Annotated in this window: 111 protein-coding genes, 6 pseudogenes, 2 riboswitches and 2 other annotated features (1 of these 121 running past the window's edge); of the genes and pseudogenes, 95 read left to right on the forward strand and 22 right to left on the reverse strand. The window is 31.8% G+C overall.

The genetic code is table 11. The features are described from left to right. The 11 genes from ACXY7N_RS22085 to ACXY7N_RS22135 all read left to right on the forward strand — a co-directional run. Window positions 1-484, forward strand: a 484-nt coding sequence (locus tag ACXY7N_RS22085; RefSeq protein ID WP_488592607.1) for a SpaA isopeptide-forming pilin-related protein, incomplete at its 5' end; no start/stop codon positions are given. A 187-nt stretch (window positions 485-671) separates the two neighbouring features. Then, window positions 672-1232, forward strand: coding sequence for a class I SAM-dependent methyltransferase (locus ACXY7N_RS22090; RefSeq protein WP_033659703.1), 561 nt, complete (start codon window positions 672-674; stop codon window positions 1230-1232). Between the two features lie 265 nt (window positions 1233-1497). Further along, the gene (locus tag ACXY7N_RS22095) at window positions 1498-1977 is read left to right on the forward strand and encodes an SRPBCC family protein (protein WP_016134546.1); all 480 of its coding nucleotides are present in this window, start codon (window positions 1498-1500) and stop codon (window positions 1975-1977) included. A 79-nt stretch (window positions 1978-2056) separates the two neighbouring features. Beyond that, window positions 2057-5227, forward strand: coding sequence for an ATP-binding cassette domain-containing protein (locus ACXY7N_RS22100; protein ID WP_016134547.1), 3171 nt, complete (start codon window positions 2057-2059; stop codon window positions 5225-5227). 338 nt (window positions 5228-5565) lie between these two features. Next, window positions 5566-7014, forward strand: a complete 1449-nt coding sequence (locus ACXY7N_RS22105) for a serine hydrolase domain-containing protein (protein ID WP_016093005.1) — start codon at window positions 5566-5568, stop codon at window positions 7012-7014. 570 nt (window positions 7015-7584) lie between these two features. Continuing rightward, window positions 7585-7926 carry a PadR family transcriptional regulator gene (locus ACXY7N_RS22110; RefSeq protein WP_016087774.1) on the forward strand — a complete coding sequence of 114 codons (342 nt, stop codon included), beginning with the start codon at window positions 7585-7587 and terminating at the stop codon, window positions 7924-7926. Next, a complete protein-coding gene (locus ACXY7N_RS22115; RefSeq protein WP_016087773.1) occupies window positions 7923-8453 on the forward strand; it encodes a DUF1129 domain-containing protein in 531 nt (176 codons plus the stop codon). Before ACXY7N_RS22110 ends, ACXY7N_RS22115 begins: the two co-directional genes overlap by 4 nt. Next, window positions 8434-9879 carry a serine hydrolase domain-containing protein gene (locus ACXY7N_RS22120; RefSeq protein ID WP_016134548.1) on the forward strand — a complete coding sequence of 482 codons (1446 nt, stop codon included), beginning with the start codon at window positions 8434-8436 and terminating at the stop codon, window positions 9877-9879. Before ACXY7N_RS22115 ends, ACXY7N_RS22120 begins: the two co-directional genes overlap by 20 nt. A gap of 121 nt (window positions 9880-10000) precedes the next feature. Continuing rightward, on the forward strand, window positions 10001-10810 hold the full coding sequence (locus tag ACXY7N_RS22125; RefSeq protein ID WP_016134549.1) for a MerR family transcriptional regulator: 810 nt from the start codon (window positions 10001-10003) through the stop codon (window positions 10808-10810). Continuing rightward, entirely contained in the window at window positions 10797-11288 is a 492-nt protein-coding gene (locus tag ACXY7N_RS22130) for an HAD-IIIA family hydrolase (RefSeq protein WP_082181402.1), read from the forward strand. Before ACXY7N_RS22125 ends, ACXY7N_RS22130 begins: the two co-directional genes overlap by 14 nt. Before the next feature lie 57 nt (window positions 11289-11345). After that, a complete protein-coding gene (locus ACXY7N_RS22135; protein ID WP_488592608.1) occupies window positions 11346-11882 on the forward strand; it encodes an NUDIX hydrolase in 537 nt (178 codons plus the stop codon). Window positions 11883-11963: 81 nt separating this feature from the next. On the opposite strand, the gene ACXY7N_RS22140 is transcribed toward ACXY7N_RS22135, so the two are convergent. Further along, window positions 11964-12680 (reverse strand): SDR family oxidoreductase, encoded by a 717-nt coding sequence (locus tag ACXY7N_RS22140; protein WP_016134552.1) that lies wholly within the window; start codon window positions 12678-12680, stop codon window positions 11964-11966. 195 nt (window positions 12681-12875) lie between these two features. Here ACXY7N_RS22140 and ACXY7N_RS22145 point away from each other — a divergent pair, with 195 nt between their 5' ends. From ACXY7N_RS22145 to ACXY7N_RS22160, 4 genes are all read left to right on the forward strand, one after another. After that, a complete protein-coding gene (locus ACXY7N_RS22145) occupies window positions 12876-13214 on the forward strand; it encodes a winged helix-turn-helix transcriptional regulator (protein WP_088083762.1) in 339 nt (112 codons plus the stop codon). Window positions 13215-13473: 259 nt separating this feature from the next. Beyond that, the gene (locus ACXY7N_RS22150; RefSeq protein WP_016134554.1) at window positions 13474-14226 is read left to right on the forward strand and encodes a class I SAM-dependent methyltransferase; all 753 of its coding nucleotides are present in this window, start codon (window positions 13474-13476) and stop codon (window positions 14224-14226) included. 247 nt (window positions 14227-14473) lie between these two features. After that, complete coding sequence (locus ACXY7N_RS22155) at window positions 14474-15268, forward strand: VOC family protein (RefSeq protein WP_016134555.1); 795 nt, start codon at window positions 14474-14476, stop codon at window positions 15266-15268. A 115-nt stretch (window positions 15269-15383) separates the two neighbouring features. Next, window positions 15384-16133: an aminoglycoside phosphotransferase family protein gene (locus ACXY7N_RS22160; RefSeq protein ID WP_016134556.1), complete on the forward strand. Its 750-nt coding sequence runs from the start codon at window positions 15384-15386 to the stop codon at window positions 16131-16133. A gap of 84 nt (window positions 16134-16217) precedes the next feature. On the opposite strand, the gene ACXY7N_RS22165 is transcribed toward ACXY7N_RS22160, so the two are convergent. After that, the gene (locus tag ACXY7N_RS22165) at window positions 16218-17165 is read right to left on the reverse strand and encodes a phosphotransferase enzyme family protein (protein ID WP_431153939.1); all 948 of its coding nucleotides are present in this window, start codon (window positions 17163-17165) and stop codon (window positions 16218-16220) included. Between the two features lie 192 nt (window positions 17166-17357). On the opposite strand from ACXY7N_RS22165, the gene ACXY7N_RS22170 reads away from it, so the two are divergent. After that, complete coding sequence (locus ACXY7N_RS22170) at window positions 17358-18446, forward strand: helix-turn-helix domain-containing protein (protein WP_488592609.1); 1089 nt, start codon at window positions 17358-17360, stop codon at window positions 18444-18446. Window positions 18447-18460: 14 nt separating this feature from the next. On the opposite strand, the gene ACXY7N_RS22175 is transcribed toward ACXY7N_RS22170, so the two are convergent. Both ACXY7N_RS22175 and ACXY7N_RS22180 read right to left on the reverse strand, forming a co-directional pair. After that, window positions 18461-20152, reverse strand: coding sequence for a M3 family oligoendopeptidase (locus tag ACXY7N_RS22175; protein ID WP_016134558.1), 1692 nt, complete (start codon window positions 20150-20152; stop codon window positions 18461-18463). Between the two features lie 17 nt (window positions 20153-20169). Continuing rightward, window positions 20170-21108, reverse strand: coding sequence for a DMT family transporter (locus tag ACXY7N_RS22180; RefSeq protein WP_016134559.1), 939 nt, complete (start codon window positions 21106-21108; stop codon window positions 20170-20172). 127 nt (window positions 21109-21235) lie between these two features. On the opposite strand from ACXY7N_RS22180, the gene ACXY7N_RS22185 reads away from it, so the two are divergent. The 3 genes from ACXY7N_RS22185 to ACXY7N_RS22195 all read left to right on the forward strand — a co-directional run bounded on the left by ACXY7N_RS22185 (window position 21236) and on the right by ACXY7N_RS22195 (window position 23346). Beyond that, the gene (locus ACXY7N_RS22185) at window positions 21236-22603 is read left to right on the forward strand and encodes an aminotransferase-like domain-containing protein (protein ID WP_488592610.1); all 1368 of its coding nucleotides are present in this window, start codon (window positions 21236-21238) and stop codon (window positions 22601-22603) included. Window positions 22604-22618: 15 nt separating this feature from the next. Continuing rightward, a complete protein-coding gene (locus ACXY7N_RS22190) occupies window positions 22619-22966 on the forward strand; it encodes a hypothetical protein (RefSeq protein WP_016087754.1) in 348 nt (115 codons plus the stop codon). A 176-nt stretch (window positions 22967-23142) separates the two neighbouring features. After that, complete coding sequence (locus tag ACXY7N_RS22195) at window positions 23143-23346, forward strand: hypothetical protein (RefSeq protein ID WP_016087753.1); 204 nt, start codon at window positions 23143-23145, stop codon at window positions 23344-23346. 27 nt (window positions 23347-23373) lie between these two features. Here ACXY7N_RS22195 and ACXY7N_RS22200 read toward each other — a convergent pair whose 3' ends face one another. Further along, window positions 23374-23616, reverse strand: a complete 243-nt coding sequence (locus tag ACXY7N_RS22200; protein ID WP_016087752.1) for a hypothetical protein — start codon at window positions 23614-23616, stop codon at window positions 23374-23376. 111 nt (window positions 23617-23727) lie between these two features. Between ACXY7N_RS22200 and ACXY7N_RS22205 the strand changes: the two genes are divergently transcribed. From ACXY7N_RS22205 to ACXY7N_RS22215, 3 genes are all read left to right on the forward strand, one after another. After that, entirely contained in the window at window positions 23728-24654 is a 927-nt protein-coding gene (locus ACXY7N_RS22205; protein WP_488592611.1) for a zinc-dependent alcohol dehydrogenase, read from the forward strand. Window positions 24655-24731: 77 nt separating this feature from the next. Next, window positions 24732-25229 (forward strand): DUF421 domain-containing protein, encoded by a 498-nt coding sequence (locus ACXY7N_RS22210; protein ID WP_088083767.1) that lies wholly within the window; start codon window positions 24732-24734, stop codon window positions 25227-25229. Between the two features lie 235 nt (window positions 25230-25464). Next, entirely contained in the window at window positions 25465-26094 is a 630-nt protein-coding gene (locus ACXY7N_RS22215) for a class I SAM-dependent methyltransferase (protein WP_454496995.1), read from the forward strand. A gap of 482 nt (window positions 26095-26576) precedes the next feature. Here the strand turns inward: ACXY7N_RS22215 and ACXY7N_RS22220 are convergent, their stop codons facing one another. Beyond that, a complete protein-coding gene (locus ACXY7N_RS22220; protein ID WP_001013789.1) occupies window positions 26577-26987 on the reverse strand; it encodes a hypothetical protein in 411 nt (136 codons plus the stop codon). A gap of 506 nt (window positions 26988-27493) precedes the next feature. Between ACXY7N_RS22220 and ACXY7N_RS22225 the strand changes: the two genes are divergently transcribed. From ACXY7N_RS22225 to ACXY7N_RS22235, 3 genes are all read left to right on the forward strand, one after another. Further along, window positions 27494-28006 (forward strand): hypothetical protein, encoded by a 513-nt coding sequence (locus ACXY7N_RS22225; protein WP_016134567.1) that lies wholly within the window; start codon window positions 27494-27496, stop codon window positions 28004-28006. Window positions 28007-28433: 427 nt separating this feature from the next. Further along, the gene (locus ACXY7N_RS22230) at window positions 28434-29915 is read left to right on the forward strand and encodes a UDP-N-acetylmuramoyl-L-alanyl-D-glutamate--2,6-diaminopimelate ligase (protein WP_016134568.1); all 1482 of its coding nucleotides are present in this window, start codon (window positions 28434-28436) and stop codon (window positions 29913-29915) included. Between the two features lie 49 nt (window positions 29916-29964). Next, entirely contained in the window at window positions 29965-30597 is a 633-nt protein-coding gene (locus ACXY7N_RS22235) for a type 1 glutamine amidotransferase family protein (protein ID WP_001194783.1), read from the forward strand. Between the two features lie 146 nt (window positions 30598-30743). Here ACXY7N_RS22235 and ACXY7N_RS22240 read toward each other — a convergent pair whose 3' ends face one another. Continuing rightward, window positions 30744-31445, reverse strand: coding sequence for a class I SAM-dependent methyltransferase (locus ACXY7N_RS22240; protein ID WP_098486525.1), 702 nt, complete (start codon window positions 31443-31445; stop codon window positions 30744-30746). After that, a complete protein-coding gene (locus ACXY7N_RS22245; protein ID WP_016087745.1) occupies window positions 31442-32344 on the reverse strand; it encodes an SMP-30/gluconolactonase/LRE family protein in 903 nt (300 codons plus the stop codon). The genes ACXY7N_RS22240 and ACXY7N_RS22245 overlap by 4 nt, the downstream gene beginning before the upstream one ends. Before the next feature lie 141 nt (window positions 32345-32485). Between ACXY7N_RS22245 and ACXY7N_RS22250 the strand changes: the two genes are divergently transcribed. Continuing rightward, entirely contained in the window at window positions 32486-32656 is a 171-nt protein-coding gene (locus ACXY7N_RS22250; protein WP_016134570.1) for a DUF2197 domain-containing protein, read from the forward strand. Window positions 32657-32722: 66 nt separating this feature from the next. Then, window positions 32723-32979 (forward strand) — a binding site (T-box leader). Between the two features lie 82 nt (window positions 32980-33061). Beyond that, window positions 33062-34615 carry a lysine--tRNA ligase gene (gene lysS, locus ACXY7N_RS22255; protein ID WP_098486524.1) on the forward strand — a complete coding sequence of 518 codons (1554 nt, stop codon included), beginning with the start codon at window positions 33062-33064 and terminating at the stop codon, window positions 34613-34615. Window positions 34616-34670: 55 nt separating this feature from the next. On the opposite strand, the gene ACXY7N_RS22260 is transcribed toward lysS, so the two are convergent. Next, window positions 34671-35099: a cell wall hydrolase gene (locus tag ACXY7N_RS22260; RefSeq protein WP_016134573.1), complete on the reverse strand. Its 429-nt coding sequence runs from the start codon at window positions 35097-35099 to the stop codon at window positions 34671-34673. Window positions 35100-35255: 156 nt separating this feature from the next. On the opposite strand from ACXY7N_RS22260, the gene ACXY7N_RS22265 reads away from it, so the two are divergent. From ACXY7N_RS22265 to ACXY7N_RS22275, 3 genes are all read left to right on the forward strand, one after another. Further along, a complete protein-coding gene (locus ACXY7N_RS22265) occupies window positions 35256-36170 on the forward strand; it encodes an acetamidase/formamidase family protein (RefSeq protein ID WP_488592612.1) in 915 nt (304 codons plus the stop codon). A gap of 126 nt (window positions 36171-36296) precedes the next feature. After that, the gene (locus ACXY7N_RS22270; protein ID WP_016087740.1) at window positions 36297-37004 is read left to right on the forward strand and encodes a response regulator transcription factor; all 708 of its coding nucleotides are present in this window, start codon (window positions 36297-36299) and stop codon (window positions 37002-37004) included. Next, window positions 37001-37984 (forward strand): sensor histidine kinase, encoded by a 984-nt coding sequence (locus tag ACXY7N_RS22275; protein ID WP_016087739.1) that lies wholly within the window; start codon window positions 37001-37003, stop codon window positions 37982-37984. Before ACXY7N_RS22270 ends, ACXY7N_RS22275 begins: the two co-directional genes overlap by 4 nt. A gap of 313 nt (window positions 37985-38297) precedes the next feature. Here ACXY7N_RS22275 and ACXY7N_RS22280 read toward each other — a convergent pair whose 3' ends face one another. After that, the gene (locus tag ACXY7N_RS22280) at window positions 38298-38924 is read right to left on the reverse strand and encodes a DUF6518 family protein (RefSeq protein ID WP_048566352.1); all 627 of its coding nucleotides are present in this window, start codon (window positions 38922-38924) and stop codon (window positions 38298-38300) included. A gap of 368 nt (window positions 38925-39292) precedes the next feature. Between ACXY7N_RS22280 and ACXY7N_RS22285 the strand changes: the two genes are divergently transcribed. Then, on the forward strand, window positions 39293-40192 hold the full coding sequence (locus ACXY7N_RS22285) for a LysR family transcriptional regulator (protein WP_098986440.1): 900 nt from the start codon (window positions 39293-39295) through the stop codon (window positions 40190-40192). Between the two features lie 72 nt (window positions 40193-40264). Here the strand turns inward: ACXY7N_RS22285 and ACXY7N_RS22290 are convergent, their stop codons facing one another. After that, window positions 40265-41254, reverse strand: coding sequence for an aldo/keto reductase family protein (locus ACXY7N_RS22290; RefSeq protein ID WP_016134576.1), 990 nt, complete (start codon window positions 41252-41254; stop codon window positions 40265-40267). Between the two features lie 517 nt (window positions 41255-41771). Between ACXY7N_RS22290 and abc-f the strand changes: the two genes are divergently transcribed. The 6 genes from abc-f to ACXY7N_RS22320 all read left to right on the forward strand — a co-directional run bounded on the left by abc-f (window position 41772) and on the right by ACXY7N_RS22320 (window position 48722). Continuing rightward, window positions 41772-43400: a ribosomal protection-like ABC-F family protein gene (gene abc-f, locus ACXY7N_RS22295; protein ID WP_016087736.1), complete on the forward strand. Its 1629-nt coding sequence runs from the start codon at window positions 41772-41774 to the stop codon at window positions 43398-43400. A gap of 20 nt (window positions 43401-43420) precedes the next feature. Beyond that, window positions 43421-44014 carry a GNAT family N-acetyltransferase gene (locus tag ACXY7N_RS22300; RefSeq protein ID WP_088083772.1) on the forward strand — a complete coding sequence of 198 codons (594 nt, stop codon included), beginning with the start codon at window positions 43421-43423 and terminating at the stop codon, window positions 44012-44014. A gap of 481 nt (window positions 44015-44495) precedes the next feature. Beyond that, window positions 44496-44990 carry a DUF3267 domain-containing protein gene (locus ACXY7N_RS22305; RefSeq protein ID WP_080117965.1) on the forward strand — a complete coding sequence of 165 codons (495 nt, stop codon included), beginning with the start codon at window positions 44496-44498 and terminating at the stop codon, window positions 44988-44990. A gap of 315 nt (window positions 44991-45305) precedes the next feature. Then, window positions 45306-46076: an ABC transporter ATP-binding protein gene (locus ACXY7N_RS22310; protein WP_016087733.1), complete on the forward strand. Its 771-nt coding sequence runs from the start codon at window positions 45306-45308 to the stop codon at window positions 46074-46076. After that, entirely contained in the window at window positions 46051-47982 is a 1932-nt protein-coding gene (locus ACXY7N_RS22315) for an FtsX-like permease family protein (RefSeq protein ID WP_016134579.1), read from the forward strand. Before ACXY7N_RS22310 ends, ACXY7N_RS22315 begins: the two co-directional genes overlap by 26 nt. A 53-nt stretch (window positions 47983-48035) precedes the next feature. Next, complete coding sequence (locus ACXY7N_RS22320) at window positions 48036-48722, forward strand: lipoprotein BA_5634 family protein (RefSeq protein ID WP_240523622.1); 687 nt, start codon at window positions 48036-48038, stop codon at window positions 48720-48722. Window positions 48723-48798: 76 nt separating this feature from the next. On the opposite strand, the gene ACXY7N_RS22325 is transcribed toward ACXY7N_RS22320, so the two are convergent. Continuing rightward, window positions 48799-49140, reverse strand: a complete 342-nt coding sequence (locus ACXY7N_RS22325) for a DUF3914 domain-containing protein (RefSeq protein ID WP_016134581.1) — start codon at window positions 49138-49140, stop codon at window positions 48799-48801. Between the two features lie 278 nt (window positions 49141-49418). Between ACXY7N_RS22325 and ACXY7N_RS22330 the strand changes: the two genes are divergently transcribed. The 18 genes and pseudogenes from ACXY7N_RS22330 to ACXY7N_RS22415 form a co-directional block, all read left to right on the forward strand. Continuing rightward, window positions 49419-50660 (forward strand): esterase/lipase family protein, encoded by a 1242-nt coding sequence (locus tag ACXY7N_RS22330; RefSeq protein ID WP_488592613.1) that lies wholly within the window; start codon window positions 49419-49421, stop codon window positions 50658-50660. Window positions 50661-50746: 86 nt separating this feature from the next. Next, window positions 50747-51787 (forward strand): homoserine dehydrogenase, encoded by a 1041-nt coding sequence (locus tag ACXY7N_RS22335; protein ID WP_488592614.1) that lies wholly within the window; start codon window positions 50747-50749, stop codon window positions 51785-51787. Between the two features lie 164 nt (window positions 51788-51951). Then, complete coding sequence (pdxR, locus tag ACXY7N_RS22340) at window positions 51952-53400, forward strand: MocR-like pyridoxine biosynthesis transcription factor PdxR (protein WP_016134584.1); 1449 nt, start codon at window positions 51952-51954, stop codon at window positions 53398-53400. 4 nt (window positions 53401-53404) lie between these two features. After that, window positions 53405-54319, forward strand: a complete 915-nt coding sequence (ddlB, locus tag ACXY7N_RS22345) for a D-alanine--D-alanine ligase (RefSeq protein WP_016087726.1) — start codon at window positions 53405-53407, stop codon at window positions 54317-54319. A gap of 72 nt (window positions 54320-54391) precedes the next feature. Beyond that, a riboswitch (TPP riboswitch) is annotated at window positions 54392-54497 on the forward strand. 123 nt (window positions 54498-54620) lie between these two features. Next, on the forward strand, window positions 54621-55310 hold the full coding sequence (gene tenA / locus ACXY7N_RS22350) for a thiaminase II (protein ID WP_016087725.1): 690 nt from the start codon (window positions 54621-54623) through the stop codon (window positions 55308-55310). A 155-nt stretch (window positions 55311-55465) separates the two neighbouring features. Next, window positions 55466-55600: pseudogene (locus tag ACXY7N_RS22355) on the forward strand (N-acetylmuramoyl-L-alanine amidase C-terminal domain-containing protein); the annotation flags it as partial. 161 nt (window positions 55601-55761) lie between these two features. Beyond that, the gene (locus tag ACXY7N_RS22360) at window positions 55762-56025 is read left to right on the forward strand and encodes a DUF3937 family protein (RefSeq protein WP_016087724.1); all 264 of its coding nucleotides are present in this window, start codon (window positions 55762-55764) and stop codon (window positions 56023-56025) included. Window positions 56026-56135: 110 nt separating this feature from the next. After that, window positions 56136-56341: pseudogene (locus tag ACXY7N_RS22365) on the forward strand (hypothetical protein); the annotation flags it as partial. A 242-nt stretch (window positions 56342-56583) separates the two neighbouring features. Continuing rightward, window positions 56584-56904, forward strand: coding sequence for a heterocycloanthracin/sonorensin family bacteriocin (locus ACXY7N_RS22370; RefSeq protein WP_016134586.1), 321 nt, complete (start codon window positions 56584-56586; stop codon window positions 56902-56904). Between the two features lie 17 nt (window positions 56905-56921). After that, window positions 56922-57072, forward strand: a pseudogene (locus ACXY7N_RS22375) (site-specific integrase); the annotation flags it as partial. A 225-nt stretch (window positions 57073-57297) separates the two neighbouring features. After that, a complete protein-coding gene (locus ACXY7N_RS22380) occupies window positions 57298-57777 on the forward strand; it encodes a homoserine dehydrogenase (RefSeq protein WP_179197196.1) in 480 nt (159 codons plus the stop codon). A 308-nt stretch (window positions 57778-58085) separates the two neighbouring features. Further along, a complete protein-coding gene (locus ACXY7N_RS22385) occupies window positions 58086-60473 on the forward strand; it encodes an RNaseH domain-containing protein (RefSeq protein ID WP_142291984.1) in 2388 nt (795 codons plus the stop codon). A 209-nt stretch (window positions 60474-60682) separates the two neighbouring features. After that, window positions 60683-61456, forward strand: coding sequence for a DUF3959 family protein (locus ACXY7N_RS22390; RefSeq protein ID WP_116363431.1), 774 nt, complete (start codon window positions 60683-60685; stop codon window positions 61454-61456). A gap of 141 nt (window positions 61457-61597) precedes the next feature. Continuing rightward, window positions 61598-62014, forward strand: a complete 417-nt coding sequence (locus ACXY7N_RS22395; RefSeq protein ID WP_016134587.1) for a DUF3995 domain-containing protein — start codon at window positions 61598-61600, stop codon at window positions 62012-62014. A 288-nt stretch (window positions 62015-62302) separates the two neighbouring features. After that, on the forward strand, window positions 62303-62647 hold the full coding sequence (locus tag ACXY7N_RS22400) for a hypothetical protein (RefSeq protein WP_033659706.1): 345 nt from the start codon (window positions 62303-62305) through the stop codon (window positions 62645-62647). 357 nt (window positions 62648-63004) lie between these two features. Further along, the gene (locus ACXY7N_RS22405; RefSeq protein ID WP_016134589.1) at window positions 63005-63208 is read left to right on the forward strand and encodes an EndoU domain-containing protein; all 204 of its coding nucleotides are present in this window, start codon (window positions 63005-63007) and stop codon (window positions 63206-63208) included. Window positions 63209-63367: 159 nt separating this feature from the next. Continuing rightward, complete coding sequence (locus tag ACXY7N_RS22410) at window positions 63368-63835, forward strand: hypothetical protein (protein WP_016134590.1); 468 nt, start codon at window positions 63368-63370, stop codon at window positions 63833-63835. A 171-nt stretch (window positions 63836-64006) separates the two neighbouring features. Next, window positions 64007-64160 (forward strand): annotated as a pseudogene (locus ACXY7N_RS22415) (IS6 family transposase); the annotation flags it as partial. A gap of 24 nt (window positions 64161-64184) precedes the next feature. On the opposite strand, the pseudogene ACXY7N_RS22420 reads toward ACXY7N_RS22415, so the two are convergent. Continuing rightward, window positions 64185-64718 (reverse strand): annotated as a pseudogene (locus ACXY7N_RS22420) (IS3 family transposase); the annotation flags it as partial. Between the two features lie 626 nt (window positions 64719-65344). On the opposite strand from ACXY7N_RS22420, the gene ACXY7N_RS22425 reads away from it, so the two are divergent. After that, window positions 65345-65548, forward strand: coding sequence for a hypothetical protein (locus ACXY7N_RS22425; protein ID WP_016087715.1), 204 nt, complete (start codon window positions 65345-65347; stop codon window positions 65546-65548). Between the two features lie 265 nt (window positions 65549-65813). On the opposite strand, the gene ACXY7N_RS22430 is transcribed toward ACXY7N_RS22425, so the two are convergent. Continuing rightward, window positions 65814-66026 (reverse strand): hypothetical protein, encoded by a 213-nt coding sequence (locus ACXY7N_RS22430; protein WP_016087714.1) that lies wholly within the window; start codon window positions 66024-66026, stop codon window positions 65814-65816. A 296-nt stretch (window positions 66027-66322) separates the two neighbouring features. Between ACXY7N_RS22430 and ACXY7N_RS22435 the strand changes: the two genes are divergently transcribed. From ACXY7N_RS22435 to ACXY7N_RS22465, 7 genes and pseudogenes are all read left to right on the forward strand, one after another. Continuing rightward, the gene (locus tag ACXY7N_RS22435; RefSeq protein ID WP_016134592.1) at window positions 66323-67324 is read left to right on the forward strand and encodes a DUF1835 domain-containing protein; all 1002 of its coding nucleotides are present in this window, start codon (window positions 66323-66325) and stop codon (window positions 67322-67324) included. A gap of 163 nt (window positions 67325-67487) precedes the next feature. Continuing rightward, a pseudogene (locus tag ACXY7N_RS22440) lies at window positions 67488-67772 on the forward strand (hypothetical protein); the annotation flags it as partial. Between the two features lie 147 nt (window positions 67773-67919). Then, the gene (locus ACXY7N_RS22445) at window positions 67920-68324 is read left to right on the forward strand and encodes a hypothetical protein (RefSeq protein ID WP_016087711.1); all 405 of its coding nucleotides are present in this window, start codon (window positions 67920-67922) and stop codon (window positions 68322-68324) included. Window positions 68325-68483: 159 nt separating this feature from the next. After that, window positions 68484-69719, forward strand: a complete 1236-nt coding sequence (locus tag ACXY7N_RS22450; RefSeq protein ID WP_016087710.1) for a cytochrome P450 family protein — start codon at window positions 68484-68486, stop codon at window positions 69717-69719. 267 nt (window positions 69720-69986) lie between these two features. Further along, window positions 69987-71270 (forward strand): MFS transporter, encoded by a 1284-nt coding sequence (locus tag ACXY7N_RS22455; RefSeq protein WP_016134594.1) that lies wholly within the window; start codon window positions 69987-69989, stop codon window positions 71268-71270. Next, entirely contained in the window at window positions 71260-71892 is a 633-nt protein-coding gene (locus ACXY7N_RS22460; protein WP_033659707.1) for a Vat family streptogramin A O-acetyltransferase, read from the forward strand. The genes ACXY7N_RS22455 and ACXY7N_RS22460 overlap by 11 nt, the downstream gene beginning before the upstream one ends. 70 nt (window positions 71893-71962) lie before the next feature. Beyond that, window positions 71963-72118, forward strand: coding sequence for a DUF1540 domain-containing protein (locus ACXY7N_RS22465; RefSeq protein WP_000046094.1), 156 nt, complete (start codon window positions 71963-71965; stop codon window positions 72116-72118). 102 nt (window positions 72119-72220) lie between these two features. On the opposite strand, the gene ACXY7N_RS22470 is transcribed toward ACXY7N_RS22465, so the two are convergent. Further along, a complete protein-coding gene (locus ACXY7N_RS22470; RefSeq protein ID WP_016087707.1) occupies window positions 72221-72718 on the reverse strand; it encodes a helix-turn-helix transcriptional regulator in 498 nt (165 codons plus the stop codon). Window positions 72719-72858: 140 nt separating this feature from the next. On the opposite strand from ACXY7N_RS22470, the gene ACXY7N_RS22475 reads away from it, so the two are divergent. The 6 genes from ACXY7N_RS22475 to ACXY7N_RS22500 all read left to right on the forward strand — a co-directional run bounded on the left by ACXY7N_RS22475 (window position 72859) and on the right by ACXY7N_RS22500 (window position 81904). Next, window positions 72859-74073, forward strand: a complete 1215-nt coding sequence (locus ACXY7N_RS22475; RefSeq protein ID WP_016134596.1) for a cytochrome P450 — start codon at window positions 72859-72861, stop codon at window positions 74071-74073. 112 nt (window positions 74074-74185) lie between these two features. Then, window positions 74186-74764 (forward strand): cysteine dioxygenase family protein, encoded by a 579-nt coding sequence (locus tag ACXY7N_RS22480; protein ID WP_016087705.1) that lies wholly within the window; start codon window positions 74186-74188, stop codon window positions 74762-74764. Between the two features lie 177 nt (window positions 74765-74941). Next, window positions 74942-75793 carry a Cof-type HAD-IIB family hydrolase gene (locus ACXY7N_RS22485; protein ID WP_488592615.1) on the forward strand — a complete coding sequence of 284 codons (852 nt, stop codon included), beginning with the start codon at window positions 74942-74944 and terminating at the stop codon, window positions 75791-75793. 458 nt (window positions 75794-76251) lie between these two features. Beyond that, window positions 76252-78039: an ATP-binding protein gene (locus ACXY7N_RS22490; protein ID WP_016134597.1), complete on the forward strand. Its 1788-nt coding sequence runs from the start codon at window positions 76252-76254 to the stop codon at window positions 78037-78039. A gap of 221 nt (window positions 78040-78260) precedes the next feature. After that, entirely contained in the window at window positions 78261-80387 is a 2127-nt protein-coding gene (locus ACXY7N_RS22495; protein ID WP_016134598.1) for a peptidoglycan D,D-transpeptidase FtsI family protein, read from the forward strand. 338 nt (window positions 80388-80725) lie between these two features. Further along, on the forward strand, window positions 80726-81904 hold the full coding sequence (locus ACXY7N_RS22500) for a macrolide family glycosyltransferase (RefSeq protein ID WP_016087701.1): 1179 nt from the start codon (window positions 80726-80728) through the stop codon (window positions 81902-81904). Between the two features lie 49 nt (window positions 81905-81953). On the opposite strand, the gene ACXY7N_RS22505 is transcribed toward ACXY7N_RS22500, so the two are convergent. Further along, window positions 81954-82637 (reverse strand): aspartate/glutamate racemase family protein, encoded by a 684-nt coding sequence (locus tag ACXY7N_RS22505; RefSeq protein ID WP_488592616.1) that lies wholly within the window; start codon window positions 82635-82637, stop codon window positions 81954-81956. A 150-nt stretch (window positions 82638-82787) separates the two neighbouring features. After that, a riboswitch (SAM riboswitch) is annotated at window positions 82788-82902 on the forward strand. A 139-nt stretch (window positions 82903-83041) separates the two neighbouring features. Between ACXY7N_RS22505 and ACXY7N_RS22510 the strand changes: the two genes are divergently transcribed. The 4 genes from ACXY7N_RS22510 (at window position 83042) to ACXY7N_RS22525 (ending at window position 86337) form a co-directional block, all read left to right on the forward strand. After that, window positions 83042-83590, forward strand: coding sequence for an ECF-type riboflavin transporter substrate-binding protein (locus tag ACXY7N_RS22510; protein ID WP_016134599.1), 549 nt, complete (start codon window positions 83042-83044; stop codon window positions 83588-83590). A 10-nt stretch (window positions 83591-83600) separates the two neighbouring features. Further along, a complete protein-coding gene (locus ACXY7N_RS22515; protein ID WP_016134600.1) occupies window positions 83601-85301 on the forward strand; it encodes an ABC transporter ATP-binding protein in 1701 nt (566 codons plus the stop codon). Then, complete coding sequence (locus tag ACXY7N_RS22520) at window positions 85294-86094, forward strand: energy-coupling factor transporter transmembrane component T family protein (RefSeq protein WP_016134601.1); 801 nt, start codon at window positions 85294-85296, stop codon at window positions 86092-86094. The genes ACXY7N_RS22515 and ACXY7N_RS22520 overlap by 8 nt, the downstream gene beginning before the upstream one ends. Before the next feature lie 135 nt (window positions 86095-86229). Further along, window positions 86230-86337 (forward strand): YjcZ family sporulation protein, encoded by a 108-nt coding sequence (locus tag ACXY7N_RS22525; protein WP_000120182.1) that lies wholly within the window; start codon window positions 86230-86232, stop codon window positions 86335-86337. Between the two features lie 92 nt (window positions 86338-86429). On the opposite strand, the gene ACXY7N_RS22530 is transcribed toward ACXY7N_RS22525, so the two are convergent. Continuing rightward, entirely contained in the window at window positions 86430-87698 is a 1269-nt protein-coding gene (locus ACXY7N_RS22530; protein WP_016087696.1) for a sensor histidine kinase, read from the reverse strand. A gap of 89 nt (window positions 87699-87787) precedes the next feature. Beyond that, window positions 87788-88669, reverse strand: coding sequence for a protein kinase (locus ACXY7N_RS22535; RefSeq protein WP_016087695.1), 882 nt, complete (start codon window positions 88667-88669; stop codon window positions 87788-87790). Window positions 88670-88796: 127 nt separating this feature from the next. On the opposite strand from ACXY7N_RS22535, the gene ACXY7N_RS22540 reads away from it, so the two are divergent. The 13 genes from ACXY7N_RS22540 to ACXY7N_RS22600 all read left to right on the forward strand — a co-directional run bounded on the left by ACXY7N_RS22540 (window position 88797) and on the right by ACXY7N_RS22600 (window position 102227). Further along, window positions 88797-89303: a GrpB family protein gene (locus tag ACXY7N_RS22540; protein WP_488592617.1), complete on the forward strand. Its 507-nt coding sequence runs from the start codon at window positions 88797-88799 to the stop codon at window positions 89301-89303. 107 nt (window positions 89304-89410) lie between these two features. Then, entirely contained in the window at window positions 89411-89941 is a 531-nt protein-coding gene (locus ACXY7N_RS22545) for a hypothetical protein (RefSeq protein ID WP_016134603.1), read from the forward strand. A gap of 12 nt (window positions 89942-89953) precedes the next feature. Next, complete coding sequence (locus tag ACXY7N_RS22550) at window positions 89954-90628, forward strand: response regulator transcription factor (protein ID WP_016087692.1); 675 nt, start codon at window positions 89954-89956, stop codon at window positions 90626-90628. Further along, window positions 90625-92040, forward strand: a complete 1416-nt coding sequence (locus ACXY7N_RS22555) for a HAMP domain-containing sensor histidine kinase (RefSeq protein WP_088083779.1) — start codon at window positions 90625-90627, stop codon at window positions 92038-92040. The genes ACXY7N_RS22550 and ACXY7N_RS22555 overlap by 4 nt, the downstream gene beginning before the upstream one ends. Before the next feature lie 107 nt (window positions 92041-92147). Further along, window positions 92148-93134 carry a zinc-binding dehydrogenase gene (locus tag ACXY7N_RS22560; RefSeq protein ID WP_016087690.1) on the forward strand — a complete coding sequence of 329 codons (987 nt, stop codon included), beginning with the start codon at window positions 92148-92150 and terminating at the stop codon, window positions 93132-93134. A gap of 249 nt (window positions 93135-93383) precedes the next feature. Then, entirely contained in the window at window positions 93384-93983 is a 600-nt protein-coding gene (locus ACXY7N_RS22565) for an undecaprenyl-diphosphatase (RefSeq protein WP_016134605.1), read from the forward strand. A gap of 364 nt (window positions 93984-94347) precedes the next feature. Then, entirely contained in the window at window positions 94348-96486 is a 2139-nt protein-coding gene (locus ACXY7N_RS22570) for a penicillin-binding protein (protein WP_016134606.1), read from the forward strand. A 176-nt stretch (window positions 96487-96662) separates the two neighbouring features. Continuing rightward, window positions 96663-96921 (forward strand) — a binding site (T-box leader). A 65-nt stretch (window positions 96922-96986) separates the two neighbouring features. After that, window positions 96987-98225, forward strand: a complete 1239-nt coding sequence (locus ACXY7N_RS22575; protein ID WP_016134607.1) for an MFS transporter — start codon at window positions 96987-96989, stop codon at window positions 98223-98225. Between the two features lie 111 nt (window positions 98226-98336). Next, window positions 98337-99362 (forward strand): serine hydrolase domain-containing protein, encoded by a 1026-nt coding sequence (locus tag ACXY7N_RS22580; protein WP_016134608.1) that lies wholly within the window; start codon window positions 98337-98339, stop codon window positions 99360-99362. A gap of 4 nt (window positions 99363-99366) precedes the next feature. Beyond that, window positions 99367-99960: a GNAT family N-acetyltransferase gene (locus tag ACXY7N_RS22585; protein WP_016087685.1), complete on the forward strand. Its 594-nt coding sequence runs from the start codon at window positions 99367-99369 to the stop codon at window positions 99958-99960. A gap of 219 nt (window positions 99961-100179) precedes the next feature. Next, window positions 100180-100635 (forward strand): CcdC protein domain-containing protein, encoded by a 456-nt coding sequence (locus tag ACXY7N_RS22590; RefSeq protein ID WP_016134609.1) that lies wholly within the window; start codon window positions 100180-100182, stop codon window positions 100633-100635. Between the two features lie 79 nt (window positions 100636-100714). Further along, window positions 100715-101221 carry a DUF3189 family protein gene (locus ACXY7N_RS22595; RefSeq protein WP_016087683.1) on the forward strand — a complete coding sequence of 169 codons (507 nt, stop codon included), beginning with the start codon at window positions 100715-100717 and terminating at the stop codon, window positions 101219-101221. Window positions 101222-101420: 199 nt separating this feature from the next. Continuing rightward, entirely contained in the window at window positions 101421-102227 is an 807-nt protein-coding gene (locus ACXY7N_RS22600; protein WP_016087682.1) for a DegV family protein, read from the forward strand. A 172-nt stretch (window positions 102228-102399) separates the two neighbouring features. On the opposite strand, the gene ACXY7N_RS22605 is transcribed toward ACXY7N_RS22600, so the two are convergent. Beyond that, window positions 102400-102972, reverse strand: coding sequence for a DJ-1/PfpI family protein (locus ACXY7N_RS22605; RefSeq protein WP_016087681.1), 573 nt, complete (start codon window positions 102970-102972; stop codon window positions 102400-102402). Between the two features lie 214 nt (window positions 102973-103186). Between ACXY7N_RS22605 and ACXY7N_RS22610 the strand changes: the two genes are divergently transcribed. Further along, window positions 103187-103672, forward strand: coding sequence for a DJ-1/PfpI family protein (locus tag ACXY7N_RS22610; protein WP_082181406.1), 486 nt, complete (start codon window positions 103187-103189; stop codon window positions 103670-103672). Between the two features lie 225 nt (window positions 103673-103897). Here the strand turns inward: ACXY7N_RS22610 and ACXY7N_RS22615 are convergent, their stop codons facing one another. Continuing rightward, window positions 103898-105328 (reverse strand): IS4 family transposase, encoded by a 1431-nt coding sequence (locus tag ACXY7N_RS22615; protein ID WP_016134611.1) that lies wholly within the window; start codon window positions 105326-105328, stop codon window positions 103898-103900. Window positions 105329-105563: 235 nt separating this feature from the next. Between ACXY7N_RS22615 and ACXY7N_RS22620 the strand changes: the two genes are divergently transcribed. From ACXY7N_RS22620 to ACXY7N_RS22640, 5 genes are all read left to right on the forward strand, one after another. After that, window positions 105564-106484, forward strand: coding sequence for a Nif3-like dinuclear metal center hexameric protein (locus tag ACXY7N_RS22620; protein WP_488592618.1), 921 nt, complete (start codon window positions 105564-105566; stop codon window positions 106482-106484). Between the two features lie 532 nt (window positions 106485-107016). Then, window positions 107017-108240, forward strand: coding sequence for a methyltransferase domain-containing protein (locus ACXY7N_RS22625; protein WP_016134613.1), 1224 nt, complete (start codon window positions 107017-107019; stop codon window positions 108238-108240). A 111-nt stretch (window positions 108241-108351) separates the two neighbouring features. Further along, on the forward strand, window positions 108352-109650 hold the full coding sequence (locus ACXY7N_RS22630; protein WP_016134615.1) for an MFS transporter: 1299 nt from the start codon (window positions 108352-108354) through the stop codon (window positions 109648-109650). A gap of 223 nt (window positions 109651-109873) precedes the next feature. Beyond that, window positions 109874-110671, forward strand: coding sequence for a MerR family transcriptional regulator (locus ACXY7N_RS22635; protein WP_016134616.1), 798 nt, complete (start codon window positions 109874-109876; stop codon window positions 110669-110671). A 22-nt stretch (window positions 110672-110693) separates the two neighbouring features. After that, window positions 110694-111338 carry a methyltransferase family protein gene (locus ACXY7N_RS22640; RefSeq protein WP_016134617.1) on the forward strand — a complete coding sequence of 215 codons (645 nt, stop codon included), beginning with the start codon at window positions 110694-110696 and terminating at the stop codon, window positions 111336-111338. A gap of 50 nt (window positions 111339-111388) precedes the next feature. Here ACXY7N_RS22640 and ACXY7N_RS22645 read toward each other — a convergent pair whose 3' ends face one another. Continuing rightward, window positions 111389-112087, reverse strand: a complete 699-nt coding sequence (locus ACXY7N_RS22645) for a hypothetical protein (RefSeq protein ID WP_016087672.1) — start codon at window positions 112085-112087, stop codon at window positions 111389-111391. A gap of 508 nt (window positions 112088-112595) precedes the next feature. Here ACXY7N_RS22645 and ACXY7N_RS22650 point away from each other — a divergent pair. Together ACXY7N_RS22650 and ACXY7N_RS22655 are read left to right on the forward strand one after the other, a co-directional pair. After that, window positions 112596-113396, forward strand: a complete 801-nt coding sequence (locus tag ACXY7N_RS22650; protein WP_016134618.1) for a GNAT family N-acetyltransferase — start codon at window positions 112596-112598, stop codon at window positions 113394-113396. Between the two features lie 45 nt (window positions 113397-113441). Further along, window positions 113442-114305, forward strand: a complete 864-nt coding sequence (locus ACXY7N_RS22655) for a glycerophosphodiester phosphodiesterase (RefSeq protein WP_098486500.1) — start codon at window positions 113442-113444, stop codon at window positions 114303-114305. Window positions 114306-114577: 272 nt separating this feature from the next. On the opposite strand, the gene ACXY7N_RS22660 is transcribed toward ACXY7N_RS22655, so the two are convergent. After that, window positions 114578-115039, reverse strand: coding sequence for a DUF2306 domain-containing protein (locus ACXY7N_RS22660; protein ID WP_016087669.1), 462 nt, complete (start codon window positions 115037-115039; stop codon window positions 114578-114580). 174 nt (window positions 115040-115213) lie between these two features. Here ACXY7N_RS22660 and ACXY7N_RS22665 point away from each other — a divergent pair, with 174 nt between their 5' ends. Continuing rightward, window positions 115214-115343, forward strand: the start of a protein-coding gene (locus tag ACXY7N_RS22665; RefSeq protein WP_016087668.1) for a DUF4269 domain-containing protein. Its footprint extends 401 nt past the window's final position; only the first 130 of its 531 coding nucleotides appear in the window; its start codon is at window positions 115214-115216; its stop codon lies beyond the right edge, outside the window.

The following is a 115343-nucleotide window of genomic DNA, read 5'->3' on the forward strand; positions in this document are numbered from 1 at the left end:
ACCTAAAGGCTACAAATTATTAAAAGATAAAATAGCTGTAAAAATAGAAAAAGATGTAATAGTAGAAATTAAAATAGGAAATAAGAAATTGCCAGATCCGACTGGCCAATTTGAAATTGAGAAAGTTGATGATAAGGATAGTAATTTAAAACTAAAAAGTGCTGTATTTCAAGTCTTAGATAAAGAAGGTAAAGAAGTTACTAGATTAACAACGGATGAAAAAGGAAAGGTGATTTCCAATCAGTTAGTATTTGGAAAGTATACGATTAAAGAAATAAAAGCGCCAAATGGATATATGTTACTTAGAGATCCAATAGAAATAGAAATTACAGAAGCAGTAAAGACACAACAACTAATAGTGAAAAATGCGAAAAATAATTGGGTAATCCCTAATACTGGTGGCAGCGGAACAACAAGTTTTTACGTGATTGGTTTTATGCTAATGTTTGGCGTACTATATTTCCGTAAGAAAAATCGTATATAAATCGTATAAAAACAGCTGTATATTATGAACTAATTTTTTAAAGTTAGACAGATCGTTGTATTAGATAGTTTTTAGGGCATGAGTTCGGTATTGTACTGGATTCATGCTATTAAATTTGTTGAAGAAGGAAGTGGAATAGTAAACACAGAATATATTAATAAATCAAAATATTCATGAGGTGAAAATGATGGCAATAAAACAAGAAGAAATTAAAGTAGTAGTCGGAGCTGGAGCGTTTAATAATAATCCCGGTTGGATTCAAACGCAAGAAAATGAACTTAACTTACTAGATAAAGCTATGTGGGAAGAAAGATTTGAATATAATTCCATTTCAGCTATTTTAGCTGAACATGTATGGGAACATCTTACGTTTGAAGAAGGTGTAAGAGCAGCTGAAATTTGTTATGAATTTTTAAAGCCAACAGGGCATATTCGGTGTGGTGTTCCTGATGCATTTTTCCGAGATGAAGCATATCAAAATATAGTTCAAATAGGCGGACCTGGCCCGAAAGATCATCCAGCAGCAAGTCATAAAATTGTTCATAATTATAAAACATTAACGAAAATGTTTGAAACTGCTGGATTTGAGGTAGTTTTACTTGAATATTGTGATGAAAATGGTCAGTTTTATTACAAGGAATGGGATGCAAACGACGGTGTTATTTTCCGTTCGAAAAGGTATGATTCTAGAAACAAAGGTGATAAACTTGGTTTTCCATCGCTAATTGTCGATGCGATTAAACGGTAAATCATTCAACAAAAACAGGAGTAATTCTATAAGTTCAAGAGTCGCAAATGCGGCTCTTTTTATTTGTGCGTAAATCTATAGTTAATGAGGAAACATACATGATACTAAATTCTCAACATGCTATAACTCGATTTGAAAATTTTTCAAATCTTTCTTATAACCATTAACTTTAAATTAATACTTCGTTGACATAAAGATTTATTTTATATATATATTCGTGTAAAATAGAGTGAGAACATACATTCTATATAAGGGGGCAATCAAGATGATAGCTGAAATTGGGCAACTAACTGATGGATATATTGTAAAATTTGAACGACAATTTCCATATACAATAGAGGAAGTTTGGTCTGTTTTAACAGAAAACAGTAAGCTAAAAAAATGGATGTCTAATTTACAGATTGAAAGCCTTAAAACAGGTGGAATTATAAAGTTCGACATGATGGACGGTTCATTCATAAACATTGATATTTTAGAGTATCAAGTAAACTCAGTACTTGAATTTACTTGGGATAAAGATCGAGTTCGATTTGAAATACATAAAGAGGAAAATGGTTCCCTTTTACTCCTTAAAGAATACATTCATGAATTAACTGATCATACACCGAAAGATATAGCAGGTTGGCATATTTGTTTAAATCTTTTTTCTTCCGTTCTAGAAGGAGAAGAAAAAGAGTTTTCTAAAGATGAATGGCAACAATGGTTTGAAATATATAAAGATAAGGTTCTTGAAGTAAGAAGATAATCACGTTAAAGGTTATATTCATTATGTAATTATTACATTGTAAAAATGGCTTTTATGAAAAATAAGAATAGAGGTTAATATGAAAGTAAATCAATTAATTGCTAATAACATAAACAAATTAGATACAGTCATTCCATTTAATAAATCGTTTGGAATCGCTGGTTTATCAGGATCAGGTAAAACAACTTTTTGTCAAACGATTGGTGAAGAATCAAAAAAACGATTAGTTTCTTTATTGCCAAAGGCTGAATATCAATATTTATTTCCTAACATTATGGAAACGAATTTTAGTGCTATTAAGATGAAAGATATGCCTTTAGTTCTTTTTCTAGGAAAATCATCGATTTCTTCCAACCCACGTTCAACGATAGGTACTCATACTGGTGTTTTCACAGAAGTACGTGAAAAACTTGCTGAAGTATTTCATCTTTCCCCTGAGGTTTTTTCATTTAATAATCAGTTAGGTTGGTGTACTGGTTGTAAAGGCAGAGGTACTACTAAAAATATTGAGTGTAAAAAATGTAAGGGAAAACGTTATAGCGAAGAAATCGAACAACATACTATAGATTTATTTGCTAAACCACATACAATTTCAAATATTAATGATTTAAGTGTTGAGTCTATTCTTTCGTTAGCGGAAGAGCTAAATATTAGTGAAGCAAAGCAACATATACTGCAAAATATAATTAATATGAACATTGGTTATTTAACATTAAATCGCATTATGGGTACGTTGTCAGGTGGAGAGTTAACACGACTTTATTTGGCTGAATTTATGGCAGTAAGTGAAAATGCTATAATTATTATTGATGAGATTTCAGTTGGACTTGATCATGAAACATTATTACAAATATTAGAAGAGATCAAGCAATTAGGTTGTAAAAATCAAATTTGGCTTATAGATCATTCAGATACAGTACTGGATACAACAGATGAGCAATTGTTCTTTGGACCTGGTAGCGGAAAATATGGTGGACAAATTGTGAAAGAATCACCAAGACCAAAACCAATACTGTGGGATCTAAATAAAGAAATACCAACAGAATATTATACATTCCAAGAATTATATTGCCGTAATATCCAAATGGCGGAGTTTCAGATTCCAAAAAATAGGCTTGTAACAGTTACAGGAGAATCTGGATGCGGGAAATCTACACTTGTCAATGAATGTTTAGCTACAGATTTCATGAAACGATATCCAAAAGATAAATTAGTTATGGTAGGACAAGATCGAAATCAATCCATTACAAGTCGATCAACTGTAGCCACTTTCCTAGATATTAAAAAGAAGTTAACAAAATATAGCGAAGATATTGATGATATTTTTGAGCGTTCGATTGAGGATATTATTGATGAACTTCCAAATGAAGATATTGCGTATAAACGCTTGAGTCTACTAATTAAATTAGGACTTGGTTATTTAACGTTAGAACGAAAAACACAAACATTATCAACAGGTGAGTTTCAATGTGTTCATTTAGTTTCGGAGTTATTTGCAAATACTAGAAATCCACATACATTATTTATATTTGATGAGCCTTCAAAAGGTTTATCACAAAATATTTTAAATCAATTTATAGATAGTGTTAGAGGGATATTGCAAGATGAATCCGTCTCTATCATCATGATTGAACATAATAGGTACATGTTAGAAAGCTCTGATTATATTGTAGATTTCGGGAAAAGACAGCTTGAATCTATAAAGCATCTTGATGTACTAAGTCATGAAGATTATTATCGTCAAAAAAGCAGTGTAAATCATGCTGAGCGAATACATATTTCTTCAGCACTTAAGCATAAAGAAGGCGTTCACTATTTAGAAGAAAATCATATTAACTATTTTAAAAATGCCGAAAACGTTTATAAGGGTGGTATTTTAAAAAGTTTATCATCAATGGCTCGTTTAATTTATGGTGAATATGAATCTGATACAATTGCACCTGTTGTTGCTATTGATCTTGAAAGACATTTATATAGTCAATATAGTTTCTTATATGAAATTGGTGGATTAATTAATCATATTGTAGCTGCTCATCCAACTAATAAAGATACGAGAAGTTTTGATTTCTATTCACAGGAAAATCATTGTCCATCTTGTTCCGGACGTCTTCAAATTGAAGTTTTTGATAAAGAAATTACAATTCAAAATAAAAATGTTCCATTTTGGGACGGTTTATTCGATCCAGAAATCATGAAAGTATTAAAATTTTATCAATATGAAAAAATAGAATTTCTATTCGAAGAAATTAAAAATGAGCTTGGTCACGATTTGTCAAAGAGCTACAATAATATGTCAGCAGAAGAAAAGCATACGTTTTGGTACGGATATTTTGAAAAATCATTTTATGATAAAAAAGGAAAGACACGTAGAACATGGGTAGGATTTAATACGATTATTGGTGGATATATTGTTATTTCAAAAGCAGATATTAAAGAAGAAATTAAGACTTCTAAAGAAATGATGACATGCCCAATTTGTGAAGGGACGGCTTTAAATCATCATAAACCACTTAAATTTGGTAACTCAGATATTCGTGAAATTATCAATCAGCCAGTTGATGAAGTGTTGAAAATAGTCGGTGATTTACCTGCACTTCATAAATTGAAGTCTATAGTTGGTGGCGATATGAGATTGACAGAAGATGTTTCTTTATTGCCAAGAAAAGCACAAGTTGCACTAAAAATGTTTGAATTAGATCAGGCAAGCTTTTCAAACTATGAAATGGTGTTACAAAATGTCTTACCATTTTGGGATGAAATAAAAGGAAATATCGAATCTATTAGTGTTAATAATCAAGTAACTGTTTGTGATTTCCCTAATGTTTATGAAACGAGAGAAAATATTATAGATCAGTATTTCACAAATGGTAAATATAAAAAACTTACGTATGTATACGAAGCATTTGGATATAAAAAGTTAGTTACCCAAATTAATAAAATTAAAAAAAGTAATCCATGTCCATTCTGTAAAGGAAAGAAAGTTATTACTGAAGATAATTTACATGATGGCGTCTATAAACTAACAATTCCATGTGTAACTTGTAATGCAAGTGGTATCAATGATGAAGGGCTTAAAGAAATTGTTGAAGGTGTAGATGTGCAAACATGGTTAACTGGGAAAGTTATTGATATTGTGGATGAGAGCTTATTAACAGAAGCTGTTGCGCAAATACCGATTTTTAATCGCGTTCGCGAATTGGATAAACGAGATATGATGGCGGTTTATGAGTGTCTTGAACGTAATCAGTAAAGTTTTACTAGATTTTGTGTTATTAACATAATTTATATTGTATAGTGATAATAAAGTTATTGAATTTTGATTAAAAAAGATAAGAGCCTTACTACATTCTATATGCAGCAAGGCTCTTTAAAGTTGTTTCAAATTATATCCATCTGCTTATGTAATGCTTAAAAAATGAATAATAAAGTTGTTTACTTCTTATTGAACTAACGCCACCGTTAGTTTAAGTGTAAATCTTCACAATTATTTCATATTATATAGGTGAATAGAAAGATAAATTAGAATTTAGTTTATAATTATAAAAATAAGCTATTTATACCCTAATAATTCTTCAAAAAGGAGAGTGTATGAAAAAGACTATTGTTTTTGTATTAACGATATTTATATTATTCTCAGGATTCGCAACACAAAGTTATGCGTTGTCAGATTCGAAATCTGTGGCAATACAAGCATTGCTAGATGATGCCTGTCGTACATCAGGTGTGCCTGGAATGTCAATCTCAATACTTGCTGATGGTGAAGTGTTCTACTTTTCTTCTGGGTATGCAGATCGTGAAAAGGGATTGTCTGCAAGTGAAAATACACTCTATGAGTTGGCCTCGGTGAGTAAAGCTTTTACTGGTATGGGAATTTTGCTATTGGAAGAGCAAGGGCTACTATCAATGACTGACCCTATCCAAAAATATTTACCTTGGTTTACGTTAAAGTATCAAGGTAAACCTGTTGATATGCAAAAGCTTACACTAAATAACTTTCTTTACCATACCAGCGGCCTAACAAATATTAGACATATTCAAAATATTCCCCAAGGTAATACACCTGATATGTTGCAAAAGACTGTGGAAACGCTGGTAGATGCAGAATTGGCGTTCTCTCCCGGTGAACAATATAACTATGGAACCGTTAATTATGACGTATTGGGTTTGGTTATTGAGATTGTATCACGACAAAGCTATGAAGACTTTATGAAGGAACAGGTATTTCTACCCTTAGGTCTTCACCAGACGTATGTTTATAAAGAAGATGCTCAAGCCACTGGACAGTTAGCACAGGGCTACCGTTCTTCCTTTTTTATAACAACTCCATTTAACGCTCCAGATTATGCTGGGAATAAACCTGCCGGCTATATCATTTCTAATACAAAAGATATGGCGCGTTGGATGGGCATACAGATGGGTATCGTGCAGGACATACCCGAAATATTTCACAGGGCTATCGAAAAATCACATAGGGGTGATATGTCTGTTTCGGCTGTCAATGATATGTATTATGCGGCAGGTTGGTCGGTAAACGCCGAACAAACGTTTATAGAACACACTGGGGGTAATCCAAATTTTAGTACCGAAGTAGCCATACTGCCAAATGAAAGAACAGCCATCTGCTTACTGAGCAACGGCGCAAATACCAATATAAACCTGGTACTAAAAGTTAAAAATATATTAAACGGCAATCTAACTCAGTCATATGAGATAAGCAGCACACAGCTTTTGGACATCATTTTGTCGTCTACCACAATTATTCTTTGCCTATTAGCCGTTCTGTTATTTTTCTCAGGATTAAGAAAAAGGAAAACAAATGAGCAGCAGCCAATGACAAAAAAGAGAACAATCGTAACAATTATTTTCCTAATCGCTACGATTGCCCAGTGTATAATGGTTTTTGCCTTCGATTGGTCAACGATACTTATTTGGCAAACATATAGTGTTCTTACAGCTTTAATTTCGTCAACATTATTAACAGCAAGCATTACTTGGTTTGTATATACTCACCGATTAGATGCCTCGGTCCGAAAATAAGTATAATGTTAAGTAAATAAATCCTGATTTATCGATATTCTTAATTTAAAAAACAGAAGACACCTCGGTGTCTTCTTTAATGTCATCGACACTTCTCCTAGTTAAACGCACTTGCTATTTCTTCCACTAACCTGCCTTGTTAGTAGAAGAAGGATTTTTAAACAACTATATTATTTTTTAAATGACTTTATTGTAAATTAAACAACTTTATTATCTCTGTACATATATTCTTTATAATGTATATATTAACGCAGTATGATTAATACAAGGTAATGAAAAAAGATCCAATTTCTTAATTTCAAAATTAAGAAATTGGATCTTTTAGTATTTTTATGTCCCACATACGGAATTTTTTGTTAAGGAAAATAAGGGAGGAGAGGTGAGAAATTAAAAGGGATAAACGTTTGATATATTATGTAGTTATTATATTATAAAAGTAATAATTAAGGGTGAAAACAGTTCATAAGTGAGATTGTTTGTTTATTAATCATTTCTTTTTATTGTCTGATTTTTTAAATTTAACAGAAATATATACTTGAATGAAGTATATATTTCTGTTAAATTTATCCTATGGATAGAACGAGTTTAATTAAAGGTCATTTAGAAATGTGTGTATTATCTATTTTGTCGAAAAAGAAAAGTTATGGTTATGAGATTATGAAAGAGCTAGAAGTACACAATTTAAAGTTGAAAGGAGTAGGAAGTATTTATCCAATTCTAACTAAGTTGAAAAATCAAGAGTGGGTTAATACTTATCAAGAAGTAACAGACAGTGGTAAAGTTAGGATTTATTATGAAATTAATGAAAATGGGAAAATACGTCTTGAGAAGAAAATTAATGAGTGGTTAGAATTGCAATCAGATATTCAAACATTATTAAAAAGCGGTTTGAAAGGAGACCTTCTGAAATGAGGAATAAATTGATAGGTAAAGAAAAGCAATTTTTAACAGACGTACTTAAGGAATTAAAGCAATACGATATTAGTTTAGAAGAGAGGGAAAATATTAAGCGACAAATAGTAGAACATATTCAAGAATGTCGTGAACATGGTGAAGATAGTATAGATGATTTAGGTACACCTCAATTATTTGTTCAAGATTTTTTAGAAATAAATGAAATTGATTTGCAAGTTAAAATGAAACAACTTCAAAATGAAAAAGGAAAATCTAACACACTTATCTTACGTGGCATATTCATCGCAATTATTACTTACCTCGTCTCGCAAACTATATTTACAATATTTTTAACTGAATCATTTAATCCAACTAATAGTAAAAATACATTTAATTATAATATTTTATATCGTATATCAGAGAATCAATGGTGGAACGTATTATTAATAATGATTAGTTTGACGCTCTCTGTAGTGGTATTTATTAGCTTAGTAAGTTATAAAAAAAGAAAGTATCTAAAGTATAATGAAGAATACGATCTATAAACTGTCTCTAATTTGTATTCTTTGTAATGTATTGATAGTATGTATCACACTTCCCAAAGTTTACGCTCAGCAAAATATTAAAGTTACATTAGATAAGTATATTGAAAAGTTTATAAAGGAGCAGAATATTCCGGGAGCTTCAGTTGCAATTGTACATAATAAAGATGTATTCTTCACAAAAACGATGGGGATTACTGGAGAATCTGAAAAAAAGGTAACTAGTAAAACGCCATTTGCAATCGGCTCAATAAGTAAATCTTTAACAGCTTTAGCTATAGTGAAATTAATAGAAGATAAAAAAATAAAATTAGAGGATCCAGTTCAACGATATCTCCCCTGGTTTAAACTAAAAGATTCTCAAATATCCTCAACTATAACAATCCAACATCTACTAACTCATACAAGCGGAATAAGTACATATGAGGGCTTAGCATTATCAGATAAGCAATCCAAAAGTTCTAGAGCATTAAAAGAAAATGTAATGAAGCTTTCAAATGTAAAAGTAACTGCTCCACCAGGTGAAAAATATCAATATAGTAATACGAATTATATTGTGTTAGGTACACTTATTGAGGAAGTCACAAATGAAACATATTCATCATATATGGAAAAGTATATTTTTCAGCCATTAAATATGAATGGCGCGGCAGCAAGTAAAGAAACTGCATATGAAAAAGGTTATTTAACAGGTTATCAGTCTTGGTTTGGTTTTCCAAGAAAAAGTGTAGTCTCCTATGATAATGCCGGAGCACCGTATGGCTATATTACTGCAAATTTAGAAGATATGATTCAATATATTATGTTTTTGAATCATCCAGGGGATGCACAATTATTAAGGAAAGAAAACATGGATCTTTATCTATCACCACTTTATAAGATAAATCCAGAAAAAAGTTATGGTTTTGGATTAAGGACAACAAATATAAATGAAAGTGAAAAGATGATTTGGCATTCAGGATCAACGCCCGATGCTCGTGCAGAAATATTTACTTTAAATAAAAGTGGCTGGGGTGGTGTAATTCTAACGAATAAAAATCATGTATTAGAAGAAACCGCACTATCAGTATTGAAAAAGGGGATTATTAGTATTTTGAATGGAGAAGAACCGGTTGATATTCCTCAAAACATACCATTAACACAAATTGTTTTGTTGATAGTTACACTGATACTTTTCATAATATCACTTATGTTAATTAAAAAGTATAAACATATGAAAACTGTAAAAAAGCTAATTTGGTTATTTACAGGGAGTCTATCCCTACTATTATCTATTATGTTCATCCCACTACTTACTTATAGTACAAGTTCACCTTGGCGTACGATTAAAATATTTGCGCCAGACGTAGCTTTATTTACAAGTATTATTGTAACTTTATTTGCTGTGAACGGACTAACTTCAATTTTTATAGCCTTAAGAAGGAAGTAAGTATAAGGGGAAAGAATTAAAGAAATATAATTTAAGTGTTATAAACAGTTGACTCTCACACAATGTCATTGTTTAAGATGAAGTTGAGCTTCGAAGTGGATGTAATTTTTAGGAGGAAAACATGTTTAAAATAGGGGATTTTTCAAAACTATCGTCCATTAGTATACGTATGTTGAGACACTACGATAAAGTAGAATTATTGCAGCCAGTAAAAGTTGATGAGCAGAGTGGGTACAGATACTATTCAGCAGCCCAATTAAAGAAAATAAATCAAATTCAAACGTTAAAAGCTATGGGATTTAATATCGCTACCATTAAAGAAATAATAGAATGCGATAATATAGATGGTATTAAGGAACAATTTTTATATCGTAGTGCTCAAATTAAAGAAGACATGGATAACCTACAAAAACAATTACGTCTCCTCGAAAACTCAATGAAAACGATGAGAGAGGATGTTGTTGAGATGAACTATCATGTTTCAATAAAGGAAATTCCAGAAAGAAATGTAGCTAGTGTTAGAAAGGTAATTCCATCTTATAATGCTGAAGGGGACTTATGGGGTATGTTAATGCAAGAAATACAAATGAAAAGTATTAGTATTGCCCATCCGAGTTATAGTATTGCGGTTTTCCATGATCGTGAATACAAAGAAAATGATGTAGATGTAGAAATACAGCTAAGTATTCTAGGTAAGTATAAAAATACAAAAGACGTTACATTTAAAAATGTTGAATCAACTAATGTAGCTTCTATAACGGTTAATGGAAGTTATGAACAGATGACAGCTGTAAATGGGGCTGCAGCAAAATGGATTGAAACGGAAGGTTACGAATTAGCAGGCCCGATGTTTAATATTTATCATGTGAGCCCAGCGATGGAAGCGGATCCTAGTAAGTGGGTTACAGAAGTTTGTTATCCAATTAAATAAGGATAAAGAAAAAAGGCATTATGTATATGCCTTTTTTCTTTGGTTAAATAAATTAGGATTAAAGGTGTTTTTATATACAAATCAAACTAAAATTGGACGGGGATATTTTACTGAAAAAGAACTGCTTAAAGGATTTCAAAAGATGCAACAGATATTAAAAGATGAGGATGTATATATAGACGGGATGTACTATTGTCCACATAATAGTAGTTGCGACTGCCAAAAACCGAATATAGGTTTACTTTTAAAAGCAACGGAAGAACATGATTTGTGCTTAAAAGATTGTTTTCTTATTGGAGATACTGGGAGTACAGATATGATTGCGGCTGAAAGGGCGAATATGAAAAAGATTTTAGTACGAACAGGATGGGGTGAAAGTTCATTAACAAAGTATAGAAATTTGTGGATAGAAACGGCGCCTGATTATATAGCGGAAAATTTACTTGATGCTGTGTGTTGGATTGAAGAGAATTTTTAAACATAATAAAATTATAGTAAACTAGTTTGTAAGATGGTTAATTTAGGAGGGGAAATATTGATACATATAGATAAGAATGTACGAACATCTGGTGCATATGTAGTGTATAAGAATTTATTTGTTTTTCAAGTTGGACCAACGAGTAAAGGAGATACATTAGGTGTAGTAAGGCTCGGCGGACATAAAGAATCCGATGAAACAGCAGTAGAAACTGCTAAAAGAGAAGTGAAAGAAGAAGCTACTATCGATATTACTATTTTGAGTTCACCAAGTACATATTATAAAGAGAACTGGAATGCGCAATCAAAGAAAATAAAGGTAGCAAATGAAATCAATCCAATATTAATTATTGATAGTCCAGATGAAACTTTATCTATTATGTATATAGCGCATTCAGAAAATAAGCCAAATCCATCTTCTGAAACGAATGGACTTCTATTACTTTCTTTAAGTGATATTAGGCTAATTTGTAGTAATGAAATAACACTAAAAGATTATATTAAGCAAGGTGGAATAGCTATATTGAAAGAAAAAATGGATATAGACTTAATCTTACAACCTTATCCGCAACTTATGTTTTTAGCAGGACTTTAAAAAAAGGATCCTGTATTACTTCAACAGTTTCTAAATTAGCAACAAAAGCCACCTTAATAAGGGGCTTTTGTTTTAAATAATTTAATGGTAGGTGTATCCTCCATCAGGAAACAATACATTGCCTGTAGTAAAACTATTTTGCATTAAATATAGAACAGTATGTGCAATTTCATCAATATGACCAGGTCTCTTTACAAGAGAAAGAGATTTATAAGCTTCATAAGCAGCTAGTCTATTTTCGTTTTGTTCATTTTCCCTCCGTATCGTTCCAGGGGAAACAACATTAACTCTTATAGGAGCTATTTCAACAGCTAAAGCTTTCCCTAAACTTTCAATAGCCCCATTACAAGCTCCATAAGCAGGTGCCCCTTTAAGCGGTCTTTGACTAAATGCACCGGACATTAATACGATAGATCCGGAGTCTGAAAGAAAAGGAATTGCATATTTTACGGCATAATATTGTGGCCAAAACTTGCCGATAAAGCTGCTTTCAGCAATATCATCCGTAGCAGTAATTGGTCCAAGGGTATAAGAGGCTCCTGGGGTGAACAAATGATCAAAATTTCCAACCTTTTTGAAAAAATCTTCTAATTGGTTTTTATCCTGATTATCCAATACATAAGTTTGAAGATGGTTGTTACTTATTATTTCTTGAGCAATCCTTAGTTTTTCTTTCGAACGGCCTGCAATAATAACATGTGCTCCTTGTTCGATTGCTTGTTTTGCTGTTGCAAATCCAATACCAGAACTCCCACCAATGATAACGATACGGCTACCTTTTAATGTAGTTATAGACATATTTAAGCCACTCCCTTAATAAAAACTTTAAAATAAAACTGTTATGCTTTTATTATTCGCTAAAAGATAGCAAGTGAAAAGTACGCACTTTATATGTACATAGTCACAAATTTCGTACTAATCGCTATTTATGCGGATAAGTAATATGAAAAATTGCAAAATATGGTTTATGATATCTGAGGAGAGGTGAAAAAAATGGATTTACAAGAACCGAAGTTAAAAGGGGTAATAGCAACATTACAAATAATCGGTGGAAAATGGAAGCCACTCATTTTATTTATTTTGCTAACAGATGGAACAAAACGATTTGGTGAATTAAAGCGATTAATACCAGACATATCTCAAGGAACATTAGCGAAGCAACTTAGGGAATTAGAGCAAGATCAACTAATAGAACGAGAAATTTATCAAGAAATACCACCTAAAGTGGAGTATAGCTTAACTGAGCATGGAAAAACGGTAAGTTTTGTTTTGGATAGTATGTGTGGTTGGGGAAGGAAACATTTAGAATATATAAATAGAGATAAACTATAAATTTATTATGTAAACAAAAGTGTGGAAAGCTACTATTTTGATAATCTATATTTTATAATAAAATGATGTTATCGTACATAAAGTATTAATTGCAGCGGGATAGATGAAAACGTGTATTGCTCGAGGTAAGTACTTGTTCGGGACTGAAAAATGTGTACCAGATATAAAAAGGGATTTACAAAAATATAAATTATGAGTCTATTTCGGGGATCATCATGATTAAACATTTCATGTATAGTAACAAGGGGGAAATAATAAGATGAACGAATTAGAGTACAAAAACTTTTATGATAAAGTAGGAAGATTAAATGGATGGGATTTTAGTAAGGTAAAATGTGAAACTGTAGGAGATACATGGGACTTTTATGGAGAAGTGAAAAAAAGATGTAAACCATCAGACACTCTACTTGATGTTGGTACAGGTGGAGGAGAGAATGTGCTTAACATAGCACCTTCAGCTAAATTTTTAATTGGAATTGATAATTCTAATGGGATGATTGAAACGGCACATTCTAACTTGAAAAAATCAGGTATACAAAATGTCGAGTTTCTTCAAATGGATTCTGAAGCGTTAACGTTTCAGAATGCCTATTTTGATATTGCTTCTAATTGTCACGCACCGTTTATAGCATCTGAGTTAGCAAAAGTAATGAAACAAGGTGCTTTTTTCTTAACGCAACAAGTTTGCGAACATGATAAATTGAATCTTAAAGAAGCATTTGGAAGAGGACAATGCTTAGGTGAAAGAGATGGCACATTAAAAGAAAAGTATATGAATGAACTTATTAGTGTAGGATTTGAACTCGTGCAAGTACGTGAATATGATGTTATTGATTATTACAGTACGCCTGAAGATCTTATTTTCTTATTAAAACATACGCCTATTATTCCTAATTTTGGAGAAGAGGAAGAGGATTTTATTATTTTGCAAAAGTTCATTAAAGCTAATAGTTCTGAAAAAGGTATTCGTACGAATTCAAAACGGTTTATGATAATTGCTGTTAAATTATAACGTATTATAGCGTAAAAACTGCTTTTCTTGTATAGAAAGGCAGTTTTTTGTGTAAAAAAGAATGCAAGGAAAACATAAAAATGTACCCTTATTGATGGTAGATATCAAACAAAAAGACTTTTGGGGCTAGCATATTCATACTAAAGTTGTAGTTTTTATATAAAAAATCAATCCTTCCGTTTGATTTTATTTATTTATAAATGTAATACAATACGAATAGATAATAAGAAATGAGGGGGAATGTAACGTGATTACACATATTTCAGATATAAAACTACAAACGGTTTCTATAGAAGGGGTAAAACAAGTTTATAGGGACATATTATCTTTTCCAATAAAAAAAGAAACAGCATCGTTTATTCAATTTGAAGTAACACCTTATACAACAATTAGTTTCCAAGAAGTGTATGAACCAATTGCACCTGCGCACTTTGCTTTTGAAATTCCATATTCAAAATTTCATGAAACAGCAAGATGGCTTGAAAAGTCTGGATTACTTATTGTGAAATGGAAAGATGGAAATACAATTGGTGAGGAGAACGGTTTATTTAATTTATATTTCAAAGACGGTGATGGAAATCTTCTTGAAATTATCACACATAGTTATGTTAAAGAAGATGTATTAGTACCGCAGTCACCTTTAAACATTTTATATGTAAGGGAAATCGGTCTTCCCGTTAAAAGTGTACCTGTTTTTACGGAATGGTTAAAATCAAATCTAGATATGAGAACGATGGAGGATGGGGATATTTTCAACTTTGTAGTTGGCGGCACTGCATATATCGTCGCGACATGGTGGCAGCGACCTTGGATTCCAATTGCGATGAAAGCTTTACAACCGAAAGTACATGTTTCTTTCGGAACACCGGATCAAGATTTTTTATACCGAATCCAAAATAACTTTAAGGAAAATAGTGTTCCATTTGAATGTAAAGGTAATGAAGTATCATTTATTCAACAGGGATATGCATTTACTGTCTCGCATACACCAGAGTTGCATTCAAATATTCCTAAAGAACTAAACTTACCACTTTCTATTTAAGGATAGAAAGCGGTAAGTTTTTGTATCTTCGAGAAGAAGGTTTTTGTTATGTTTACAGTGAATGTAAAGAAAGGGAAAAGGCGCTATTCAAATTTATTTTATGGAGGTAAACAAAATGAATCTAGGTAATCCGATTGCAAAAGGGAATACAGCAGACATTTATCTATATGATAATAAGATTGTGAAATTATTTAAAGATTACCTCCCAGATACAGAGTCTATGAATGAAGCAAAAAAACAAAAATATGCTTATTCATGCGGATTATCAGTTCCAAACGTATTTGCAGTGACAAAGATAAAAAATAGACAGGCAATTATTATGGAATACGCAAAAGGTGACAGTATAGGTGATCTCCTGCTTAATAATCTAAATGAGGCAGAACATTACATAAATATTTGTGTTAATCAACAAAAAAAGATTCATGCTATACGTGTGAATACGGATGAAACGGAAGCAATGGGGGAAAGGTTAGAGCGTCAAATTAAATCTGTACATAAATTGGATGAAAACCAAAAGGAAAGTATATTGAATAAGTTACATTCAATCAAATTTGAACCTAGATTATGTCATGGCGATTTCCATCCATTTAATCTAATTTTGAGTGAAAAGAATGTAAATATTATAGACTGGGTAGATGCTTGTTCAGGTGATATTCGTGCAGATGTGTTTCGTACATATTTATTGTATGCGCAGTCTTATATAGAATTAGCAGAAATGTATTTGCAAATATATTGCAGTAATACCAATCTAACAAGAGATGAGATCTTTCAATGGGCTCCTGTTATGATTGCAGCTAGATTGTCTGAGAAATTATCTCCGCAAAATGAAGTATATTTAAACAGATTATTGACTCAGTATTTATAAGTAATAAAACAAAGTTTGTCTAGTAGCTAATTAATAAATATAGTTGTTTAACTAAAGTTGCCTTGTGGTTAAACAACTGTATTTTTAAATATTGATATAGGTATATTTAGTTTCAATCTTCATCCTATAAAGGTTCATAATCCGTACTTGTTCCTCAGTTAATTCTTCTTTATCCCAATACATATGCATTAAACTATATTCAAAAAGCTCCTTTAATTTTATAAACAATGGAAACTTGTCTATTATCTCTTTAGGTAGTTCATTTTCCTCTTGATACCCTTCAAATAGTGCTTTTGTAATAGAATACTCATAGTCAACAATATTCCCATCTCCAGCAAATGAATATTCTATCGCACTATAAATAGGAACGGCTAAATCGAATATATAAAAATGTTTTTCGCAGTCTTGAAAATCTATCATTGTTAAGTTTGAATTATTTTCAACTAAAATGTTTTCTAACCATAAATCTCCGTGTATTAAGCCGTAATTTGAAGGGGATTTTTGTAGTTCCTTTATGGAAGTTAAAACGTCAGATGCCATCTCTCTTATAGTCGTCTCTTCTTTAGGGATATATTTAAGAAAATTATATTCTTCATTTTCATACCAATCGTTTATATGTTTTACTGGTTTAATCTTTTCAAAGCTTTTAGAAATACGATGTAGTTTTCCAATTTGTTTACCAAGCTTTCTAAATATATTAGAATTCCATTCGCACCTTGGTAAATGTATTCCTGGAGCAGCTTTATATAATACGGCAAGAATTTCCTTGTCTAATGTTAACCTTTCTACTAAATTCCCATTAAGAGAAGGTATGATTGGAGGAACCGCTAAACCATTTTCATATAAAAAGTTCGTATATGTAACTTCTTCTAACTGTTCTTCATATGTTTTGTAGTTTGTAATTCTAATGAAGTATGTATCTAGTTCTGTAAGACATTGATACATTTCATTCGTTATTGGTTTAATGTTAATAAAATTTAATGGATATCGTTCATTTAGTAATCTAAGTATTCCTTTTTCTAACTCGTTCATTGTAACGCCCTTTCCAAACTTTAATTTTTTACTAGAGAATTAAAAGAATCTTAATTTACAACATTCGTGTTTTATTTTTGATATCCTTTAAAATGAAGCATTTTGTAATGAATGGCCCATGTTATAAAACACAAGAAATATCAAAAGAAAGAAACGAATCTCTTTTATACTTTTATATAAGGAGTGAAGGAAATGAATGAACATATACAGCAGATGATTGATTGGATTGAGAGCAGTTTAAAAGAAGAATTTTCATTAAATGAATTATCTCGTTATATGGGTTATTCTCCGTATTACTGTTCTTTTAGATTTCACCAAGTAACAGGCATTAGTATTAGACGCTATATTCTTTTGAGAAGATTGTATTTATCTACGGGGGATTTGACGAATGATAGAAAGATAATAGATATTGCATTGGATTACGATTATTCTTCTCAAGAGGCTTATAGTAGAGCTTTTAAGAATGTTTTTGGAATGAATCCAAGAGAATTCCAGCTTAACAAAATGCCTATTCAGTCATTTATTAAACTAAAAATAGAAGAGGAGTTAAAAATGAATATTTCTAGAAAATTAGAGGTTGAGCAGTTACGTAGCAATAATAATGAGTTGTTTGATAAAGATGTACTTAACATATTGAATGGTCAAATGATGTATGAAGAATTTAAAACGGAGAAACTAATGGGTGAGTCTGATTATGTCCCATTTAACGAGGCCATGTGTGTAAATAGGGCTACTGCACAAGTTTTTGATGAAGAGTTTATTAAAAAAAGAGCAGAAGGTCATAACAGTTCAGTAGAAAGTTATACAAAAAAGGTCATAGATCCGTTAAAAAATCTTTTTACAAAAAAGTATAAATGCATTGTTTTATGGTTTGGTGAAGATATGTTCTGTCAAATGAACCTACTTACCATACTTTCTTACCTTGAACAGTCCTCTTATGAAGGGAAGGTATACTTAAATAGCTTTAGAGAAGATGAATTTAAAGTAAATCAAATTGAACTTGGATTGGGAAATTATTCTTCGGTATACAATGAAGTATTAGTAAACCATAAAAAGGCTTCCCATAAGGTACCACCAGTAATGTATCAGTCTATAGACTTATATTTAGAAATGCTAAAACAAGATAATACTGTAATGAAATTTATCTCTAAAAATAAAGATTTATCAACTCAAGAATTATTAACAAAGTTGTTTCAGCTATTTCCAATAATCGGATATGGGGATTCTCAGTACATAGAACTGATAAATAAAATAAAGAAGAAAGCTGCACCTAAAATATAGGAACAGCTTTCTTTTTACAATTGTTCAAGTAACTCTAATTCACTCTCTACAAATAACATTAGTTCTTTAATCGTTTCTCCTGTAAAATCAAAACGAATTCCAGCAGCTTCATATACTTCAGTTAAAGGTTTAGAGCTACCTAACGATAATGCTTTTTTATAATTTTCTATTGCTTGTTTAGGGTTTTCTTTATATTGTTTATACATTTGCAGCGCACCAAGTTGTGCGATTGCATATTCGATGTAATAGAACGGTATTTCGAATATGTGTAATACAGGTAACCAGCCAGTTGCGATCCAATTTTCATACCCTTCAATATTTACGACGCTCGATTGGTAAGTGTTATGTAATTCTAAATACTTTTCGTTTCTTTCCTTAGCAGTATGATTAGGATTTTCATACATCCAATGCTGGAATTGATCAACGATAAGCATCGGTGGTAAATACTTAACAATATCTTTAAAGAAATCTAATTTTGCTTTTATAAATTCTTCTCTATTCTCATAAAATGTATCCCAATATTCCATCGAAAATAATTCCATTGTCATGCTAGCGAGTTCTGCTGATTCAGAAGGGATTTCCAAATATTTTTGAAGTTCTAACTGCTTCATACATTCATTATGAATACTATGGCCCATTTCATGGAGGAAAGTAGTAACATCATAATGTGTATGATTGAGATTCATGAAAATGAAAGATAATTGAGAAGCAGGTAAATATTCGCAAAATCCTCCTGGTCCTTTTCCTTTACGACTTTCTAAATCCAAGCAATTATTTTTATGCATACGGTCCAGTAATGTTGAAAATTCAGGGTCTAGTTTGTGTAAAACGTGAGAACTTTTTTCGATTAAATCGCTCGCGTCTTCGATAGGTTTTAATGCTTTTTGATTTGGTGCGGTTGCTTTTACATCCCACAGACGAAGGAAATCTACTTGAAGTTCAGATTTTTTCTCATTCAATATTTTATCGATAAGTGGTACAACGTATTTACGAATAGATTCAGCCAGCTCATAGCAATCATCAGGTGTATAATCAAAACGTTCATGTTTTTTAAACATATAATCACGATAATTATCTAATTGAATGTTTTTTGCTTTTTGGTGACGGATTGCGATTAATTCATTTAATATATTTTGTAATGTATCTTCAACAGATAAGAATGTCTCAGAAATGAGTGTTTTTGCTTTTTTTCGAATATCACGATTCGGATCTTGTAAGTAAGACTGTAGTTCGGTAATTGTCTTTTCTTCACCGTCCCATTGTGCAGTTAAACCACCTGTAATTTCGAAGTACTCTGTTACTAGTTTGTCTTCAGTTATCTCTAAATCAATGTTCTTTTCACAAAATAATGTTTGCGCATTCTTAATTTTTTTATCTAGTAAGCTATACGTTTTTGGATCAAGTTCCATTCGAAAAGGAGATTCTAAATATTTATTATCAAATGAATTTTGATAACGTTTCAAAAGAGGCCTTACAAATTGTTGATCATATTCAAAAGTATCTTTTATTTCTTTATTATCCGTATTACATTGAAAGGCGATGTAGTGTAATCTTAATTGTTCTTCAATTGCCAAAATGAATGTAGATTGTTTTTTTAACCAGTTTTCAAGTTCTAGTTTTGAAGAAATCACTTCATTTAATAAAGTAGAAAGAGCTTTTTCTACTTCTAATACATTATTAATATCAATCGTATTTACACGTTGCAATATTTATCCCTCACTTTTTATTTACTTAAGGAAGTATTCTTCTTCTTTACTACAATCCCTTTTTTTCCTAGGAAGTTTGTGCCCACAACTCCAAGAACAATCAAAATTGTTCCGATGATGTGATAGTATGCGATTTGTTCATGTAAGAATACAACACCCGCGATAATTGTAATAAGTGTAGATAAGTTGCTGAAAACACTTATTTTAGCTGCTTCAATATAAGATAACGAATAGTTTAATAACAATGCGGTTAGTAAAGAAGATAGCAAACCTAAATATAAAATGGAAATAAGAAATGTTCCGTTCATAAATGGTTTAAAGTATATAGTTAATGTCCCTTTGTTTATATGGCTGACGATAGCAATTAAATTAAAACTAATAAAACCAATCGCTGTCATTGTATAAGTTAAATCCATCAGCTTGAAATTATTTGCCATTTTCCGTGCTAATACATTATAGAAAGCAGATGATAATGCCGATAACAAAATAAGAATAACGCCGATGATACTAGTTTCATAAGCCCCTAGACCATTCATTATAAATATATAAATGACACCGATGACGGAGATGAGTACAGAGATTTTTTGTGATGTATTCGTATACTCTTTTAAAAAATAGGAAGCTAAGATCATCGTAAATATTGGGATCACCGCTTGTATAATTCCTGCTTCAGATGAACTTGTATACACTAATCCAAAAGCTTGAAAAGCAAAAAAAAGTGCTGGATAAAAAATCGCAATTGGTAAAAGAGAAAGTATATTTTTAAATGATATATTTAACTTTATGAATCCAAAAATCACCGGAATATTTGCTGCTATGAAAGCAACTGTAAAACGATGAGCCAGAGTATCAAGAGGGCTTGTAATGGTTAGTGTTAGTTTCACGAATAAAAAAGAAAACCCAATAATAAATGAATAGAGTAATGCTGATATATATGCTTTTGTTGTATTTTTCATAATTTCACCTCATAGTAGTTGATTTCTTACTGGCCAGTATACGTACATAGTAAACTTTCTGATCTAGTGCTACAATGTGAACAAATACAAACTGTACCGGTACAAATTAAATGATGAGGTGGTAATGATGTATAAGTATTTACATGTTTTCAACGACTTAGAAAGTATGATTCAAAATGGGGAGATAAAAGAAGGTAAGAAACTACCGTCTATTCGGACACTAGTTACGCAATATGAGTGTAATAAGGCAACGGTTATACGGGCGCTACATGAATTAGAAAAGCGTCATATTATTTATTCTGTGCCTCAAAGTGGGTACTACGTTGTTAAAAAATCTGGGAATACCATAGAAAATAACGAGATAATTGATTTTGCTTCCTCAGCACCAGATCCAGATGTTTTCCCATATTTAGATTTTCAGCATTGTATTAATAAGGCCATTGATACGTATAAAAATGACTTGTTCGTATACGGAACGCCGAAAGGTTTACCGTCTTTAATTCCGGTCATTCAAAAACAATTAGCAAATTATCAAGTCTTCACGAAAGAAGAAAATATTTTTATAACGTCAGGTGTACAACAAGCGCTAGCGATACTAACTTCTATACCATTTCCAAATGAGAATGAAACGATATTAATTGAACAGCCAACATATCATTTATATATTGAGTATCTAGAAATAAATAAAATTCCTGTAATCGGTATTAAACGTACGAATGAAGGTATTGACTTGCATGAATTGGAGCGTATATTTCGAACAGGTAAAATAAAATTCTTTTATACGATACCGAGATATCATCATCCGCTTGGAACTTCTTATTCTAAAGATGAGAAAGAAAAAATCGTGTTATTGGCTAAGAAATATAATGTATTTATAGTGGAAGATGATTATTTAGCAGATTTAGAAACAGATTCAAAAGCAGATCCGTTATATAGCTTGGATAATTGTAATCACGTAATATATTTAAAAAGTTACTCTAAGATTATTTTTCCAGGTTTACGGGTTGGAGTTGCGGTCATTCCACCATCCATCGCAAATGATTTCCATACATATAAAAAGATATTAGATATTGATAGTCCGATGATTTCTCAAGCGGCTTTAGAAATTTATATAAAGAGCGGTATGTTTGAACGTCATAAAAACAAAATTAAATCTTCCTACTACAATAGATCAATAAAATTAGCGGAAACATTAAAAAAAGTGCAAAATGAAAATCCATCATTATTTGCATATAATAGAAAAAACACATTGGGAATACACACTTGTTTAGAAATAGAAAAAAACATAGCTATAGAATCAATCATAAAAAATTTAAGAGAAAATCAAATTAGTATCGATTCAGTTGATAGAAATTATTTAAATGATTTTCATAAAGAAAAGTTGCTAAAGTTAAACGTATCGAATGTAAAAGAAGATAAAATTGAAGAAGGTATTCGTAAATTGATTGAGGAAATCAAACAAGTGGGACGGATAACCTTTCAATTTAAAAAATAAATAAGGAGGTTTGTTGTGAGACGCAAAATAATTCTCTTGTTTGTGTGTATCGTTATAATAATTGGAGCTATCATTGTGACTAAATATTATAAAGAAGATGATCAATGTATTGCAGTTGGTAAGTATTCAAGAGGTATTATCGTAGATCAAAATAACGAACCTATATCTAATGTGAAAATTTATGAAGATTCAATTGAAAGTAAGGAACGTAGTATTTCAAATACACAAGGCGAATTTGAAATACTAAATGGAGTTTGTGGTGAGATTGTATTACAATTAGTTACTCCAGATGGAGAAATCTATACGAGAAAATATGATAGTAAGCATATACCGGAAGTGATAGAACTGAGTTATAAAAAGTAAGGGGAATTACATGCAACCAGTACAAGGAAAATGTGTTAAATTGATATTTTTTAGAGCACTCAATAGCTGCGTGCTCTTTTTATTTTGGACATAAGCAATTTAAATGGAAATAAACTACCAATATATGGCGCTCTTTATGTATAGCATTTATTATGAATAGGAGGGTGATGGAATCTATGGGGGTACGTATAGTCGATGATTTACAGCAATTATCGCTATTACTAATGTTTTTAAGTACATTAATATTTTACAGATACTTAAAGAAAGTGAAACGAGAGAGAAAATTGACTGGTTTTGAATGGACCATGTATTTTGTCACTCAATTCGCGACATTAATTTGGGCATTTACTTATTTCATTAAACACTTAGCTGAATCGTAATTCCTATTCTTTTAATCTAATGTATTGTTATCTATTAGGGATATAAATATAGTCCGTATCTAAATCAATGACAACATCGCTCGTGACGTCTTCTCGTAGTAATTTTGGGATTTTTTTATAATGGTAATGTACACAAAATAAGCTTAGAAGATCTTCGTTAGATATCTCTTCATTTTTCACATTTAAATACATTGTTCTTAATTCGTTTAGAGAACGGTTAAGGCCAATAACATACTCATTAATTCCATATCCATCAAATTCAATTATCATATTATCACTTTTGGTTGCTAGCCAACTTTATAGCTTAAATTTTAGATGAATCTATTATACATTTTTTTAAATTTAGTGAGAATATATTTTTATAAAATGTGAGGGTCATAGATGGAACAAAATAAATTAGTTTTAGAAGGACCAAAACGTCTTAAGTGGGAAACTTGTAAAATTAAGTCTATACAGGATGAGGAAATTATCATTAAAACAATTGCAGGTGCAATAAGTATTGGAGCAGAGTTACCACAGTATAAAGAATCGGATGTTTCAGATACAAATCCTATGTATCCTAGAAAAACTGGATATGAAAGTTATGGTGAAGTTATTCAAGTTGGTAATAAAGTAACAAATTTAAACGTAGGTGATAAAGTTGTCTCTTTTTATGGGCATAATACGATAGGAATAGTTAAGGGAGATAAAGTAATCCGAGTGCCTAGTTATATAAAATCTAAAGTTGCTTTATTATCTATTCTTTCGTGTGATGCTGCTAAAGGAGTATTAAAACTAAATCTGCGACAGGATGAAAAAGTACTTATAACTGGAATGGGAGTTATTGGTTTACTCGCTTGTTATTTTTTAAAATACTATGTAGGTGTTAAGCAGGTAGATGTTGTTGAACCTAATAAAAATAGAAGAGATTTTGCAAAGAAATTTGGTGCGAAAAACATATATGAATCAGAAGAACAAATAATAGAAACATATAATTACGGTTTCGAATGTTCTGCTACAAATAGTGGGTTTCACACATTACAAAAGGCTATTAATAGTAATGGAGAAATATGTATTCTTTCTGATGGTAATATAGAAGACCTAACATTAACCGCTGACTTTTATCGAAAAGAATTGCAAATCATTGGTTCAAGTGACGGATATGATTATCAAAAACATGCAGATTGGTTTTTTAATCAAATAGAACAGACGCCATGGATAGAAGAGATTTTTCAACATGAAATTCATTATTCTACACTCGAGCAATGTTTTGCAGAATTGAGTAAAGGGACAATAAATCCATTGAAAGTATTCGTTTCATATGAATAATAGGTCAACTTATAGCTTATAATTCATCCTTTAATGGAGAATGCTAGTAACATTCACCATTAAAGGATTGGGCTATTATGAATATGATTTTGGAAAGCATAATTTTAATTCTTACTGGAATGATTGCATTAAAAATGACAGGTAGTAAATCTGTTAGTCAAATGACGAGAGCGGAAATAATTATAGTAGTATCAATCGGCCGTATTATTGTAGAACCAGTATTAAGTAGGAAAGTAGTCCCATCTATATTTGCAGCTGTAATATTTGCAAGCGTACTTCTTATCATTCATTTCTTTGAATTGAAATCAAGGAAGGTGGAACAATTCCTAAATGGCAGTAGTGTTGTTATTGTTGAAAACGGAGAAATTGTAAAAGAGAATTTGATGAAAGCAAAAATGTCGGAACAACAACTATATATGCAATTAAGAGAAAAAGGAATTCATGATTTAAAGAGTTTACAACAAGTTACAGCTGAACCGAATGGGCGTATTGGTTATCAATTAATAGAGAAAGCTCAACCAATAACTTTAGAAGTGTTAGAAAAAGTAATAGATCAGTACAATATAAAAAGATAATTTCTTATGTAAAAATGCCAATATACAATAGAAGTATTGGTATTTTTTATTTTGTCTAAATGTAAAAATTAATATTTAGAATACATATTCAACCAATCTTTAAAATAGATATAGGCTTATTAATATGCTATATTCAATGGACCTATAGTGACTGTGGTGAAAAAAGCAGCGTTAAAATGAATAGGTCTTTCAGGTGATGCTATACAAGAGATAAGAATAAGGAGATAAAAATAAAATGGAATTTTGGGAATCAAGTTTTATTGAGAAACAAACAATGTGGGGATTTGAACCTACAGAATCTGCAATTTTGACAAAAGATGTTTTTCTGGAAAAGAACGTTAAAGACATACTAGTTCCGGGTATTGGATATGGTAGAAACGCAAAGGTATTTATCGAAAATGGTATAAATGTAACTGGTATTGAAATTTCAAAAACTGCAATTGATTTAGCAAGAGAAAACGGACTAGAAGATGTTAGTATGTATCACGGTTCGGTAAACGAAATGCCTTTTGATAACAAACTGTATGATGGGATATTTAGTCATGCACTTCTTCATTTGTTGAATGAGCAGGAAAGAGAGAATTTTATTAAAGATTGTTATAATCAGTTAAAACCAGGTGGATATATGGTTTTCACAACAGTTTCTCAAAAAGCTCCTATGTATGGAAAAGGAAACCAGTTGGATAAAGACTATTATGAGATAATGGAAGGCGTAAAAATGTTCTTCTATGATTCTGAATCTATAAAACAAGATTTTAATAAGTATGGATTAGTACAAGTTTCGGAAATTGACGAACCAAATAAGAATGTAGAAAATAAACCTTCAATTAATTTCTTAATGATAAAATGTAGAAAAGACCTGTGAAAAATTAGTATATATTGATTGTATATTCTGCATAAATAATAAAGGCAAACATACTAGGAATTATAAATGAACTAGAAGTCTTAATAGAGATAAATCTAGAGAAACAAGACTAGATAGCGCTTAAAATATGGGGAAATACAGTGATAAAATTAGAAATAAAATGCGTTTGATATTTTTTGTGGAGTTTTAATGTCAGAAAAAGAAGAAAAGGAGAAAAAATGGTTTCCTAGAAGGTGGGGGAAAAGAAAAGTTTCAGAGCATTTATCTCAACTAAACAAAAAAAAGGATTTGGGTTACAATCTATGTTATAGATTTGTATATCGTAACTATTCCTTGTACAGTAAAAAAATATAAATCTTAATACATATATGTTTATAGAAGCGACTGTTTCTTATAAAAGATACGATCGCTTCTATAAAATTGTCAATTTTATGCAATTAAGTGATGCCTAAGAAGTCGTATCGTTATCTCAAAGTATCGCCTTAAATACTTTTAATGAGTTTTATCCCCTCAACAAAGAAAAGTATTAAGTGTATAGTGTTCATTACAAACCATAACATGAGCTTTGAGTTCTTCACAGTTTTCAACTGACTTGATTTTGTATTAGACAATTCTATCTTTAAAGACATTAATATAATAGTATTAGACATAAAGCCTAACAATATAAATCCGAATAAAGGTAAGTTTGTAATAGCGCCTATTACCATAATTGCTATGTATACTATAGTTAGCTTTTTAATATACTGTTTATCTTCTTTTAATTTATCTATATTTTTGGTTTTGAACCAGTTTCTTACTATTCTTACAAAAATAATAGTTTGAAATACTAGTACAATTATACTTACAAAGAGAAGGAACAAAGTTCTTAAATTATTTTCCATTAAACCGTTCATTTCGTATGTACCCCTTTTATTTATGTTTATAGTATGAAAATGTAATTTTCAAAGAACCTGCATGTGATTAGTAACGGTACTCGTTCTCTATTTTCATGTTACTCTATCCTTGTTAATTATGGCAAAGGACAAATCTAAGCATTTAACTGTTAGTATGGTATACCCTTTATATATTTTAGGTTAATTTTGATTGTTTGCATATAATTTTATATTGGAATAAGTAATACGTCAAAATGTTTTGTGAAAATTACGGCTATTAATTGCTTGTACAAAAGAAAAAGATTAGTAGGTAGTCATATCGTAACGGGCGAGGTATACCTTATCTGTTGTCTGTTTAAAATGAAGTTTAACCATGTTGAAAATATGATTTTCATTTAGTATTTCTAGAAACAATAATGTGGTTAATTTTGGTGAAATTTAAAATGGAGGAAAAACGTTAGACCACTAGAGTGAATATATTCAAAGCCATATCATGTGTAGTGTTTAATATAATTAGGGGGAACTACATGACAAGAAAACAGATAATCATTACCTTATTTTCAATTACAGCGTTCATACTAATTTTAGTATCACTTGGTGTTTTTGAGGAAGAACTAAAAGAAACAGATTATAGTGAAGTTGTACAATTCATGGAAGATATGAAAAACAAAGAAGAAGTTGAGATTGATGTAGTTACTTACTATTCAGATAAGGCCTCTTTAGAGAATAGTGTACTCAAACAACCAAATGGTTGGATTATTTATCGTTTAAAAGCTCGTTATGATAAAGTAACAAATCAAAGTTGGATAGATGTGACGCCTGATCTTAGCCGTTTTAAGAATGTGGAGAAAATTTCTGAGGATATCATTACCTCGCACCAACAATGCGGCTATATTAATCATAATACAGACGAGAATAAAGGAAAAGTAGGATACATGTTAACAGAATGCTTCCATAAGTGGGAATACGATGTGAAGCCATCAGGGTTTGAAGGATATAGGATTAATTACACAATCTTACCGATTTTAGGTTTAAAATAAATTTAGTATTTGTTAATCAATTAGCTGATAATGTAGCTGAACAAGTAATGTATGATATTAAACTTATATTTTAATAATAGTTTTGGCTTATCTTTTTTAGGCTATTTGCAATGAGTTGAATAACCTTTATTCTAAAACAGTAATTAATAAAATTATTTAGTGTTAATATAAATTCTTATATATGGATTATGCACAAATAAAAAGGACAAGCATATAATAGAAATACCTATTAACTTTAAGTAACCTTAACTTTCTTTAATAGGATATCTCAAAATCCCCAAAAAGAGCACTTGCGGAAACAAGTGCTCTTTTATTTTTTTGTTTATTGAAGATGATTAAATTTCGTCCGACTAATATGGAATTTTAAACCACTATTTTATATAAAGTGGTAAAATAAGTAAGGGGAATTTGTAAGGGGGCGAGGGATTTGAAACTAAAAGAGCTGGCGGATTTGTTATTGATTAAAGATACCAATGGAGATATGAATGTAGAAATTACGGGATTAGAAATGGATTCTAGAAAAATAACTAGTGGGAATTTATTTATATGTGTATCAGGTATCGATGGTTTTCTTGAAGATCGACATCAATTTGTTGAAGATGCAGTGGAAAATGGTGCTGTGGCGTTAATTGTAGAAAGAGATATAAATATTGAAATACCTAAAATAATTGTTAAAGATGCTAGGTATGCTATGGCAGTTATTGCATCACATTTCTATGGTTACCCATCTAATAAAATGAAGCTAATTGGAATTACAGGAACAAATGGTAAAACAACTACTTCCTATTTACTTGAAAAGATTTTGACTGATTATGGATTTCAAACAGGGCTTATGGGGAATAACGGAGTGAAAGTTGGTTCGAAATGGTATCCTACTGATATTAATACGCAAGAACCACCGATACTTCAGCGGAATTTGCAAACGATGAAAAATCATAATACAGATTATTGTGTTATGGAAGTTACCTCACAAGGTTTACACATGGAAAGAGTTAAAGGGTGTAACTTTAAAACCGCTATTTTTACAAATTTAACGCAAGATCATTTGGATTACCATGGAACATTTGAGGAATATAAGCATGTAAAAGGCCTTCTATTTTCAAGATTAGGAAATGATTTTTCTATTACAGATAAAAATTTTGCTATATTGAATGCAGACGATCCATCGGTAGAATACTTTAAAAAAATTACTTCAGCTGAGGTTATTACATATGGGATACATAAAGGAGCAGATGTTCAAGCGAAGAACATAACTTTAAGCCCAAAAGGTATTCGTTTTTTAGTTTCGTCCTTTAATGGAGAAATAGAAATCAATCTAAATCTAGTAGGCCACTTTAATGTATATAATGCATTAGCAGCAATAACAGCTGCATTGGTTGAAGGTATTCCGCTTACAAATATTAGTGACAGCTTATCTGATTTAAAGAGCATTGAAGGTAGAATGGAAATCATAGACGAAAATCAAGATTTCCTTGTAATCGTGGACTATGCTCATACGCCTGATGCGTTAGAAAATGTCCTTACTACAATTAGCGAGTTTTCAAAAGGTAAAATCATTACTGTTTTCGGCTGCGGTGGGGATAGAGATGCAAAAAAACGACCTATAATGGGTGAAATTGCTGGAAGTTATAGCGATTTTGTTTATATTACTTCTGATAATCCACGTTCGGAAGACCCGCAGGCAATAATGAAAGATATTGAAAAAGGATTTTCACAGAATAATAATTTGAATTATAAAGTTGAAGTAGATCGTGAACTTGCTATAAAACATGCAATAAACATGGCATCTTCTAATGATATTGTTTTGATTGCAGGGAAAGGGCATGAAACGTATCAAATTTTAAAGGATTTGACTATTCATTTTGATGATAAAGAAAAAGCTCGACAAGCAATTATAAATAATAAATAGATTATCTTTTAGAAAAGATTAGATTAAGTTGTGAATGGAGTGTTATTGAATGCAAACTAGAAAAGCTTATTTATATGTATTTCATACGATGTCCGATTGGGAATACGGACATTTAATTGCTGAACTTAATACAGGTAGATATTTTAAAAAGGGTTTAGCACCTTTTAAAGTAGTTACAGTTGGAATAAATAAAGAAAGGGTTATTTCAATGGGAGGCTTGAACGTAAAGCCAGATATTTCCCTAGATGAATGTGTACTTGAGAGTAATGATTTATTGATTTTACCTGGAGGAAATACTTGGACTGAAAACATACATAAACCCATATTGCAAAAAGTTGAAGAAGCTTTAAAGATTGGTACTATTGTGGCTGCAATTTGTGGTGCAACAATAGGCCTTGCAAATTACGGATACTTAAATTCTAGAAAGCATACAAGTAATAGTTTAGATTATATGAAAATGGTTTGTCCTACATATAAAGGGGAAAATTTATATGAAATGGGATCTGTAGCGTCTGGTGAAAATCTTATTACTGCATCTGGAGTAGCTCCTTTGGAATTTGCAGTGGAGGTACTGAAAAAATTAGATGTATTTGCGCCAGATACACTCCATTCATGGTATGAATTAAATAAGACACATGAACCTGAACATTTCTTCCAGTTAATGAATTCATTAAATAGCTAAGCAATTTAGTATGATCAATAATAAAAACCATGTTTCTAATGATACTGAAGCATGGTTTTTGTGTTTTGATTAATAAATATATAAAGTAACAAATTTTGTACAATAAAAATGAATTTGAGAGAAAGAGTCACATCTTAATTATACGATTATTTCTGAACGACAAACGTAATAGCATTTGTTTTTAATTGAATGTGTCTTTCGTTTCGGACTATATTATAAGCTATTTCTTTTATTTCAACTTTTATTTCTTGCCATTCCTTATAAATGCTTTTTAATAGATATATCATATGTTCAGTTGGAAGGTTAATTTCAATTAAAGCATCTAATTCTTCTTTCGTATGTAAGTCAATTTCTTGTATGTTCGAGTTAATAATTAAACAATTGATACCACCAGTCTTTGTACCTTTTTTCATAGAATGGAGCACGTTTTTTAAATCTTCTTCTGATTGAACATGCTCTAAACTTGATATTGCAACGATATAATCAAAAATATCAGGTTGGATGTAGTAGTTTTCAATTGCTGCTTGTTCTGTTTTTATAACTTCAAAAACATCATGTTCTTTACTATAAATTTGTAATTTTGTTAAAGCAGAATCAAGTAAGTCTACACATGTAACAGTGCCGCTAGCATTTTGTATCTTTTGTGCAATTGGAATACTATTTCTTCCAACGCCAGAGCCGAGATCTAGTACTTGTAAGAAATTTTGTCCTTCAAAGTAATCCATCAAGTCCATAACTGTGTTAACTGGTTTGTATAGCCAAGAGCCAGTTTCAAATAGTTTGTATTGTTCATAGCAAAGGTCATGATATTTCTTTTCTTCGTGTCTTATGTGATCGATACGGTTCATATAGTTTCAGTTCCAATATTATTATTGCGAAATGAATGGGTAGGACAACCTTTTACATTTGTTTGAAACCGAAAAATACCACCAGCATTTGGATACTCTTTTAATTCGTTATCTGTCATTCTTGTTCTGGCTGTTGTAACATATAAATCTGTTAAGTTAGGCCCCCCAAATGTACATGACGTTACATATAACGCTGGAATTGGGATACTTAATATTTGTTCTCCAGTTAAAGGATTCCACCTAGTAATCTTTGAACCTCCCCAATGTGCAATCCATAAACAACCTTCTTCGTCAATTGTCATACCATCAGGTAGACCGTCATTTTCGGAAAAAATGATTACATCACTTGGATTACGAATTTCTCCAGTACAAATATCATAATGAAAACGAACTACTTTTTTAGTAGGTGTATCAATAAAGTAAAGGTATGTATGGTCAGGTGACCAAGCCATGCCGTTTGATGTATTTACATGTGAAACTTTTTTCTCTACTTTTAAGTTACTATTTAAACAATACAAGGAACCTGCAGCATTAATACCATATGTATCTGTAGAACCTGCCCAAAAACGTCCTGCTGGATCGCATTTTCCATCATTAAAACGATTTTCAAATAAATGTGGTTCAGGGTCAAAAATATGTGTCAGTTTTTCTGTTTTTACATTAATAGAATAAAAGCCGTTTTCCATAGCTAGGAGTAGTACGTCTTCTAAATATGGAACAACACAGCCAATTTGTTGATTGAGAGCAATTACTCGGTTTGTATTAGCGGTAGGACTAAATATGCATAATTGCTTCTCAACAATATCAACCCAGTATAAAAGTTGCTTTTTTTCATTCCAACATGGTCCTTCAGCCAAACTTGCTTTAGCATCTAAAACTAATTCTATATTACTAATCAAGATTTTCACCTCGCTTTATAAGATATTTATATAATTCGATAAGAATATAGGTAAACCTTTTAGCCAGAGATATTAAGATTTTTACTGTGGAAAACTGATTTTCTTAAGTGATTAAAAAAATGTATAAACATGGAGAGGAAAATGCATATGATGTTTTATGAAATTGTTTGCTTTTCTTGTAAAAATATATTTCGTGTTTACGAAGGTAGTGAAAAATATAAACGATTTAAAGAGAAAACGAAGGGAACATATTGTTGTGATGAATGTAGCCATAAAATTCAATTAGAAGCGATAAAGCATTTATTTAGATAGCTTTTATTTCCGGAAAAGTTTGACAATAAAAGCGTTGTAAATTATCATATAAAAAAACTAATATATAAAATGGCATGGAAGAGAAGAGTAGTTAAAAAAGGATACGTACAGAGAGCTCTGGTAGCTGAGAAAGAGCGGTATACATTTTAACGAAAAAAGACTTGGAGCTGCGCAAGGAACTAATTTGTTTAGGGATGGTGCGACGGATTCTCCCGTTATAGAGATAGGGTATAAGCATATTTTGCCGTACCTGAAGAGGTTAATATGGCGACGTATTAACAAACTGAGGTGGTACCGCGAAGCTAACAACTCTCGTCCTCAAGATGAATAATCTTGGGGGGGGGAGTTTTTTTATTGCATAAATTTGAAAATATGAAAACAAATAATAATTGAGGTGAATAACATATGCATTGGGCGTATGAAGTAGCACATGAATTAATTAGAAAACATCCAAATAAAGAAACTTTTGTTTGTGCATCTGGAATCAGTCCATCTGGTTCTGTTCATATCGGGAACTTTCGCGAAATAATAACGACTTATTTTGTTGTAAGAGCACTTCAAGATTTAGGGAAAAGGACTCGTTTTATATTCTCATGGGATGATTATGACAGGTTTAGAAAAGTTCCTAAAAATATTGATCCATCTTTTGCAAAATATATTGGTATGCCATACTGTGATATTCCAGATCCGTATGGATGTCATAATTCGTATGCAGAGCATTTTGAAAAAGAGTTTGAGAAATCGCTTCAAGTATTTGGGGTTGATGTTGAATTCATATATCAACATGCTGAATATAGAAGCGGAAGGTATAACAAAAACATATTAGAGGCTTTATATAAAAGAAAAGAAATATATGATATATTAATAAGATTTAAAACTGGAGAGTGTAGTGAAGAAGAGCGAGAGAGCTTTTATCCGGTTACGTTATATTGTGAGAAATGCGGGAAAGATGCAACAACGATTACACATTTTGATAAAGTATTAAAAACAGTTCAGTATGAATGTGTATGTGGAAATCAAAATGAATTATCAGTATTAAATACAAATAAAATGAAACTGAATTGGAAAATCGATTGGCCGATGAGGTGGATGATAGAGGATGTTATTTTTGAGCCGGGCGGAAGAGATCATTCATCGGAATCGGGTAGTTATAATGTATCGAAGGAAATTGCAAGGGAAATATTTAATCGTGAAGCTCCTCATTACGTTGCTTATGATTTCATTGGAATTAAAGGGAATCATGAAAAAATGTCTAGTTCTTCAGGGAATAGTATTACACCTAGTGAGTTGTTGAAAGTGTATTTACCAGAAGTGATTCTATTTATGTTCGCTAAATATAGACCGAACGCAGCTTTTCATATCGGTCTTGATGAAGATGTGATTCGCAATTATACAGAATATGAACGATTGAAAGATAGTTATGAGAATAAAACGCTCAAAAACGAAGATTTATTTGATGCAATTAAACTCTCTAAAGTTGATAGTGGGTTTAAAGAGTATCCAAAGTTTAATCAGGTTGCTGGAACGTTACCGCTATTAAATTTTGATTCATCTATTTTACAAGGTATATTAGAAAAAACAGATAGGAGTTATGCAATAGATGCTATGATAGCGATATGTAACCGTGCAGAGTATTGGATAAGAAACTTTCAATCTGAAAAATTAATTGCGGTAAATCAAGAGAGAAATACAGAGTTTTACAACACATTAGATGAGAGGCAGAAAGAATGGCTAGTAGAAGTTTGTAAAATACTTCGTTCTAATAAAGATTACTCTAACTTAATGGAACAATTGTATTCGATTTGCCATCATGAAAATAAAAAAATAATGAAAGAAAATCAAAAACAATTATTTATTATAATTTATAGGCTCATTACGAATCAGACTAGCGGCCCACGTATACCGTTATTAATACATGTAGTAGGCATTGAAAAATTCATCACATTATTAGATTTCTAAAAAATAAAGGAAACGCAAGTACTCAGTGGTCTAAGTACTTGCGTTGCAAACTTTACTATCGTGAATACATTTTCGGACATTCATCACCACGTGGTTCATAAAAGCAATGGCTTTTAAATTGCCCTGCAAATGGCTGGTTATACCATTCAGGCGGACAAGCTCCAGTTGGACGGAAATACCAAAGAGCCCATCGTGCAGGCCATCTCCACTCACCTTGTAAAACTTTTCTTGCGATTTCTTTTTCTGAATCACGAGCTCGCTGATAAAAATATCCGTATTGCACGGCTTCGAATCCGCCGGGGCTTTGATAAACTGCATCACGTACAGACCGAAGTTGTTTAAAATCTAAGCAATCACAAAATACACGATTTACTACTACGCAACCGACAAGTTGTTCACCTTGTCGACCTTCTCCTTCAGCTTCAGCGCGAATTAAACGAGCTAGTAAATCAACATCACTTTCGTTATACGGAATAAGGGGCATAGTGATACCACCTTTCTTTACCTGTTATAGTAAAGAGTGTATGTATGAAAATAAGCTAAGTGCTTTTCTATATGTAAATTCAATAATTATTAAAAGGAGCTTTTATGAAAAAAGCTAATTAGTAATTGTAGACCAATATAAAAGGAGAGAGATACTATGTATCGAATTCATAAAGAACATAGCATTTACGCAATGTCACCAGAAAATAAACCATGTATGGAAGTGGAAATTGGGAGTCGCCTTGTATTTGAAACATACGATTGCTTTGAAAATCAAATTGATTCTGAAGATGTTGTGTTTCAAGAATTAGATTGGAACCGGATTAATCCAGCGACTGGCCCAGTATATATTAATGGTGCAGAACCTGGTGATATATTAGCTGTAACAATTGAAAAGATAAAAATTGCAGAGCAAGGTGTTTTAACTACAGGGGCAAATCTAGGCGTAATGGGTGAAGAGCTACATGAAAATACAGTGAAGATCGTCCCAATACATAATGAACATGTTTTGTTTTCAAATGAACTACAAATCCCGATTAATCCAATGATCGGTGTAATTGGTACTGCGCCGAAAGAAGAGAGCATTTCATGTGGCACACCTCATGATCACGGCGGGAATATGGATTGTAAAGAAATAAGAGAAGGGACAACATTATTATTACCTGTAAATGTTCCTGGTGCTTTATTAGCATTAGGTGATTTACACGCAGCGATGGGTGATGGTGAAATTGGTGTTAGTGGAGTAGAGGTTGCTGGTGAGGTGACAGTAACAGTTCAGATTATAAAAGGAAAGAAATGGCCATTACCAATGGCTATCCAAAAAGAAAAAGTAATGACGATTGCTTCAGAGAAATTATTAGATGATGCAGCGAATCGTGCTGTACGTAATATGGTGACATTTTTACATGAAGAATTAGAAATGTCTAAGGCTGAAGCAACTCTTTTATTGTCAGCTGCAGGCAATTTAAAAGTATGCCAAGTTGTGGATCCACTGAAGACTGCTCGGGTGGAACTAGGTATGAATTATGTGGAGAAACTGGGATTTACTTTGAGTGAATTTCATTTTAAATAAGAATAATGGAAGAAGGGTGCTGTTGTATAAAAGTATCCTTTTTTAATTTACGAATTAAATAAAAAAAGGTAGTATTTAATTTATATAATTGTATATAAGATTGTGGAGTGAAAAAGGAGTTAACAAATGGTTAAAATTATGATTGTAGAAGACGATATGAAAATTGCAGAACTATTATCAACACATGTTGCGAAATACGGGTATGAAGGGATTATCGTATCGGATTTTCAAAATGTATTAAACATTTTTTTAGAAGAACAACCAGAGTTAGTTTTATTAGATATTAATTTACCGAGTTTTGATGGGTACTATTGGTGCCGTCAAATTCGCGGAGTTTCTACATGTCCGATATTATTTATCTCGGCCCGTGAAGGTACGATGGATCAAGTTATGGCGCTAGAAAACGGTGGCGATGATTTTATTTCAAAGCCCTTCCATTACGAAGTTGTAATGGCTAAAATTCGTAGTTATTTAAGACGTGCTTACGGGGATTATGCACCGAAAGTAGAAGAACGGATGGTTGAGCAACAAGGACTTTGTTTATATCCCGAAAGGCTTGTATTAAAGCTTAAGAATCAAGAGATTGATATAACGAGAAACGAAGCCATTTTATTAGAAATGTTAATGAAAAATTATCCGCGTGTTGTGAGTAGAGAAGTGTTATTAAATAAATTATGGGATAGCGAATCTTATGTTGATGATAATACATTAAGTGTAAATACAACACGTGTGCGAAAAAAGTTAAAAACGATGCAGATTGAGGATGCGATTGAAACGATTCGTAGTGTTGGATATAGATTGCATATTACTTGGGATACTGGTATGGAAAAATGATAAGGCTGTTTATACGTGATCATATACCACTTATTTGTTTTACAGCGATCCAACTACTAGCCATATTCCTCGTATATTGGTTTGATGGACATAATCACATTTCAACTGCATTATATGCAATGTTTTTAGGTGTTTTCTTTATGGGAAGTTATTTAGTATTTCGTTATTTTACACATCGTTCTTTTTATGAGCGCTTAGCAAACCCAATGCAATCTTTAGATGAATCTGTTCAAAAATCTGATTTTGCAGCTGTATCGATTGCTCTTCAAGAACTACTTGAGGTGCAATATAGACATTATCAAAATCAGCTGCAAATACAAGAGAGAAAAAATAATGACCATTTAACCTTTATGAATCAGTGGATCCATCAAATGAAAACACCTTTATCTGTAATAGAATTAATTACACAGGATGAAGTAGATTCGCGTTTTGAAAGTATAAATGAGGAAACAGATCGATTAAAAAAGGGATTAGAAATGGCTCTGTATGTCGCACGTTTAGAAGCATTTACACAAGATTTTTATGTAGAAAGAGTACAACTACATAAAATAGTGAATGATTCCGTACATGAACATAAACGCCTCTTTATCCGGAACTTTGTATATCCAGAGCTTAAAATTGAGAAGGATATTACTGTAGAGAGTGATGCGAAATGGTTACAATTTTTAATTGGACAAATACTATCGAATGCAATTAAATATTCATCAGGTAATAGAGAGAAGATTAAAGTGAAAGCTTGTAAGGAAGATAATACAGTTATACTTGAAATTGCCGATAATGGTGTAGGGATACCGAAGCAAGATTTACCAAGAGTGTTTAAACCTTTCTTTACAGGAGAAAACGGTAGAGCTTTTAAAGAATCAACTGGTATGGGGCTCTATCTTGTATATGAAATTACGAAACAATTAGGACATAATGTAGAAATTCATTCAGAAGTTGGTAAAGGTACCGTTGTACGAATTAAATTTTGTAATGTGTAACAAGTGAACAAGGCTAAAGAACTTTGGAGATAAGTTTTTTAGCCTTGTTTTATCCCGCTTTAATGGGCAGTAAGACCCCCACCTCAAAATTCGGCGAAAGCAAAGAAGTTAGGGATCAACTGCCCATAAAAGTCCGATTGGTGAGGGCTAATAATCAGTGTGGGATGGAGCCCCCCCTTTGAAAGAGATAGCTTCATGAATTCATCCTATGAATAAGTGTATCAACATTAATAAGTATAATGTTCGATTCGTGATATGTTTTGTGGATTATAATAGAATTAGTCTTTTGTTTTTTCATGATACAGTATTGTAATTAAGTAAACAAACTTAATAATGTATATCCAATTAATCCTAAAATAATGATAGGAACCATCATTAAGAAAGAAGAAATTCGATTAGCATTAGAGCGTTCTAATACAAGAATCAAGATAATTCCGACTATCACTTCGGTATATCCAACAGGTAACATGTGACTATAGTCTTCAAAATTTAAAAGAATGTGAAGTCCATCCGTTACAAAAACTCCACTAATAAGCGCACTTCCGAATTTATGAAGTGGATTTGTAGTATCTTTCCATAGAAAACCTGCAATTCCAAAGATAGTTCCTCCTATAAATGCACATACAATCCATACAGATATAAAATAAATAGAGTGAGCTACATTTTTAATAACAATTGCATAACCATAGTAGCCTAATACCATACCGAGTAGTGCAAGGATACCAGAAAGTATAGCTGTACGCTTAGAATAACTAAAGCTAGCCACAAAAAAGGATGGAACTAACCAAACACTTCCTAGATTAGCTAATGAATTCCAATGTCCTGGAAGTATACCTTGCCCTAATTTAGTTAGTATACCAACAATTATCCCTACTATAATCGGGATGAGAAAAATCCTTAAAAACATATTTAACTTTGTGATTTTTAATGTCCTGTCCATAAAATCAATCCTTAGATTAATATTTTCTACAAACATATAATAGCTTATTGTAGGGGAGTAATCAATAAAGATTTATTGAAAAACAATAAGTTATTGTTGGGTAACGAATAACATTTTATTTTTATAATTGGGTGAATAAAATATCAAGTACTCGTTACTCAACCAAATAGTAAATCAAATAATATATGCAAGTAATGAAATTGCCCAAAACATGTAATTCAACTTAGTATAAATCTCTCGTATTTTCATGAAATGATTTATGATAAATAAGAAACGAAAAGGGATTGATATAGTTTCCTCCTGTTTTTATTAATAATTTATTAGAAGGAGGGATTTTTTTGCTAGTTGTGAATGTTAGGGGGATTGTAATGGATATTCGTAAAATGAAATATTTCATAGCAGTGGCGGAAGAATTAAACTTTAGTCGTGCGGCAGAACGTCTTATGATGGCACAACCGCCTTTAAGTCAAGAAATTCGAAAGTTGGAAGAAGAATTAGGTGTTCAACTTCTTCACAGGACAAAAAGGATGGTTGAACTTACCGATGCGGGGAAAATCTTTTTAGAAGGTGCGCGACAAACGTTACTTCAAGTAGATAGAACCATTAAAGAAACACAGCTCGCGGATGAAGGGAAGATCGGGCGTTTAATCATCGGTTTTGTCGATTCTACAGAAACAGTTATAGACATATTAAAAACATTTCGAGAACGGTTTCCTAAAATTCAGCTTATATTACGCGAGATGACAACAGACCAGCAAATAAAAGCACTCTATGAAAAACAAATTCATATTGGATTTATTCGTTCTAAGCAGAATAATGAAATATTGTCTTCCGAAGTTTGTTCTAAGGAACGTTTAAAATTAGTGTTACATCAAGATCACACTTTCGTTTCGTTACCTAATATTTCTATTAAAGAACTAGTGGATGAACCATTTATTTTATTTCCTCGTCATTTCGGTACTAACTTTTATGATTTAATTATTAGTTACTTTTGGGAACATGGAGTAAGTTTAAATATTGTTCAAGAAGCGATTCAAATGCAAACGATTGTGAATTTAGTTGCTGCAGGAATGGGGATTTCTGTCGTTCCATCATCGGTAGAAAGTTATAAAAAATCGGGAGTCATTTATAAAGAGATTAAAGAAAAAACACCAATAATAAATTTATATGCCGGATGGAGACAAGATGAAAAGTCTGTCGTGTTAGAGAACTTCTTAGCAGTTGTTAGAGAGGTTTATATGACTTCACAATTTGAATTTGAAAAGTAAAGGCCCATCTTGATGGGATGGGCAGTAGGTAATTTGGAAAGGTATTATTTTTATTGTAAAGTCACTGACGATTTAACCTGTTTTACTTGGATCGTACTCAATGAAACTTTTTAGCACGTTATCAATTTGATCCATACTTTCTGGTGATAATTTTACACTAGAAGCAATTACATTTTCTCTTATTTGCTCCGGATTGGAAGCGCCAATAATAGCAGAGGAAACAGCTGGATTTTGTAGTACCCATGCAACTGCGAGTTGAGGTAGGGTGAGATTATTTTCTTGTGCAATAGGATTAAGTTTCTGGATACCAGTAAGTACATCATCATTCATCCAGCGTTGTACAAGTTTATTGAAAAATGGTTTTCCAGCATCTGAATTAGCACGGGATTGAGTTGGGATTGGTTTACCAGGTTGATATTTTCCAGTTAGAATACCTTGTGCGAGGGGAGACCAAACAATTTGACCAAGTCCTTCACGTTGACATGTTGGTATTACATCAGTTTCGATTACTCGCCACAACATCGAATATTGAGGTTGGCTAGCAATAAGAGGGATGTTCAATTCTCGTGCAAGTGCTGCACCGCGGGTGATTTGTTCCGATGTCCATTCACTTACACCTAAATAAAGGACTTTCCCTTGTCTTACAAGATCTGAGAAAGCTAACATCGTTTCCTCAAGGGGAGTTGTTGTATCGAATCTATGTGCATAATAGACATCAATATAGTCTGTATGTAGCCGTTGTAACGATGCATTACAATTTTCTATAATATGTTTTCGTGATAAACCTCGATCATTTTTTCCTGGTCCGGTCGGATGGCATACTTTTGTACAAAGTTCTATACTTTCTCGGCGAACACCTTTCAAAGAGCGGCCAAGTACTTCCTCGGCTATCGTGTCAGAATAAACATCAGCAGTATCGAACGTTGTAATTCCGACATCTAGTGCGGCTTTTACACAATCATTTGCAGTATCTTCATTTACTTTTCCGCCATGGTTTATCCAGTTTCCGTATGCAATCTTACTTACTGTTAATCCACTGTTTCCTAGTTTGCTAAATTCCATTGTAGAATCCCTCCTAAAAAATGATAACTTTATTATAAGAACTGAAATGTAGTATGTATAATATATAATTAATCATAAATTTATATAAAAATTATATAAGAGAGGGTGCTTAGAATTTTTTCTGCTAGGGAAATCTAAAAGAAGTAGTACAACAAATGTAGTTTATGCTTGTTCAATATGAAGTTAAGAAATGATAAATAGACCTAAAAGAAAGCGATCTTTTTAGCAGCACAAATAATTGCATTTACTCATACAGTACTATCATGGTACAATATGGTTACTAATGACGGAAAGGAATGATGGGTGGACGATGATTAACTAATCTTATTTTTAAATGTTGAAATGAAATAAATTTCAATTTCTAAAAAATAGGATTAGTCTGCCCAATTTCCAAACAACGGTATCGCTATTTATGTTGCGCAATAGCTTATTTGGGTATAAATATTTTAACGACTAATCCTGCCAAATTTATTTGGGAGGATTTTTTTATTCTCCCTTAAGGAAAGGGATCGGTATTATGAAAGAACTATTAAAATTAAATGATGTTTATGTTGAAATAAAGGAAAATATGTTGTTAGAGAAAATGAATGTGACAGTAAAACAAGGGGATGTTATCGGATTAATTGGTAAAAACGGTGCTGGTAAATCAACGTTACTTCAATTAATAAATGGAAAGATTGAACCGACAAAAGGTACTGTTGAATGGATGCAAATGAATATGACAACAGCATATGTTGAACAAGAAAAAGAGTCTTTTGTTAGTAAGGATATGATTGCAAAAGAAGCAGAACTTCTTGCGAAATGGGGCGTGCCAACGAACGACTTTCATACTTTAAGTGGTGGCGAAAAGCTAAAAGTACGATTAGCAAAAGGATTTGCTGAAAATCCTAATGTCTTAATATTAGACGAACCGACAAATCATTTAGATGAGATGAGTACGGAATTTCTCATTAAGCAAATTAAAAATATGAAAGGTACAGTTATCGTCGTATCGCATGATCGATATTTTTTAGATGTTGTCGCGACTAGAATATGGTCAATTGAGGATAAGAAATTAATTGACCATAGCGGTAATTATACAAGTTATATGAAAGCACGTGAGCATAAAAGAATGACGCAGCAGCGTGAATATGAAAAACAACAAAAAAAGATAGAACAAGTAGAAACTCATATAAAAGAATTAAGTTCATGGTCACAAAAAGCACATGCGCAGTCTACAAAACAAGAAGGAGTGAAAGAATTTTATCGTGTAAAGGCGAAGCGAATGGATGCACAAGTTAAATCGAAACGAAAACGCCTCGAAAAAGAGCTGGAGAAAACGAAAGTAGAACGTGTGAAAGAGGAGTATTCAGTTGAATTTTCTATACAAGCGAGTAAAAAAGTAGGAAAACGTTTCTTAGAAGTGAAACAATTGCGGAAAGAATTTAATAGACGAATATTATTTGAAAACGTTAATTTTACAATTCAGCATGGTGAGAAGGTCGCGATTATTGGACCAAATGGTAGCGGGAAAACAACTTTACTGAAGATGATTATGGGAACAGAAACTGTTGAAGGAGAAGTATGGATTTCACCTTCAGCAAACATCGGTTATTTAACACAAGAAGTATTTGATTTACCACTTGATAAAACACCAGAAGATTTATTTTATAAAGAGACATTTGAAGAAAGAGGAAAAGTCCAAAATTTAATGAAACATTTAGGATTTGAATCTTCCCAATGGACAGAGCCGGTTCGACATATGAGTATGGGGGAACGAGTAAAATGTAAGCTCATGGCTTATATTTTAGATGAAAAAGATGTACTTATTTTAGATGAACCGACGAATCACCTTGATCTACCTTCGCGTGAACAACTTGAAAATACATTAGCTGAGTATAACGGAACACTCGTTATCGTTTCTCACGATCGATATTTTCTGGAGAAAACAACTAACACAAAACTCGTATTTTTAAACAATACGGTACAAAAGCAGCTCGAAGAATCTACGAAAACAAGAGATGAAATTGAAGAGATACGTTTAACGTTAGAAACAGAAAGACAAGAAGTATTAGGGAAATTAAGCTTTTTAACTTCTAAAGACAAAGAATATAAAGAACTAGATGAACGGTTTATGGAACTTACGAAGCAGATCAAGGCGCTTTAACGTAAATAAGGGGGATTAAAATGGGAGAAGAGAGTTTGACTAAGTTATTTAGAATAGATTATGGAGACATATACTTGCAAGAGTTTACGGTCAAAGATGCAGAGAGTATTTATAAAATAGCAAATCAACCAGAAATAGAAAAATTTTTACCCGACTGGAAATCAACGAAAGAACAAAGGGTTAATTGGGTTACAAATGATGAAATACCAGCAAACAAAGCATTTCTTGACGCAGTGACAACTACGACTAACATAGATGATCATATATTAAAACTAGGAATATTTAAGAAATCGACTAATGAATTTGTTGGATGGTGCTGCACAGGTATGAAAGATGAGCTTCCTGCACCGAACAGAGAAATCATGTATGCTATCTCAAATGAACATCAAAATCATGGCTATGCTACAAAAGCGACTAAAGGCTTAATTGACTATTTGTTTAAAGAAACAAATTTAAATGTCCTCAACGCAATCGCTTTAATTAACAATGTACCATCAAATAAAGTCATTAAAAAATGCGGGTTTACTTATTTGAGTGAACAGAAGATAGAAAATCAACTATATAATCATTATTTATTGAGTAAATCTGAATGGAAAGAAAATATTTCTCTGTAAAAGGAATTAAAACGAAATCATTAAAAAGCTTAGAGCTAAAACTCTAAGCTTTTTTACATTCATTTTATACCTGTTAACATATGAAGGGTACAATTGTAAGGAATTCTTGATAGAATTGCTTTTCAACAAAATAGGGAGATCAAGCTGTACATGTGATAACCAGTTTAAAAAATCATTTATGAAAAGGGAATTGGAATATTTTGTCGAATTCGTGTATCAATGATAATACAAATTTCTTACTCAAATCATCCTACAAACGCATTACTTTAAGCTCAATTAGAAGAATGGAAGGGGAAAAATGGGGTGATATAAAGAAGAATTTGGTCTTAGTCAACAAAAAATGCAGCTAAGTCTATTAAAGAGCTGCATATAAAACTTACGGTTGATTGCTATTAAATTAAATCTTTAAGCCAGGAATTAGTTTAAATGAGGGAGGGGAGCACATATTATTATTTGGTTTCGTCACTTACCACAAATAGGTATGGATTATTCAGAATGGACGCCGTTTATACAGAATAATTGGTACCAAAAACATTATATGAAGTTTGTATATTTATTTCAGATTATCATTTTTATGATACCTTATTTTTTTGAAACAAGTTTCACTCATATTAATATATTCTATCTTATCATAATAGGTATCCTAGTCTTCATCATTCACGAATGTCTACACATTTTAGTAATAAGTAAAAAAGGAGATATTAGCTTAACATTTAGTGGGATATTCTTTTGGCTAAATACAAATGCAACCTTATCCAAAATTAGATTTTGGGTCTTTATGAGCTTTCCTGTTATTGCATTATCGGTAGTTCCTGCCATGATGTCTTTCTTTGTATCAGGAAATATTAAATCAATTTTATTATTTATATGTTGGATAAACACATTCATTTCCGCCTCAGATATTTACAATTCATTTTTGATTGCAATGAAACCGAAGAACTCATTTTTTTGCAGAGGGTATTATCAAGTGAAATAGTATTTAATGGGTAACTCAAATATGCTTCAAATAATGCAATAGTTAAAAATATAATATTTGAAAATAAAAAGACCGATAAAAAATCGGTCTTTTGTTATTAATAAAATAAATATTAGAAAATAGAATTGTAATTTAAACCAATATGCAAATATTATAAGATAGATATGCTTTGTTTATAGATTGAGAATAGGTTTATTATCAGTTTTTTTAGAAATCTTACAAACGTGTAAGATAAATGAAAGATGAATCAATATGAGCTATAAGACAATTCATTTACACTTTATTGTGAGCAGTGGAAATGAAGGGAGAATATACATGGAAATTTTACATGCAAAAAGTATTAGTAAAGTATATAAAGGGAAAGTACCTTATAAAGCATTAGTAGATATTGATTTATCAATTCAAGAAGGTGAATTCGTAGGAATTATGGGTCCATCAGGTAGCGGGAAAACAACGTTATTAAATATGGTATCTACTATTGATTCTCCATCATCGGGAGAAATTTTAATTAATGGCACAAATCCTTTTCAATTATCATCAGAAGAATTAGCGTTATTCCGCAGAAAACAATTAGGATTTGTTTTTCAATCATTTAATCTTCTTAGCACACTTACTGTAAAAGAAAACATTTTATTACCGATGACTTTAGATGGTGTTTCTGTGCAAGAAATGAACAAACGAGTGGAAGAGATTGCTGAGAAATTAAATATTACAGATATATTAAGTAAAAGGACGTTTGAAATATCTGGAGGGCAAGCTCAGCGAACAGCAATCGCTCGTGCGATTGTTCATAAGCCGCAATTATTACTTGCGGATGAGCCAACAGGGAACTTGGATTCTAAATCTTCAAATGATGTAATGGAGATGCTCGATACGCTTAATAAAGAAGAAAAAGCAACGATGATGTTAGTGACACATGATCCGTATGCAGCGAGCTTTTGCAGCAGAGTAATTTTTATTAAAGATGGTCAACTATATAATGAAATTTATTGTGGCGAAAGCAGGCAAGCGTTTTATCAAAAAATTATGGATGTCCTTTCTTTGTTAGGAGGGAAAAGGCATGACTTTTCGTCAGTTCGCATTTAATAATATTTTTCGTAATAAGCGTACATATGCAGCTCATTTTTTGAGTAGTGCATTTTCTATTATGATTTTCTTCACGTATGCTCTTTTATTATTCCATCCTGATTTACAAGGTGAGCTAAAATCGACAAGTGCAACAATAAGTGCATTTGGTACAATGGGATTTACAATTTCGCAAGGTTTGATTTTTATATTTTCATTTTTCTTCATTCTATATTCAGTTAGTTCATTTTTAAAAACGCGTAAGAAAGAATTTGGCATATTAATGATGCAAGGTATGTCAATGAGACAACTTAAGAAGTTATTGTTAATTGAAAATATGTTAATTGGACTTGGTTCAATTTGTATAGGGATTTTCATTGGACTCATATTTTCTAAACTAGTCTTATTGATAAGCGCAAGTGTATTAATGATTAATAATGGTTTACCTTTTTATATACCAGTGCAGGCTGTATTTTTAACAGTTATCACATTCCTTTTCTTGTTTTTAATCGTTTCACTTTTTACATTTAAAATGGTAAAAGTAACAGAACTTGTGGAACTTATTCAAGCGGAGGAAAAGCCAAAACCTGAACCGAAATCTTCAATTTTATTATCACTATTTTCTTTAATTAGTATAGGATATGGATATTTTTCAGTATTTCGTTTCGTCCCAAGTTCCAATTTTATTACACTTGGAATAGGTGTGATCCTAGTAATTATAGGAACGTACTTTTTATATACACAGTGTAGCGTTTATATATTGCATCTTGCGAAAAAGAGTGAATCTTTCTTTTTAAAGAGAACAAATATATTAACATTTTCTGAATTAATTTACCGTATGAAAGATAATGCAACGATGTTTTTTATAGTATCTATTGTTTCAGCAGTTGCATTTACAGCGATTGGTACAACAGCTGCAATTGGAAATAGGGATTTGGTAAGGATGACAAATCCGTATACCTTTTTGTATGGAAGTTTTGAAAACGACAAAGTATTAAATAAAAATCTTTCTATTATAAAAAAACACCTTTCTGATGCTAATATTCCGTATCGAATGGCTTCATCTTCATATATATACACAGAAAGTAACGTGAATATAATGAAATTAAGTGAATATAACGATCTTGCAAAAGCACTTGGGTATCAACAAGAAACGATTGAAAAAGAAGATGAAATTATATTAATTCCTGGAGTTGTATCACAAAAACAAGAATTTAAAAATGGCGAGTATAAAAAGAATATAGAAGTCATTCAAGGTGACTGGACAAAGACATTTCATGTGAAAAAAGCTGTAGAAAATTTAGTTTTACCACATGATTCTAGAACTATTTATATCGCTGTTCAAGATCAGGTATATGATGGAATACCTCTTATTAGTGACCCAGTTAATCAAGACAGTCCATTTCGTACTTACGGATTTGTTGTAGACGATTGGATGAAAACGAAAGAGATTTCAAACCAATTAAATAATATATTCGATAAAGATCCAAGAGACACACATTTCGAATTTAGAGCTTTAACAATCGAGTTGCTAAGTGCAAAACAAACGAATGGGTTATTACTTATGGCAAGTGTTTTAGTCGGAATCGTCTTCTTTACATTTGCCGCTAGTTTTATATATTTCAGATTATATACAGATTTGGATCGTGATCAACAGCAATATAAAATGATTTCGAAAATGGGATTAAGTAAACGGGAATTAAAAAAGGTTGTAACGAGACAGTTAGTATTAATGTTCTTCTTACCAATTATTGTTGCAGTAATTCATACTATAGTCGCTTATATGGCATTACAACAATTAGTAGACTTTTCTATTTTAAATAGTTCTATCGTTATTTTAATTTCATTTATATGTATACAGGTATTATATTTCTTTATAACCCGTTGGCGTTACCTGCAAAAGCTGTATAAGGTTATGGAGCAATAGAGTATATTAGCTTGTAAGATTACACAAAAATATGTGAAAAAATGAACTGTATGATGAAAGGAAACGCGATGAAAAGAACTTTAACTATTTTTATGTTAACGATACTATTTTTAATAAGTTTTAGTGCATGTTCTAAAAAGGAGAATTCATTTCCTGCAAACGGTTTAATAATCATTGGGGATGAAAATAAAGCTTCACCAATTATTAGTCGTTATCAAGAAATTACCAAAGAAAATGAAGTGTTTTCTGTGAAAAAAAGTAAATATGGGAATGGACAGGTATTAATTTTAAATGAATCCACAGCACAAGCGATGATTAAAGCAAATGTTTTTCGTAAACGAGATAATGGATCCAATTTAAAACTAATAGATAAGTTACCGAAATTCCCGAAAGAGGGCTCGCTGTTGTTTACACATGAAGATGAAAAGAGTATGAAAAGTATTGAATTAGAAGGAAAAGAGATTCCTGTTTCATACGATAGTGACGCTTGGATAGGTAACACTCGTAAATATCCAACGCAATGGTATGTAATGGTATCAAAAAATAGTGTGTATAAAGAAATAAAGGCAAATGAAACGAAAATGCACCTTCTTCATTTGAAACAATCACTAGGTGACGAAAAGCCTAAAATGTCGACAGATAATACCTTGGTTAATGAAAATGTCAAAGTAAAAAAGCTAATTAAAGGTTTGGAAGAAGAACTATCTTTTCAGTTTGTAACGATTGAAGAAAAACCTTAAAAAAGAGTTCGAGGCTGATAGAAACTTTATCAACCTCGAACTCTTTTTAGTGTATAGGCCATTCATATAACATATATTACATTACTTCATTTAATCGAGTCTCATGCGTTTCTTCAATCGCATTTGAATGTTGAACTGAATTATTTTGAGCTTCTTTTTCTTTACGGACTTTTTGTAGCATTTCAAGGATGATCCATAAAGGAACACCTTTATCCTTTAACGTCTTCCATAAATCTAATTCGTTAAATTTATGCTCAGGTTGTTTCATTTCTTTTTCAGATGAACGAATATCAAATTTGATAGGATCATTTAATTTTTTAACTTCAAGTTTAGTAGAAGGGATAGTATTACGCTCAAGATTAGATGGAGTTATTTTAGTAGGTTGAGATAATGTATGAATATTTAATTCGATTTGCATGACTTTTCCTCCTTCTTAAGTAATGAAATTAGTTTTCTTATGATTTTTAAATCCATTTAACATGAAGAAACTAAATCTAATTATAAATTCAAATAATCGGATTTACAAGTTATATTGTAAAAAGTAAATGTTTACTTGAATTAATATTTATCAACATTTGTGTATGCTTTCTATATATACAATGTATATAAAATACTTTACATTATGTTTAAGTTATAAACTAAATATGTATATCTTTTTTACAGAAAAATGTAAACGTTTTATTAGGGGGAGGAAGCATGGGGAAATTATTTTTAAAAATATGTTTATTCGCAATAGGGACTGTGCTTTTATTCGCAGCAAAAACAACTCACGCTGAAAAGAGACAACAAAATAATTATCCTATCATATTAGTGAATGGATTTGCTGGGTGGGGTAGAGAGGAAATGTTAGGGGTTAAATATTGGGGTGGTGTTCATGATATACAAGAAGATTTAAAAAGAAATGGTTATACAGTACATACTGCTGCAGTTGGACCTGTTTCTAGTAACTGGGATCGTGCATGTGAATTATATGCGCAAATAAACGGTGGTACAGTAGACTATGGTGTCGCACATGCTGAGAAACATGGACATAATCGTTTTGGCAGAACTTATAGTGGTTTTGCACCAAATTGGAGTGAAACAAATAAAGTTCATTTAGTTGGGCATAGCATGGGTGGACAAACGATTAGAACATTAGTACAGCTATTAAAAGAAGGCAGTTTTGAAGAAAAAAATTATGTAAACAATCATCCGAACACGAATATATCACCACTATTTGAAGGCGAGAAATCATATGTTCATAGTGTTACAACATTAGCAACTCCTCACAATGGGACAACACTTGCGGATGGTAGTCTTCTACTGCCGTTCGTCAAAGATTTACTCATTACAGCTGCAAGTTTTGGAGGAAACAATAATTTATCGTTATATGATTTTAAATTGGATCAATGGGGTATAAAGAAGAATACTGGAGAGTCTTTTTTCCAATATACTGATCGCATCCTAAATAGTTCACTTTGGAAAAATACAAAGGATATAAGTCAATGGGATTTAAGTACAGATGGTGCAAAGGAGCTCAATAATTGGGTAAAGACGCAATCAGATGTGTACTACTTATCTTATAGTGGACATGCATCACAAGCGGCGCCTATAACAGGTTTACATTTGCCTCATATAACAATGAATAAAGTGTTAATGGGGAATGCATTTTTCTTAGGGTCCTATGCAAGATATGAAGAAAATCGTCCATTAATTGATACTTCTTGGTGGCAAAATGATGGTGTAGTAAATACAAATTCTATGATTGCACCATCATCTAATGCTACTGTAAATAGTAATGAGCCTTTACAGATTGGAAAATGGAATCATATCGAAACGAAAACAAATTGGGATCATCTCGATATGGTAGGACTTAGTGTTTCAGACACGTTAGGTTTTTCTAGTATTCAAGAGTTTTATAGAACAATTGCAGAAAAGCTATCACGTTTACCAAAATAGGTAATAATAAAGCGCTCTCGATGGAATTCGAGGGCGCTTTATATTATATTGAAAGAGGGATATGGTAGAAAAAATGGGGGGATATTATGAAAATTAAAGTTGTATTATCAGGATATGGAACAGTAGGAAGAGAGTTTATAAAATTATTAAATGAAAAATATTCATATATATATGAAGCATATGGAATAGAGTTAGTTGTAAGCGGCGTATTAGGTAGAAATATTGCAATACATAATGAGGAAGGTTTGTCTATTCATCATTTATTAAAGTATGGTGGCGGTAGCGCTGCAATTGAAGAATATATTGAACATTATCCGGAGGAACGAGCGACAGATAACATAAGTGGTACTGTACTAGTAGAATCAACCATTACAAATCTTAAAGATGGAAATCCAGGGAAACAATATATAAAACAAGCGATTGAGAAACAAATGGATATAGTAGCAATTTCAAAAGGCGCACTCGTTACAAACTGGAGAGAAATAAATGAAGCGGCAAAAATCGCAAATGTACGAATTCGATATAGTGGTGCAACTGCGGCCGCATTACCGACGCTTGATATTGGTCAATTTAGTTTAGCTGGTTGCCATATTGAAAAAATAGAAGGAATATTAAACGGGACTACAAATTATATTCTTTGGAAAATGAATGAGGAGGATATTACGTTTGAAGAAGCACTGAAAGAAGCACAAAGTAAAGGAATTGCTGAAACGAACGCAATATTAGATGTAAGTGGTTCTGATAGTGCGTGTAAATTGATACTTTTGACAAACAGTTTAATGGGAACAGAGAATACACTTGCCGATATACATATAAAAGGAATCGAACAGGTTACAAAACAACAAATTCGAAAAGCTAAAGAACATAATAAATATATTAAATTAATAGCTTCAGCATATAAGGATAAGGATGGTAAAGTGGCTCTTCATGTGGAACCACACGAAATAGATAAAGATCATCCGCTAGCAAATGTAAATGGGACAGAAAAAGGGATTACGTTCTTTACAGATACGATGGGACAAGTTACTACAATTGGTGGTGCTTCTAATCCACGCGGAGCCGCAGCAGCAGCTTTAAAAGATATAATTAACTTATATCGTAAAGATTTGTCACGTATTAACGGGTAGTAAAATTATCAATTGGTGAAGGGTAATAATCAATGGTCGGGACGAATCACCATTGATTAAAGTTTCACTTTATAAAACCGTACCGCCCTTAATAAAAAATACATATGTAGTGGACCTTTTGAGAATGAAATTAATATGCAAAAATAATTGCAGGGGGTAAGGATTTGTTTAAAGATTTTAAAGTTGTCAAAGATCGTCCCGTTTATATTCAATTGAAAGATTATTTAAAAAAGATGATTATGAAAGGGCACTTGCTCGGGGAACAAAAAATACCTTCAACGAGGGAACTAAGTGAATTATTAAGTGTGAGCAGAAATACTGTACTCGCTGCCTATGCAGATTTAGAGCAAGAAGGACTCATTTATGCAGTTAAAGGAAAAGGGAATTTTGTTGCGAAGGTTGATATTTCAAACACTTCGTCTGTTGAAATAGATTGGAAAAATAAACTTAATACAGTTACCTTATTAGCGGATGAATTAGATTTAATGAAACATGGTGTTCGCTGGGAAAAAGGAATGATTGTTTTTAACAGCATCGCTCCAGATGAAAAGCTATTTGATGTGGAAAATTTCAAAAGAGCTTTTCTTACTCGTATGTCCATTGAAGGTGATGTCGTATTAAACTACGGTTACGCAAAAGGGTATAGACCGCTAATGAATTATCTACTTCATTATATGGAAATGAAAGGTGTAGATATTTCAAATAAAGATATTTTAATTACAAATGGATTTACAGAAGGATTAGACATTGTACTATCCTCGTTATCGAAGAAGTCAGGGCGGGTTATTTGTGAGAATCCGACTCATCATGCTGCACTAAAGCTTTTCCGTTTACATGGACTTGAAGTGCATGGAATTAATATGAATGAAGATGGCATTGATACGAACGAAGTTGAAAAAAGCTTGCGTGAAAAAGAGTTTGATTTTGCGTATTTAATTCCTTCCTATCATAATCCAACCGGCATTGTTACGAGTTCGGAGAAAAGAACGGAACTGATGAGATTATTTTCAAAATATAAGATTCCTATTATAGAAGATGGATTTAATGAAGAGCTACGTTATTCAGGATCACATTTAGCACCATTATTAACTTTTGCTGGCGCTGGTAATAATGTGATTTATATTAGTAGCTTTTCAAAGGTACTTTTCCCTGGTTTACGTGTAGGCTGGATCATTGCAGATAAAGAACTGATTCATTATTTAGAGAGTGTAAAAAGAGCAAGAACAATTCACACATCTACTTTAGATCAAGCTGTTCTGTTTCAATATTTACATGAAGGATATTTTGAAAAATATTTAAAAAAGGCAAGATCTGTTTATAAGAAAAAATATGAGTTAGCTGTTAGGGCGTGTAACGAGTACATTCCGTTTCAAAGAATGACCGGTGATGGTGGACTTCATTTATTTATAGAGTTAGAAGAAAAAATTCATGCCCGTACTCTTTTGCAAAAGTGTTATGAGCAGGGGGTTACATTTTCTCCTGGAGATGTTTTTTATTCTAATGGAGAAGGAACGAACACTTTTCGATTAGGATTTTCACGTTTGAAAGAAGAAGAAATTGTTCGGGGAATCAAAATAATCGGTGATACAATAAAAAATGAAATTTGGAGTTGAGGAAATGAGAATTGGCGTTATTATGGGAGGAGTATCCTCTGAAAAACAAGTATCAATTATGACTGGAAATGAAATGATTGCACATTTAGATAAAAGTAAGTATGACATTGTTCCAATTACGTTAAACGAAAAAATGGATTTAATCGAAAAAGCGAAAGACATTGATTTTGCGCTGCTTGCATTACACGGAAAATACGGAGAAGATGGGACTGTTCAAGGAACGCTTGAAAGTTTAGGTATTCCTTATAGCGGGAGCAATATGTTATCTAGCGGTATATGTATGGACAAAAACATTTCGAAAAAGATTTTACGTTATGAAGGAATAGAAACACCAGATTGGATTGAACTTACAAAAATGGAGGATCTAAATCTTGATGAATTAGATAAGTTAGGATTTCCGTTAGTGGTAAAACCAAACTCTGGTGGCTCGAGTGTCGGGGTAAAGATTGTATATGATAAAGACGAATTAATTTCAATGCTGGAAACTGTGTTCGAATGGGATTCTGAAGTAGTAATAGAGAAGTATATAAAAGGTGACGAGATTACATGTTCCATTTTTGATGGAAAACAGTTACCCATCATTTCAATTCGACATGCGGCGGAGTTCTTTGATTACAATGCGAAATATGATGATGCTGGTACTATTGAAGAAGTTATTGAACTTCCAGCTGAATTGAAAGAACGTGTAAACGAAGCGTCACTGGCTTGCTATAAAGCATTAAAATGTAGTGTTTATGCAAGGGTTGATATGATGGTGAAAGACGGTATTCCATATGTAATGGAGGTTAATACATTACCAGGGATGACACAAGCAAGTCTATTACCAAAAAGTGCAGATGCAGCGGGAATTAATTATAGCAAACTATTAGATATGATTATTGAAACTTCATTAAGAGTAAGGGAAGAAGAAGGGTTTTAAGTAGCAGTATCATGAATACTTTTGACAGTAACATGAAGTATGTTATGATGAATACAATACGAAAATTAAATATTTATCCACTAGGGGGGCCTATTATAGGCTGAGATCAAATGGGAATTTGAGACTCTTAGTACCTGATCTGGTTAATGCCAGCGTAGGGAAGTGGGAAAGACATTGCTATTTCATGAATAAATACTGTCAATTTCACTTTCTTTACGCCTGTAAAGAAAGTTTTTTTATTTTACAGATTTAATAATTGTGGGTAAATACTTAAATTTTATACATTATGGGAGGGATTTAAATGAAATTTTCACAATCATTACGTCAAGAAGTAGATTCAATTTGGGAAGCTAGTTTTCATCACCCTTTTGTAAAACAACTTGGTGAAGGAACGTTAGATTTAGCTAGTTTTCGCTATTATGTGCTGCAAGATTCATATTATTTGAGTCATTTTGCTAGAGTACAAACTTTAGGAGCTGCAAAAGCACTGGAATTAGAAACGACAGCTCGTATGGCACATCATGCTCAAAATACATACGAGGCGGAATTATCTTTACATGAGAATTTTGCGAAGAAACTAGGGATAACTCAAGAAGAAAAAGATAGTTTTATCCCTGCTCCAACTGCATACGCTTATACTTCACATATGTATCGTGCTGCGTATGAAGGACATTTAGGCGATATCATTGCAGCAATTTTACCTTGCTATTGGTTGTATTATGAAATTGGTGAGCGTTTAAAAGAGTGTCAGCCAGAAGAACCAATTTATAACGAATGGATTTCTGCTTATGGATCTGATTGGTTCCGTACGCTAGTTGAAGAGCAAATTACAAGATTAGATACTATCGCTGAAAACGTAACAGAGTCTGACCGTAAGCGAATGAAACAGCATTTCATTATTAGCAGTCAATATGAATATTCATTTTGGGAAATGGCTTATACTTTAGAAAAGTGGCCAGTGAATACAGAAGTAAAAGATGTAATCGGATAAAGAATGGAAGTAATGTTATAGATAGGTATGGATAATACCTATCTATATATTTTTTCTTGTCAGATTTGCGTAAAGTCGATAGTGCTGCGGATATAGCAAAATGGCATATCGATAAGTTAGTTAATTTAATTTTCTACGCATTAACTGGATAAACTTCTGCGACTTTTATTTTACAATCAAACTTCGTTACTGCTCCAACTTCAGATGCACAACGTAATGGAATGAAATTCTACCTTGAACGTAAAGATTGGTGGTTTGAAGTTAAACAAGAAAGAAATCGGCTCTGTTAACTGTAACGGAGTTGTTTTTTCTTGCAGGAATTTCTAAATCATTATGGAATGCTGTTAATACAATATGTAAATATGCATATTGTATCTTTTGGAGTTCTTGATGTGTTAAAATTAAATATATAGATGCATAAATGAAAAAGAAGCAAAAGTAGGAATATCCAATGAATTTTGAGAGGTGTTACATGTTTACAAATAAGAAATTAATTCGATTTGGTCTATCGTTGTTTGTATTTTTAGGGATAATTAATTTTACGATTAGTTATTTTCAAACATATCTTGAAACAGCAGCAAATATTAAATGGGTAGTTCCAGAAATTTGGAAAACTATTTTGATAGATGTTCCTCAAGGTATACTTGTTCTTTTAGGCGCAATTGCTTTATATGATTTCACAAAAGAGGTATCACAAAAAGACGCATCAATCTAAGTGCGTCTTTTTTCAATTTTTTTAATTAGCAATTTCATGGAGAGCTTGCTGGAAAAGTAGAATGAAAAGCCCTAATCAGGGCTTTTTTTGTAGGAATTTCTTCACCGTCATTGAATTCCGTAACTAGTAGTTTTTTTGATGATACGACGGACGAGATTTTTTATTCTGCTAGTGTGAAGTATATAAAAGGTTAGGAATATCAGATGGTACGCTCAGTAAGTATATGGGAGTGTTATAACGAGAGGTATTTACAGTACAGAAAAATCTAAGCGGCAGACGGGAATACATAGGATACGGCATCATGGTTATTGAGAAATGAATTGAAATTAGTAAGCATGAAGATATGATGCTAGAATTCACATTTTATAATTTCTATTTATAAAAATGAGCCCATAGTAAAAATAGGTATATGAACAAGGTGCATCATCTAGTGATAAGTCATACTTTGTTGGTGTATGTATTGAACTTAGTTTATAGCGCTATTTTTACTTAGATTTAACGATCAGAAATATAGGACAGCATTGATAGGGTTGTATTTTATAAACGGAGGTCATGAAAATGAATAAGTTTCAACAAGAATTACAAGCGTTAAGCCTTAATGATTACCGGTCTGGAAATATTGTGTATTGGGACCAGCAAAACCAATATCCATATTACTATTTTGAAGATGCTGCTCGTCGCTGTGGTGGTTGTGGCGGTCGTTGCGGTGGTTGTGGCGGTCGTTGTGGTGGATTCCGTTGTGGTGGATTCCGTTGTATTGGTTGCTTCGGTTGTTTTGGTTGTGGCGGTTGTGGTGGCTGTGGCGGTTGTGGTGGTTGCTCTAATTGTTTTAATGGTACTTCTGATACTACTGGTACTATTGTAACATATGAATATTGACTACATTTATTAATTAAAAAACATTAGCTTTATATATGTACATGCCGACAAAGAATATAGACATCGTTAATGGAAATATTCAGTCATTCAAACGAAAGGGGAACAATAAGATATATAGGTGTAAATCAAGATGAGATAGATAAAGCAATGACTAGATTTAAAATCTAATCGTTGCTTTTTTCTTATAGTTTTACCATCAAATGTATGTCTAATTTAAGGATTGATTTCTTTTAGTTAGTGTGTAGCTCATGAAATTATTACAACTTTGTAAGTTTAATGTAATGTTAATCGATAGTAAATTAAGATGTTTGAGTGTATTTTAAATAGGATTAAAAAGTACTGTTTATCTATAGAATAATGGGTAAATAATATTTAATTAGGACGTGTATTAAAATGATTGAATTTAAATCTATTATCCATTCGTACAAAATAAAGAGAAAAATAGCTAAGGATTTATACGGAAAAAGAGATGAATTGACAATGTTATTAAATGAACTTAATAACATGAAATGTACAGTAACATCTGAAAAAAAGAAAAATAATCTATTATCTCGTTTAGAATTAATTTATCAAAATATGAAATTAGATAAGCTGTATCCTCTTCCAGTTGCTTTTAATAGTAAATTATTGGAGCGATTAGAAAAAGAATCTCTACATACTATTGAGGATGGTGTAACATGTCTACATTTCATGTTAGATATGAATTATGAAAAAATAAAACAATATGGATCGAGTACAAGTAGGTCATTTGTTCCATTATCGCAGTCTTCCATTTGTCTAGCTGATTGTATTTGTTTAACAGGATTTGTAATAGGTTTAATAGGAGCAATTTCATTTGCAGGATTAATGTTATCTATATGTTCAATTACATAATGGTTGATATTTGAAAGGAGAGCATCGACTTAAGGTGTTCTTTTTTAGTTTTATTGTAAAGTTATTGTAAATGATAAATACAATACATTATATATATTGTATAATTCATATGTATAAAAATAATGATTTAGGAGGTGCTGTATATGATAACTACTTTTAATTTTTAAAAGAGTCGTTTTGGTAATGTTTTATTAGGATAAATAGTTTTTACTTTTCTTTTAAATACTTGGTTTAAATTGATTAGATTAAGTAACAGTTTTTCTAGTTTTTGATGATCAAGATAAATGAAGAAAGGAAGTAATCATTTTATGGAAAAATTAAAGTTGTTAACATTTGATAATATAGTAGAACCTCTATTAAACGAAAGCGTATCATTTATATATTTCCCTATTGAATGGCTCGATATTGTAGAGATACATTATAAAACATTTTTATTAACGAGTAAGCTAAAACGATTGAATGGAAGATTATATGATATGTTTTCTGATATATTATTTATTCAGCATAATCCATATGTATTAAATGAAAATACACCATGGATTGTATCGAAAGAACCTATTAGAAAAGAACAACTCGATTATATTTTTCAAAGTTGGTATGAGATTATTCATGATTGGAAACCTAATAAATTAATAGAATCACCAAAATATGAATGGCATTACGATTTAATTTCTAATTTAACAGTACTACATGATAATGAAATATATTCTAAGTGGGTGCCCGCTTTAATTTCGCATATTTTTTGTGAGAGTCCCGTACAATTAGAAAACATAAACGAAGAAGATATATACTTTTCTCCACTTAGATCACAAAATATTTGTGAGGCTATGTCAGAGCCTATTAAAGATGAAAAAACACAAGATTATTTCGCCTACGTATATCGGTTCGAATGTATAACGCGCGGAGGCGAGAATATTCCATTATTAAATGTTTCAATAGGCATTCGGAGGTTTTATCAAGAATATAACCATCCAGACATTCCTTTGCTGTTAAGACGAAAACGGGGCATGGTATTAATTTCTACTCCAGAATTTGCCTCGAATAATAAAAAATCACGGTTTGTAAAACTAAAAGTACAACAAGCTACAAACGGCATAAAATGGATTAAGATTTTTAGAAATTTAAAAGATGATTTTCATATAGGTGGAGAAGTTGAATTAGAGCACATTCTTCAATATCCGAAAGATTATATGTTAGGAGCAAGTCTTAGGGTGTTGCTTCCATACAATGAGAGAATATATAAAGTTCAAGGTACTAAAATAAAACCTGGTATAAAAGTAAAGGAAAGAGAGTATTTATTTAAAGGGTTTCAGCAAAAATTCTCTTATTTCACATTACTACCAGAATGTAAAAAGCTAGCAACAAATAATGAAAATGAATTATTCCCTTTAATTGCTCCAAAAGGATTAGAGACTATAACGTTAGAAATATGGTCTGAAAAAATTTCAATGGAAGTAGAACAAGCGTTATTTGAAAGTGAAATTGTGTTAGCTCAAATTGGTGAGTCTTCATATGTATTAAATGCAGATTCTCCAGTATTATTAAAAATAGTAAGATATAATATTGAAAAAGTTTTGCAAAACCCATATAAAATGCAATATTGCCAGAAATATAAAACAAATTTAGTAGAGGATGTTATGAAAGCGGTCTATGCTACTGCAGGTGAGCGTAATGATGCGACATTGGCGTTAATCGCAATGAAAAATTGTGATGGGCGCGAAAAAATTGATCCAAAGCAAATCGTTAGAGAAGGGTTCGCACGAACAAACCGTATTTCGGCATTTATTAATTTATTTATAGGCCAAAGTGTATCTCGTAAAACAATTATAAATTGTGTTCTTAGTTTATTAGAACAAAAAGGATTTTTAAAACGTAGTTGGAATAAGATAAATTTACCTTGTACATATGTTAATTTATCAATTGAACGAATCTCAAAATTTGATTTCTTACCTATTATTTCACAAATAAAAGGTAAAGAAATTTCATATAAATTATATGGGAATACAGAATGGCAAACGATTGATCGTTTATTATTAAATATAAATAAACATAATAGTTTTTTACCACAGCCTTCAAAAAGAAATGATATGGGGGTTCAATTTAAACAATTTGTCTCTGAAACACTAACGGGAATTTTACAACACGCAAAAGAGCAAAATGAGCAAGTATATTTCATTATAGATGCGAATGTAAGAAAATATTGGATAAAAGAGTTGCAAAATAAAAAAATTGATATAGATATTTTACCAGAGATTGTCCCTGATGTGCTAAAGGTACCAAATTTAAACATTATAAGAATAAATACATCTTTTGATGTACCAAAATACGGTGCGATAGAATGTGATGATGTACTGGATGGCACAAGTTTATACACAGATCAAAAAGGAATGTATTATAGCACTGGTGAATATTTATTTAATGGTAATCAAACATTGCAGCGATACATACTTGAAATTTTACCGCTAGGTGTAAAAGCGGTTGAAAGGAACTATATTGCCAAAATGGTACATTATATGTGCTGTAATTCAAGTATGCTTTTGGAAAAGAATATACACATGCCATATTCTATGCATATGGCGAAAATAATAAAGAGCTATATGACGGATATAGATGCAAGAGAGTTTAAAGAGTTTGATGATGAATTGGATGTAGATATAATAAAAATAGAAAAGAAAGATTCAATCGCACTGCTTTAAATAATAGTAGACAAATCCTGTTCATTATATCGATCAGGATTTGTCATTTTTTCATGTAAATAAGGATATCTTTTGTCATGTATCTTCTCTTTTACGTATTTACTTTATTTACATACAGGATTAAGATGTTTTTTAGAAATATAAAATCTACATCATATGGAAAAGCAATATGAATTGATTCAAAAGAAATTTGAAAGGAATGAGGAATTGTGAAGAAATTAGATGTGTTATTGATGCTATTGAGCGGCCTCTTTCCAGTTGCAGGAATAATAAAGCAAATCCCACTAGAACAATCTTTATATATTGGAGGCCTTTTATTTTTTACTAGTTTCGGTAGTTATTTTGCGAAAAAAATATATTCACGTATATGTAGCTGGATAGCATACGCGCCATTCATAACACTACTGTTAGTCATTTGGCATCAGGATATTTCAACAAGCTCCATAATAGCGAATGCGAAAATTGCCGCTTGTATCGCTTTAATTCCATGTTTATTCCGTTTTCGTACATATGGACTGACTTTAGGTTTATTCTCATTATGGGCCGCTTTACTTTGGGATATTAAAGAAGTACAGTCGTTAGTTATACTTGAACGTATGTCGAGTTTAATGACAAGCAATTTCAAATATCTCATGCTTTTAGTTGGTGGACTTATATTAGGTGGATTACTTGCGATGTTATTACACCGTAAAGAAAAGGATGTTAATAAAGAAAATATAAATCTATTTCAACAAAAAAAGAAGCGTAAAAAATTATCATTTAAGATTCCACTTCCAAGTTTACCGAAATTTAAGATGAAATTATTTAAGTTTGGTGGAAAAGTATCAAAACGAAAAACACCAGAAAAAATACGTGAGCATAATTACGAGGAACCAGCTTCAGCTGCAACTTATGAAATGACAGAACAAATACATCAATTTAAAGAAGGTACTGCTCAAGGACAAACGAGGATGGAACGTCGTAGAAATAGGTATAATGCATAATAAATTTCAGTAAACCCTTTAATGATTTATCATTGAATTGATAAATTATTAAAGGGTTTTTTATGTAATTACATATTGCTAATGAGGAATTCATAGCATACTCTAAAGTTGAGGACTTAAATAAAATAATGGGAGGACAAAATGCTGATCATTACATATATTTCTGCTTGTATATTATTCTTAGTTAGCTTTTTACATGTTTACTGGGCTTTCGGAGGTAAGTGGGCGACAAATAGTGTCATTCCAACAAAATCAGGAGAAAAGGCGTTTACACCAGGTGTAGGAATGACATTGTTCATTGCGTTGTTATTAAGTATGGCAGCAATGATTTTATTACAACAAGCAGATGTTGTTTATTTTGCAGTTCCAAATATTATTATTCAAATAGAATCCTGGGTTTGTATGGTTGTTTTTTTCATAAGAGTAATTGGTGAGTTTCGTTATTTTGGTATTTTTAAACGCGAAAAAGATACGCATTTTGCTAGAATGGACACTGTTTTATATATACCGCTTTGTGCATTTCTATCTTTATCATTCTTATTGGCAATTATAATGTAAGTATATAAAGAAATGGATATCAAATAAAAGGTTTCTGTGCAATCAAAAACCGTTTGTTTTGTGTGATTACATTTTATTACAAAAATATAACCAACAATATTTTAATACTTAATTACGAAGTAAAGAGAACGGTTAATAAAATAAATTGAAGTTATTTTTATTAATAATTGCGCTTTCTATAGAGATGTATATCAGTCGATGGGAAGATGTGATATATGGCAGTTTAAAAACAAATTTAGCAATAGATGTCTTGACAGGATTATATCATAGTATGTGAGGGAAATAATGATGAAAGAAGAAAAAATACAAGGTAATATAAAGTGGATTGCGTACAATAATTTAAGATTTAGAATAGAGAAGGTTAATGATGAATCATCCGTAATTTGGATTTCTGATAATTTTGTGAATTTATATTTTACCTTAGTAATGAATGACTTTTTAAGTAAATGTGAGGATGAGTTGAATATAAATATCGAAATTGATTTTACTTGGAATAATCATAGAGGTTTGATTATAAAGAATCATGATATAAATCTAATTTTAGGAGAAATAATTAATTTTATTAGCGAATGGGAGTTAGAAGGAGATCCAAATGCTGATAATTTTTCTACGGAAGAGTGGTATTTAGCATAAGCTTACAGGGTATGCTAGCTTTCCATCATTCTTAGGGATTTAAAAAATATGGAGGGTAATTTAAATTTAATGTATGTTTAGGGTATATTGAATGCGAATTGAACCTAAAGAGTTAGACAAATATTTTAAGCAACTAGTGAGGAATGAATTCTGTATTGTAAAGAATTCATTCCTTTTAAGTCTATTTTAATTTATTTGTAATTATAGTTGTTAATATTTGAAGAGGCAATCACCTTAAGTCATAAAGAGACGAAAGCCTATACTCAAAGTAAGATTTCAAAGCTTGAGGAAGAAATTGGTTGAGTTAAAGGGGCTAAGGATGGTACTCAGGGTACGGAAAAATATAAAACTGATACAATGAAACACATTTATCATGAGGAAATTAATAAACGTGGGAATGCAGTTGGGTATCATCATGAGAATGTGATGGGTGGAAAGATTATTCCAGGGACTGAGAGTGTACCTGATAAAAATGGGTTTTATAGGGCCAAAATTGAAATTGATGGGGTATTAAAAGGTCCAAAATCCACATTCTTTCCAAGGGAGTGGACACCTCAATAAGTAATAGATGAAGTGAATGAGGCTTTTCATAACAAAGTAAATAAAAAAACAATAGATATCTTGGAAAAACAAGTGATGGAATGACAATAGAGATGATTTTGAGGAATAATAAGGTAATCTCAGCTTATCCAGTATATTGAGTTGGAGGAAGTGTTCTTAATGATTAAATACAATTATGAATTTAAATATATAGAAGAATTCAATGTGGTTGTTATGGATTTTGATGAAGAAAAATCGTTGAAATTTGCCAATATGATAAATGATCCTTTAGGCTCTGATATACCTTGGAGGTTAAGAGATTTAAAAAATGATATTAACAATTTTATTGATTTGTTGAGGGGAAACATATCCGAATATAGACATGGAGGAAACGCTTCTAGCATAATATCCTTTAGAGATTTTACCATAATTGAGGATCCATTTTATGATGAAGAAGATGAATTTGAGCCGATATGTAAATTAGAAACAGTTGAATTTGTTAAAATCATATTAGTGTGGGCTTATGAAACACATAAGTATAAGAGCGAAAGAGGAGAAATTGCTCAAGAAGATGCAAAAATGGCTATGGATTGGATTGAACAAAAGGTGGAAGAAATTAATAGTATAGAGGATAGTAATCAAATATAAGAAACACAGATTAGTAATAAGTGAAGAATTTAAAATTAATTATAAAAGTGAAAATTATGGGTAGATAAAAGAAGCATCTGTGACTTATGGAATGAAATAGAGGGTTCTGGTGTGAAAATCTATAAAATTTGGACATACTGATACTATTACTCTAAAAAGGATGGAATTGGTATGGAAAAGCAATGTTTATTCAAGTGGAAACAATATCAACCAGATATTATTCTATTAACCGTGAGATGGTAACTACGGTATAACCCTCATTTCCATGGTTGGTGGGAATGAGGGGGGACGAGGCTTATCCATTTCGTATACAACGATTACGTGTTGAGTTCATCAATATGGTCCTTCATCATATTAAAAAAGAGCCACATATGAAGTGACCCTGGTATTGCACCGGGCTCATTTTTAATTTTGCCTTTATCCGTTTCTTATTATAATAATCTATATATTTTTCTAATTCTATTTTAAAATGCTTTACACTTTCAAACTCTTTTAAGTAGAGGAATTCTGACTTCATGATCCCGAAGAAATTCTCCATGACTGCGTTGTCATAACAGTTTCCTTTTCGGGACATACTTTGCACAATACCTCTTGATTCAAGTGTCCGGACATATTGTTTCATTTAATAATGCCACCCTTGATCGGAATGCATCAATAGTTGGTGGTTTTCAGGTAATCGTTCTAATGCTGTCTCTAACATTTCTGAAACAAGTAAATACGTCGGTCTAGAGCCAATTCTATAGGTAATAATCTCACCATTATACAAGTCTAATACAGGTGATAAATAAAGTTTCTCTCCAAATAATTTAAACTCTGTGATGTCTGTTATCCATTTTTGATTTGGTGTATCTGCATGAAAACTGCGCGCTAAAATATTCGGTGCAGTTTAACTTTATGTGTTCTTTTTTAGTTACTTAGGAGACCTTTTGAGATAAGAAGAACGATACGTTGGTCATGACTATTGTGTTGTGTAACCCAAAAAGGAAAGTACCAAAAAATGCTTATTTTGTATGAGTATAAATATCGGCTATTTAGGAGTCCTAATAGAATGTTTAGAATTAGACGGAAATGACGTGTGAAATGTAAATAAAAAAGGACAAGTAGTCGAATTTACTGTCCTTTAAAGGAGAAAAGTCTTTTGATTAAGAACTACGAATAAACAGAAAAACTGCTTGTACTTAGTTTTACCTTAAATATACATATCTATACAAAAAAGGGATAAGTAAAAAATACTTATCCCAGGAAGGGAAATCCAAAACACCAAAATGGTTTGCATTGGTATGCAGGTTCAAAAGTAGTATATGTAAAATGAAAAATCTCATACAAAAAAGACAAGACAGAGTGTTGTTTACTAGAGAATCTTTAAAAAAAGAATAAGAGGTGTATATTAGCTGTTTTTCTCAAAATCATTTTAAACGTATTGAGGAAAGTGATAAACCATACCTTAATAAAAAAGGATGTAAGCGCATTCTTATCGAATTTTAGATAATTAAGAGAGGCGGTGACACTATGAAGTATGTAAAAGTCAGTATGAATGGTGGAAGTGAGCACAAATTCTCAATGACTTTAGAACGATTTGAAGAACTTATTACTACAGAGAAAGGGTTATTAGAGAATAAATTAGTTTGTATTGAAAATGTAATGATTAATCCCACTAATATATCTTCTGTAGTTGAAAAAATTGGTGTACCGGCTAAGTTTATGGAAGCTTAAAAGTGTGTACATAAAAAACATCCATGGGGATGTTTTTTTATTTATAATTGTACAATGAGAATTTGAGTAGGATTTTTAGTGATACTTCATATGTGCACAATAAAATAAGTACAAGCATATATTAAATAGTAGGACAAGATCTTCGTGTCCGAATCAATACTCAGAAAAAACCTCTAATCACAATAGGGCATCCAATAGCAGGGTGCTCTTATTTTTTATGAAAAATGTAGCTCTACAACGGTTTCGTTTCAATTATAGTTTTTTTTTAACCTTTGATTCTAAATTTATCTTTTACGTTAATAAATATTAAGAATAAAATGACAGCAATAATTAAATTAGACAAATAGAAATTTTGGTGAAACAGTAGTTCAAAGATAACATCAAATGTGTATAATAAAGCGACGGCAGGTAATATACAAATAAATATAAATCTCCAATTTTTTAAATGATGTTTATAATTAGTAAGTATTTTCTCCATTAATATTGCTCCTGTATTTTTTATTTTCTATATAATTATACATTTAAATAAAAAGATTTACAAAGTATTTAAAATTTATTTAGCAACTATTGTGATTTCGTATGATTGATAACGGGGAAGCAAAAAACATTTTAGGTCTATAGCTTGAGGAAAAGATAGAGAAAGATTTTATTAAAAACTTAGATAGCTGCATTAATCTGTGTAAGAAATGATTTGACTAAAAAAACTTTTAAAGAGTGATACTTAAATGGTACACTATTATCTACGTTATTTTTGAAATGAATAGAGGGATTTGTGTGATAGATAAAATCAAAAATGTGGTAGAGGATATGTACGAAGATGAAGCGAAACATTTACTTCAAAGTATTCTGATTCAGTTAAATTTATTAGAAGAAAGTTATAGTGAAGATTCAATTAAAAATTTGATGGATATTCCTAAGCAACTAACGAGTAATACATCTTATAAAAGGAATGTAAAAGAAAGCTCACACATACATATTGCGTTTGATGATTCAACAGCTGGATGTTTAAAATATATGCTAAGTCAAGAAGAACGATTGGAAGAGATGGTTGTCGCTTTTTCTGAATTCTTTTCAATCGGACCGATAAATAAGATACATATGAATGAGGGGCAACTAGCAAGACAGAAATGGTTAGTAAACAACTTAACTGCATATGATAGTTATTTTGAAGAGGAGTATTTACCAAGGTTTATAGAAACTTTGGAAGAACTACACACTATTCCTATTGAAACACCTATTACAATTTGGAAAGCCAATAACGCACATGAACATGTAGGCCTATGTTTTGTAATGGCGCAATTAAAAGATAAGAAAAATATTTGCATTATTAATACATCTGAAGCAAGTAAAGAAATATTAAAACAAGAATATGATATTCGTGGAACAGGGGAATTATCACCTGAAAGTTTAGCTCTACTTCAAAACAGTTTTGCAGAATTATCGTATGTAACGGAAGAAAAGCGGATGAGGCTTGAACATGAGTGGGATAGATTATCGAATAGCATAGAATGTTTAAGAGTATGGAAAGAAAATGAAGTGCATTCTGTACAAGAAGATTATTTTGATCAATTTATTATTGAATGTGCGAAAAGTGTAGGTGCTGATCGAGAATTCTTAAAAGCTCCTAGAGTGATTGGTGAAGCACTTGGGCTTGTAGAGCAGTTAGTTGGCGATACATTTTTAGAATATCGCTTAAAGGAATTAATTAAACAAGAAGTTTTTGAATTTGTAGGTTCACTAGACGAAATGCGCTTTTATAGTGTGAAGTTGAAATAGCAATTAAACAAAAAATCCCTTCTAATTCTCTTAAAGAGTTAGAAGGGATTTTTTGGTGAAATAAAACAGAAGTTTTTCCTTTATGGAAGTTTCATATAATATATAGAGTTTACTAATAAATAAGAGGAATAGTTCATTGAACAATCAGTTCTGTTCATGTCAATCAGACGATGCTCCAAAGTTACTACCTCCATCTAACCCTCCCAGTATACCTTCTACATTTGCTACGCCTATATCAACAGCCCAAATGAGATCATGGATGTGTAATTGTCTAGGAAGATGGGGATATTTAAGGTTATATATACCTGGTACCTTTGGGAGAGATTTATGGTTTTTTTCAATAGAAGTTCGAAGATTTGATGTATCAGGATATACTTGGCAAGATGGTCATCGTTTTAAAGTAACTTACCAATATAAACAAATTAGTAATTACATGTGCTTTGCTTAGTGCAAATAGGAGAGATTTATTATGGATCTCTTCTATTTGTAATTTGCAACATTTTTTATGAATTTAGGCTATACATAAGCTTCCTATAGGGGGCATATCGCATATGAATGTTAAAGGTACTGAATGAAAAGAAGGTGATTTGTTAATATGTATAACCAACAAAATTATCCATATGATCAAGGAATGTATTATAATCCACAAAACTACGGGTATGAATCTACAAATGAAGTGAGAGATATGGAACAAGAAGATTATAGACCAGATGATGCGGAAGATGCTCCAACGTCACCACCGCCGTCCCAAGCGCCATCGTTACCATCCACATTTGCTTCTCCAGCACAAGCAGGGAATATGAAATCATGGATGTGTAACTGTCTAGGAAGATGGGGATATTTACGTTTACATCGTCCTGGTCCTTTCGGAAGGGACTTATGGTTCTTCCCGACTGAAGTGAGAAGAAACGGGGTATCAGGATATACTTGGCAAGGTGGTCGTCGTCGTAAAGTAAGTTACCGCTATCAACAAATTAGTAATTTTATGTGCTTTGCATAAAGAAGAGTGAGAGAGTGGAAGTATTTTACTCTCTCACTTTTTTATTTTTCAATATATGAAGTAAGATTTTGATTAAAAATTTACAATTTTCACGTTTTTATTAGAGTATAATGCATATGTTGGGTGGTTTTCAAAAACAAATGAGAGTGAGGGAATACAATGTCAATGAAAAATAAAGTTGGCCGAAGAATAGAAGATGGCATTAATTTAGCTTCAGTTCAGTTTAAAGAAGATGCATATGAAATTTATAAAGAATCGCGAAAGATGCAACCTATCTTATTTGTGAATAAAACTGAATTAGGGGCAGAATGGCTTATTACAAGATATGAAGATGCTCTGCCACTTTTAAAAGATAATCGTTTAAAAAAGGATCTGGCAAATGTGTTTCCTCAAGATACAAAAAACATGTATCTTTCCGTTGACAATAGTGATCATTTAACAACGCACATGTTAAATTCAGATCCACCTAATCACAGTCGTTTACGATCTTTAGTTCAAAAAGCTTTTACACCGAAGATGATTACACAATTAGACGGAAGAATTCAGAGAATAGCGGATGATTTAATAAATGAAATAGAGCGAAAAGGTACATTAAATCTTGTTGATGATTATTCGTTCCCTTTACCAATCATTGTAATAAGTGAAATGCTCGGCATTCCAAAAGAAGATCAAGCGAAATTTAGAATTTGGTCTCATGCTGTCATTGCATCGCCAGAAACACCTGAAGAAATTAAAGAAACCGAAAAACAACTATCTGAGTTTATTACATATCTTCAATATATAGTTGATATAAAACGAAAAGATCCAAAAGAAGATTTGGTTAGTGCGCTAATACTTGCTGAAAATGATGGGCATAAACTTAGTGCTCCAGAGCTATATTCAATGATAATGCTGTTAATCGTAGCAGGACATGAGACAACAGTGAATTTAATTACAAATACGGTATTAGCATTTCTTGAAAATCCAAATCAATTACAGTTATTAAAGGATAATCCAAAATTAATTGATTCAGCTATTGAGGAAGGATTGCGTTATTATTCTCCAGTTGAGATTACAACTGGAAGATGGGCGGCTGAACCGTTCCAAATTCACGAACAAACAATCGAAAAAGGAGATATGGTTGTCATTGCCTTAGCTTCTGCAAACCGTGATGAAACAGTATTTGAAAACCCGGAAGTATTCGATATTACACGCGAGAATAATCGTCATATTGCCTTTGGTCATGGTAGCCACTTTTGCTTAGGCGCTCCACTTGCTAGGTTGGAAGCAAAGATTGCTATTACTACTTTGTTTAATCGAATGCCTGAACTACAAATAAAAGGGAATCGTGAAGAAATTAACTGGCAAGGTAATTATTTAATGCGTTCTTTAGAGGAATTACCATTAACATTCTAGAATATTTATTTTTAGACATGCATACATAGAAAATGATTTACATAGAGTATGTATGTGTTGTTTAAATTCGAAACGGAAGGGTGAAAACATCCCAATGATCAACTAATTCTATTTGTAAGAGATCTTCGTTAAAAAACGAAATATTCTTCTGAATAGGATTAGTCTGTACATTTATAGAAAAGGGATGTATTTCGCTCTGCGAATATATAGTCTTTTTATATGATTTGTGCTGCCTCCTGTTCAGAACATGAAATAGGAGGCTTTTTTATGTCGACAAATGTAGTAATGAAACAAAACAATGGGGTATCACAAGTGTTAAAAAATCGGTTTGTGCAAGGAATTCTTGCATCAGCATTATTTTTACAAATAGGAATATGGGTCCGAAACTTTGCAGTATTACTATATGTAATGGAAATGACGAAAGGTGATGCTTTTGCTATTTCGATGATTTCGGTTGCTGAATTCGCTCCCATTTTTATTTTCTCATTTATTGGTGGAACCTTTGCTGATAGGTGGAAGCCAAAAAAGACAATGATATGGTGTGAGACTTTAAGTTCTATTTCAGTATTTGCTGTATTAATTACTCTTATGTTTGGTACGTGGAAAATTGTGTTTTTTGTCACGCTTATTTCTGCAATCCTTTCGCAGTTTTCTCAACCATCTGGAATGAAATTATTTAAACAACATTTATCAACGGAACAAATCCAATTAGCGATGTCTATATATCAAACAATATTTGCGATTTTTATGGTGTTAGGACCGATTCTTGGAACATTTATTTTTCATAGTTTTGGAATATATATTTCAATCATCATAACAGGTATCGCTTTTTTACTTGCGGCAGCTGTGTTGTTATTTCTTCCTAAAGATCTTGAGAATGATAATGAGAAGAAAGAAATCACTCTATTACAGGAAATGCTGGACGGTATTAAATACGTAAAAAAGAAAAAAGCATTAACTTTGCTAGGGCTTTGTTTTATGGCAGCAGGACTAGGTATAGGATTAATTCAGCCATTAGGTATATTTATTGTGACTGAGCAGTTAGGGCTGTCAAAAGAGAGTTTACAATGGTTACTAACAGTCAATGGTGCGGGAATGATTGTTGGCGGCGCTTTAGCGATGGTATTTGCGAAAAATGTTGCTCCGCAAAAGATGTTAATTGTAGGGATGCTCGGTCAGGCGATTGGCATTGGTATTATAGGCTACTCCACAAATTTATGGGTGACACTTACAGCACAACTTTTTAGCGGTTTAGCTCTTCCTTGTATCCAAATTGGTATTAATACGCTCATTATTCAAAATAGCGATACTGATTTTATTGGTCGTGTAAATGGTATTTTAAGTCCACTATTCACAGGTTCAATGGTAGTAACGATGAGTATTGCTGGCTCATTAAAGGAGACGTTTTCATTAGGCACGATGTACGAGGGAACGGCATTGTTATTTGTTATTGGATTATTGTTTATTTTACCCATATACAACCTAAAGCCAACGATAGCAGTAGAAAGTGAAATGAATAGGAAAGGAAGTGCTGTACAACATGAATCCTAATCCAAATATTAAATACCCTATTGAAGGAAATCAAAACGTTCAATTTATAAAAAATACAATAACGAAATCTAATATACTTGTTGGTGACTATTCTTATTATGATGCGAAAGATGGAGAAACATTAGAAGATCGAGTATTACATCATTATGAATTTCTTGGTGATCGCCTTACCATTGGAAAGTTTTGTTGTATTGCAAATGGAGTTACCTTTATTATGAATGGAGCAAATCATCGAATGGATGGATTTTCGGCATATCCATTTAATATATTTGGAAATGGGTGGGAGAAGTATACACCTAGTTTGTCTGATTTACCATATAAAGGTGATACAGTTATAGGAAATGATGTTTGGATTGGTATGGAAACAACGATTATGCCAGGAATAAGAATAGGGGATGGTGCAATTATTGCAGCTAAATCTGTTGTGACTAGAGACGTCGCACCATATACAATTGTTGGCGGAAACCCTGCAAATAAAATAAAGGAACGATTTACAAATACAATAATAGAAGAATTATTGCAAATTCAATGGTGGCATTTTGAAATTGAAAAAATAACTGAAAATATAGATGCTATTGTACAAGGAGATATTGAACCATTAAGAAAGCTAAAAAGGGAATAAAAAATGCATGACAAAGAGTATCATACCTCCGAATTTTGTTAATGATAATAGAACAAGGAGGTGTGATACTATGGCACAAGACGTTTTATGTGAAGTAAACAACTGTAAATTTTGGGCTAACGGTAATAAATGTAGTGCAGATGCAATTTATGTAGTAAGTAATAAAGGGAAACAGGCATCAACTACGGAAGAAACAGATTGCAAAACTTTTGATCCAGAATTATAAAATTTTGAAGGGTAGCCAAATCGTGGTTGCCCTTTTATTAATTATAGTATTGATAATAAATCTCATTTTCATTCATTGTTTTTAATTTTTTCTTGTTATTTTTCATATTTTCTTCATAAGTGAAGTAATCCAGAGCAATTCATGCTCAATACGTGATTTACTAAATTCAATGACTTCTGTAATGAAAGATGAGCTAACATCTAAAGTGTGAATAGCAGTAAGTTGTTTATGTAGTACGTCTTGGCGTATTGTTAAAATTTCTTTTCTAGCATCGTAATCAAGTTTTTCAAATAGCGCGATACGTACAAGGAATTCAGCGTTATTTGTCGCAAGTTTTTCGGGAAACTCTCTTAACATTTCAGAAAAAATTTCTTCTCCTGTTTCAGTTATGTCGTACATATTTCGGTTTGGCTTTCCGACTTGTTTGTGTATTTTTTTCGTTATAGCACCCATATTTTCGAACCGTCGAAGAGCGGGATACAGTGTGTTATGATTTAATTCGAAATTCTCACCTAACCGATTTTGAACATTTTTCTTTATTTCATATCCATGTTTTGGTCCAGTCATTAATTCTGCTAGTAATAAAATGTCAACGTACATAAAAATCCCCCTTATATATTTCTCAAGTTCTCCAATGAAAAATCTCTTTTTGTATATGTTAAAATAACATATGTTAGATTATACAACTTTGAACTACCGACCTATCACTTTTATTGTAAAAGAAAAGGGAGGAAAGAACTATGGCTTCGCCTGAAAATGTAATTTTAGTTCATGAAATTTCAAAGCTGAAAACAAAAGAAGAATTGTGGAATCCGTATGAGTGGTATCAATTTATGAGGGATAACCATCCGGTTCATTATGATGTGGAACAGGATGTATGGAATGTTTTTTTATACGATGATGTAAATCGAGTTTTATCGGATTATCGCTTATTTTCAAGTAGAAGGGAACGAAGACAATTCGCAATCCCACCATTAGAAACTAGAATAAATATCAACTCTATTGATCCACCAGAACATCGTAATGTACGTTCTATTGTTTCTAAAGCATTTACTCCCAGAAGTTTAGAACAATGGAAACCTCGAATACAGTCTATCGCAAATGAACTTGTAGAGCATATCGGAAAATATAGTGAGGTTAATATTGTTGAAGAGTTTGCTGCACCTTTACCTGTTACCGTCATATCCGATTTGTTAGGAGTGCCAACAACTGACCGTAAAAAAATTAAAGAATGGTCTGATATTTTATTTATGCCGTATAGTAAAGAAAAGTTTAATGATCTGGATGTAGAAAAGGGGATAGCACTAAATGAATTTAAAGCATATCTTCTACCAATTATTCAGGAAAAGAGATACCATTTAACCGATGATATTATTTCAGATTTAATACGAGCTGAATATGAAGGTGAAAGATTAACTGATGAAGAAATTGTAACTTTTTCTTTAGGTTTATTAGCGGCAGGTAATGAAACAACTACTAATTTAATTATTAATAGCTTTTATTGCTTTTTAGTGGACTCACCTGGAACATATAAAGAATTAAGAGAAGAACCTAAATTAATTTCAAAAGCAATTGAGGAAGTATTACGCTATCGCTTTCCTGTTACATTAGCTAGGAGGATTACAGAGGACACAAATATATTTGGACCTTTTATGAAAAAGGATCAAATGATTGTTGCATGGGTAAGTGCAGCAAATTTAGATGAGAAAAAGTTTTCAAAAGCCTCTAAATTTAACTTACACCGAATAGGAAATGAAAAGCATCTAACATTTGGTAAAGGCCCTCACTTTTGCTTAGGGGCACCACTTGCACGTTTAGAAGCTGAGATTGCATTAAGAACTTTCATAAATGCTTTTGAAAAAATAGAGTTGCCTTCATCTTTCAATTTAGAAAAATGTATATTGGAAAATGAACAAACTTTGAAATTCTTACCTATTTGCTTAAAAACTCAATAAACAGTGCAGCAAGGTACAAATTTACTGTACCTTGCTTTTTATTTCTCAATTGTAAAATTTTAGTATGTTATTTAGTATGGAGGTGTGTGAAAAAGAATAGAGGAGGACGCTTATGTTAACGTGTAATGGAAGTAAAACGTTTCAAACATTTATTAAAGCTGTAACGGATTTAATTGATAGTAATTTATTAGAAGATCAAATTGTTTGTAAGATTGAAAAATTACTTGAAGAACTTTTAGAAAAGAAAACATGGCTTCCGTTAGAAAAACAGAAGGCGAATTCGGCTCAATATGCACGACACTTGCTATATGAAGATCCTTTAAATCGTTTTGAAGTATTAGCTCTTGTATGGAAAGATGGACAATCTACACCTTTACATGATCATGATGGTACATGGGGAGTAGAAGGAGTTTTTACAGGAAAGATAATGGTACAGAACTTTATACAAACTAAGCAGCTTGAAAATTCACTTGTTTATTTAACACATAAAGGAAATCTTTATTTGGGAGAAGGAGAAACAGATAAAGTCATTCCACCAGCTGATTGTCATATTCTTGAAATAGCTAAAAATGAAAGCGTTATCACCATTCATATTTACGGAAAACGTTTAGAAAAGTTTAAAATATATGTCCCAACTGAAGAAAAGAATGTGTACATGTGTGAGACAAAATATATTAGTTATAGTTCATAGTTTAAAATCAAAAGCTTTTCTTTTTAAAGAAAAGCTTTTGATTTTATTTTTAATTATTTCTTGACCTGAAACGCTTTTCATAAATTATAAATAAGGAGTACTTTACGAGGGCAGTATGAAAACGATACCTTTCGTTTAAGATGAACTCGTGTATATATAGAAAGTGGTGAAGAAATAATGAAATTAATCGCAATTGATTTAGATGGAACTCTTCTTTCGGGGAATAAAATGATTAGTAAAGAAAATGCAGAAGCAATTCGAAAATGTCAGGAAGCGGGCCATGTTGTAGCAATTTGTACAGGACGTTCTATCATCGATATTGAACGATTATTGTTAGAAGTAAATTTAGAGTGTCCAATTATTGCCGAAAATGGTGCGCTTATATATAAAGATAAAAAAATGATGAAGAGATATCCAATTCAAAATGTGCAAGCACTTGAGATTGTGAACTATCTTGAAGAAAATGGCTTATATTATCAGCTTTATACTGATAAAGGTGTGTACGTACCGGAATATGGAGTAGAGAGTGTACGCAATGAAATCGAGTACGTGAAGAATTCAAATGAAAATTTCGACTTGAAAGAGTTAGAAACGATCGCAGCTTTATATCTTGAGCATACAGCGTTTCATAGTGCGGAAAGTTGCAAACCGATTGTAGAAACAGATATACATGTGCATAAGCTGTTACCATTTTCTTATGATATAGAAAAATTAAAAAGGTTAAAAGACACGTTTCTGCATAATACTGATTTAGCCATTACATCTTCCTATTGGCATAATTTAGAGATTAATCATCGAGATGCCCAAAAAGGAAATGGATTATATACTTTAGCAGAACACCTGAATATTTCAGTTGAAAATACTGTAGCGATAGGTGATGGTCTAAATGATGTTTCCATGATGGAAAAAGCAAATATATCAATTGCAATGGGGAACGCAGTTGAAGAAATAAAAGCGATGTGTCAATACGAAACCTTATCAAATGAAGAACACGGTGTTGCACATGCTTTATATAAATATGTAATGTAAATATAAAAAGAAAAAAGAATCCAAATGGATTCTTTTTTCTTTTTATTAGGGGTAAGGTATTCTATGAGAATCATAGAAGCCTTATTACATTTTATTATATAGAATATATTGGAATAAATGTTTATATTTTTCATGATAATTGTGAAAATTTTATGAACTTTAAATTTTTTGTATTTGTATACTATTAAAATCGATGTGTATGAATCTGATATCAAAATCAGGTGTATGTATGAGTGCGCGATTTGGGTTCTCTTCAAATCAGAATTAGTGTGTGAGGACTAAAATACATATTGATGAAAGGTTCATTTTATACTTATATACTTCTCTTTTTTAATTGAAAAATAAAATTTGTTCGAATAATTGTTCTACAGCTATATACCTACAGGCACATTCTTCGTATAATGGAGAAGTATAAATTTTGAATTTGTATTAATTTTACATATTGAGGTGAAAAAGGAATGAATGCGCGGCTAATGGAACTTATTGATGTGAGTACAATAGAAACCATGGCAGAACAATTTTATAAATTAACCAACATATCACATCAACTTCTTGATGCTGAAAAAGAATGTATCTTTTCATTTGGAATAAATGAGATGAAAATATGTAAACTTCCCAAAATTGAAATCCCCATTTTTTTATACAATCAACATTTAGGATCTTTTGTAGTATGGTCAAACAAAAGCGAAATTTTCAATTGTCAAAAATACTTTGAAATGCTTTCAAATCTAATTATAGATGGGGCAACAAAAGTATTTCAAAGTAAAAATACAACGTTGCTTTCTCGAAAAGAGGAGGAACTACATACGATTTTACAAAACATGCCTGTTATGGTAGATGCGCTTGATTATAATGGAGATTTTGTTTTGTGGAATCGTGAGTGTGAAATTGTAACAGGTTATACCGCTGCAGAAATAATAGGAAATCCAAATGCACTTCAATTATTGTACCCCGATCATAAATATCGTCACCAAATACAAACGAAATTTTTAACTCGTGGAAAAAATTTCAGAGATTGGGAAATGCACTTAACATGTAAAAATGGTGAAATCAAAACAATTATGTGGTCCAATATATCAGAACAGTTTCCTGTAACAGGATATAGCTATTGGGCTGTTGGTGTAGATATTACACATTTAAAAGCGATAGAAGGACAGTTAAAACAACAAACGTCTGAATTAGAATTAATTTTTAAAGCTTTACCAGATTTATGTTTCTTAACAGAAGATGATGGCACGATTATAGATTATAAGGCAGGATCTCCTACAAAATTTTACGTACCGGCAGAAGCTTTTATGGGGAAAAAGTTTTTCGAAGTATTACCATCTCCAGTAGCGCAACAGTTTCAGGAAGCCATTCGTCAAGTGCAGGAAAAAGGAACGAATGTAATTGTTGAATATCCACTTACACTTAATGGAAGTATTGATTTCTTTGAAGCTAGATGCTTACCATTATTACATGATAAAATTATGATCATTGTACGCGATATTACAGAGCGGAAAAAGACAGAAGAATTGCTAAATAAATCAGATACACTTGCAGCAATCGGTCAATTAGCAGCTGGTGTAGCTCATGAAGTGAGGAACCCATTAACAGTCATTAAAGGGTTTATACAGTTATTCCAAATTAATAAAGAAGATCAAGAAAAATATTTCGATCTAATGCTTTCTGAAATTGAAAGAATAGAAGCGATTCTTCAAGAGTTTTTATCAATTGCTAAAACAGATGAAATAAATACAGAACAAAAAAATATTTATCAAATTTACAAAAATGTCGTATCGTTAATGAATACAAAAGCAATTATGACGAATATTCAAGTTGAATTATATGCAGACGCCAAAGATATTAGTATTGAATGCTCAGAAAATCAATTGAAACAAGTATTTATTAATATTTTGCAAAATTCAATCGAAGCTATGCCAGATGGTGGGAAAATTGCAATTTATTTAAAAGAATTAAACGATGATGGTGTCATTATTCATGTAGTAGATGAAGGAATAGGAATACCTGAAGAAAGAATTAAGAGATTAGGTGAGCCTTTTTATAGTACGAAAGAAAAAGGTACCGGTATTGGATTAATGCTAAGTTATAAAATTATTGAAAGTCATCAAGGGAATATAAGTATTATGAGTGAGGTTGGTGTCGGGACAACAGTGACTATTTATTTGCCGAAAGCTCAGAGTAAAGAATCTTTATCATATTGTGACGAAAGATTCGAATCAATACGCCCAATTATTAACTCGTAAATTACTAAATACCCAATAACAAAAGCTAAGCTTTTTGTTATTGGGTATTTTTGTATTTAATTTAGTAAACTTTACCTTTTCTTTAGATTTGTTTTAATTTCTATTAAGTTTTAAATGTTACATTAATATTTGTACAAAGTAATGTGTGGAAATTGTACGTTGCTTTTAATATAGAAACCAATTTATTATTTGAAATGTTGTAAGGAGGAGATTATGACAAGGTGAAAAAACAAGAGAAAAAAAGCGGTAGAGCAATACCGATGCGGTTAAACATTTTATTCTTTTGTGTATTTTTATTATTTTCTGCCATGATCATACAGTTGGGTAAAGTACAAATCATTGATGGAGAGACGTATAAAAATGAAGTAGAGAAGAGAGAAAATGCAACCGTTAGTCTTTCTGTCCCACGCGGGAAAATATTTGATCGAGAAGGGAATCCAGTAGTTGATAATAAATCTTTACGTACAATTACATATACAAAGATGAAAGGTGTAAAATCAGAAGAAATATTAAAAACTGCAAGACAACTTGCCGACATAATTGAAATGCCACAAGAAGATATTGATAAGTTAACTGAGACAGATAAGAAAGATTTTTGGATGCAATTAAATCCGAAACTGGCTGAAAATCTAGTGTCTAAAAAAGAAATAGATACATTTAGAGAGAAGGATATTAGCGGCAAGAAGCTAGATAAAAAAATAGAAGAGTTAAAAAGAAAACGAGTTACAGATAAAAATCTTCAAGAATTAACAGATAAAGATATAAAAGTATTAGCTATTAAAAGTAAGATGACTTCTGGTTATCAAATGGCTCCTCAAATTATAAAAAAAGATGTTAGTGAAAAGGAATTTACTATAATTAGTGAGGGTTTAGCAAATCTCCCGGGTGTAGACGTTTCGGTTGATTGGGAGAGAGTGTATGTAAATGATGGATTATTCCGATCTGTTCTTGGAAATGTTTCTAATGCCGATGAAGGATTGCCAAGTGAACGATTAGATTACTACTTGGTACGTGATTATAGCCGAAATGATAGGGTTGGAAAAAGTTATATCGAGCAGCAATACGAAGATGTACTTCATGGTACAAAAAAAGAAGTAAGAAGCGTTGCTGATAAACAAGGGAATACAATTAGAACGGAAACAGTTTCTGAGGGAAAGAGCGGTAAGAATTTAACTTTAACAATAGATATGGAATTACAGAAAAAAGTAGAAGAAAGTATAGAAAAAATATTAAAGGCATATAAAGGATCAGAATCCATGTTAGATCGTGCTTTCGTTGTGATGATGAATCCGAAGAACGGACAAGTATTATCCATGGCTGGGAAAAGACTTGTAGAAAAAGACGGAAAAACAGAAGTTGAAGACTATGCATTAGGCACAATGACTAGTTCATATGAGCTTGGATCAACAGTTAAAGGTGCGACAGTTTTAACTGGATTTGAAACGAAAGCTATAACACCAGGTACTTATTTTTATGATACACCTATGAAGTTTAAAGGAACTAAGGAGAAAAAGTCTTGGAAAGAGTTTGGAAATATAGACGATTTAAGAGCGTTACAAGTCTCTTCAAACGTTTATATGTTTAATACAGCATTAAAAATTGCAGGTGTGGATTATGTGAAAAATAGTTCATTAAATATTAAACAGGAGTACTTTGATAAAATGAGGTATTATTTCAGGCAATTTGGATTAGGTGTTCCAACGGGCATCGATTTACCAAATGAAACAGCTGGACAAATTGGTAAAAAAGATAATCAACCAGGTTTCTTATTAGACTACTCAATTGGCCAATATGACACGTATACACCGCTTCAGCTTGTACAGTATATTTCAACAATCGCAAACGGTGGGTATCGAATGAAGCCACAAATTGTTCAAGAAGTTAGAGAGCAAACGTCGCAAAAAGATGAGATTGGTAAAGTAGTGCATTCAGTAGAACCAATCGTTTTAAATAAGATAGATATGAAAGAGGAATATATAAATCAAGTAAAAGAAGGATTTAGAAGGGTATTCCAAGAAGGTGATGGAACAGGAGTAAGGGCGTTCCAAAAAGCATCTTATAAGCCAGCAGGTAAAACAGGGACAGCACAGACTGTATACGGTGGAGAAAGTGATATTGGAAGAAATGAAAAAGGTGAGCGAAGAGAATGTTATAACTTAACGTTAGCAGGATATGCGCCATATGATAATCCGGAAGTAGCGTTCTCTGTAGTTGTACCATGGGTTATTAATGATAAATCTGGTATTAACTCTGATATTGGAAAAGAAGTTTTAGATGCTTATTTTGAATTGAAAAATAAGCGATTGACTGGAGAAACGATGAAAATAGATAGCTCTAAAGAGGATTAAAACATACGAAATGTTATAGAAACCAGTGGCGCCTTTATTTAGGGATAGGCCAAAATGGGTGATGGAGAGGGATAAAATCATTCTATCAATTATTCACGTTTTATAAAAAAATTCATATATTGATAGCATAGGACAAGCTGAAAAGTTTATTCTAACCTCACAGAACACTCCTTATCACGGTTAGGCATCTACTTATGTAGATGCCTTTTTTAATGTATTAACTGACAATTATTTATCAACCTAAAGTAGTAAGTATATTAGGACTATTAGGGGGAGGGTGACGGTAATAATTATAATATGATTAATAAGAGCATTGAAATGTAAGGAGTGAGTAACAAGTGCTAAATATTTTAGTGGTTAATTTCCCGGCAGAGGGACATGTAAATCCTACATTAAGTTTAGTCAAGGCCTTTACTGAACGGGGTGATTACGTACATTATATTACAACAGAACACTTTAAAGGCAGAATTGAAGATTTGGGAGCAACTGTATATACCCATCCAGATTTATTAAAGGAGATTTCTATTGATAGTGAAACTTCATATGGGCTGAATTCTTTCTTTCATGTACATGTTCAAACTTCTTTATATATATTAGAAATTACGAAACAATTAAGTGAAAGCATAAATTTTGATTTCGTAATTTACGATATATTTGGTGCTGGAGAGTTAGTAAAGGAGTATTTACAAATTCCAGGCGTACTTTCTTCTCCTATATTTTTAATTCCTCCAAAATTATTGGAGACTTTACCTTTTCATCCAAATGCAGAAATACAATTCCGACCCGATGAACGTTCTGAAAAGTTACTATGTCAAATGGAACATGAATTTGGAGTAAAGCCTAAAAATAATCTTCAATTTATGCATAATAAGGGAGATATCTCACTCGTGTACACAAGTCGTTATTTTCAACCTGATAGTGATTTGTTCGGAGAAAATAACATTTTTATTGGGCCGAGTATTTCAAATCGTAAAACAAATGTAGAGTTTCCACTTGAATTGCTTAAAGATAAGAAAGTTATTTATATTTCAATGGGGACACTACTTGAAGGGCTCGAACCATTCTTTAATACTTGTATTGATACTTTCTCAAATTTTGAAGGGATAGTCGTAATGGCAATTGGTGATCGAAATGATATTTCAAAAATAAAGCAAGCACCAGACAATTTTATAATTGCTCCATACGTACCCCAATCAGAAATATTAAGTGAAGCAGATGTATTTATTACACATGGCGGCATGAATAGCGTACACGATGCTATTTATTTTAATGTCCCATTTATCATAATTCCACATGATAAAGACCAGCCGATGATAGCACAAAGATTAACTGAACTTGAGGCAGCACATAGGTTATTGAAAGAGCATGTTAATGCGCAAACTTTAAAAGAAGCGGTAACAAACGTTCTTTCAAATGAAAAGTATAAACATGGTATACGAAAACTAAATGATAGTTTTTTAGAATGCGGTGGTTCAAATGAGGCAATTGCAGCTATTAAATCTCTTTTAAATAAATAGTGTGGACAATATAAAAGCATAGAGGTTCAACCTTTATGCTTTTATATTATTATCCCGCAAACTGCACAGCAGTATTTGCATGTAAAAAAGCAGTATCAAAAACAGGAACAGTAAGGTCGTTTTGGGAAATAAGCAAAGGGATTTCAGTACAGCCTAGTAATATACCTTCTGCGCCATTTTGAATTAATGATTTTGTAATTTGTAATAGTTTTTCTTTTGATGTTTCTGAAATAATTCCTTTACTTAATTCATTTAAAATAACATGATGAATAAAATTTCTTTCCTCTTCATTTGGGATAATCGTCTCAATATTATAATTCGCTAAACGTGATTTATAGAAGTCTTGTTCCATCGTTTGTTTCGTACCCAATAGTCCGATACGCTTTATATTTTGTTCTACCACTTCTTTAGCACTCACATCACCAATGTGAAGAAGTGGAATAGATATTGCACTTTCTACTTCTTCAGCAAATAAATGGACCGTATTGGAACACATTAATAAACAATCAGCTCCGGATTTTTCAACCTTTTTTGCAACTGTGACTAATTCGTTTTTCACTTCTTCATATTGATGATTTTGTAACAAAGTAGTTACTTCAACAAAGTCCATGCTATATAAAACAAGCTTTGCATTTTGATCATATTGAGAAAGTGTAAGTGTATTAATATGTTTATAGTATAACGATGTAGATTCCCAACTTAGTCCACCAATTAAACCGATTACTTTCATCATACATTCCTCCCGAAACAATTTTGAATTCATTATTTCATAATTCCGATAAGAATACAATGATATAAATGTGCTATTTAACAAAAAATAAAAATAATTAGAAAACTATTGTAATTTATCTTTCTTAGTGCCATAATACGAATTACAAATTAATACTTATCCAGAGAGGTGGAGGGTACGGCCCTACGAAACCTCAGCAACCCCTATGTAAAATCATAGGAAGGTGCTAATTCCGCAGAGGACACAATGTGTTTTTTGGAGATAAGAGGATTCTTGAACGTGAAAGAAAATGACCTCTTATGCAAGAGGTCATTTTTTGTTGTATAGAAAGGGAGTGTCGATGCATAATTCATTTTTAAAATAAATATAGAGTAATAAAAGTTGACTAATATGAGAGGGGAATTGTAATGAACAAATTATCAACAAAGTTAGTAGCAGCAATCGGAATTGGATCAGCGTTATACGGGATATTAGGACTTTGGGGATTTTCTATTGCACCAAATACATTTATTAAACCTGCATTAGCTATTTTAACTGTTTTTGGAGCGTTATTTGGTCCAGTAGCAGGACTGTTAATAGGACTTATCGGTCATATCGTAACAGATACAATCGCTGGATGGGGTATTTGGTGGGGGTGGGTTATTAGTTCAGGACTTATCGGCCTTGCAATGGGACTCATTCAAAAAAGAGTTGGCTTTAGTGTGAAAAACGGGACGTATAATAAGGGAGATATTTCTTATTTAGCCATTACTGGGTTAATTGGTATTGTCATTGCGATTATATTTGCTGGGGCATTCGATATTATTGTGATGGGAGAACCGTTTGACAAAATTGTTATACAAGTATTAGGAGCAACAATTGCCGATGTTATTGTATTTTTAGTTCTCGGATTGCCAATTACAATAGGTCTAGCTAAATCTAATAAGAAACATACACATTTAAAAATTGAAAAGTAGGGATGTTAACATGCAACCAATTATTTCTTTTGAACAATTTAGCTTTCAATATGAGCATGCGGCACAGCCTACTGTAAAAGACATTACATTTCATATATATCCTGGAGAAAAAGTACTAGTTGCTGGACGAAGCGGTTCGGGGAAATCAACGTTAGCTCATTGTATCAATGGGCTAATCCCATTTTCTTATGAAGGATTTAGTACTGGTAATATTTTAATTGCCGGAAAAGATCCGAGGAAAGAGAGTATATTTGAACAGAGTAAACAAGTAGGAACAATTTTGCAAGATCAAGATGCTCAATTTATTGGCCTTACAGTAGAAGAAGATGTAGCTTTTTATTTAGAAAATGAATGTGTAAATCAAGATGATATGAAAAAGATTGTTTCGGACGCATTAAAAAAGGTAAAGATGCATACTTTTCATAAACAAAGTCCACATGAATTATCAGGAGGGCAAAAACAAACTGTTTCTCTAGCAGGTCTGTTAACGACAAATGCTGATATATTATTGTTCGATGAACCGTTAGCAAATTTGGATCCGCTAAGCGCCTTACATACAATAGAACTTATTCAAGATATACATAAACAATATAATAAAACAATTGTAATTATTGAACATCGAATAGAAGAAATGTTAAACCTGGATTTAGATAAAATTATTTTAATTGATGAAGGTGAAATTGTTGCCATAGGGACACCAGAAGAGATTTTAGCGTCAAATATATTACCATCTATTGGCTTAAGAGAGCCTATGTACATAGAAGTATTAAAGAGATTACATTTTGATAGTAATAATGATGTAATATACCCAATTGAAAATCTTCAAAGGGAAAATGTTAGTAGCGTAATAAATGAGTGGATGGAGAAGCAAGCTTTTTATAAAGATAGTCCTACAAAAAATGAATTATTGAATGTAGAGAATTTGTCGTTCTCATATCCTAATAAACAAAAAGTATTAGACAATGTAAATTTCTCTCTATATAAAGGGGAAATAGTAGGACTGTTGGGCCATAATGGAGCTGGAAAATCAACATTAGCTCATAGTCTTATAGGGATAAACAAAACAAAAAATGATAGGATTTTAATTGATGGAGTAAATATCAATTCTTGGTCTATTCGTAAACGCGGTGAGGTTATATCTTATGTGATGCAAAATCCAAATCATACGATTACACAACATACTGTTATAGAAGAAGTTTCATTCACATTAAAATTAAAAAGGGTTTCAAAGGAAGAGATTAAGCTTAGAGCGGAAGAAGCGTTAAAAGTTTGTGGTTTGTATCCATTTCGAAACTGGCCAATTCAGGCGTTAAGTTATGGACAAAAAAAGAGATTAACAATTGCATCTGTACTAACAACAAATCCGAAACTTATCATATTAGATGAACCGACAGCGGGACAAGATTATTATCACTATAAACAGTTTATGTCGTTTATTAGAAAATTAGCTGCAAAGGGAATATCGTTTATTTTTATCACACACGATATGAATCTCGTATTGGAATATACAGACAGAGCGATAGTTTTACATGAAGGGAAAATTATTGCGAATAATACCGCGTCTATTGTATTAGGGCATCTAGAAACGTTACAAAGAGCGAACCTAAGGGAAAGTTCTTTATACAAACTAATTAAATTTAGTGGGATTGCATTTCCTGAAAGGTTTGTAGAACTTTATTTTGATGTTATTAGGAGGGAGGAAGGTGTATAGTACATATTTTCATCGCATGGATGGAGCAGTGAAATTGTTGTTATTTATTTTCTGTATGACACTTACTTTTTTATTTTTTGATTTTCGCATATTGCTATTTGTATTTATGATTGGATGTATCGGACTTTTAGTTGCTAAAATTCCATTTCGTAAAATTTTTATTGTTTTTAGTGTTATATTTACATTTAGTTTATTAAATTCTGTCATGATTTTATTTATTACACCAACCCATGGATCTGAATTAATCGGATCATATACTTCATTTGTGTATATTGGATATGCAACAATTACATACGAAACCGTATTTTATGCAGCTACACTTTCGTTAAAGTATTTTACGTTATTACCATTTACACTTATATTTATTTATACGACTGACCCAAGCGAATTTGTGAGTAGCTTAAGTAAATTTCGTATTCATTATAAGATTACCTATGCAATAAATATTGCATTACGCTATATACCTGATATTCAGTCCGAATATAAAGTTATTAAACATGCACAAGAGGCGAGAGGAGTAGCTTTTGAAAAAGGTGAAGCAAGTTTATGGATTCGTATGAAAAACCGTGTCTTAATTTTCTGGCCGCTAATTATTCATTCACTAGATAGAATTGATACAGTTTCAAATGCAATGGATTTAAGAGGATTTGGAAAGAAGGATAAACGTACATGGTTTTATACAAATAAAGCGAAAAAAGGGGATTTCATGGCTTTATTTGTAGGTGTTTTTATTTTAATTATTGCAGTATATTTAAAGTTACATGTATTTCAAAACTTTTGGTATCCATTTTAAAGCACTCTCAAATGAGTGCTTTTACTTATTTTTATGTAGACATGCTCAAAAAAGGGATATTCACATAATGTATAATACGAACCAGTTAAAATGATCAACTACCTATTAGTTTTCAAACCAAAAGGAGGAGAAAATATGAGTTACGGTGGTTCTTGTGGTTTTGGTGGAGGTTTCGCTTTACTAGTTGTGTTATTTATTTTATTAATTATCGTTGGATGCAGCTGCTGGGGCGGAGGGTACTAATTTCTAATTAGTCTCCACAAATGTAAACTAAAAAAACATAGAAGATACTTATGTATCGAAACAAATAAAAAAGGAGCAATTATGCTCCTTTTTTATTTGTTTTCAGATGAGTTCGTATTACATTTCGGCAATGTAATTGTCAAAGTTGTACCTTTATTAACGAGACTTCGGATTTTTAAACTACCTTGCATCGTTTCAATAATCTTAACAGCAACCATTGTACCTAATCCTGTACCTTTTGTTTTTGTGCTAAAATAGGGTTCGCCAAATCGATTTATTTGCTCTTGTGACATACCAATTCCGCTATCCTCAATTCGTATTATAACTTTATTATTACTAATAGATGAGGAGATATGTAAAGTACCACCATTAGGCATTGCTTCAATACTATTTTTTATTAGGTTTAAAAAACATTGTTGAAAGTGCTGTTTATTACCAACAATTGATGCCCTAGAGAAATCTTTCGTAATATGTATTGTATTCATATTACATAAAGGTAAGATCATATTAATAACTCGAGTTAACTCTTGTTCTACTGAAATATGATCTAATTTTTCTGAAGCAGGTTTGGCAAATGTTAAATAATCATCAATAATTCCTTGGGCACGATGCAACTCTTCAAGTATATGTTCAATATACTCGTCTCTAGATTCTGGAGTTAAATTCGGTGTTTTTAAAAGTTGAGTAAATCCTTTTACGACAGTTAAAGGATTTCTTACCTCGTGCGATATACTAGCAGCGAGTTGGCTCACAATCTCCATTTTTTCCATTTTAATTAACTTCGATCGCATACATACTGCATCTTTTAAAACTTCATTAAAATAAATTACAAACAACATCAAAGTAGTTGGTAATATTATAAAATAAATAATGTATAAATTATTCACTTCAAAATCCGATAAAGTTAATACAATTACAGTTGTAAATATTGCTAGAAAAAATGTTAAAAACATTCCATAAGCTACTTTAACTTTTCTATTATACTTATTAAATTTTGCGGATGCGAACGCTGTAATGATAAACATTGTGCCATAAACGAGTATTGTTAACATACTAAATCCATAAAATGAAAATCTTGTAATTAATAAAATAGCAAACAATATTATACCGACAGGGAAGCCACCATAAAGCGTACCTATTATAACTGGTATTTGTCTTAAATCATGAATACAATTTTCATCCATATAGATAGGATAGCGCATACATAAAATAAGAGGGATACTCGTACAAAGTATAGTAAGTAGCTTTTTATATTTCTTCAAATAGCGCCCGCTATCAAATATAAAATAAAAGATAAAGATACTAATTAAAATGTAAAGAAGATTATTTAATACGTTTTGATTAATATAAACAAAGTCCATAATATTTGCCTCATTATTTTGAATTTCCTTTTCAAATATATTATACATGATAATAGTATAATATATATATTTGTTTAAATAATATAGGTTTATATTTTTTCAGTATTTGACACGTTTACCCACTCTTCATAAAATTCTTCAACTGATGCATATCGTTCAGTTCGGTTTTCATTTACAGCGCGATACGCTATTTCATATAAATCCCTACTTGCTTCCCATTTTGTAAAGGAGCGATCTTTTCCACCACCTAAGAGCACAAAAGCCATTGCGCCCATATTAAACACATTCGTTTTTTCGTCAATTATAGCGTTTAACTCAAATTCCTCTGGTGACATAAAACGTGAGGATCCCCATAGTCGTCCCATTGTATTTATATAGGGTTTCTTATTGTATAAATCTATATCACAAATCTTCGTCTCATTTGTATGAAAATTATATAAAATACTACCGTCATAAAAATCTATTGCTACATAGTTTTTCTTTTCAACATATGTATGGAAAGAAAAAATGGAATTTAAGGATTGAATCTGTTTCATAACAGATAAATGTTTAAATTTATAAAATGGAGAGTTTGGATTTTTATATTTATCAGGAGGCGGGAAACTCCAGTGTGAATGAAGACATTCTCCATCAAACCAATCAAAAATTAATACATATCCAGATTGAACTGGAAAATGTTCAATTAGTTTTATAAGCGAGTCATGCTTTAATTCCTCGTAAAGGGAAACTGATTTTTTTAATCTTTCAATAGCGTCGTTCATAGTTCCTTCATATGCAATTGTTTGTGCCCCTGCATATTTAATAAATTTCTTATGGCCATCTCTTTCTACACCGAAAGATAGATTGCCTGAATCTTGCTGGTCAAAAACCTCAAATACGGTTCCTAATTTCAATAGCCAATCAAAATTATGATGTTCTTTTAATTGAAATGTTATTTGATTCAACTGAATTTCAACTGGTTTAGCTTCCATAATATACCTCGCATTTATTATAATTAAGTTGTATATTTCAGTATTCGACATATTTTGTGAAAATCCTATGTTAATCACATGGAATTTTATAAATATAATAATAAATAATTATAAAAAGGTGAATAAAATGGAAAAACAAATCGTTATTAAACCATATCAAAAAGACTGGCATGAAGAGTATTTAATAGAAAAGGAGAAATTTATTTCATTATTCGGAGGAGAATGTATTGCTATTGAACACATAGGGAGCACATCTGTACAAGGATTAGGAGCGAAACCTCTAATTGATATGATGATTGGTGTAACGGATTTGCAAATTACCGAAAAGTGGATTGATGATCTGTTGAAAATTGGATATGAATATGTACCAAAAGAATCAACTGATTGGCGCTTTTTTAGAAAGGGAAAATGGAGAGCGGGTACCCATCATTTGCATGTTTATATTTATAATAGTGACGAATGGAAAAACAATCTTTTATTTCGAGACTTTCTAACAAAACATGAATGGGCACGCAATGATTATAGAGAATTAAAAGAGAAACTTGCAGCTACATATCCTTTTGATCGAGTTTCATATACAAGTGCAAAAGCACCGTTTATCCAAAAAATAATAAAGGAAGCTAAAAAAATTTAAGGGGTCTTGAAATTCTTATTTTATTTTAATCTTTCTCTCATGTTCCTTTCTTTTTTATTTGATATTCTGCTTGTTACAGAAGCTTTTTAGAAAGGAGCTTAAGTGAAATGGAAAAGCTACTAAGAAATAAATCTTTTCATTCATTAGTAAAAATTATAGGCTTAATTATTATTTTTTGTAGTGTAGCATTGTTACTTATTTATGTAATTTACGGCAACGTACTAAATGTAAAAGGGTTAAATAAGAAATTAGGTTCTTTCGGTGAGTATGGAGCCATTTTAGCTGCATCGTTATGGTTTTTACATCATGTATGGTTATTTTTTAAAAAGAAAAATATAATTGGGGTTAAGTTGATAAAAGATTTATATTTGTTCATTAAAAAATTTCACGTATTAATTGGATATGCTGTATTAGCTGTATCAATTACTCACGGTGTTTATTTTTTATTAAAAGGAAGTCGGCATATATTCATATTCTATAGTGGTATATTCTCTCTTTTCATTTTAATCATACTAGGGATTGTTGGATTTTCCTTACAGAAGCATAATAAAAAAACAAACTTGAAATTGTATAGAAAAGCACATCAAATCATTGCGATTATATTTGGAATAGGATTACTCATTCATTTAACTGTATAGGAGGAATTACTGTTGCAACACATATTAATTATTGAAGATGAAGAAAGTTTAGCTGATTTTTTAGAGTTAGAACTAAAGTATGAAGGATATAAAGTCGATATACAGTTTGATGGAAGGAAGGGTTTAGAAACTGCACTTGAAACAAATTATGACCTTATTTTACTGGATTTAATGCTACCAGGATTAAATGGACTAGAAGTGTGTCGTAGATTAAGGGCAACTAAAAATACACCGATCATTATGCTGACTGCACGTGATAGTATTATGGATCGCGTGACAGGTTTAGACAGCGGAGCCGATGATTATCTTCCAAAACCATTTGCAATTGAAGAGCTGTTAGCACGTATGAGAGTTATATTTAGACGAGAAGAACATATAGAAAACAAACATGTTTCATCTCTTACGTTCAAAGATTTACAGCTCCAGATTGAATCTCGAACTGTTACAAAAGGAAATGAAGAAATCGAACTTACAAATAAAGAATTTGAACTCTTGCTTATGTTTATGAAAAATATTAATAGAGTACTTACCCGGGATGTTTTATTGGATCAAGTATGGGGATTTGACGCAATGGTTGAGACCAATATCGTTGATGTATATGTTCGTTATTTACGTAACAAGTTACATAGTGTGGATAAGGAGGAATATATCCAAACGGTCCGCGGTGCTGGATATATAATGAAATGATTAAAAATATTGTACATCGACTTAGAAATCTTCCTATAAAATGGAAATTAACACTTTGGTCCACTACACTAGTATTTATTTTATTCATTTTATATAGCGCTTTGCAGTTTATTGTAATTAATAAGTGGACTATAGATTATGAACAGAAACAAATAAATAGGCAAGGGACAGAAATAGCGGCATATTTCCAAGATAAAAATGATACCCTTTCGAGTAAAACGTTTGAAAACAGTAAAAATTTCTTAAACAATATGATTGATAAGCATCAAATGATTCGTATTATCGGCATGGATGGGAAACCAATTGTTACTGTTTCACGAGATTTTAATGAAGCGTGGATAAAGCCAAAACAAGTTACACAAGAGGAATCATTTATAAAAAGACATATAGAAGATCGCATATTAGTTAAGCGCATACCAATTCAAACAAAAGAGTTCACTGGCACTATTGAACTTACGAAAAACTTAGAGGCTTTTGATCATTTATTAAAAATTATTTTAGTGGTAATGGTTATTGCCGGGATATGTGGCTTAATCCTCAGTTTTTTAGGTGGTGTACTAATCACGAAAAAGCTATTATCAAGTGTTCAAAATATAACGGATACGATGGAGCGTATTAAGAAAAATGGGCTAAATGAACGGGTTCCAGTACGTGAAAATAATGATGAACTTGCAAAATTATCGTTTCTTTTTAACGAAATGATGGATGAAGTAGAAACTTCTTTTACACAACAGAAACAGTTTGTAGAAGATGCATCTCATGAACTGAGAACCCCATTAACAATTATTCAAGGCCATTTGTCGATGTTAAATCGGTGGGGTAAAAATGATCCAGCAGTTTTAGATAAATCGCTCCAATCTAGTTTAAAGGAAGTCGATCGTTTAAATAAGTTAGTTTTAGAGTTGCTAGAACTATCAAGAGCTGAATCAGAACAGATGCATCCAATAGCAACTGAGCCAGTCCATATAAATAGCATATTAAAACAAGTTACACAAAATTTTGCTATACTTCAAACTGAATTTCAATTTGATATGCAATTGGATGGAGATGCAGCATATGTCTTAATACCATCATCTTACTTAGAACAAATTCTTATTATCGTAATGGACAACGCAGTAAAATATACAAAAGAAGTTAATCAATATATTTGTATTGAATCTAGAGTACAATCAGAGAAAGTTAAAATTCGTATTATAGATCATGGATCAGGGATACCCGAAGCTGATTTACCTTTTGTCCTTAACCGTTTTTATAGAGTGGACAAAGCAAGGAGTCGAAAAAAGGGTGGAAACGGTTTAGGTTTATCTATTGCCAAACGACTTGTAGAGAGATACAACGGAGCTATTCAAATAGAGAGTATAGAAGGCGAAGGAACAATCGTTACGATTACACTGCCTACAATTTCACTTTAATAGATTGAAAAGAAGGGATGTTTTTACATTCCTTCTTTTTTTACAGTCAAATTATTTTGCTTATTTCGAACTTTCTAGTACATTAGAATCATTAAGGGGGAATAAAAATGAAAGCTATCGTACAACAATATAAAGCAGGAGTTGAAGGAGTAGAATATAAAGTATTACCTGAGATAACACCTAACGCTGGAGAAGTTAAAGTGAAATTAAAATCAGCAGGTTTAAATCATCGAGATTTATTTATAATGAATAATAGAAAAGAAATGCAATTACCATTAATTCTAGGATCAGATGGTGCAGGTATTGTTACGGGGATTGGAGAAGATGTTTCAGGTGATTTATTACAAACCGAGGTTATTATAAATCCTAGCATTGGATGGGAAAATATTGCCGAAGTACCCGAGTTACCAGAGGTGCTAGGTGGACCGAGAGATGGGACGTTTGCTGAATATGTGATTGTACCAGCTGAAAATGTAGTAGCGAAACCGTCATATCTTACTTGGGAAGAGTCTGGCGTCTTATCTTTATCGGCACTAACTGCATACAGAGCGCTTTTTACAAAGGGTAGATTAAAGTGTGGAGAACATGTTTTAATTCCGGGGATAGGCGGCGGTGTAGCGACATTTGCCATGTTATTTGCGAAAGCGATTGGCGCAAAAGTAAGTGTTACTTCGAGGATAGAGAACAAAAGGAAGTTTGCCGAAACATATGGCGCAGATTTTTCTTTTAATAGTTCTGGAAATTGGGAAGAGAGTTTATGCGGAGAGAAAGTAGATTTAATAATCGATAGTATAGGTCCAGCAACATTCTTAAAATACTTTGATGTATTAAAACCAAATGGGAGAATTGTTAATTTTGGTGCAAGCTCAGGAGATAAAATTGAATTACCATTACGAGCATTATTTTATAATCAAATCGATATTATGGGGACATCTATGGGTAGCCGTGAGGAATTTCATGAAATGGTTAAGTTTATAGAGAAACATAAAATTAAACCAATTATTGATAAAGTATATTCATTAGAAGAAGCCCTTCAGGCGTTAAATCGTATGGAACAAGGCGAACAATTTGGTAATATCGCACTTCGTATGTAATAAAAATATGATTTCGCAACTAGTATATTTACATAACTATGTTATGTATTCTGTATATGAAAAGTATGTAATTCGTCTTGTTTTAAAGGTTTTTCAGCTTTATACATAATTAGCCATTATAATTAGCCCTAATATTGTCAAATCAGTACTAGTAAAATGAGAATTAGATGAGAAAAGTTTCAGCCCATTTTCATATTGATGTTGTATACTGTGTAAATCAAGAACGCATTTATGTAAGGAGAGAGTATTATGAATTACACAGTATTTCAATGGTTTAATAATTTTGCTGGATCGTCCAAACTATTAGATACGCTAATGATTGCTATTACAAATAGTGCTGTCTATGTAGCAATTTTGTTTATGTTTATTTTATGGTTTAATAATGGAAAGAAAGTCAATGCCATTAAAAAACAATACACAGTGTTATATACGACACTTTCAGTCATTATCGCATTACTAGTAAATGTTGTGATACATGCGGTATATTACCATCCACGTCCGTTTGTATCACATGATGTACATCAATTAGTGCCACATGCAGCAGACTCATCATTTGTTAGTGATCATTCTGTACTTGTATTTTCCATTGCATTTGTATTTTTACTTAGAGGAGAAAAACTTAAATATGTCGCTCTTATTTGGGCAGTATTAGTTGGTGTATCACGTATGTACGTAGGAGTTCATTATCCTCTAGATATACTTGGTGCAGCTTTCTTAACATTTATTACGAGCGGTTTAGTAGTGCAAAGTACACGTATGTTTGAACCGATAGCAAAATTTGTATTTAAAATGTACGCATTGGTAGCGAAACGAATTCCTTTTTTAGCGAAATATAATCATATAGCTTAATTTTTATAAATAACTATTTATAGGTTTGTTAAAAAGTTCCCCTTTGGAAATCCAGAGGGGAACTTTTTTATTGTGCACAAGAAGAGGGCATATGCATTAAATGAGTGGTGAAAGAAAAACTGAGTTAGCATCTATTAAATTTGTAAGTTTATTATAAGTTAATCATCCTATGACGGAATATTCTTAAATTTCACACACCGTAATATAAATACAAAAATAAAATAAAAACAGAAACAATAACTACTTTCAGAGCGATTTAAAGGAATTAAAAAGAAAAGTTCGAAACATATAGTATTGAAAGTAAAAACTACATAATTTGTAGCACACCTTTGCCGCAATTAATTGTGAAAGAAAGGAGAGCAACATGCATAAACTTCAAACGAATAAAGGCGCGCGGTATTTTATGGTTGCTTTTATTGTTTTGTTCCTTACTATGATTTTACGTATATTTTATATTCAAGCAGTAGGGGTCGTGCATAATGTGGATGTAAAGGATCTTGCAACTGAACAACATAATAAAAAAGGTGTATTGGAAGCGAATCGTGGCACGATTTATGATCAAACTGGAAAAGTGCTCGTCCAAGATTCCACAACATACCGTGTTGTTGTGAATTTGAATGGTAATGACAAAGTGAAAAATAAAGATGAAACCGCAGGGCAATTAGCTGACGCGCTTGAAATTGATAAAGAAGACGTATTAAAAAATTTCCATGAGGGGCGTACGCAAGTTGAAATCGGAAAAGTTGGTCGGAATTTATCTAGAGAAAAGAAAGAACAAATTAAAAAGTTAAAAATCCCGGGTGTATCTTTTATGACTGAGAAAGCAAGAGTGTATCCGAATGAAGATTTTGCATCTTATATTCTTGGTTTTGCTAGACCTGACAATAAAGGAAATACAGAAGGGAAATTTGGACTTGAAAAAAGTTTGGATAAATATTTGCGCTCGACAAATGGGAAAATAGAATATGTAGGCGCGCGAAGAGGTATCCCACTTACAAATGATATAGGAAAAATAGAACCCGCTAAAAATGGAAATAACGTATACCTTACGCTTGATAAACAAATTAATGGTTTTTTAGAAGAAGCAATGAACAAGGCACAAGAGCACTATGATCCTTCTATGTTAGTAGGAATCGTAGCGGATCCAAAGACAGGGAAAGTTTTAGCAATGTCTAGTAAACCTAGTTTTAATCCTAATAAAGGTGATATCGAATACTTTTTAAATGATCCAATCGCAAATGCATACGAACCCGGTTCAACAATGAAAATATTTACGTTAGCTGCTGCAATTAATGAAGGGGTATATAACGGGAAAGAATATTTCCAATCCGGAAAATATTCAGTTGGTTCATCTGATATTAAAGATCATAACGGTGGGTTTGGATGGGGATCTATTACATTTGATGAAGGTTTTGAAAGGTCATCAAACGTAGCTTTTTCTATTTTAGAAGATCAGTTATTGAAACCGGATAAATTTAAGCAATACATGAAAAAATTTGGATTCAACCAAAAAACCGGAATAGATTTACCTGGTGAAAGTAAAAATACTTTATTATTAAATACACAAATTCAACAAGTGACATCTTCTTTCGGACAAGGTTCTACAGTAACTCCTATTCAATTAATCCAAGCAGCTACTGCTATAGCAAATGACGGGAAAATGATGCAACCATATATCGTTGACAAAGTTGTAAATCCAACAAACAAACAAGTTATTATGGAAAATCAACCGAAAGAAATTGGGAATCCAATAAAAAAAGAGACAGCGGACAAGGTAAGGAACTTAATGGAGCGTGTTATTACGTCCTCAAAAGGTACTGGTACAATGTATAAAGTGGATGGTTATCCAATAGGAGGTAAGACAGGAACAGCTCAAATTCCGAATCCTGAAAATGGACGATATATGGAAGGAAAAGAAAATTATATTTTTTCATTTTTAGGAATGGCTCCAATTGATGATCCAGAGTTAATTGTATACTTAGCTATTAAGCAACCAAAGTTAAAAGGAGACGAATATGGAGCTCAGCCGCTTGCTGAAATATTTAAACCAGTTATGAAAAATAGCCTTGAATATTTAAAGGTGAAACCATATACAGAAATACAAATGGCAGATGCAACGAAACGATCCCAATTAAAAGTACAAAATTATGTCAACCAATCAATGGATACGGTAGAGAATCGTGTAAAAAAGGAGAAACTACAACCGATAATTTTAGGAGAAGGAAAAATAATGAAACAATATCCGCAGTCTGGCGAAGTAATGAGTGAAGGCGATCGTATATTTCTACTAGGGAATAACGCAAAAATGCCAAATTTACAAGGTTGGTCCATGCGTGATGTTATGTATTTCTCTAAACTATTAAAATTAGATTTAAAAACTACAGGTACGGGCTATGTAACGAGTCAAAGCATTGAAAAGGGACATGATATACAAGAAGGCGATATATTAGAACTAGAATTAGAACCACCGTTACAACCGTTAGCAGAGGCGAATACAAATTAATTTGGGCAATGTGAAGGGTCTATATACAATAGGCTCTTTTTTAATAGATGCAAGTAATTTCACGCACCGTAATTTTTAAAAAAAAACAATAAATAAGAGAATAAACAATGAAACTCCATTAAATATCTGATTATTTTTTATTTACAGTTAAAAATAATTGTGATAATATGGAAAAATCAAATGCAGTGAAGAGAAGAGTAAATAAAATGAATTTTTCACAGAGAGCTCCATTTAGCTGAAAAGGAGCAAAAATTCTTTATTGAATCAAGCCTCTGAGCAGCGCATCGGAATCTATTATTAGAGGGTGGTGTGACGGGAGCTCCCGTTATAGAGCTATGGTATAAGCATGAATCAAAATGCAGTACCAGATAAGGTTAATATGGTGACATATTAACAAACTAGGGTGGCACCGCGATGATAAATCTCGTCCCTAAGACTAAAAGTCTTGGGGGTGGGATTTTTTTATTGTTTTAAAACAATTTGGAAAGCGGGGGCCTAAAATGAAAAACTTACTTAAAGATTGGAAATATCCTTTATTACTACTGTCTGGCGTTGGTATTGCGAATTTAGGGGCGTGGATTTACTTAATAGCACTGAATGTACTTGTCTATCATATGGGTGGCTCAGCCTTAGCTGTTGCTACTTTATATGTAATTCAACCATTAGCCGCTGTATTAACAAATGCTTGGTCAGGAAGTATGATTGATCGTTTAAATAAACGGAAGTTAATGGTTCACCTCGATATATATCGTGCGGTATTTATCGTTATTTTACCTTTACTTCCATCACTTTGGATGGTTTATGTATTCGTATTCTTTATTAGCATGGCCAATGCAATTTATGAGCCAACTGCTATGACATATATGACTAAATTAATTCCAGTTGAGAAAAGACAACGTTTCAACTCATTACGAAGTTTAATAGGATCTGGTGCATTTTTAATTGGTCCAGCGATAGCGGGAGTATTGTTAATAGCAAGTACACCGGAGTTTGCTATATATATAAATGCTATAGCATTTCTCTTATCAGGAGTAATTACATTTCTGCTACCTAATCTTGATGAAAAATCTGATATTCATACATCAAATGCCACACTATCTTTAGCTGTACTAAAAAAAGATTGGAACATCGTTTTAAATTTCAGTAAAACATCTTTGTATATCGTTTTTGTGTACTTCTTATTTCAAGGGATGATGGCATTGGCTGCCGCAAATGATTCACTTGAATTATCATTTGCGAAAAAAGTTTTATTGCTAACAGATAGTGAGTATGGCTTTTTAGTTAGTACCGGTGGAGCTGGAATCATTTTAGGAGCTATAACAAATACAATTTTATCTAAAAAATTAGCGCCTTCATTTTTAATTGGAATAGGATCATTATTCATTGCAATCGGTTATTTAATTTATGCTTTTTCAAATGAGTTTTTAATAGCTGCTATCGGATTTCTTATTTTATCTTTCTCTATGGCATATGCAAATACAGGATTTTATACCTTTTATCAAAATAATGTACCTGTCCATATCATGGGACGGATTGGGAGTATATATGGGCTTGTTATTGCGGTCATAACCATTTTGATTACGATTTTATTCGGAGTTGCAACTCAATTTATTTCTATACAACTTGTAGTTATTGTAGGGTCATTAATAATGTTATTTATTACTATCATATTGTGTGTGTTTACTTTATTCCCATCACAATCTAAGTTGTATTCTACTGAATCAATAAATTCGAAATGAACTTTGTGTTCTCATTAACAATTTATCGTATTCAATAAGAGGATTCTTTCCCCTTTATATGGAAAAATTAATAATGGGAAAGAACAATACCGAAAGACAAGGGTGGTTGTCGTGATAAAAACAAAAGATGAAATTGATAAAATTGTAAAAGAAATACAAAAGAAAATAGATTTCTCTGGAGTAGTTTTAGTAAAAAAAGAAAAAGACTTAGTCTATGAAAAAGCATTGGGTTACGCAAACCAAAGTGAATATATAAACAATACGATAAAAACAAGATTCGGCATTGCCTCAGGATGTAAAATTTTCACTGCAATTGGCATCTGTCAACTTGTTGAAAAAGGTGTTATTTCTTTTCATACAAAATTAAAAGATTGTCTAGAGATAAAATTTCCAAACTTCGATGAAGATATTACAATACATCAACTACTAACGCATAGTGCTGGTATACCAGATTATTTTGATGAAAGTATTATGGATAACTTCGAAGATCTTTGGAAACAAACACCTATGTATCTATTAAAGAGCTTAAAAGACTTTTTACCATTATTCCAAAACAGTAATATGATGTTTGCACCAGGAAGTAAGTTTCACTACAATAATGCAGGGTTTATCATACTTGGATTAATTATAGAAGAACAAACAGGGCTTTGTTTTACGGAATATATAGAAAAGAATATATTTATTCCACTAGGCATGAATGATTCCGGCTATTTCTCTTTAGATAGATTACCAAGATACACAGCTCTCGGATATATAAAAGATGTAAATAGCCAAAAATGGAGAACAAATGCATACTCTATTCCGATAAAAGGTGGTTCTGATGGTGGTGCTTTTATTACTGCGCCAGATATGCTGAAGTTCTGGAAAGCGTTATTTAACTATGAAATCATAAGCCAAGAATATACAAAAATACTTTTAACTCCTCATATTCAAGTAAATAATAATCAGTCTTACGGCTATGGAATATGGATTGAAACAAGAGAAAATAAGATATTCAAATATCATGTCATGGGATATGATCCAGGCGTCAGTTTTCGCTCGGCCGTATATCCAGACTTAGGAATTACATTAGTTATTCCATCAAATAAAGGAGCAGGACCCGAAAAATTAATGATAGAAATAGAAGGAGCTTTTTAATTATATGAATATAGAAATTAGAGCGTATAGAAAAGAGGATGAAACAGGTTGGGTACGTTGCCGTGTGTTATCTTTTCTAGATACAGCATATTATGATAACGTACTTAGAGAGAAAGAAAAATATGAAAATCCTACTATTGAATTAGTAGCTGTATATGAAAATCAAATTGTGGGTTTAATAGATATTGAATATGAATTAGAAGAGCGTACTGTTTGTTCAAGAGGAACTGGTCTTGGCGGTATGATTTGGCATATTGCAGTTCATCCAGATTTCCGTAGAATGAAAATTGGTAATCAACTATTAAATGAGGCAGAAAAGTTAGCGAAAGAACTTAACCTAAATCGATTAGAAGCATGGACTAGGGACAACCTATGGGTTCATGGATGGTATAAAAAGAACGGATTTGTAAACGTAGATTCATATTTACACGTATATTCCGATCATACAGACCAGATAAAGGGTGTAATGAAAAGTAATATAGATCAGTTATATCCAGTTCACGCATTTGCTCATTATACAGGTGAAAATAAAGAAGAGATAAGAAAACAATTTAAGCGGGTTCATGATTGTTTTTGTTTTGAAAAGTATTTTAACTAACAATTCATACGGGTTAAAGGATATATTTATTTTGAATAAAGATGATAAAAGACGTACGAGTCAAAAGTACGTCTTTTTATTTTTAAAAATAATGCTACAAACTGATGGAGAATCACATTCCATATTTTTCAATTTGAAGTAGCTATCGCATTTCAAGTATGGAATAAAAAGAGGTGAATATAATTTTTAAAGGTAAACAAGTATATAGGAGGACACTAAATGGATATTTTACTTGTTATGCTTATTATCGTATTAATGCAAAGTAAGGAACGTAAAGTGAAAGTTAATCGCATTTGGCTCGTTCCGGCTTTGTTGTGCTTTGTAACAATCCAGTCCATTATTCATATGGGACAACTAACTATATTACAATTACTACTATTTGTTGCAATGTTCGGGATTGGATTGGTTCTTGGAGTTATTAGAGGAAAAGCATTAACATTTCGAATAGATAATGAAACGGGTCATGTATTACGAAAAGGAAATTGGTTAAGCACGATGATTCTTCTTGTTATTTTAGGTGCGAAAATTTTAATTAAGCAAAGTATGTTTTCTGGCAGTACTCATTACACACTAATGCTTGTAACGAATGCCTTTTTATGTATCACATTAGGTACAGTAATAAGTAGACGATATTACATTTGGAAAAAATATAATGAACTAACACAAAAAGTGTAAATACATTCATCCCTTGTTTATCAATGCTGTGAACGGTAATACTAAATAACATTGAACTTTTATAATAAGGGATGATAATATGATATTCATTTACACAGATTTCGGCGGAACACATTCAACTTCACTCGCTGCAGCTTATCATTTAAATAAATTACCAACGGATCGTAAGTTAACGAAAGAAGAAATATTAAATGTAGATTACTTTAATAAATTGAAAACAGAAGATATGGGGAAAATTATTTTTCATGGAATAGATGAAAATGGTAACCCAGTTTATACGATTGGATGCGGCGCATCAAAAGTCGTTGTACCTGCGATGAAGCATTTAGGAGAGATTCTGCAAAAACATTATCAAAGCCATGAAAAGATTATTTTTTCTAATACATCACCAACAGTGCCTTTACCAATGACTTTTGGTGGACTGTTTTCTAGAAGATTTCATATTGACTTTATCGGTGTACCGTTACTTATTTGGGGAGCAAAACTTTGCTGCGATAACGTACAAAGACTTGTTAGTTATACGAAAGAAGCCGGGCGATTGACGAATGATTATGTTGTGATTTTAGATAATGAAACCTTTAAATAATGTATGATAAAAAGAAAATCGAGCAAATTCCTTGATTTTCTTTTTAATTTGTGAAAAAGACAAGAAATATTCACATTTATAATCTATCTACTATAGCCAAATCAATAAAGTCCTGTTACTATTACAGGGATATTCTCTTTTCATAACATAAATATATAGAAAAATTAGAAAAGAGGAATTGAATTAAGGGAGGAACAACATGAAGCGTGTTGCTTGGATTACTGATAGTACAACTGCGAGTTTTACAACAGAAGGAGATAACTTTGTTATCCCAATTGAAGTTATTATTGATGGTGTGTCGTACAAAGATTGTGAAGAAGGTGTGCGTGAGCGCGTTTATAATGCTTTGAACGAAGGTAAAACTGTCACTACATCACAGCCTAACATAGGGGAAATGGTAGAGTTATTTTCGAAGTGCAAAGAAGAATATGAAGAGGGATTTGCAGTTGCTATTAGCGGAAAAGTAAGTGGAACCTATCAAAACATGAAGTTAGCTGCAGAAATGGCAGGTTTCCCATTAACGGTATTAGATAGTGAAACAACAAGTTATCCAATGGATGAACTAATTAGAAAAGCGAAATCGTTATACAATGATGGTATGACTTTACAAGATATACACAAAACATTAGTAGATGAAAAAAGAAGACCTTTCCACGTATTCCCGAAAAGTTTAAAAGGCCTTTACGCAAGTGGACGTGTAAAGGGAGTTCAATTTTTACTTGGAAGTTTATTAAGTGTCAACTTAATATTAGAAGTAAAAGGTGGAGAGCTTTTACTTGAAAAGAAAGTTCGTAAAATCCAAAAATGTCGAGAATACATTAAAAATGAACTTGAAAAAGAATTACCAAAAGTACTTCACATGTTCCATGCTAACGATAAAGATGGAGCTGAAGAATGGATTGCAGATATTAAAAATTCATTCCCAGAAATGGATTTTAAACTATATCCATTACCAATTTCATTTGCGGTTCATGCAGGTGAAGGAACAATAGCAATTAGTTATTAGAAAGAAAACCCGTGAATGATTCACGGGTTTTTTTATTTGAAAATGGTGCACACCACACCGCCATCAAGTTGAAGTTTTATAGCACTCTAGAACGAAATTTGTATTAACTCGAAACAAAAATCTTATTTTATCGTTTTGGGGAGCAACCACAATTCCTCGACTTGATTTGAGATTAAAAATATAAACCTTTTCCTACCGGCTGAACAGTTTCTAGTACAATATCAACCATTTCTTCATTAAGTAGGGTCCTTATAATCCAAGCTGAGAGTTCTTGAGCAGCAAAACAACCCGCAGCAGTCGAGATATTCCCTTCGTTTACGAAACTTTGTTCAATAACGTCTACATCAAATTCTTTAAGCTGTTCTACTGCGGATGGATATGTAGTTGCTTTTTTGCCAGTTAACAACTTTTTAGCTCCTAATAGTAGAGAACCAGAACACATAGATCCTATTAATTGTTTTTGAGGATCTACATGAATGCTATTAAGATATTCTTGATTTTGATATAGATCTTGTACACCCTTACCACTTGCGAATATTACGGCTTCAGCAGAAGGAATATCAGATAGGCTTCCTGTCATCGGAATACGCAAACCAGACATGGAAATATGAGTTTTTTCCGTTCCTAATAGTTGGACATTCCAATCAGAAATACCGCCTACTAAACGTACACGATTTAATAAATCCCATGGTAGAAAAACATCTATATCAGTAAAGTTATCGAAACAGACTATCGCAATTTTCATTTTCTAATCCTCCATTACTGTTGTTAACGTTGCCAATTAAATTTTCTAACAAAAAATTGCTTTAACAATTGATTCTAACTCCATATGTATGTCCCTTTACTTACAATATAAACTTCTCCTTTTTATGTTCTATATTAAGTTTTATATTCCTGTATATTCCATGTGTATGAAAGAGGTGTTAGCGATTTTTTAACTCCTCTAAACAGAAAAAGATATAAAATCTTTTTCTTGCTTTCTATCGATTTTTTGTACAAAAACAAGAGATGAATGTACTTTTGAGAGTAAAGATCTTTTAATTTTGCCAGGAGGGACTACTTGGAGTGAAGAAATTCATCAACCTATGTTGGAAAAAATTGGCCAAGCTTTAAAGCTTGGCACTATTGTCGCTGCAATTTGTGGTGCAACTGATGCCCTCGCGAATATGGGATACTTGGATAATAGAAAGCATACAAGTAATAACTTAGAATATACTAAAATGGTATGCCCTAACTATAAAGGAGAAAAGTTCTATGAGTTGGGATCTGCGGTATCTGATGCGAATTTAGTTACTGCATCAGGAATAGCTCCTCTGGAATTTGCAATGGAGGTACTGAAAAAAATAGATGTATTTACACCAGATGCATTACATTCATGGTATAACCTAAATAAGACTCATAAACCTGAATACTTCTTCCAGTTAATGAATTCAATAAATAAATAAATAAATAAATAAAAAGCTCAATTTCTCTATTTTGATTTGCAGAGAAGTTGGGCTTTTTAATTTGGAATTCCCTTATCGTTGTAAATCCGTATTTTCCTGAAGCTACCCCATGCCCATCAAGCTAACCAAGTAAATTACTAGATATGAAATGATCCTTGGTTCAAAACTAACAATTGATAGAAAAGTAGGCATACTAAAGAAGCCTATTAAAATCTGATTTTTTCGCTAGGCAGTTTGTCTATGCTTCACCGTCGTTTTATACACAATCCCTAGAATATCAAAGACGGTCATTTTCTTATACCGATGACATTTACGACCGTTCTTTTTGAGCAATAGATAAAGACGATGCAAAATTTTTAAAAGTTGTTCTGTGCCAATGGCTATCGCTTGAAACAGTAACGGAAAGTAATCTTTAATCATATAAATCGCTTTGTATTCACTTAGCTCCTGATTTGTTTTTTCAAGCAGAAACTGTCGCATTTGAAACATCGTAGAAGAACAGAGGAGAATGCCGATGAGTTGTCCATATAAATGGCACTCTAGGCGTTCTCTTTTAATATTTTTACATTCATCAATTTCAAAAAATAACTTCCACGTTTTAAACAAAATTTCAATCTGCCAACGAATTGAATACAGTGAGTGCACGTAGTTCGTTGGTACTCCTTCTAGAGACGTGTTCGTGATATATGCATTCATACTCATTAAACGTTTACTTTTATCCTTCATGACAATGCCTTTTTTCTTTTCACGTATCGCTTGGTTTTTCAGGCGTGCTTGCGTTTGATTATCGGTTAAACGATGGATAATGACACGTGCTGGAAGCTTCTGATTTTGTCCAATGTATGCCTCGGTAATTTCTATCGTTTCACCAGGGATTAGATCTGACATCATTTGTGTCATATCAAGCTGGATGTATTCTGTTTGCTTTTTTAACGTGCCGTTGTTGAAGTATTCTGGCTCAGGGTTCTTGATATAAATCCGCGTATTCAGCTTCAACCGCGAGATGTAGTAAGCTCCTTTATCATGAATAGTTTGTAAGTCTCCTAAATCGAAGTAACCAAGATCACGTAAACACAAATCGCCGGTCTCTACGGTTTCAAGGCAGATGGTACCGTATGTTTTATCATTATTCTTTCCTGGTCCAAGCTGCACGTTAAGAAATTGACCACTAAGTAAATCATATTCCAATTGGATTTTTACGCCTGCCGTATTACTACTTCCACCTGAACCTTGATAGTCAGTGGCGAAATGATCAGGCAGTTGAAACACTGTTGCATCCAAAATACGGATACGATTGAAAGTAGAGATCATGTGTGCAGAAAGTGAGTGATTTGAACAGAGTTTTTGTTTGAGAAGAGAAGTAAAGACTTCTCGAAGAAATGCGACAGCTGCTGGATTAAAGCGTTGATTCAGTCCTTCTGAGCTCATAAGTACCCCAGTGGAAACTTCTAACTGACTACACAATTGTGTAAGTGATGTGCTAGCAATTTCTTGACTAAGCCATACGCAAAGGGCAATGAGTTCTTTTGCTTGATACTTACTAGATCGTTGTACAAAGCCAACTTGTTTGGCAATATCTTGTAGGACCACTGGAGATAAAAAGTATTGTAGCTCTTGAGCGAAAAGATTCAATCTATTTGAAATGATAGGATTCATCAAAACGCCATCCTTTCTTATAAACTGTTTACAATAAGCATAGCGTTTTTTCATTTTGAAGGTATGATTTTAACTTTGCTTGAAGGGAATTTGGAGGGACCACTTTAAACAACAGGAGTGATTTTTTCATGAAGAAAAATGGGTTTTTTTATGTTAAAATTTTTAAAAGAATATAATAATTTTTATTTTTCTAACCGTTTGTATTGAATTATAAAATTTTTGGGGGAATAATCTTATGGTTAAACTAAGTGAAATAGTGTCTAAACTGGACATTGAACTTGATATAAAATCATTTGGGAAGGATTCTGCTTTCAGTCAATTCATACCAATGGTCTATGAACCTTTAAAGTTTGACTGGAAATCAATTTTTGAAAAAGACTTTGTGGAATTATTTAATGGTCTAATGTTAAAAGGAGATGCAAATGTAAAGAAAATTTTTCTTGCCGTCTTCCCTACAGATGAAGTGTTGGAACGTTTTATAGAAGAAAGTAATAGCGGAGACTTACTTTTTATGCACCATCCCTTATTGATGGAATGTGGAGATCCAAAAGGAGTATGGGGCAAAGGTTTTGTTCCTATAAAAGAAAAATACATTAAACAAATAAAAGAAAAGAAATTATCATTCTATACATGCCATGTACCGATGGATTATCATGCCAATTTAGGTACAAGTGTAGCTATTGCTAAACAATTAAATGCAGAAATTATTGATGGGTTTTTAACAAGTTCTATAAATAATGAAGACCTAGTTCTAATTTGTAACATTGAAGAAAAGAGTACAAGTGAGCTAACTTCTCACTTAAAAGAAATATTCGATATTCCATATGTTGATTTTGAAGGTAAGAACATAAATAACGTAAAGAAAATTGCTATCGTTGCAGGTTGTGGCGACAAAGTAAGTTGGATGGAGGAAGCTGAAAAAAGAGGAGTTCAAGCCTATATCACTGGCGAAATCCATTGCCATATTGATAACGAATATGGTAAACAAAGATACAAACAAATGATGGATTATGTTACTAATACTTCGATGTCTTTAATCGGCGTTTCCGATTCTGCATCAGAATATCTGGTCCATAAAACATTGATGAAGGAATGGTTTGAGAATAACTTTGATATTGAAACAGTTTTAATTCCACAGGAAAAATGGTGGTTATAAAATTATTAAGTAATATTTAAAAGAGCTTGGGAATTCAAGCTCTTTTTTGCGAATTTAGCTGAGAATTATATCGTGAAAACTAGATGTTTTAGTCTGTGCTTATTGCTGAAGTTTTAAGTCTAGCACCCCAAAAATGCAAAAAACAAGCAGAATTTTCATAAATAATTGTAAAAAAGTAAAATTCTCGTTATGGGGGTGTCTTAAAATCTTAGCTTGATGGGCATGTGACGCTACCCCTATGTAACCTTCTACAGTAATCCTACTCCAATAGTTCAATAAAGTAATGCTATAATGTCCGTTTATAAGTACATTTCATTAAGTATAAAGTAATAAATCCATTGAGGTTTAATAATTTTGATACTGATAATATGACATGCATAAAATCAAAATTTGCATGTTATATTATTAGGCACACCAATATAAATAATACCATTTTTTCATTCCGTAAATAATGTTGATAAAAAAGGTGAAAGGATTTTTAAAGATAAAAATAGAAATCTATATAAAAAAATATTTAAATGGTAGGGATATTATGAAAATTGGTAAGTTTGGAGAAGTAAATAACATAAGTATTGATACTGTTAGACATTATATGGATCTCAGTCTCATTATTCCTGAAAAAAAGGGAGGGCACTATTTATTTGATGAATATTGTCAAGCAGATTTAGAACTAATATTACATTACAAAGATCTAGGATTTAGCTTGAATGAAATTAAAGAACTATTTTTTTATAAAAATTTAGCGAAATCTATGAATTACGAAAAAGATACTTTTTACCAATCTTTATTTAAACTGAAATATGACAAGATGGAACAGGAAATAGAACTTTTGGAGAAGAAACGAGATAAATTAAAGGGAGTGTTACATGATTTATTATTAACAAATGAAACTTCTAATTCAATTATAGGGATAGATTTAAGTGTACTACATTTACTTACATGTTCTAAATGTAGTAAAAAATTAATTCTTCAAGATGGAATTATTAATAGTAATCAAATTATTGAAGGAAAGTTAATTTGTAATTGTGGTGAAGAATACATTATTACTTCAGGAATTATAACTGCTGGTAAGTTATTTAAAGCAAATGAGCGGACGTCACTTGATGATACTATTTCGGATTATATTCATGAAACTGATAATGCATATTTGGAAAATATGCATAGAGAAGGGGCATGGGCGAAAAAGAAACTAATACATTTAGATTTAAATAACAAATTAATACTGGATATAGGATCAGGACTTGGGTTCTTTTTGAGGAACATTTATGAAGAACTACCCGAAGATTGCCTATACATCGCAGTGGATCGAGATTTCAATAAACTTTTATTTTTAAAAGATGTATTAGCGAGAAGAAATCCGAGAAGAAACATTCTCTTTATCTGTGCGGATTTTTTGAACATCCCTATTCAAAATCGGTCTGTTGATATCGTAATTGATCACTCTGGTACGAGCAATTATAGTTTTGAGCATGATGATTTTTTACTTCACGAATTAAATCCACTTTTTAAACCTGATTGTTATTTATTAAGTTTATTTATTTTATTTAAAAATTTCAGCTCAAATAGCCAAATTACAAATAACTTTCGAGCAAATTTTACACTTTCAAAAGTAACGAAAGAAATCCAAAATCTACAGTTCCAATCGATTGATGAAAGTACTTCAAATTATTTGAAACGAGGCGGAAAGTACGAGGATTTCTTTGTTCAAGGAGAAGAAATTTATACATATTCATTTTTCGGAAAAAGATGGGGTTAACCCCATCTTTTATTTATTTCCTCATAAAACTTTTCAAATAGTACGTATTGATATTGGGTTAACCCAAGAACTTACACTTAATGTAATACAAAGAAAAGTGGGGGAAATGTTATGGGAAGTTTACGATTACTTATAGAAAATAAAAAAAGAAACCTGGAACTAAGAAATATTTGTTTATATTCAATCGCAAAAACAGTATCAATATTCGGTACCTCTATGTATAGTTTCGCATTAAGTCTATATGTTTTACAAATAACTGGATCAGCGTTAAATTTCGCGATAACACTCATATTAGGAACAATTCCAATGATTGTTATGAATCCATTTGCCGGTGTAATTGCTGATAAGGTTAATAAAAAGAAACTCGTCGTTTGTATGGATGTACTAAGTGGCTGCTTATTAATAGCTGTTTATATATTAAGTAGCCATTATGGATTAAACTTATTCATTATTTATACTACTACCTTTCTTATGACGGTATTTACAACCTTTTTTGGAATAGGATTAGAAGCTGCAAAACCCAATATCGTCTCTAAAGAAAGGCTTATGAGTATTAATTCTATAAGTAAAATTATCGATTCTGTATCTTTAATTCTTGGCCCTATGTTAGGTGGCATCGTTTTTTCAGTATTTGATATTAAAACTTTTATAATTATAAACGGTATTTCATTTCTTCTTTCAGGGATAGTATTACTATTTATTCAATTTAAATTGTTCGAGTACAACATAAATGAGGAAATTTCAAAAAGAGGAGTAAATTTTATTAAAGATATAAAAGAGGGGTTTTCTTACTTACTTAAAAAGGATAGCTTAAAGAATACGTTTCATATTTTAATTTCGTTTAATTTCTTCTTAGGCTTCGCTGTAACTGTTCCATTTCCATACATTATTAACACAGTACTCAATCTTAGTTCTAAGCAATTTGGTATCATTCAAGGGACTTTTCCAGTAGGGATGATAATTGGTGCAATTGTAGTAAAAAAGATAACTGATCGTCTTTCTTACTCTTATCTTTTGAAAAAGCTAAGTTCTATGTTGGCAGTTATTATGATTATTTCAGGGATTCCAGTTTTATTCAAAAGCTTTGAAGTGAATGATTTTGTATTCGTGATTACGTATTGTGTTGTTATGATTTTTTTAGGGCTTATTATAGCGTTAATTGATATTCCTTTAATTTATTTCATGCAAAAAGAGATTCCTGATGAATATAGGGGCAGAGTGCTTAGTATTGGATTAAGCTTAGGTAAAATGATGCAACCAATAGCACTTGCAATATCAGGTCTATTATTAAATTATATCCCATCCTACATCATTCCAATTGTAGGTGGATTCTTATATTTAATAGTAATTAAAGTTTCATCAAATCGTTTCACGTTAGAAGTTCATTCGAAAGATTATAGTGCTTCGTAGAATCTTAGGTTATTTATAGAATGGATATTTCTACATCTTTCAAGCTGAGAAAAGCAAATAATATAAAACGAAAAAATGGACTGATTTCCTATGGACAATGTTGAAGAGATTACGTATTCGTTTTAGGGGGCTAAATACAATAAGGAAATTTAACTTTATGGATTGCCCTTCCCCTTACAGGAAGCATTATATTTAAAATAATTAGTAACAGGAGGTGAGTGGTATGCTTTCAATTGGGGAGTTCTCAAAAATATCGCATCTTACAATGAAGACGCTGCGCTACTATGATGAAATTGGGCTTTTAAAACCTGATTTCATAGATGTTAAGAATGGCTATCGCTACTATAATATTTCCCAATTAGAAACAGCTTTATTGATTACACGATTAAAAACTTATTTATTTTCGTTGGAAGAAATTAAGGATATTTTAGCAAATTGGGAGAATACTGAGTTGCTTAATTCTAAAATGAAAACCAAACAAGAAATACTAACACAACAAATTACATTTTATTCTTCTTTATTAAAAAAATTAAAGTTTGATATTCAACAATTAGATGAAGAGGAAAGTATCATGGATTACTTAAATCATATTGAGATTAATCTTGTAAATCACTTAACCTATCATATAGTATCTCAGCGAAAACGAATAAATATCGCTGATTTTCTAACACACTTTAATGGGTTGTTTAGTAAAATTTTATTTGAAAATTTATCACCTATTGCAAAACCACTTGCTATATTCCATAGTTCAGAATATACATCTGAAAATTATGATGTAGAAATTTCGATTCCTCTTGCCGAGGCCACAAATAAAACAAAAGTGTTTCATCCCGGCCTTTGCGCAATGGCTATACTTAATGGATCTTACAATGAATTGCCTTCTATTCATACAAAGCTACATGTTTGGGTTAAAGAAAATAACTATAAACTGAATGGCGCTCCGTTTGAAGTTTATAAAACGAATCCTTATAGCACATCAGAGGAGAATAATCTCATAGAAGTATATTTTCCTATAAAATGAGTAAAGGAAGGGGCGTATAACAATGTATGGTATAAATCGGCCAACGATAAAAGAAAAGATCTTAATTGTAGTTGCTGAGATTATATACTTATTCATTGCATATTATTTACTTTTCATTATTTATTTCAAACCAGGTATTTCAATAGGGCTTTTTATAGCATTAATTATTACCGCTTTACGATTAACAGCTATGATGTTTATATGGTTGCCTAGAGGGATTGCATGGCAAGAAGCCATTATGAACAGTATTGCTTTTGGAATATATTATGTAGGTTTTCCAATCTTACTGATTACTAGTAATCAGGATCCAAACTTAACATTGCTTATTATAGGCTGGATATTGTTTTTAGGGGGAAGTATATTAAACACAGTTTCCGAGTTACTTAGAAAACCTTTTAAAGACAATCCTATAAATCAAGGTAAGCTATATACAGGCGGTTTATTTAAATATGCGATTCATATTAATTATCTTGGGGATTGCATTTGGGTGCTTGGTTTAGCATTAATCTCGAGCAATATTTTTAGTCTATTTATCCCGCTAGGCCTATTCTTAGTATTTGTTTTTGAATATATTCCAAAATCTGATGATTACTTACAAAACAAGTATGGGGAACAATTTACAGTGTATAAACAGAAAACAAAAAAACTAATACCGTTTATTTGGTAAATCAACTTCATAAATTATAAAAAAGCACAGGATCATCATCCTGCGCTTTTTTATCGTAATTCAGCTGTTTTTCTAATCACAATCTTATCAATATCATCTTCTTCATCACCGATAAATAAACCGCGTTCTTTTAAATAGGCCTCAAAATATAAATCTGCTTCTGCACGTTCATCATATGGTTTTATAGATAGAACGAAACCTAATTTGTTTTGTTCCTCTAAATGAGAAGTGGAGATGTAGGCCGGTACATTGTGGCGTAGAAAGAGTTCTTTAACTGGAATTATCATATCTTTCATTAATTTCGTTAACATACCCATTTCAAACTCGAAATTAAAGCGATCTATGCTACATAAATCAGCGAACACTACACCGATAAAACCTGTATTAAATACTTCTTGATATTCTGCTTCTTCGTTACTGTAAAAATTCTTTTCGATTAAATAATTTACAAAATAAGCAACACCGTCACTTTGTTCAAATGGTTTCGTTGAAAGAACAAAGCCGATTTTCTTTTGTTTATGTAAATACACACATGACATGTATGCTGATATGTTATGTTCTTTAAATAGAGAACTTGTTGCCCCAGAGAGACCATCTAGTACGTGATGAACAATTTGAAGTTTTTTACGAGCGAAATAATAGGATTTCTTTTGTAACTCCAATGTATCAATAAAGACAGAGCCGATAAAGCCTGTATTTGAAATAATAGGTGTTTGCTTTTTTCTTCCTCTGCGCTTTGCTTGAGCCATTGTAAAAAATCATCCCTTCATGTACAATTAAAATAAAAAGAACATTTGTTCGTATATTTATATTTTACTATTAAAACGCTCTAAAGTAAAGGGTTTTTGACGAAAAAACAACAAAAAAGACACCTATAAAAGGTGCCTTGAACGCGGTAGGGAAGAGGGTTCATCCCAACTATTTATATTATGATACAGAAACAATCTCTTCTGTATCTTCTACATCTAAATGACAGTCCATAGTACGAACATCTTGATCTTCATGACTTCCGAAATAAATAGTAATTTTCATATGTATCGCTCCTTTATTCTAGGAATACCTAAAATAATTACTAGTAATGTTAATATTTATTATATACCACTTTTTTCATTCCGACAACGTTATATCATTTTTAATTCTTTTAGGGCGCAAAGAGTGATGTATAGAGCTATTTTTATAGAAATAGGTACATTTCTTATATGTTATATTTAATATTGAAGGAATCGAATACGGATTTTTATGAAAGGAGCAAAATGAATGAGTTATAAACAGTTACTAATAGATAATTTTACATATAAAACCTCATATATTGCGCGGCAGGTACATGGAATGGATGTAAAAGAAACGAAGGATTACATTGCTGTCAATTGTGGTTTACCTGCAGATACATTTAATATCATTACTTTACTAAACAATGATTTAACGGAAGGCATTGAGAAACTATATAAAGTGGTAAACAACTATAATCAAAAGAAACTTCCAATGAGTGTTTGGTTTTGGGATGATAGGCATGAGCAGACTATAAAAAGCGAATTAATAAAACTTGGCTTAAAAGAAGCAGAACAAAATATCGCGATGGTAGCAGACTTAAGAACAATTCATCCAACAATAAACATGCCAGAAGGTTTTACGATACAAAAATCATCTTCTTCAGAACAAATTAAAAAGTTTGGGGAAACATTAGCTAATCTATTTGGTAAATCAGAGGAAGGTACACATGTACAAACGTTCTACAATCAAACCGCTTCTTTCGATTTATGGAATAGTGAAAATATGAAACTGTACTTAGGTCTTTATAAAAATGAAGTCGTATCGGTTGGTTCATTAATATGTACAATAGATAGTATTGGTATTTATGATATAGCAACTAAAGAAGAAATGAGAGGAAAAGGATTTGGCTCTACTATGTTTAATTACTTGTTGCAAGAAGCAAAAGAATTGAAAGTTTCTCAATGCGTATTACAAGCTTCACCTGACGGGATTAATATTTATAAAAAGACTGGTTTTCAATCTGTAGGACAAATGACTGTTTTTGAAAATCGACATTTAATTGAATAAATCATCCAAATTAAACTACTTTCATGTAGGAGTTAATACATCATTATGAAAAAGATATATATCGTTACAATCATTTGCACCTTTATAGTAATAGGTACTTTTGTTTTTCATAAAGTAAATGAACTTAAGTACACGAAAGCTATTAATCAATCCAATCATATAAAAAACATTGCACATAGAGGCGCTTCTGCGTATGCGCCGGAACATACATTACCAGCTTATACATTAGGACAACAATTAAAAGGAGATTATATAGAGATTGATCTTCAAATGACAAAAGACGGACATCTAGTAGCTATGCATGATGAAACAGTAAATCGCACTACAAATGGCACGGGGCTAGTTAAGGAACATACATTAGAAGAAATAAAGCAACTAAATGCAGGTTCTTTTTTCAATGAAAAGCATCCAAATTTAGCAAAGAAAGAATTTGAAGATGCTAAAGTTCCAACACTAGAAGAAATTATTGAAACGTTCGGGCATAATGCTAATTATTACATTGAAACAAAATCGCCAGATGAATATCCCGGTATGGAAGAAAAGCTATTAGAAATGATAAAGCACTACGAAATAAGTGATAAAGTTATTATTCAATCATTTAGTAAAGAAAGTCTGCAAAAAATTCATAGTTTAGATGTTAATATACCTCTAGTACAATTATTATCTTACAAAAAGGCAGTCCAATTAACTGAATTAGAAATAAAAAAGTATAAAACGTACTGCATCGGTCTTGGTATGAACTACAAATATATTGATTCAGCTTATGTAACGAAAATAAAGAAACATGGTTTAGAAGTCCATCCATTTACTGTAGATAATGAAGCAGATATGAAAAAGCTACTTTTATGGGGCGTTGATGGGATGTTTACGAACTACCCGGATCGTTTACATTCGTTATTACAATCTTAAACTATAATGGTGTAATTTATCACTGAACCAATAAAACAAGTACCCATAAGAATACAAAGATAGTTCGTGATCCAAATGGTAACATCATTGAATACATAGAGCCGATATTGAAATGAAATCCGAAAAAGAATCCAATATTTTTATTGGATTCTTTTTATTTAACTCTAAGTGACTAACTTAAAGCAATACGACCTTTAATTTATAAATAAAATATTACATTGAGTATGATTTTTCATAGTAATCATCAGAAAGTAACGAAAATGTAATGAATTTTAACTACGCTTTTTATATTTTTTTGATACACTGGCTACGAGAGGAATACCGATTAATGTAGGTAAAAACCAAAACCATATAGGTGGCAGTAAATTAATCAAAGGGATATGAATACCGACGTTTACTAAAAGTGCGGTTACCGCACCTATATAAGAACCTAACATACCTCTAATATGGTGATGGAGCCAATTTTTCCAACGTTTTTTTCGTGCAAGGTAGCCATAAATCGCAAATGCATAAGAGAAAATTGCTACATAAAATAAATATGCGATTTTATCCCAGTTAATAATGGATAATATAATTGCAGTAACGGTGATGACAACATAGGATGCATGATATATTTCACCCCATTCCGTATGTTTTCCTTTTTTCTTTTGAGCAACCATCGCTATAATACCGGTGAGTAAACATATTGTTCCAAATAATATGTGGATGGTTAAAAGAACGTTGAAAATGCTCATAATAATTCCTCCTTTTTTATTTTTATAGTATTGCAGAATAGGAGAAAAGTTGAAACGTATTCTTTATTCGCCTTAATATATTGAAATAAAGGTACTCCTAGAACAAATATAAACGGACAAATTTTTTTTGAACTTAGCGAGACACGTATTACGTGAAAAGAAGGAGAGACTTCCATGTTTACATCTATTTCATATTTACAATCTGGGAATGAGAAGCAACAAAAAGTGTATGATGTTTTGAATAAACTAAACATTATGGAGGATTTAACTTTGTATAGCCCGGTTCTTTGCGGGACAATTCCTA

This window comes from Bacillus sp. 5w2 (assembly GCF_054353775.1).

Coding starts and splice junctions, on each gene's coding strand:
- ACXY7N_RS22585 (WP_016087685.1), top strand. CDS start 99,367: ATGAATATAGAAATTAGAGCGTATAGAAAAGAGGATGAAACAGGTTGG.
- ACXY7N_RS22315 (WP_016134579.1), top strand. CDS start 46,051: ATGACTTTTCGTCAGTTCGCATTTAATAATATTTTTCGTAATAAGCGT.
- ACXY7N_RS22425 (WP_016087715.1), top strand. CDS start 65,345: ATGAAGTATGTAAAAGTCAGTATGAATGGTGGAAGTGAGCACAAATTC.
- ACXY7N_RS22145 (WP_088083762.1), top strand. CDS start 12,876: ATGGATTTACAAGAACCGAAGTTAAAAGGGGTAATAGCAACATTACAA.
- ACXY7N_RS22645 (WP_016087672.1), bottom strand. CDS start 112,087: ATGGCTCAAGCAAAGCGCAGAGGAAGAAAAAAGCAAACACCTATTATT.
- ACXY7N_RS22195 (WP_016087753.1), top strand. CDS start 23,143: ATGGGGGTACGTATAGTCGATGATTTACAGCAATTATCGCTATTACTA.
- ACXY7N_RS22600 (WP_016087682.1), top strand. CDS start 101,421: ATGAAGCGTGTTGCTTGGATTACTGATAGTACAACTGCGAGTTTTACA.
- ACXY7N_RS22460 (WP_033659707.1), top strand. CDS start 71,260: ATGAATCCTAATCCAAATATTAAATACCCTATTGAAGGAAATCAAAAC.
- ACXY7N_RS22660 (WP_016087669.1), bottom strand. CDS start 115,039: ATGAGCATTTTCAACGTTCTTTTAACCATCCACATATTATTTGGAACA.
- lysS (WP_098486524.1), top strand. CDS start 33,062: ATGCATTGGGCGTATGAAGTAGCACATGAATTAATTAGAAAACATCCA.
- ACXY7N_RS22485 (WP_488592615.1), top strand. CDS start 74,942: ATGAAATTAATCGCAATTGATTTAGATGGAACTCTTCTTTCGGGGAAT.
- ACXY7N_RS22510 (WP_016134599.1), top strand. CDS start 83,042: ATGAACAAATTATCAACAAAGTTAGTAGCAGCAATCGGAATTGGATCA.
- ACXY7N_RS22305 (WP_080117965.1), top strand. CDS start 44,496: ATGGATTATTCAGAATGGACGCCGTTTATACAGAATAATTGGTACCAA.
- ACXY7N_RS22270 (WP_016087740.1), top strand. CDS start 36,297: ATGGTTAAAATTATGATTGTAGAAGACGATATGAAAATTGCAGAACTA.
- ACXY7N_RS22360 (WP_016087724.1), top strand. CDS start 55,762: ATGAATTTTGAGAGGTGTTACATGTTTACAAATAAGAAATTAATTCGA.
- ACXY7N_RS22605 (WP_016087681.1), bottom strand. CDS start 102,972: ATGAAAATTGCGATAGTCTGTTTCGATAACTTTACTGATATAGATGTT.
- ACXY7N_RS22380 (WP_179197196.1), top strand. CDS start 57,298: ATGATTGAATTTAAATCTATTATCCATTCGTACAAAATAAAGAGAAAA.
- ACXY7N_RS22530 (WP_016087696.1), bottom strand. CDS start 87,698: ATGGACTTTGTTTATATTAATCAAAACGTATTAAATAATCTTCTTTAC.
- ACXY7N_RS22160 (WP_016134556.1), top strand. CDS start 15,384: ATGAATCTAGGTAATCCGATTGCAAAAGGGAATACAGCAGACATTTAT.
- ACXY7N_RS22640 (WP_016134617.1), top strand. CDS start 110,694: ATGTATGGTATAAATCGGCCAACGATAAAAGAAAAGATCTTAATTGTA.
- ACXY7N_RS22655 (WP_098486500.1), top strand. CDS start 113,442: ATGAAAAAGATATATATCGTTACAATCATTTGCACCTTTATAGTAATA.
- ACXY7N_RS22430 (WP_016087714.1), bottom strand. CDS start 66,026: ATGGAGAAAATACTTACTAATTATAAACATCATTTAAAAAATTGGAGA.
- ACXY7N_RS22400 (WP_033659706.1), top strand. CDS start 62,303: ATGAAAGAAGAAAAAATACAAGGTAATATAAAGTGGATTGCGTACAAT.
- ACXY7N_RS22150 (WP_016134554.1), top strand. CDS start 13,474: ATGAACGAATTAGAGTACAAAAACTTTTATGATAAAGTAGGAAGATTA.
- ACXY7N_RS22180 (WP_016134559.1), bottom strand. CDS start 21,108: ATGAAAAATACAACAAAAGCATATATATCAGCATTACTCTATTCATTT.
- ACXY7N_RS22480 (WP_016087705.1), top strand. CDS start 74,186: ATGTTAACGTGTAATGGAAGTAAAACGTTTCAAACATTTATTAAAGCT.
- ACXY7N_RS22310 (WP_016087733.1), top strand. CDS start 45,306: ATGGAAATTTTACATGCAAAAAGTATTAGTAAAGTATATAAAGGGAAA.
- ACXY7N_RS22220 (WP_001013789.1), bottom strand. CDS start 26,987: ATGAACGGTTTAATGGAAAATAATTTAAGAACTTTGTTCCTTCTCTTT.
- ACXY7N_RS22475 (WP_016134596.1), top strand. CDS start 72,859: ATGGCTTCGCCTGAAAATGTAATTTTAGTTCATGAAATTTCAAAGCTG.
- ACXY7N_RS22465 (WP_000046094.1), top strand. CDS start 71,963: ATGGCACAAGACGTTTTATGTGAAGTAAACAACTGTAAATTTTGGGCT.
- ACXY7N_RS22330 (WP_488592613.1), top strand. CDS start 49,419: ATGGGGAAATTATTTTTAAAAATATGTTTATTCGCAATAGGGACTGTG.
- ACXY7N_RS22525 (WP_000120182.1), top strand. CDS start 86,230: ATGAGTTACGGTGGTTCTTGTGGTTTTGGTGGAGGTTTCGCTTTACTA.
- ACXY7N_RS22565 (WP_016134605.1), top strand. CDS start 93,384: ATGAATTACACAGTATTTCAATGGTTTAATAATTTTGCTGGATCGTCC.
- ACXY7N_RS22595 (WP_016087683.1), top strand. CDS start 100,715: ATGATATTCATTTACACAGATTTCGGCGGAACACATTCAACTTCACTC.
- ACXY7N_RS22090 (WP_033659703.1), top strand. CDS start 672: ATGGCAATAAAACAAGAAGAAATTAAAGTAGTAGTCGGAGCTGGAGCG.
- ACXY7N_RS22560 (WP_016087690.1), top strand. CDS start 92,148: ATGAAAGCTATCGTACAACAATATAAAGCAGGAGTTGAAGGAGTAGAA.
- ACXY7N_RS22325 (WP_016134581.1), bottom strand. CDS start 49,140: ATGCAAATCGAATTAAATATTCATACATTATCTCAACCTACTAAAATA.
- ACXY7N_RS22615 (WP_016134611.1), bottom strand. CDS start 105,328: ATGAATCCTATCATTTCAAATAGATTGAATCTTTTCGCTCAAGAGCTA.
- ACXY7N_RS22225 (WP_016134567.1), top strand. CDS start 27,494: ATGACAAGAAAACAGATAATCATTACCTTATTTTCAATTACAGCGTTC.
- ACXY7N_RS22635 (WP_016134616.1), top strand. CDS start 109,874: ATGCTTTCAATTGGGGAGTTCTCAAAAATATCGCATCTTACAATGAAG.
- ACXY7N_RS22555 (WP_088083779.1), top strand. CDS start 90,625: ATGATTAAAAATATTGTACATCGACTTAGAAATCTTCCTATAAAATGG.
- ACXY7N_RS22200 (WP_016087752.1), bottom strand. CDS start 23,616: ATGATAATTGAATTTGATGGATATGGAATTAATGAGTATGTTATTGGC.
- ACXY7N_RS22445 (WP_016087711.1), top strand. CDS start 67,920: ATGTATAACCAACAAAATTATCCATATGATCAAGGAATGTATTATAAT.
- ACXY7N_RS22280 (WP_048566352.1), bottom strand. CDS start 38,924: ATGGACAGGACATTAAAAATCACAAAGTTAAATATGTTTTTAAGGATT.
- ACXY7N_RS22540 (WP_488592617.1), top strand. CDS start 88,797: ATGGAAAAACAAATCGTTATTAAACCATATCAAAAAGACTGGCATGAA.
- ACXY7N_RS22095 (WP_016134546.1), top strand. CDS start 1,498: ATGATAGCTGAAATTGGGCAACTAACTGATGGATATATTGTAAAATTT.
- ACXY7N_RS22410 (WP_016134590.1), top strand. CDS start 63,368: ATGATTAAATACAATTATGAATTTAAATATATAGAAGAATTCAATGTG.
- ACXY7N_RS22620 (WP_488592618.1), top strand. CDS start 105,564: ATGGTTAAACTAAGTGAAATAGTGTCTAAACTGGACATTGAACTTGAT.
- ACXY7N_RS22100 (WP_016134547.1), top strand. CDS start 2,057: ATGAAAGTAAATCAATTAATTGCTAATAACATAAACAAATTAGATACA.
- ACXY7N_RS22535 (WP_016087695.1), bottom strand. CDS start 88,669: ATGGAAGCTAAACCAGTTGAAATTCAGTTGAATCAAATAACATTTCAA.
- ACXY7N_RS22450 (WP_016087710.1), top strand. CDS start 68,484: ATGTCAATGAAAAATAAAGTTGGCCGAAGAATAGAAGATGGCATTAAT.
- ACXY7N_RS22370 (WP_016134586.1), top strand. CDS start 56,584: ATGAATAAGTTTCAACAAGAATTACAAGCGTTAAGCCTTAATGATTAC.
- ACXY7N_RS22455 (WP_016134594.1), top strand. CDS start 69,987: ATGTCGACAAATGTAGTAATGAAACAAAACAATGGGGTATCACAAGTG.
- ACXY7N_RS22265 (WP_488592612.1), top strand. CDS start 35,256: ATGTATCGAATTCATAAAGAACATAGCATTTACGCAATGTCACCAGAA.
- ACXY7N_RS22320 (WP_240523622.1), top strand. CDS start 48,036: ATGAAAGGAAACGCGATGAAAAGAACTTTAACTATTTTTATGTTAACG.
- ACXY7N_RS22185 (WP_488592610.1), top strand. CDS start 21,236: ATGTATAAGTATTTACATGTTTTCAACGACTTAGAAAGTATGATTCAA.
- ACXY7N_RS22470 (WP_016087707.1), bottom strand. CDS start 72,718: ATGTACGTTGACATTTTATTACTAGCAGAATTAATGACTGGACCAAAA.
- ACXY7N_RS22250 (WP_016134570.1), top strand. CDS start 32,486: ATGCATATGATGTTTTATGAAATTGTTTGCTTTTCTTGTAAAAATATA.
- ACXY7N_RS22300 (WP_088083772.1), top strand. CDS start 43,421: ATGGGAGAAGAGAGTTTGACTAAGTTATTTAGAATAGATTATGGAGAC.
- ACXY7N_RS22625 (WP_016134613.1), top strand. CDS start 107,017: ATGAAAATTGGTAAGTTTGGAGAAGTAAATAACATAAGTATTGATACT.
- ACXY7N_RS22290 (WP_016134576.1), bottom strand. CDS start 41,254: ATGGAATTTAGCAAACTAGGAAACAGTGGATTAACAGTAAGTAAGATT.
- ACXY7N_RS22385 (WP_142291984.1), top strand. CDS start 58,086: ATGGAAAAATTAAAGTTGTTAACATTTGATAATATAGTAGAACCTCTA.
- ACXY7N_RS22575 (WP_016134607.1), top strand. CDS start 96,987: ATGAAAAACTTACTTAAAGATTGGAAATATCCTTTATTACTACTGTCT.
- ACXY7N_RS22165 (WP_431153939.1), bottom strand. CDS start 17,165: ATGAACGAGTTAGAAAAAGGAATACTTAGATTACTAAATGAACGATAT.
- ACXY7N_RS22590 (WP_016134609.1), top strand. CDS start 100,180: ATGGATATTTTACTTGTTATGCTTATTATCGTATTAATGCAAAGTAAG.
- ACXY7N_RS22120 (WP_016134548.1), top strand. CDS start 8,434: ATGAAGAATACGATCTATAAACTGTCTCTAATTTGTATTCTTTGTAAT.
- ACXY7N_RS22170 (WP_488592609.1), top strand. CDS start 17,358: ATGAATGAACATATACAGCAGATGATTGATTGGATTGAGAGCAGTTTA.
- ACXY7N_RS22275 (WP_016087739.1), top strand. CDS start 37,001: ATGATAAGGCTGTTTATACGTGATCATATACCACTTATTTGTTTTACA.
- ACXY7N_RS22505 (WP_488592616.1), bottom strand. CDS start 82,637: ATGATGAAAGTAATCGGTTTAATTGGTGGACTAAGTTGGGAATCTACA.
- ACXY7N_RS22235 (WP_001194783.1), top strand. CDS start 29,965: ATGCAAACTAGAAAAGCTTATTTATATGTATTTCATACGATGTCCGAT.
- ACXY7N_RS22545 (WP_016134603.1), top strand. CDS start 89,411: ATGGAAAAGCTACTAAGAAATAAATCTTTTCATTCATTAGTAAAAATT.
- ACXY7N_RS22285 (WP_098986440.1), top strand. CDS start 39,293: ATGGATATTCGTAAAATGAAATATTTCATAGCAGTGGCGGAAGAATTA.
- ACXY7N_RS22210 (WP_088083767.1), top strand. CDS start 24,732: ATGAATATGATTTTGGAAAGCATAATTTTAATTCTTACTGGAATGATT.
- ACXY7N_RS22115 (WP_016087773.1), top strand. CDS start 7,923: ATGAGGAATAAATTGATAGGTAAAGAAAAGCAATTTTTAACAGACGTA.
- ACXY7N_RS22335 (WP_488592614.1), top strand. CDS start 50,747: ATGAAAATTAAAGTTGTATTATCAGGATATGGAACAGTAGGAAGAGAG.
- ACXY7N_RS22405 (WP_016134589.1), top strand. CDS start 63,005: ATGAAACACATTTATCATGAGGAAATTAATAAACGTGGGAATGCAGTT.
- ACXY7N_RS22215 (WP_454496995.1), top strand. CDS start 25,465: ATGGAATTTTGGGAATCAAGTTTTATTGAGAAACAAACAATGTGGGGA.
- ACXY7N_RS22205 (WP_488592611.1), top strand. CDS start 23,728: ATGGAACAAAATAAATTAGTTTTAGAAGGACCAAAACGTCTTAAGTGG.
- ACXY7N_RS22110 (WP_016087774.1), top strand. CDS start 7,585: ATGGATAGAACGAGTTTAATTAAAGGTCATTTAGAAATGTGTGTATTA.
- ACXY7N_RS22395 (WP_016134587.1), top strand. CDS start 61,598: ATGCTGATCATTACATATATTTCTGCTTGTATATTATTCTTAGTTAGC.
- ACXY7N_RS22260 (WP_016134573.1), bottom strand. CDS start 35,099: ATGCCCCTTATTCCGTATAACGAAAGTGATGTTGATTTACTAGCTCGT.
- ACXY7N_RS22515 (WP_016134600.1), top strand. CDS start 83,601: ATGCAACCAATTATTTCTTTTGAACAATTTAGCTTTCAATATGAGCAT.
- ACXY7N_RS22570 (WP_016134606.1), top strand. CDS start 94,348: ATGCATAAACTTCAAACGAATAAAGGCGCGCGGTATTTTATGGTTGCT.
- abc-f (WP_016087736.1), top strand. CDS start 41,772: ATGAAAGAACTATTAAAATTAAATGATGTTTATGTTGAAATAAAGGAA.
- tenA (WP_016087725.1), top strand. CDS start 54,621: ATGAAATTTTCACAATCATTACGTCAAGAAGTAGATTCAATTTGGGAA.
- ACXY7N_RS22140 (WP_016134552.1), bottom strand. CDS start 12,680: ATGTCTATAACTACATTAAAAGGTAGCCGTATCGTTATCATTGGTGGG.
- ACXY7N_RS22125 (WP_016134549.1), top strand. CDS start 10,001: ATGTTTAAAATAGGGGATTTTTCAAAACTATCGTCCATTAGTATACGT.
- ACXY7N_RS22630 (WP_016134615.1), top strand. CDS start 108,352: ATGGGAAGTTTACGATTACTTATAGAAAATAAAAAAAGAAACCTGGAA.
- ACXY7N_RS22240 (WP_098486525.1), bottom strand. CDS start 31,445: ATGAACCGTATCGATCACATAAGACACGAAGAAAAGAAATATCATGAC.
- ACXY7N_RS22490 (WP_016134597.1), top strand. CDS start 76,252: ATGAATGCGCGGCTAATGGAACTTATTGATGTGAGTACAATAGAAACC.
- ddlB (WP_016087726.1), top strand. CDS start 53,405: ATGAGAATTGGCGTTATTATGGGAGGAGTATCCTCTGAAAAACAAGTA.
- ACXY7N_RS22650 (WP_016134618.1), top strand. CDS start 112,596: ATGAGTTATAAACAGTTACTAATAGATAATTTTACATATAAAACCTCA.
- ACXY7N_RS22105 (WP_016093005.1), top strand. CDS start 5,566: ATGAAAAAGACTATTGTTTTTGTATTAACGATATTTATATTATTCTCA.